The sequence below is a fragment of the Psychrobacter sp. SWN149 genome, assembly GCF_015864565.1.
In the GTDB taxonomy this organism is placed as follows: domain Bacteria; phylum Pseudomonadota; class Gammaproteobacteria; order Pseudomonadales; family Moraxellaceae; genus Psychrobacter.
On sequence record NZ_JADYWX010000006.1, the window covers coordinates 1 to 115,343 of the forward strand.

Below are 115,343 nucleotides of genomic sequence, written 5' to 3' on the forward strand. Positions count from 1 at the left end.
GTTGCGCCAATGGTAGTGTGGATTCGTCCATGTGAGAGTAGGTCATCGTCAGCTCTCTATTCTGAAATATCCCCCGACATTAGCTTGTCGGGGGGTTTTCTTTGCGCTTAAAAAAGTGCCAGTGTGATATTATTTTCCATTATCCTCACATTTTGGAGCATATTATGGGCGTTTCACTTTATTATACAGCTGAGCGTACGACGCTTTTAACTGAGCGGGAGCAAGAAGATATTGCGCTTATCGTTGATAAGTACAATGACAACTTTGAGTATACAGAAGAGGCAGAGTCTTTTGATCTTTATGCCTATGATGATAGTGAGTCAGAGGTCATATTAGCAGGCGCTACAAAAATGCCATCTAGCATGGATGTAGAGGTTTTGATGTATAGCATTAATCATTGGCTAAAGTGTTTGACCGAAGTTCGATTGGCAGTCACTGATGCAGAATGGCATGTTCATTTGGACGACAGTGATGCAGTTTGGGTAGATGATAAGTGGCAGATGGAAGGTTAGACCATCAAAATATTGTTATGATCATCATCAACTAATAGGATAAAAAATGGCTAATGACATGAGCTAACCTCAGATATTAGTTAACTCTAGAATGGAGTCTATCTTGTTTAAACTTTACTATTATCCAAACAATGCCAGTTTAGCACCACATTTTTTACTTCATCATGTGAAAGCGGATTATGAGTTAGTATTGGTTGAAAGAGAAGGTAACACTCACAAATCAGCTGACTATCTGACGCTAAATCCTGCTGGGCGTATTCCAACGCTGGTTGATGACGAGCAGCCAATCTTTGAAAGCCCTGCCATTTGTATTCATATTTGTGAATCATATCCAGAGTATGAGTTAATACCAGCAATTGGTCACCCTAAACGACCATTGTTTTTTCAGTGGCTCGCATTCTTAAATAACACATTACAAGCGGAATTGATGGTTCGTTATTATCCACATCGCCATACTAACGACGAGAGCAATATACCCAATATTATTTCTGCTCAAGATGATCGTATTGGAGAGGCATTGTCTATTATAGATAATCAGCTTGGTTCTAATGACTTCTTGCTTGGTGAAAAACTATCGGCATGTGACTATTTCTTCTTTATGTTGGCGGAGTGGTCATTGCTATTAGAGAAGTCACCGATGGACTATACCAACTTGGCAGTGTATCTAAATCGATTAAGCCAAGACTCCACTATAAAAGCAGTATGTGATTTTGAAGAGATTGATCTGATGCCATTCAAAATATAGTCATGATAAGTTGTTTGAATGAGTCTTTATTCTTTAGGAGTTAAATACGAATATAGATTCTTTAGCTTTGTATATGACTTTCTCAGGTCTTCTTGCTTCTATGTATCAATTGAGACAAAAATTTCTACAGCAGAGAATGATATTTTAAGATTCAATATATAAAGAATGTTTCGATATCACCTTTAACCTTGATTCAGTTAGGTTATAAGTTGATCGACCATAAACTAAATATTTATCGTCAAACAATAAAAACAACAGACTCATATCTAACCCCTTTGCTGACGACAATAGCGGGATGGTCCCACCTGATCCCTTCCCGAACTCACAAGTGAAACATTGTTGCGCTAATGGTAGTGTGGGTTCGCCCATGTGAGAGTAGGTCATCGTCAGCTCTCTATTCTAGGTTATCCCTCGACTAGCTATCTAGACGGGGGATTTTCTTTATCTGGAATTTTAGCAGATTTAATTTTTATCTTATGGGTGATGTGTTGTTATACTTGTTTTATTGCGTCATCATATTAGTGTTAAATTGTTTACAATAGTGAATCGCGAATTAATTTAGCTATCTGCCCTGAAACTTGGAGTAATAAATAAATGCTCACGGATATTTTCGCTTATAGGTACTCAAAAGTTCCTATTTGGCAGACGTTTTCTGAAGTTGAAAAAGGCCTCCTTAATCAGCTGTTTGGTGTTGCAAGAGAGGTAATTCCATATAAGGAAAATGAGAATAAATGGAAAGATATTCATGATAGGCTATCTAGAGAGCTAGGCTTAGATGAACTTTTCAGCAGATATTATTCATATACAAGCCAAAATTACTTAGGTAAATCTTTACCTGTGAGTGGTTTTTTTGGTTGGGATTACGCTAGTGAGAAGTTTGTCAAATCTGAATATACTTTTGGATCGAACGACCCAGATAGGTTTATTAAGGAAAGAGTCAGCTTTATAGAACTCTTAATGCGTTTAAGATATGAAGAATTGGAAACTATAAACGCAGGTCTATCTAGATCTTTAATTAAAGCAAAAATTCGAGATGAAAATTCTAAGTTTGGAGCAGATAGTATAGCCACCCGACTACAAGCATTGAATCAAACTTTAAATCATGAATATGCACATCAAGTTGAGGAAGTTAACGAAAGGTTTCGCCGTGCAAAAGCACCGCTAACATTGCATAACGGTTTTATTCAGATATCTACTGATGCCGTAATTGAAAAAAATATAGCTAAACCATTCTGGGATGTTGTATCAGATCCTCTTTGGAGGAACGTTGATATAGATATAAAAGAAGCTCTAGATCGTAGAGATTCAAATGATAAAGATCCTGCACTATTTGCTGCTAAAGCATTAGAAAGTGCGATCAAAATCGTATCGGATCAGAAAGGTTTGACTTTAGGAAATGAAAGAGGAGCTTCAAACTATATAGATAATCTTGTACGTAAAAATAATGGAAGATATATAGATACTTGGGAAGCTGATATTCTTAAAGATTATTTCCGTAAAGTAAGAAATACTTTAGGCCATGGGCCTGGTAGTGATCCAATGCCGGAGCTCACTATTGAGCAAACAGATTGGGCTATTGAATCAGCAATGTCGTGGATTAGAACACTGGTTAGAAGATTATAATAATACTAAATACTAAATACTAAGTTTCTTATTAGCCTTATAGGCTGCACTATATTAATGTTTTAGCTCTAAAAACTTATTTTGTAAAATTTAAAACAACTCACCCATCTCAACGTCTTCTTCAAAATCAAACCCCAACTGCTCATCTTTACGTTGTCTCATCTGCTCTATCCGCAGCTTACGTCCTGCGATCAGCCGTAGTACCTCACGGCGCTGTTCGGTCGTCATGTCATGCCATAATTGACGCTCAGGTCGACTTCTCAGGCAACCAAAGCAATAGCCTTTTTTATTGCTTTGACAAATACCAATGCATGGGTTGGCAATCTCTAACAGCTCAAACTGTTGGTTCATGGCTCCTCCATAATGACTGCTGTCATTTCCTTGACCTGCATAAAATTACGATGACAATATTATTATGTCGCAAATTCTGACTAATAGTGTGCCACTTTATTATTATTATTTTTGTGCAACGGCTGCTATGCTTAGCTTTGATCGCCTTTATAAGATAATCATAACAAAATTAATAAGTGAGATGATACGTGAACATTATTTATATTCATGGACTAGACAGTGATGCCAACTCTACTAAAGGAGTACTGTTAGAAAAATATTGTCAGCAGTATCATCCTGATATCAGCGTATATCGCCCTGATCTAAATAGCGCTCCGGAGCAAGTTTTTGAGCAGCTGGTTAAACTAGTAACTCAATTAAGTAGAGATGCTGAAACGGTATTGATAGGTAGCTCGTTAGGTGGCTACTTTTCTACCTTAGTGAGTAATCATACAGGCTGTGCGGCTTTACTGCTAAATCCCAGTACGCAGCCACATATCACGTTGCAACGCTTTACTAGTGAATCGTCTTCAACAGCTAGTGCGGAAAGTAAAACATTGGACAATGAAATTCTGTATACAACAGTGGGTGGTTGGCATATTACTCATGCAGATTTGCAATGGTTTGCAGCGCATCCTTTAGGATCAATTAATTACCCTGATAAAATGGCGGTCTTTATCAAAGAGGGTGATGAGCTTTTGAATCCGTACTTATCAAGAGATTTTTATAGAGGGCTTGATGCACGGGTGACTTTGCAGGAAGGTGGCGATCATAGGTTTAGTGATTTCGATGTGCAGCTGCCTATCGTCATTGATACGCTACAACGTTTGCTACAGCATTAAATAGACGACATTATATGACGTGAGCGACTGAGTATTGACGTTACCGTCGCTATTTTTCGTTATAATGGTTTAATAGAATTAAACGCACATGAATAGTTAAGGATGCATTTGTGAGTCAATATAATGCGCAGTCGTTAGAAGTTTTAGAAGGGCTTGAGCCAGTACGTCGTCGCCCTGGCATGTATACCGATACCACGCGCCCAAACCATTTGGCGCAAGAAGTTATCGATAATTCAGTCGATGAAGCATTGGCCGGGTATGCCAAAACCATCAAAGTACAGTTATATGCAGATGGGTCGTTGTCTGTCGAAGATGACGGTCGCGGCATGCCAACAGATATTCATCCTGAATTCAATCAATCAGGCATTGAGATTATCCTGACCCGTTTGCATGCAGGTGGTAAGTTCTCGACCTCTAATTACGAGGTGTCGGGCGGTCTGCATGGTGTGGGCATCTCTGTCGTCAATGCGTTATCAACACGCGTTAACGTAACCGTATGGCGCGATAGTACACAGTTTGATATGGCGTTTGAAAATGGGGCGCCAGTCACGCCATTAACTGAAACGGTCAGTTCAAATAAACGCAAACGCGGTACTAAAGTGCATTTTTGGGCAGACGGTAGCTTTTTTGATACGCCTAAATTCAATGTCAAACAACTCAAGCACACCTTAAAAGCGAAAGCCGTGTTAGCCGCAGGATTGACGATCGAATTTACCGATGAGATTAATGATGAAAAGGTAGTTTGGCAGTTCACTGATGGTGTGGTTGAGTATCTAAGCGAGCAGCTAGATGGTCTGGAGACCTTGCCTGAAGCGCCATTTTATTATAACTATGAGGCAAAAAGCGGCGAGCGAGCGGGCATTACGTTTGCACTGTCTTGGTTACCTGATGGCGGTACACCCATTCAAGAAAGTTACGTGAATCTAATTCCAACCGCTCAGGGCGGTACGCACGTCAATGGTCTGCGAACGGGTATCTTAGAAGCATTGCGTGAGTTTTGTGATATTCATAATTTACTACCGCGTAGTGTGAAGCTGACAGCAGAAGACGTGTGGGATGGGGTGAATTATATCCTGTCACTCAAGTTTTCTGAACCGCAGTTCTCTGGGCAAACAAAGGAGCGTCTGTCTAGCCGTGAAGCAGCTGGAGCAGTCCAGACTTTGGCAAAAGATGCCTTTAGTCTGTGGCTAAATCAACATGCTGATATGGGCACTCAAATCGCAGAGCTAGCGATTAATAAAGCAGGACGTCGTCTAAAATCAGCTAAGAAGGTCGCACGTAAAAAGATCACGCAAGGGCCAGCACTGCCGGGTAAGTTGGCAGACTGTCGTGGGGATTTACGTGATGGTGCAGAGCTTTTCTTAGTAGAGGGTGATTCTGCTGGCGGTAGTGCCAAGCAAGCACGTGATCGTCATTATCAGGCGATACTCCCTCTACGCGGTAAGATTCTCAATACATGGGAAGTGTCATCAGATACGGTACTGTCAAGCCAAGAGATTCATGATATCGCTATCGCTATCGGTGTCGATCCTGCTTCTGATGATTTGTCTGAGCTACGCTATGATAAAGTCTGTATCTTGGCCGATGCGGATTCTGATGGTTTGCACATTGCGACATTGATTTGTGCTTTGTTTGTGAAGCATTTTCCTGCATTGGTCGATGCCGGTCATTTATTTGTTGCGATGCCGCCATTGTACCGAGTGGATGTCGGTAAAGAGGTACATTATGCGCTTGATGAGCCAGAGCTTGCGCATATTTTGGCCAATGTACCGGGCAATAAGAAAGCGCAAATCACCCGATTTAAAGGCTTGGGTGAGATGAGCGCAGAGCAATTACGCGAGACCACCATGAACCGTGATACGCGTCGCTTGGTGCAGCTAGATATGGATGATATGGTACTGACCAATAGCGTGATGGATATGTTATTGGCCAAAAAACGTGCGGCCGATCGAAAGTCGTGGCTTGAGAGCAAAGGTGATTTGGCTGATATTTCATAAATACTATTCCATCAATAGTATTGCTTGAGCGATACTTTTTAAGGAACATATATGAATGGGTAGCGACAACTATCATTACTTATATTTATAGTTAAGTGATTGAAACCATAATAAAAGCACGCAAAATTCAGCCTAGCCACACAGGCTTAATGGTATTATGTTAGTACCTTTCATTATATTGTATTGTCATGATTCCAAAGCTTTTTAATCGTTCTAAGTCTGATGTGTCTAAAGCTGCTCGCTCAAAAGTGCTGCCAAATCTCAGCAGAAAACAGCTGGGCGACAATGTCCCTAGACGTGGCAACAAATTCTCGCCTATTATTGGCTCATGGATATTAAAAACAGCAGGATGGCGTACGGTTGGTGAGATTCCTAATATCTCACAAGCTGTGGTGTTGGCGCTGCCACATACCTCCAATATCGATGGCGTTTATGCGATTCCGAGCTTATTTGCGCTGGATTTAAAAATTAGTATCATGGCAAAGCATACGTTGTTTAAATTACCGGTATTGTCGCAGCTGTTGTATTGGATGGGAGTTATCCCTATCAATCGCACTGATAAAGGCTCGGTATTGCAGGCCAGTATTGATAAATTCAAAACGGGTCAGCCTTTATTTTTAGGATTAGCACCAGAAGGTACACGGCAATATACCGAAAGCTGGAAGACGGGCTTTTACTATTTAGCAGTCGGTGCTGGCGTGCCTATTTTGCCAGTTGCGATGGATTATAACACTAAAGAAATTCGCTTTATGCCACTGGTCTACTCAAGCGGTGATATCGAGGCAGACTTACCAAAAATCTATGCTCAATATCGCGGTGTGATACCACGCTATCCTGAGCGCTTGTCGCAGCCGCTACAAGACATTAATAATGCCGCTGAATAAATTGATGACAGAGTTATTGGTAATAAGGTTAGCAAGTGCTGCCAATCAAGACAGTAGCACTAAATTTATATAGTTTGGTTGTGGCAATAAAAAAGCCCCTAATATTAAATTATTAGGGGCTTTTCTAAACTGTAGGCTTTAGGGCGTGTCCCCAATTCAATCGATAGTCATCTAAATGGGTTAAAAATGGCTAAATCTTGCCAAACGGCGTCAAATAGTTAACTAATATCTCGATATTATCTGCGCTATTTTCCTTGTTTGACGGCAATTTATCTCATTTTTATCACCATTTTTAAAATGAGGATACGCCCTATTATCTGTCGCCTTAAAAATCAGAAAATACTAAAACTGTGGTTGTCCATTAGAGGCGCTGACTCCACCATCGACAGGCAAATTCACACCAGTAATCATAGACGCGTCATCGCTTGCTAAGAAGGTAATAGCGGCAGCAATATCTTCTGGTGTCGCTAGTCGTCCAAGTGGACAACGGCTTAAAAACTTATCCGTCTTAGCATTATCATCTTGAATGGTAGTGGTCATATTGGTTTTTGTGACACTTGGGTTCACGGCATTGACGCGCACACCATCAGCGCCATGATCTAATGCCAATGTACGCGTTAGGTTGGTCACACCTGCTTTGGCCGCATTATAGGCAGCCATGTTCCAATCACCGCCCATCCCTGAAAGTGATGAGACGTTGACGATATTGCCTCGTGTAGCGATTAGGTGTGGCATGGCGGCTTGGCAGACATAAAAAGTACCACTTAAATTGACGTCAAGCGCTGACTGCCAATCTTCAGCAGAAAGATCGGTAATTTTACCTTGCATTGCTTTACCGGCATTATTGACCAAAATATCAATGTGCTCAAATTTTTCTATGACGCGCTTCATCATCTCCTGGACTTGGCTCTGTACGCTGATATCACAAGTGATAATGAAGTAGTTATCCGTGTGAATCCAAGTACGATCTTGTGGAAACTCTTTTGCTGTCTCCTCTAGTGTCTCAGCAGTGCGGCCGACCAAAACCACACTAGCACCTTCCTCTGCAAATCGAATGGCAGTGGCGCGGCCAATACCAGAGCCTGCACCCGTTACAATGACTGTTTTTTCTTTAAAACGCTTCATAATATTCAATCCTTGTTATCATATAATGATTTTGAAAAGTGTGATAAATACGGATAGTTCGAGACATGCAGTCACGTGCACCTATTAACTTATAAATTGGCGCACAGGCAATACCGATTTGATATCATCATAACAAGTGATCGCTTTGAAAGCGACTGTCTCTGATAGTGCTTATGTAGCATAATTTTGCATCACTAACGTATTTGTAAAGCTCGATAATCATCTTGATACTATCATGAGCTGTCATTTGCGATATATACCCTACGACAATAAGAGGTTGGAACTTGTGTCCCATTCGATTACTACAACGCCCGACTGGGGCTATCTTACTACTGAGCTTAGCTGTTACTTACAATCAAATGTCATAGCAGTGACCTTGGCGGGTATGCAGACACTCGAGTATGAATACAATGCTCAGTATATCGCTCGTCAATATCAATATGAGTTACCACTTGGTACGTTACAGTTGTTGGAGCTGACACTATATTTGCCATTTGATACGGCGTCAGCTGACATCAATGCTGTCCGTATGATTGCGGTAAAGTCAGCACTTGCGTGGTATAAAGCGTCGGTGTCTCAGAACAAAGATAATCATTCAACAGGCTATGATGCTTTGGTTTTTGATGTTCAGCTCGTAGGAGGCGACAATGTTGCTCACGATAATAATGAGGTCAAAACACCCAATGTCCCGCAGCGACTGAACCATTACTTCGGTGCTCGTTACTTCCTAGAGGACCTAGTTGTAGACATCAATGAGAGCATGCAGCAGCTACAAGTATTTAGCTGGCAAGATTGGCACTCTATCGCGGCAGCAGTAAAAACTCCCTGTGAGTTATGGCGTTTTTTAGCCTACCATTTAGAGCAGCTAAAGCAATCGGCTATCAACCATATGCCAAGTTTTGAGTCAGAAGATGCGCTAGTCGCGCAGTTTCTGCAAAGCCCTGATCTGTTTACCTCTGCTATCGAAGTAGACAATGCATTGATCAAAAATGATGCGCAGGATGAACCTAATTCCGCACTGATTGCCATGGCACTTGCTTATAAAAATCAAAGTAAAACAGCGCAGATGTATCATCGGCATATGGAGCAGGCAGCAACGCTATGGTCTCAGTTAAGTATGCAAATGATAGAGAGTTATGGTGAAAAGCAAAAAGCCAGTAATGAAGATCAGCTAGACATACCACTTTCTCGCTGGCAGCAGCAGTTACTAGACGAATCCTTGTTTTCGCGTCATGAACTGGTTCGTACGCTGTATCGATACCCCAAACAAAACGAGGCGCTGCGAAACACAGGCTATGTGGTACATCAGCACTCTTATGAAAGCTTGGGTCGGCATTATGTGCTGATATTCTATGGTCAAGACTCAGCTGCTAAGCATAGTAAAGGCGCCATTCAGCCAAATCTGGCGAAGATCGCACAGGATGTGGCAACTCGGCTACCAATTATTGAGCTGCATCATGTCGTTGTACTTGGCATAGATTTCGTCACTGAGGGGGCTGAATCCTTTATGGATATTGACCTGTGGATTCAGTCGGTAGACACCATGACGCAAAGAGAGCGACAGCTGACAAAGAAACTTCAGCAGTTAAAACAGACAAGCGCTCAAACGCCAGACCAGTCATCTAATCAAAATATCGATGCCCAGCGCCAAACCGAGAAACTGCCTCAAGTGCGCCTGAATCTGTCTATACCTGCTAAAAAAGATAATTGATAGTCGAGTAGATTTTAAGTCGATATGGTGTGGTATTGATGACTGAAGAAGGGTATTACTGTTACCTACGCATACAAAAAAAGACAGCCTAAGCTGTCTTTTTTATTGATAAGAATCAGAGAATGCTAAGACTTATTTATTGATATCGTCATTCAGACCGCGACCAGGCAATATGTCATCACTATTATAGATGTCATTAGTATCGACACGAGGGGTATCGATGATATCTGTACGCAATTCAGTAGTAGGCGAGCTAGTCGCAGCAGGCGTGTTTTCACGAACTGAATCGGCTACTTTTTCTTGAGTTGATGAGCTTGGCTGTAGCGCAGATTTCGCTTTTGCTTCAGTACGCTCATGATCCATCTTGTCTTGCATTTTACGTAGGAAGCGAGCAGCTGCTTCTTGACCACCAAGACCAAATGATAGAGCAAAGGCAACAGCGACCGCGCCTAAAGTTAAGCCAAACGCTAGGTTAACAATAGAGTCTGCAATGCCCATGGCTTTTAGACCCATGGCTAATACTAATCCCATGATCAATACGCGTACGATGTTTGCTAGGAACTGTGAACCTTGCTCAGAGCGCTCAACCACACCAGCGATGATGTTGGCAAGCCAGAAGCCTATGAACAGGATAATCGCACCTAAGATGATGTTAGCACCAAAGGCAATAAACATGGTGATAATCGCTGAGATAGGCTCGAAACCTAATAAGTCAGCGGCTGCAATAGCGGCAAACAACATCGCAAAGAAGATGATCGCATGACCGACCAAATCAGATACTTTTTGGCTGCCCATCGTGTCTTGCAGGCCAACTTTGGCTGGTAACTGATTAATTTGGGTGTTTTCGATCAGACCTTTGATGATGTTGGCAACCATACGTACCACATAAAAAGTCACTACCAAGATAGCCACTGCCATAAAGATATTTGGTAATGCTTCCATGATTTTGTTCAGCATATTGGTCGCAGGACGAGCAATAACTTCAACTTTTAGTGCGTTCAGCGCAGCAATGATGGTTGGAATAATAACCACTAAAAATGCGAGTGAACCTGCAATGTTAGGTAAGCTGTTTTTTTCACTCAAACCTGCTTTTGACGCAAGCTCTTGAACATTGAAAGTAGAAACAAGATTGGTCACGATGCCGCGAACCACTTTGGCAATGATATAACCGACGACGAATACGACGGCAGCGATCAAGATGTTTGGAATAAAGCTAAAGATTTTGTCGACCATATTGGTCAATGGCGCAAACAAACCATCAAGCTCTAGCTGACCAAGTACCATGGTCAAAACAACCAATAAGATGAACCAATAAACCATATCAGCGATCGTGCTGCTCATAGGTTTTACGCCAGCTTGCGCACTTAAACGCTCGTCCATAGAGGTTTTGGCTAGGGCAGCATTAATGGCAGTACGCACAACAGTAGCCACGACCCAACCAATCACACCAAGTGCGATAGCACCGATAAGGTTAGGGATGAACGCCAATACTTGATTAATCATATTTGCAAATGGTGCTGAGATAGAGTTTAAATTTAATTGGCTAAGCGCCCCTGAAATAGCAATGATGAAGATAAACCAAAAAACGATCTTAGAGATAATACCCTCAAGATCGTAATTTTTACCAGTGGAAGAGTTCATGCGTTGATTCAGATTGACTTTAGATAGGACACCGCGTACAAGTGCTGCAATACCGAGTGCTACCAGCCAACCAATGATAAATATCAAAATAGCGCCAATGATAGAACCGATAGGTCCACCAAGATAACCGTTAAAAGACGTATACATTGGGTTCATCTTATCCTCCTTGAACATCATACAAAAGTCGCTAAAAATACCATAAGTACAGATAAAATTAGACAAAACAAATATATAGATGATTATTATAAATAGTATTCTTAAGGTATGTTACATAGAGATATTATATTTTTAAATAGCGTTTGTCATCCAAAGCATCAGTATACTTTCTATTTTTTGAATATAGATTCGCGGTGATACTTATCTGTGCCTTACATAAGGTGTCTATTCCCTATATGACACCAATAAGAGACAATGGTTGATTATTTAACGCCCTAACTGATACAGCTTAGCTGATGTCACAGTATATTTAAAGATAGAAAGCTTAACCTGCCACTATATTTGTGTGATAACTTGTTATTATGACAGGTAATATTAACATAGACTGTACATTCGCCTGATAATTTCAGCTAAAACGTAGTTACCAAAACTAAGATTTGTTATTATAGAAGAATGTGACATCTCGCCACTATTCTTACAATTAGAGAGTACTTTATGAAAAAAATCACTACTTTAAGCGTTAGCGCTCTTGCGAGTGCTATGTTGTTAATGACAGGCTGTAGCACCAATAACGGCAGTCAAGAAGCGGCGGCTCAAAGCGTTTCTATCACTGAACAGAGCCCAGCAAGTGAAAAAGTAGGTTATAGCTTAGGGTTTATGATGGCAGAAGGCAATAAAGAAGCTGTCAAGGACCTTGACTTGAACACTTTTGAAAAAGGCTTCCGTGATGGTTACGAAGGCAAGGATTCAGCTTTGACCCAAGAGCAGATGCAAGAAGTATTGACGGCGTATCAAAAAGAGCAAGAAGAGCAGTTTGTAAAAGACATGGAAAAGAAAACCACAGAGAATAAAGCAGCTGGTACCGCGTTCTTAGCAGAAAATGCTAAAAAAGAAGGCGTGAAAACGACTGCTTCTGGTCTACAGTACAAGGTCGTCACAGCAGGTACTGGTAAATCTCCAAAAGCGACTGACGTGGTGGAAGTGAACTACGAAGGTAAATTGATCGACGGTACAGTATTTGACAGCTCTTATGAGCGCGGTGAGCCAATCGAGTTCCCATTAAACCAAGTCATCGCTGGCTGGACGGAAGGTCTACAGTTGATGAAAGAGGGCGGAAAATATGAGTTCTATATCCCATCAGACATCGCTTATGGCGAAGCGGGTAATGCCGGTATCGAGCCAAACAGCACGCTTATCTTTACTGTTGAGCTGTTAAAAGTAAAATAAGACATGATTGGTATCCATTAATGAGGATACTGATAAAAATAAAAAAGCCCTCTGATATCAGAGGGCTTTTTTATGACTAAATATTTTAATAATTTAGAATAATATGAGTATCAGTCACTGCATATTTGCTACAGGTTTTTTTGGAAGACTTTAGAGTTGCGACCATTATGATACTGCTCTTGACGTGACTCAGGCAGGGCGCTAGCGTCAACTTCAGCGAAGCCTTGCTCAACAAACCAATGTGCGGTGCGCGTGGTCAATACAAACAATTTATAGAGTCCATGACTGCGTGCTTGTTGCTCTAAGAACGCTAATAAATCAGCGCCGCGACTGCCACTACGATACTCAGGACGTACGGCAACACAGGCGACTTCTGCTGACTCTGAATCTAGGGTATGTAGTGCAGCACAGCCCAGAATCATACCGTCGCGTTCGATGACACTGTAATTGTCAATCTCTTGCTCCAAGCGTTCGCGTGAACGACTGACTAATATGCCTTGCTCCTCTAGAGGCGATAGTAGCTCAATAAGCCCAACCACATCATCGATATTGGCACGGCGAATCTCTTCGTAAGGGTCATGACTGATGAGTGTACCAGAGCCATCACGCGTGAATAGCTCTTCTAACAACGCACCGTTTTTGGCGTATGAGATGATATGCGTGCGATGGACACCTTGACGGCAAGCCAAACTTGCACAGTTTAGGAAATAGTTAATCTCACAATTCAAGTCGCGGTCACGTAAGAAGCGATCAACTTCGTTTGGAATCATCTCACGTAACAGACGATCATCATCATTGATGCCAGCCTCTTCACCTAAGAATATCAGCTTATCAGCACCCAAGGCGACAGCGGCATTTAGCGCAACATCTTCCGCCAATAAATTGAACACTTCGCCAGTCGCCGAATAGCCCATAGAGCCTAATACCACGATATGATCATGAATCAAGTTGTTTTTGATGGCTTCAACATCGATAGAGCGAACTTCACCCGTCATCTGATAATCAATACCCTCACGAATACCATAAGGACGAGCCGTGACAAAGTTACCTGAGATGGCATCGATACGTGAACCATACATCGGTGAGTTGGCAAGCCCCATCGACAGCTGTGCTTCAATCTGCAGACGAATGGCACCTACGGCTTGTAGTATAGAAGGCATCGCGGCTCGTGGCGTGATACGAATGTCTTGATGCAGCGGAGAGTCAATGCCCGCGTCTTTTAGGTTTTTTTCGATTTGCGGTCGGGCACCATGCACCAGTACCAGCTTGATACCCAAACTGTGTAGCAAGGCAAAATCATGAATCAGCGTACTGAAATTGGGATGATTGACCGCTTCACCGCCAAACATGATCACGAAAGTTTTGCCTCGATGCGTGTTAATGTATGGGGCAGAGTTACGGAACCAATGGACATATTCAGGGTTAATCTGGGGCATGGAGCTAGTAGTCATAATGGGAGCAGTAGTCGTTAGAATAAGAAAAAGGGCGCAGCAAAAAAATGCCTAACGCTAAAGATTTACCATAGCAAAAAACGCGGTTATGAGCTATCTTTTATTTCAGCTGTGTTTGGCGTTTTATCACGTCAATTAATGATATACAGAACCTCAACACGGGGTTAATGTACGTACAAATGCTTTTTGCTATGCTAAACGCTATTGCTTTACAGACATTGAACGAAGATAATCAATAACAACAATCAAGCTGACCCAACGAGCTGATTGAATATGCCAATAAACAGCAAGTCGCGATAGGCTATTAGGTTGCTTATGTATTGTCTGTTATAAAGATTTAAAGCCATGCAATTAACACGATATAAAATGGCTATGCTCGAATAACTATGTTTTACCTATACAGCCGTATCTTTTTATTATCAAACCAGCCATTACAACAAATCAAGCTTTATCATCTGCGCTTTACCGATATACCAACCAGGGATTATGAAAATTATGAAAAAAAGTAACCAATTTGCTAGCCCGTTTAGTGCTTGGAGCGGCCATCGCTTATTTCACGTTGTCGCCGGTACGCTCATCGGTGCGATGGTTGTCACGCAAGCGTCAGCAATGCTACCAACGCCAGAGCAAGCAGTTGATAGTTCAATGGCAGTTCAAGCAAACACTACCAACAGTAATGCCTCAAGCGCACAAGCCGTGAACAGTAAAATCACAGCATCGTTGGTCAGTGTCGATGCAAATGGTCAAGAGATTTTGGTCCCTGTTAATACCAATACTCGCTTGCAGTCAGGCAATGTATTAGAGTATCAAGGCTACTTTACCAATACCAATGCAGACCGAGTACGTAAGATGACGGTCACCATGAGTATCCCAGATCAGGTTGAGCTACTCAATACCGTTTCGCCTGAATTCCCGTATGGCAGTGTCGATGGCAATAACTTCACTCGCATGCCACTGCGCACCAAAGTTGACAATCAATTACAAGATGTCGCGCTTAAGTATTACAAAGCTGTACGTTGGGATCTCGAAGGCGTTGGTTTGAATGATACCGTTGCTGTCAAATATCGCGCGCGCGTCAAATAACACAGTTGAATATTGATGCTGTGAGCTTGATGGAATAGTAATTTATTCATGACTTGCTGCACGATTTGCTACACGATAAGGAGCACCCCGGTTTATGACTGTGGTGCTTTTTTGTGGCTGTCATTATGGCTATCTAATATTTGCATCTAATGCATTGCATTGTTGAGGTGCTTCTCGCGGCATGTGCCTAAAGCGTGGCGTATTTTTGCTTAGATTTTTCTTCAATGAGCTGTTTGATGGCATTGATTTGTGGTGTGGTGGCTTGCGTGCCAGCCTTTATGAGGGTGCTACGCTGACTGCTATCTATCGCGCTAATATGACCGACATCAGGGGTAATGATGATATCAGCGCGATCGCGTTCAAGGCGCATGGATGATGAGCGACTGCCACTCGCGGTGGTCGCCATGATATTGGTTTCTAACAACCCCCAAAAGTCACTCAAAGCGCTTATAGTCGAGAGTTTATTGATGGGGCTAAGGTTACTACTAGTGCCATTGGTACGACTTTGAGCGGCAGTCACATCAACCGCAATGACAATATCAGCCCCCAAATCGCGTGCACTATCGACAGGCACTAAGCTAACGACACCGCCATCGACATACTTTTTCCCGACCTTTTCCGGAATGCGCGGTGCAATAAAAATATTGGGCACACTGCAGGATGCTTGCACAGCCAGTCCTGCATCACCCGTGGTAAAGACATATTTTTTTAGGCTGTGTTTTTCTGCGGCGACAGCAGCAAATGTAATTGGGAAGTCTTCTATCGCTTGTTTGCCAACTTTGTTATTGATAAAGTTTTTGAGTTTGATGCCCTCAATAAACCCTTGGTTGGATAAGGTAAAGTCGGTTAGCTGGCTATCTGTGGTCGTCATTGCCAATCGCTCTAGCTCTGCGGGCGTATAACCACTGGCGTATAAGCTGCCAATTAAGCTGCCGACACTGGTGCCAACTACTAAGGTTGGTTTGATGCCATTCGCCTCTAATGCCTTAATCACGCCAACATGCGCAAATCCTTTAGCACCGCCCCCGCCCAATACCAATGCCACCCGCAGCGGTTCGATTTGAGTATCTGAATCTGATGTCGATGCGCCAGTGGTAGGGGTTAATGTGCTACAAGCATTGATGTAAAATCCGAGCACGCTCAGCAGACTGATACGCAGTAATCTTGAGCGACGAAGGGGTAGTCGATACACAGCAGCAGCGAACATAAAAGCACCTTATAAAATGGTCATAATGTAAAAAATAGGATAGTGGTTACTGGTACGATAGATGTGCGCGGTTTGTCTTTAGGATTTTTACAGCTGTATCGTTGATTAAGATTTGTTGATAAAAGGCTTATTAAACAGCGTAGTATAAGCCACTATATTGTCCGCTATAATAAAGTGCGTCAGTATTTTAGAGTAAAGTACTCGTTGATGCTGATCGCCATTATGTGCGATATTGTCTATGCGCAATATTACCAAAACAATCGACAGGATGTATGGCTGAGTCAATATAAAAGAGAGTCGAGCCAATCGAGTGTGGATTTTTCAATCATGCTGCAAATGAGGTCAATGTTGTCGCTATTTTATAGTGGACAGACCCCATACCAATTAAATAATTTTGTTAGGATCATTGATGCCAGTACCATTGCCCCCTTCTTCAACCAGTTCAGCTGTGCATTTGCGTCCTGATTTGCCACCGTCGGCATTAGATATGCCAGTGACCGCGTTGGCAGGTGTGGGTGCAAAAGTCGCAGAGCAATTGGCGCAATTGAATATCAAACGGATATTTGATTTGTTGCTACATTTGCCCCGTGATTATGAGGATCGCAGCCGTCTGGTCTCTATCGCCGAGGCGGAGCATGGGCAGTCGGCTTTGATTACTGGTCGGGTCGTCCACGTCGATATCAAGCGCAGCGGCATGACTGTGACGATCGATGATGATACGGGGACGATATCCTTGCGGTTTTTTAAGGTCTATCGCGGATTGGCCCAGACTATGAATTTGGGTACGCACTTACAGCTGTTCGGTGAAGTAAAAGTCAGTCGTTATGGCAAACAGATGCATCATCCTGAATATCAAATCATCACTGATACTGTAGTCACGACTGATACTGGGCTACAGCCCATCTATCCAAGTGTCAAAGGTTTACATCAGAATAAGCTACGGACTTTGATTAAACTAGTCTTACAGACGGTTCGTAGTCAGGGGCTACCGATGACGCTGTTTACGGCGCAAGACTTTGCGGTGGTAAATGATCTGCCATTGGTGCCTTTTGAGCCTGCCAAATCTGTAATAGCAGAGACTGATCATTCAGAAGATATCTTTTCGACACTGGCGCGTAGCATACCTGATCATCAGATAAGTAATGGCGTGTATAAACCAAGTCCTTCTACTTATAACGCAAGTAATGATACTCGTCATGGTGTGCCCAGTACCGCCCATAGTAATGTCTACAGCTTGTCGATATTTGAAGCCTTGGTACTGCTGCATACGCCGCCTACTTATACCAACGCAGGTCAGCAACATAAATTGTTGACCCAGTTAAGCGCGCGTACTCACGCTGCCTGCCAGCGTTTGATTATAGAAGAGTTGACGGCACATCAGCTGAGTCTGCTATATCGACGTCAGCAACTACATCAGTATAAAGCGCCTAAATGTACGACCCAAAGTCCGCTGACCGATCAGCTACTGGCGGCATTACCATTTGATTTGACAGGTGCTCAAAAGAGAGTGATGCGTGATATCATTGCTGATATGGCGACTTCTATTCCCATGTTACGACTGGTACAAGGGGATGTGGGCGCTGGTAAAACTTTGGTTGCTGCAGGTGCTGCGGGCTATGCGCTGGATAGTGGCTGGCAAGTGGCAGTGATGGCACCGACTGAGATTTTGGCCGAGCAGCATTTATTGAACTTTAAACAATGGTTTGAGCCATTAGGTATCGGTGTTGGCTGGCTCGCTGGTAAACAAACGGCCAAACAGCGCCGTGAAGCGTTAGAGGCGGTGAGCGAAAATACCGTACAAATAGTCGTCGGTACGCATGCATTGTTTCAAGAGACAGTACAGTTTGCCAAATTGGGCTTGGTGATTATCGACGAGCAACATCGGTTTGGCGTTGAGCAGCGCATGGCATTGACCAATAAAGGCGTGGCAAATAGTACCCCGCATCAGCTGATAATGACGGCTACCCCCATTCCGCGCACGCTGGCGATGAGTGTCTATGGTGATATGGATACATCCATCATTGATGAGCTGCCGCCCGGACGCACGCCCATTACAACGGTGACCATCGATCGCAATCGCCGTGATGAGGTGATAGAGCGCATTGCGATTAACTGCGAGGCAGGTAGACAAGCGTATTGGGTATGCTCACTGGTCGAAGCGTCTAGTGTGCTAGATGCACAAGCCGCTGAAGCGACTTATGAAGACCTCAATGAACGTCTAGACATTCGGATTGGATTGGTACATGGCAAGATGAAGTCTGCAGATAAGCAAGCCATCATGCAGGCGTTCAAGGCAGGCGATTTAGATTTACTCATTGCGACCACGGTTATCGAGGTTGGGGTCGACGTACCCAACGCCTCATTGATGGTTATCGAAAATGCAGAGCGCTTGGGTCTGTCGCAGCTGCATCAGTTGCGCGGGCGCGTCGGACGTGGATCAACCAAAAGCTACTGTGTACTGTTATACCAAAAGCCATTGTCAGAGACTGGCACTGAGCGCCTAAATGTCTTACGTGATAGCACCGATGGCTTTGTCATTGCCCAAAAAGATTTGGAGCTACGCGGGCCGGGAGAGCTCTTGGGTAAACGTCAAACCGGTAACGTTGGTTATTATTTGGCGGATCTTATCCGAGACGAGCAACTGTTTGCCATTGCTCAACGTTTGGCTAAGCACTTGATTGCAGATCCTGCGCGAAAAGCCGATGTCAGCCAGATGATACACCGCTGGATGCCTGAGGCAAGCCGTTATACTAATGCCTAAAAGTAGTGATACCTAAAAGCAATTGTACCCAAAAATATGATTAAACAAAGATTGACTGGGCAGATAGGCATCACAATTGACGTCTAAGTCCAATGAGCTACAATGTGATTGAGTGCCATCAATATAAATCGTTGATATCTTATTGTTCTCACTTGTATTTTCAGCTCTTGCTTACCGATTTTCACCAGTACGCTTATTTATAGAGACCGATTATGAGTGACCTTTCAGACCCCAACAATAAGACAGATTTAGCCAGTCATGAGGAGACGTTAGCGAATAGCCAACTGCCGCCTTATCGTCAAGCAGAGGTCACTGATAAACCGACTGCCAAGATACCATTATGGCTATGGCCAGTATTGGCGGCTGTGTTATTTGCAGGCGTATTGTTGGGTAGATACTGGAATACTAGCGATGTGACCACAGATGACTCAGCAGCCTCTAACGCTGTGGCAAGTGGTCAGACGACGGACGACAATGTGAGTACTGAGCAAGCGGTACTCTCAGTAGAGACTGTCAGTCCAAGTCAAGATGATATTGGCAATACGCTCAGTGCTGATGGCACAATTAGTGCCAAAGACACTGCGAATGTCAGTGCGAAAGTCAATGGTGTTGCGATAGAGCGCATATTGGTCGAAGAGGGGGATCGTGTCAAAGCAGGTCAAGTATTGGCGATATTTGATACGGACGCGGTGGAGCAGCAAGTGTTGCAAGCGCAAGCAGATGTTGCAGAAGCTGAAGCCACGTTAGCGAACGCCAGTGCTGATGCTGCTCGTGTATTGCCACTGATAGATATTGATGCCATCAGCAAACAAGAAGCGGATCGTTACCGCACCTCTGAGGTGCGAGCAAGAGCATCATTGCAGGCATCCAAAGCCCGCTTAAACAATCAACGTTTGACCTTAGAAAATGCAACCGTTGTCGCCCCTGTCGGCGGTATTATCAGTGAGAAAATGGTGGAAGTTGGACAGGTGGCAGGCGGTGAGCCACTGTTTACGATTATCAAAGACGGTGTCCTAGAGTGGCGGGCTGATATCGACCCGAAGCTGATTGGAGACATCAATATTGGCACTGCTGTGAAAGTTAGCCTGACAGGTGGTGACTCGGTCATGGGTCAAGTGCGCCGTATTGCACCGACCGCTGATAACAATCGCCAAATCACTATTTATGCAAGCTTAGCTGCCAACCCAAAAGTACGGGCCGGCATGTATCAGACGGGTGAGTTTCTATTAGGCAATACCAGTACCCAGATGATACCCAATAGCGCAATTGTCAGTAATGATGGCTATGACTATGTGATGCTGGTCACACAAACAAGCGCTGATCGACAAGAGCAAAAAGTAGGTCGCATTAAGCAGCAACGCGTGACCTTAGGCGCACGCGTGGGCGATAGCGTAGCAGTGGTAGAGGCATTACCTAATGATAGCCAAATCGTCAAACAAGGCGGTAGCTTTTTGAACGATGGAGATCTGGTGCGTATCGTTAATGGCGCAAGCCAAACGAGTACAGCAGCGCAGGCACAACCATGAGCCTAAACGTCTCGTCCTATTCGATTAAAAATCCACTCGTGGCTATCTTGCTGTTTGTGCTCCTGACATTGGGCGGCATCTACGGCTTTATGAAAATGAAGGTGCAGCAGTTCCCAGATATCGACTTGCCCGCTGTAGTGGTCACCGTGACACTACCAGGTGCTGCACCCTCACAGCTCGAAAATGATATCGCCAAAAAAATTGAAAACAAGATCACTAGTATCGAAGGCGTCAGCCATATTCGCACCACCCTACAGACAGGTGCGGCAACGATTGCCACTGAATTTACGTTAGAAAAAGACATTCAAGAAGCCGTCGACGATGTACGCTCGGCGGTTGGTGAGGTGCAAGGAGACTTGCCTGCCGCTGCCAATGATCCGATTATTACCAAGGTCTCTACAGCTGGGTTCCCAGTCGTGACTTACTCTGTCGCTGCCAAAAACATGAGCGTAGAAGACTTATCATGGTTTGTGGATGATACGGTTACCAAACGTCTCTCTGACATACCTGGCGTCAGTACGGTGAGCCGTGTCGGCGGGCTACAGCGTGAGATTACCGTTGCTGCTGACCCTATTTCTCTGAGTGGTTTGAAGTTTTCGATTTCGCAATTGTCCCAACAAATCGCTGGCATTCAGCAAGACAGCTCTGGCGGTGAGGCAGAAGTTGGGGACACCACCCAAACCATTCGTGTATTAGGCGCTGTTGAGCGGGCAAATGAGCTGAATAATCTACAAATCGCTGTGCCTGCAGGTGGTACGCAAGCGCTTGGGCGTATGGCAACCATCACCGATGGCCCAGCTGACCCCAACTCTATCGCCAAGCTCAATGATCAAACGGTGGTGGCATTTAATGTCACTCGCTCACGTGGTGCCAGTGAAGTTGAAGTGATGGAGCTCGTGGATCTGGAGCTTGCTAAGCTGACGGCAGACGTCGGCAATATCAGTATCGAAAAAGTCTATGATCGGGCAACCCCTATCGCAGAGGACTATCAAGCCTCGCTACGAATGCTCATCGAAGGCGGACTGCTCGCGGTAGTGGTGGTATTTCTCTTTTTACGTAATATTCGCGCGACCATCGTAGCGGCAGTGGCGTTGCCATTGTCTGTTATCCCAACCTTTTTGGGCATGTATCTGTTCGATTTTAGTCTCAATATCATCTCTCTGTTGGCGCTGTCATTAGTAATTGGAGTGCTGGTAGACGATGCAATTGTAGAAGTCGAAAACATCATACGTCATTTACGTATGGGCAAAACGCCTTATGAGGCGGCGATGGAAGCCGCCGATGAGATTGGCTTAGCCGTGGTTGCCACAACCTTCACTCTAATTGCGGTGTTTTTGCCGACGGCCTTTATGGGCGGGATTGTAGGGCAGTTTTTCCGTCAATTTGGCTGGACAGCTGTACTGTCAATTTTTGCCTCACTGATGGTAGCGCGGTTAATTACGCCCATGATGGCGGCGTACATACTGCGCCCAGAAAAAAAGCACGTCGAAAAACAGAGTGCGCTCATGACGCGTTACCTGCAAATAGTGACTTGGACACTGCGTCATCGTTGGCTGACGATGGGTGCGACAGTGGTACTGTTTGTGGCCTCTTTAGGGCTTGTTAAATTATTGCCCACAGCATTTATCCCTGACAACGATATTGATCAAACACGTGTGTCTATTGAGCTGACACCTGATGTGGCGCTCGCGGATACGGAGCGAGTGGCAGCATTGGCCAGTGCGCGCATCTTAGCGATGCCTGAGGTCACCAATATTTTTTCTTCCGTGGGGGAGGCTCAGGCGTCGATGGGTGCGTCGGATGGTGGCGGTGGTAAAGCAGAAAACATCGCTGGGTTGGATATTGTGCTTGCACCGCGTGCAGAACGCGGCACCAAAAAAGAGATAGAACGCAAAATCAGCCAATTGATGACCGAAGTACCGGGTGCCCGCTTCACGGTTGGACTGTCGAGTGGCGGTGAGAGTGGTTATAATTTTTCTTTGACCAGTACCAATCCAGAGCTGCTTGAGCAAACTGCCCAAAAAATCATGACCGAGATTCGCGGTTTGCCAAGTGCAGGCGCGGTAACCAGTGATCGCAGCTTGCCGCGCCAAGAGCTGACAGTGACACCCGATAGATTGGCGATGGCGGATAAAGGCGTGACCACTGAGGGCATCGCCACCACGCTACGTGTCGCAACTGTGGGCGACTATGAGCAGCGTCTGTCTAAGCTCAATTTGGACACGCGTCAGATTCCCATCGTAGTGCGTCTGCCAGATATTGCCAAACAAAACGTCAGTCAGTTAGAAGGACTGTATGTGCCAAGCACCATGCCAGCAGGGCAAGGGGTGCGTGTGGGTGAAGTGGCTGATTTGAGCTTTGGCACAGGGCCTGCTCAGATTAGTCGACTGGACCGAGAGCGTGCGATTAGCATCACCGTGCAACCTGCCAATGGTGAGCTTGGTGATTTGGTGCAAGCAGTCAAAGCGGTGCCGACCATGCAGCAATTGCCTGCTTCGATTACTATTATCGATCAAGGCCAAGCCGAAAACATGGCGGATCTCTTTAGCGGTTTTATCATCGCGATGTCGGTGGGTGTGGTCTGTATTTTGGGTGTGCTGATTCTACTATTTGGACGTTTGCTGCAGCCGTTTACTATTTTGATGGCGTTACCGCTATCGATAGGTGGCGCATTTGTTGGCTTGGTCATTACCAATAGCAGTCTTTCGATGCCTTCTATGATTGGTTTTATTATGCTCATGGGGATTGCGACCAAAAACTCTATTTTGTTGGTCGATTATGCGCTCATTGCGCAGCGTCGCGGGCTTGCACGTTTTGAGGCGATAGTTGATGCTTGCCATAAGCGCGCGCGGCCTATTATGATGACCACCATTGCGATGGGTGCAGGTATGCTGCCACTGGTATTTGGTTGGGGTGATGCAGATCCTACCTTTAGACGACCGATGGCTGCTGCTGTTTTGGGTGGTCTAGTAACTTCTACGCTACTCAGTCTGGTGGTGATACCTGTGGTCTATACGTTGATGGATGATTTGTCAGGATGGTTTGCTAAGTGGCTTGTGCCTAGTGGCAAAGAGAAAGCAGTGACAGATAGTAAAATATAATTGAGTGTTTCTATCTGATCGCTAACCTAGCAGTCGCAACCGAATCAAAAATAGACAAGCTCATATTTATTGCTTAAGTATGGGCTTGTTGTCATTATATAAGCGCACAGTCATAAAGGATGTGATTGCCGCATCATTTACTATTGCAAAGGAATGCCTTCATGAATCAACTATCCCTCTCGACAGTCATACTGTCCTCTCAAAAGCCTATACTAGCTTTATGCATCAGCCTGTTGGGTATCGCCAGTAGTCAAGCAGCAACTTACGATATCGACCCCACCCATACCAATGTACGCTTTGCTATTGACCATTTTAATACCTCGACCAACACAGGCGGCTTTTATAACGTAACGGGGCAGCTAGATTATGACCCAGCAGCTAAGACCGGTGATATCTCGCTCGTCATTCCTCTAAATAGCTTAAATACGGGTGATACCGCATTTGATATCGCCCTCAAAAGCACAGATTTTTTTGATGTAGAGCAGTTTCCATTGGTTCAATTTGAATCCACTAAATGGCATTTTTCGACTGAAGGGGATAAGACGAATGTCAGTAAGGTCGATGGTATGTTGACGCTGCATGGCAAAACCAATCCGATTACATTGACCGCCACCAAGTTCAACTGCTATCTAAATCCAATATTGAAAAAACCAGTCTGCGGTGGTGATTTTACAACGACTATTGATCGCACCAAATGGGGTATCAGCAAATATACGCTATTGGGCATCACTGAAAAAGTTCGGCTGAACATTCAGATAGAAGCTGCAAAGCGTTAGTGCTATGCATTTTCTAAAGACTTACGAAGGTTCGAGCAAGCATCGTTTCAGCAATGCTAGTTAACAGATTTTAATAAAAGAGATCTGACAGTAAAGAGGTCTGACAGTAGTGTTGGTGATTCGTCGTTTTTTGGGTATCACGCTCGGTATTATGATAGTCTTAGCGCGTTCAAGTCGAACGGTCTACTTGTGAGTATTATTATCCTATTTTAGTCTCTAGACGCTCAGCCGTTTAGATTGGTTTGATAGATTTTGATACTCAATAAAGACCCTGAAACACTAAAAAAATAAGGAAGTGATGATGATTAACGCTTATGCAGCACAAGAAAAAGGCGGAAAATTCGCCCCTTACCAATACGAGCCTGGCACTCTAGGCGATCATGAAGTAGAAATCGAAGTACACAGCTGCGGCGTTTGCCACAGTGATTTGTCCATGTGGCAAAACGAATGGGGTATGACGCAATACCCTTTTGTGGGTGGTCATGAAGTGGCTGGTAAAGTGCTGGCAAAAGGTAAGCATGTAAAAAAATTAGAGCTTGGCGATAAAGTGGGTCTAGGCTGGCACAAAGGCTATTGCAACGTTTGTGATTTATGCATTGGCGGTGACCATAACCTATGTGCCGAGCAAGAAGGCACCATCATCGGCAATCATGGCGGTTTTGCTGATAAAGTACGTGCAAAAGATACCAGTGTGATAAAAATCCCAGAAGGTTTGGATTTTAATTCTGTAGGACCATTACTTTGTGGCGGTATCACAGTATTTAACCCATTGATGCAGTACGACATCAAACCAACCTCAAGAGTGGCTGTGATCGGCATTGGTGGCTTGGGTCATTTGGCATTACAATTTGCTAATGCATGGGGCTGTGAAGTAACCGCATTCACCAGCGAATCAAAAATGGAAGAAGCCAAAGAGCTCGGCGCGCATCACTGCCTAAACTCAAGAGAAGATAGCGAAATCGAAAAAGCAGCAGGCTCATTCGACCTTATTATCTCGACTGTGAATGTAGACATGAATTGGGACGTGGTCATCAAGACCTTGAAGCCAAAAGGTCGATTACACTTTGTTGGTATATTAGAAGCGCCGTTAGAAATTGCTGCGGCTCCAATGATCATGGCGCAAAACAGCTTGTCAGGCTCACCAGTTGGCTCGCCTGCGACGCTTCGTCAAATGTTAGATTTTGCAGCGCGTCACAAGATTCAGCCAGTGACTGAAACCTATAAAATGTCTGAGATAAACGAAGCATTCGAGCGACTAGAAAGCGGTAATGCTCGTTATAGAGTGGTCTTAGAAAGAGAGTAGAAGTCGCTAAAGGTTACCAACCCCTAAAGGTAGCCAGTTCTAATCCTAGTAGTGATACGTCATTTCATAAATGGCGTATCACTACTATTTTTTTGTCTGATACAAATGCTTGATACCATTAAACAGAGCAACGTATAAAAAAGTACTTTGCTACCGATGCAATATAAGCAGTAATTAAAATCACTGTGATACAAATTTATAAACATGAATATTATTCATCTTTTATTAAAATAGTATCATTTTTATTCATGTTTAAATTTAGGTATGATTCATCCCATACAAACATTTGGTTTATCTCAGATAACGAGAATAGGGTAGTGAGTCACCATGAGCAAAAATTTTAGCTGTTCCATTTCGAGCATTCGTTTTGATGAAAACTATCATCCTGCAGACAGCACGCGTCTGACGACTAACTTTGCGAATTTGGCGCGTGGTGAACATCGTCAAGAGAACCTACGCAAAACGTTAAGAATGATCAATAACCGTTTTAATGCATTGGCGCATTGGGACAACCCAACCGCAGACCGTTATTCTGTTGAGGTTGACATCATCTCAGTTGATATGGATATTGCAGGTGATGGTGATACTTTTCCCGTTATCGAAACGCTCAAAACCACGATCGTCGATCATAAAGACAATAAGCGTATTGCAGGCATGATCGGCAACAGCTTCTCCTCTTATGTGCGTGACTATGACTTTAGCATCGTGCTATCAGAGCATTTTAGTAAAAAACCAAACACGCCAACGCCAGAGAGTTTTGGTGATTTACATGGCAAGCTGTTCCAGTATGTATTGCAATCAGAGGCCTACACCGCCAACTTTAACAAAGCGCCTGTTATTTGCCTGAGTGTCTCAACCAGCAAAACATATCACCGTACGGCCAACAAACACCCTGTATTGGGGGTTGAGTATAGACAGGATGACTATTCATTGACTGACGACTATTTCCATAAAATGGGTCTAACCGTACGTTATTTTATGCCTGCTGATAGTGCCGCACCGTTAGCGTTCTACTTTGCGGGTGATTTGCTAAGTGATTACACCGTTCTTGAGCTCATCAGTGCGATCAGTACCATGGAGACCTTTCAGAAAATCTATCGTCCTGAGATTTATAATGCAAACTCAAGCGCCGGTGATGTCTATCAGCCAAGCCTTAAATACCAAGATTATTCATTGACGCAAATTGTGTACGATCGCGAAGAGCGCAGCCAAATGGCGGTGACGCAAGGCAAATTCACTGAAGAGACGTTCATTAAGCCATACCAAGCGATACTTGAGGAATGGGCAGCAAGCTATGACGCTATAAACAAAATTGATCAAAAAGAATCAGTTAAAAAATACGCTGCCTAATTGCTAATCCCTACATAAAATAAAGAAGACAAATTATCATGGATATATTACTACCAACCTCAACTGCTGGCAGCTTACCAAAACCTTCTTGGTTGGCAGAACCTGAAAAAATCTGGTCGCCTTGGGCATTAGACGGCGAGCAGCTGATTGAAGCCAAACAGGACGCTCTGCGGTTGTCATTGCAAGAACAACGACATGCAGGGATTGATATCGTCAGTGATGGCGAGCAGACCCGTCAGCATTTTGTGACCACGTTCATTGAACATCTCGATGGCGTAGATTTTGAGCAGCGCAAGACCGTTCGAATTCGTAATCGTTATGATGCGAGTGTACCGTCAGTGGTTGGTGCTGTGAGCCGTCAAAAGCCAGTATTTGTTGAAGACGCTAAATTTTTACGTCAGCAGACGGATCAGCCAATTAAGTGGGCGCTACCTGGGCCGATGACGATGATTGATACGCTATATGACGGTCATTATAAAAGCCGTGAGAAATTGGCTTGGGAATTTGCTAAAATTCTAAATCAAGAAGCGAAAGAATTAGAAGCTGCTGGCGTGGATATCATTCAGTTTGATGAACCCGCCTTTAATGTGTTTTTTGATGACGTCAACGACTGGGGCATTGCCACGTTAGAGCGTGCCATCGAGGGTCTCAAATGTGAAACTGCGGTACATATCTGCTACGGCTATGGTATCGAAGCCAATAATAATTGGAAGAAAACACTGGGCTCAGAGTGGCGTCAATATGAGCAAGCATTTCCTAAATTGCAGCAATCGAAAATTGATATTGTCTCACTTGAATGTCAGAACTCACGCGTACCCATGGATTTGATAGAACTCATTCGTGGCAAAAAAGTGATGATTGGTGCGATCGATGTGGCCACCAATGATATTGAAACCCCTGAGGCAGTGGCAGATACCTTACGCAAAGCATTACAGTTTGTGGATGCGGATAAGCTCTATCCTGCGACCAACTGCGGCATGGCACCGTTGTCTCGCCAAGTTGCACGAGGTAAGCTCGCCGCATTAAGTGCAGGTGCCAAAATCGTTCGTCAAGAACTGAGCGCTTAGGGCTTATTAAATAAACTTATGTAAATTTGGCTTTTGTAGCTTTTGTAGGTTGGGTTTTTAACTTGAAGGATGCTTATTAACGTTCAGTCGTTGAGGAAATTCTATTTAAAGGATTTCCCTTGCAAAACTAAAATTGAAGCACAATTTTTTAACGTTTTTCAGGATTTCAGCAATGATTAAAGATAGGATTGAAGCAACTGATTTTAGAGATGCCATGTCTTTATTGACGACAGCGGTCAACGTGGTCACGACAGAAGGCGTATCGGGCGTTCATGGGTTTACGGCGTCGGCTGTATGCAGTGTCACCGATACACCCCCAACCTTGCTCGTCTGTATGAATCAGACGTCACGCTCACATGCATATTTTATTGAAAACAGAACATTGAGCGTCAATGTATTGGGCGCTCATCATGAATCAATTTCTAACACTTTTGCCTCAAAACTACAGTCAGCAGAGCGCTTTGAACAGGGTGCTTGGACTCAGCTGGTAACAGGCTCTCCTATTCTAGAAGATGCATTGGTCAGTTTTGACTGTGAGATTGAGCATATTCAGGAAGTGGGTACGCACAGTGTTTTTATGTGCCGAGTGGTCGCCATCAAACAATCTGAGCAGCAAGATGGGTCAGAGGAGGGTTTGGTTTATTTTAACCGTGCTTATTCTCGAGTGGGTCAAGTGGACATCGCTTAAGTTAATTGTCTGGCTATTATTAAATAGCTATCAAACTATAGTCAATCCTCTATAAAAGAGTGACAGCGTTAACCTCATTTGAAGTATCACCTATACATCTGCATTCGGTTGCCTTGTCTGTCTTTTAAACTGAATCAACTAGATTCATCATCAATCTGAGAAGTAAATATTCCGTGGAACTCATCATTTTTTTAATCATAGGTGCTCTAGCAGGATTTGCGGCGGGGCTGTTTGGCGTGGGCGGTGGCACGATCATCGTACCGCTACTCTTTATCGTCTTTACTCAAATGGGTTACCCTGCTGACAATATCATGCATTTGGCGCTAGGGACCTCGCTTGCGACCATTATTGTGACATCTATTAGCTCGCTAATGGCGCACAATAAACGAGGCGCAGTCATGTGGCCTGTCTTTAAGAATCTAGTACCAGGTTTAGCGATAGGGTGTTTTTTGGGTGCAGGGATTGCAGGGCAGATATCAGGATTATATCTTCAGCTCATCGTTGGCGTATTTTTGCTGTGGGTTGCCTATAAAATGTTTATAGGTGGCAAAAATAAAGCGAATAATAATGTCAGTAACACTGATGCAGTACTACCTTCAAAATCTAAGCAACTAGCAGCAGGTGGCGTTATTGGTATCGCTTCTGCCATCTTTGGGATTGGCGGCGGCAGCTTAACGGTGCCTTATCTCACGCGATATGGTGTGGTGATGCAAAAGGCAGTTGGCACGTCAGCGGCGTGTGGCCTGCCTATTGCAATTGCCGGGGCATTAGGGTTTATGATCTTTGGGATGCAGGCGCAAATCAATGTGCCCAATACGCTCGGCTTTGTCCACATTTATGCTTTCTTAGGTATTAGCATCATGAGCTTTTTTACCGCCAAGATAGGGGCAAAAGTCGCTCATATATTATCACCGCAACTATTAAAAAAATGTTTTGCAGTACTGTTGACCGTAGTAGGGTGTTACTTCCTTTATAAAGGATTGTTCTAATTATCTGTATTGGTGTATTTAAAATATAAGGGTCATGAATAGCATGGTAGTGCTTAATACGGAGAATCATGTCTGGCTTAGTAGTCCGTTATAAATGGTTCCATTATATCAGTCTGTTATAAGTAGTCTATTAATACGTTTGAAGAGTGAAATAGCTGGTTCCGTTGGGGTATACCTATGGCAAACCAATCAAAGGAAAATAACTCGACAGTTTACCCAGCTTTAATAAGCTTTGGCTAAATATTCAAAGCAAAACTCAATAACACGCGTTTACCAGACTGAATTCGTGAAACACTGTGCTCATATTTATCGGGACGAAATAAATAAACTCTGTCGAACAGGTTTATAATGCAGTTTGAACACTCGAACACACCACCAACTTTAGGCTGAATTAAGACAAAGTTTAATTTGTAATAACGGCCTTTTTGCACGGGGTCACAGTGTTTCATAACGCTGTGGTTAGTAGGGTAGGTAACATAATTAATTGAAAAAATTCTACTACTGAAAATTGCTTTATTGGTTACTCTTTCGGTCATATCTAATCCATTACTTTACGTGTATTAAATGTCGCTTAACGCATCTCAAGCTAATTGTATTGGTTGTAACCTAGTCAAATACCAGCGTGAATAATGTAATGAAATGTTCTACTTAATTTATAGAGCTATTTGTTCGATGAAGACTATGTTGCTATAGATGGATTAACATATATTGAGAGAATAGATGAAGAGTTTGTAAATTTCCCTCATATGCCTGAGTTGTGGAAATCTCCTAGATATAAGGGAGGTTAGAATAAAAGAATTTCCCAAAGCAGTTCGATTCCTGTATAGCGCATCGAACCAGTAAAGATACTTAATCGGTTAAGCCAAGCGGCCTAACTTAAATAAAGAATCTCCGATATAGTCGGGGCGGTTCATACAATGAAAAAATTTAAATTACTACCTCATTACTACGAAGAAATACCTGACAAACTTAGAAGCCCTGACTCAGAATACTACCTGGGGGAGGGTATATTATCTCGTTATCCAAGAATTAAAGACCACATAGGGACTCTAGAAAAAAAGGAAATGGAAATCCTAGTGAAGTATATGAGAAAAGGTATTTATTGTGGCGGTGTTTTCAGTGAGCGTGATGTTGTCAATGGTTTTAGCTCAATACCTACAGCTTCTTTATCTGGTGGCAAATATTGTTGGGCCGAATCTCATATATATTATATGAAAAACTATCAATTAAACCTTCCTGAATCATTTAAAAAATATGTCCACTCGTTAAATGGTGATTATAAGCATCTAGAAAAAATAGATGAAAAGTTACTTAATGAAGAGATAGATCTGTTTTTGGATGATCCTGTTGTGATCACGCCTGAGTCAGTGAAGAAGATGTATGATAAAGATAGATATATTAGTTATTGAAATTTGAAAGCTCTGTAATAACGTGTGGTCATTATAGTTAGTTCACAATAAAAAAATGGTCATATCTGCTCTTGAATTCCTTGTTACATGTGTACTGTGAAGTACACTACTATGATCTAATTAACCAAAACTACCGATATTATTAGTCTATAGCTTAGTATTCAAGTCCTCACTAGGGAACCGAACCTTTAGCAGCGGTATTTTGGCTTTTTTCACTGATTATTTTAGATAAGTTTAAGCTTTAGCACTACTTACCCAAGAGAATTCTTCTAAGATACGCATCCATTGGTCATCTAATCCTGCTTTTAGCAACAATGGCTCGCCAGTGACCGGATGGCTGAGCGCTAAAGTCTGAGCATGCAGCAGCATGCGCGTACAGTCATAGTGAGTACGAAAAAATCGTGTGTGCCGTATATCACCATGGCTGGTATCGCCCACGATATGATGGAATACATGTCTCATGTGTCGACGCAGCTGATGCTTGCGCCCTGTCTCGGGTGTCAAGCGCACCAGACTATAGCGGCTAGTGTCATGCTTTTTTGATACCGCAAATGGTAGCTCAACTTGTGCCAAGCTTTGCCAATGGGTCACCGCCTCTTGAGCAGGCTTGTCTAAGTCGGCAAATTTATCGGCAATGGCATCAGGTTTAAAGCTAAGCGCATAATCAATGGTGCCTTGGTCTGGCATAAAGCCGCGTACTACAGCTAGATATTGCTTCGTCACAGTATGTGCCGTAAAGGCCTCGCCAAGGCTGCGCGCCACAGCTGAGCTCTTAGCAAACAATAATACGCCTGATGTGGGCTTGTCTAACCGATGCACTGGAAACACATGGCACCCTACCGCATCACGAGTGAGCTGCATGGCAAAGCGCGTCTCGCCTTTGTCTAGCCAACTACGATGCACCAATAATCCCGCTTCTTTATTTATCGCTACCAGATGCTCATCTTCATAAATAATCTCTATTTGATCAGCGGTGTCGCTCTCGATATCCATGCTTTTAGTGCCCATATTTTAGATACTATTATTATATAAGTTATTGATATTTCTCTATGTCATTAGACATAAAAAATCCTTCGCCATCTCATTAATACCAGATGACGAAGGACTTGGGGTGGCACAATAGTATGATTGGTCATTATGCAGTATGGCGAGTAATTACTCAGTATGATACTTTATTACTCGCTCACAATCATAACTACATGCTAGCAAAAATCATTCCACCGTAACGCTCTTGGCCAAATTGCGGGGCTGATCGACGTCAGTACCACGCATCACGGCGACATGATACGACAGCAGCTGTACAGGTACGCTATAGACGATAGGAGCTAGCGCTTCACTCACATCAGGGACATAGACCACGTGTAGACGATCTTCTTCGACCATCTGACTGGACTCGCTTGCGAATACAAACAACTCACCATGACGTGCGTGTACTTCTTGCATGTTGGCTTTGAGTTTGTCAAACATACTGTCTTTGGGTGCGAGCACCACGATTGGCATGTCTTTATCGACCAGTGCCAACGGGCCGTGTTTGAGCTCACCTGCTGCATAACCTTCAGCATGGATATAAGAGATTTCTTTGAGTTTTAGTGCGCCCTCTAAAGCTATTGGGTACTGTAGACCGCGTCCTAAGAACAAACAACTTTTCTTGTCTTCAAAGTGCTGGCTCATGGCCTTGATGGGCCCATCAAGGTTTAGGCTGGCGTATAACTGTCCAGGTAACTGCTGTAGCTCAGCGAGCAATGTACCCAAACGCTCATCAGTCATACGCTGCTGAGCGATACCAACTTTTAATATTAATAGCATCAGAGCCACTAGCTGAGTCGTAAAGGCTTTGGTCGATGCCACACCAATCTCAGGTCCTGCCAGTGTTGGCAAGAAAATATCCGTCTCACGTACTAGTGATGAAGTCGGTACATTACATAGTGCCAAGCTGACCAAACCGGCTGGCATGTGCTTTTGGATATCACGTAATGCAGATAGCGTATCGGCTGTCTCACCAGATTGAGAAATACAAATCACTAGTGAGTTATCTACCACCACAGGGTTACGATAGCGGAACTCGCTGGCCACTTCGACCGAACACGGAATACGGATCATACTCTCAAACCAGTATTTCGCGACCAGTCCCGAGTGATAGCTGGTACCGCAGGCAATCACTTGTACATGACGGATACCTGACAGCTGAGACTCATGACGCTGCAAAAAGTCATCACGTAACTTGCTGCTTTCGCCATTGTCTACTGCCATCTCAAGCGTGCGGGCGACGGCATCTGGTTGCTCATAGATTTCTTTGAGCATGTAGTGCTTAAACTCGCCTTTGTCCGCGCTATGCTGGGTGGCATCAATTTCATGTATTTGACGTTGGACTTCAACACCATCTGCAAAAACTTGAATGCTGCTGCGAGTCAGTTTGGCGATATCGCCTTCTTCTAGGTACATAAAGCGATTGGTCACTGGCAGCAATGCCAATTGATCTGAGGCTATAAAGTTCTCACCGATACCCACACCGATGACGAGTGGTGAGCCCAGACGTACCGTAATGAGCTCATCTGGGTTGTCCACATGCACGATACCCAAAGCAAAAGCACCATGTAGCATTGGGATAATAGTGCGCACCGCTTCTAATAAGTCAGGCGTCTTTTTGTAGATATCATGAATCAGATGCGCCACGACTTCAGTATCTGTCTGCGAGGTAAACTCATAGCCTTTGGTTATCAATACTTCTTTTAGCTCAGCGTAGTTTTCGACGATACCATTGTGAACGACAGCAATCTTACCTGAAACATGGGGATGCGCATTGCGCTGTGCAGGCTCACCATGAGTGGCCCAGCGCGTGTGAGCGATACCGATATGCCCATCAAAAAACTCTGGATTGATAGCAACAGCATCAACCAGTGCCTGTACTTTACCGACTTGGCGCTCGCGATGTAACTCGCCATCACGGATGACTGTTAAACCAGCTGAGTCATAACCTCTATATTCTAGGCGCTTCAAACCTTCTAATAAAATATTAGCGATATTTCGCTCAGCAACTGCCCCTACGATTCCACACATGGCTATTCCTTAACTGATTATTTTTAATGATTGTTGTGTCTATTTTTGGATATCATTCACAAAACATATAAACCAAATCAATTTTTAGAATCAAATCAGTTTTTGTTTGAATGCATCTCTAGTCACTCTGAACCCTTGGTAAATTCAAATATTTCACCTTGAGTCGTTTTTACTTTCTCGTAGCCGTTTTTTGCTTTTAGAGACATCGCTGGGATATCGTTTACAGTAGCAGAGTCATCATCATTGATAAATATCCAAACTTCATTGCCATTGGGGTAAGTCATGATATAACGCTGATAGGTTGACATTATGCCATTAGACTTAGGGTTCATTCCAACGCCCCAATTAAAATGACATTTACCTGAATATTTCAATAATTTTTTAGCATCAAAGTATTTGCACTTTGCATCATATTCTATAGTGGTGCTCGCTGACGCCACTGAATATGACGTCAAGGTGGTTAACAACACCATAGCAGCGAATAGTTTTTTCATAGTCGGCACTCTCGAAGTATGCTTACTCAGATTGGGCAGTAGCATAGAAACTATCGTACGGATTATATCTGCTCAAATATGGACGCAATGAAACTGACTATTAACAAACCTGTTACTTTTTAGTCGGTCGTTGAAAGTTGTCTTTTTGGGTTTGTCGTGCGCGGCCAAATGCTAATGCACTACTATCAACGTTTTTAGTAATCACAGAACCAGCAGCCACTGTAGCTGTATCGCCAATGGTCACTGGTGCAACTAGACTGGCATTAGAGCCTATAAAGGCATTGTCTTCAATGATGGTTTGCGATTTATTGACGCCATCATAGTTACAAGTAATGACGCCAGCGCCGATATTGACACCTGTACCGACAGTGGCATCACCGACGTAACTGAGATGATTGACTTTACTGCCTTGACCAATAGTCGATTTTTTAATTTCTACGAAGTTACCAACTTTGCTGTTGTCAGACAGTACAGTCTCAGGACGCAAGTGTGCAAAAGGCCCGACATCGACACCCGCACCAATCTCAGCACGATCGATGACGCAGTAAGGCTTGATATGACAGGCATTACCGATATGAGCATTTTTGATGACACAGCCTGCTTCTATATAGACACTATCACCCAAAACGCAGTCGCCTTCAAATACCACACCGACATCCACGAACACATCTTGACCTGCGGTCAGCGTACCACGAATATCGACACGGGTAGGATCAGCAAATTGCACGCCCGCTTCTTGTAGATCAGCGACGAGCTTACGTTGCCATGTACGCTCTAGGCTCGCAAGCTGTTGACGGTTATTGACACCCTCAATCTCAAAAGTATGCTCAGGTTCAATCGCTGCAATGGTAATACCATCAGCAACGGCCATTTTGACGATATCGGTGAGGTAATACTCTTTTTGAGCATTATCGTTAGAGAGCTCAGGCAGGTACTTATGCAGTAGCGCATTGTCTACGCAATAAATACCGCTGTTAATTTCTTTAATATTTTGCTCATCCGTACTGGCATCTTTTTGTTCAACGATGGCTTCAATATTACCTGCTGGATCACGCTTGATACGGCCCAATCCAAATGGATTTTCGACCGTCAGGGTCAACATCGACATACCATCAGTATTGGCTGTTTTTAATGCTGTTAATGTTTGGCAGCTTACTAATGGTACATCACCATAGAGAATGAGGCTTTGTCCTGATGTTGGCAAATCAGACAGCGTCACTTTGACCGCATGGCCAGTCCCTAACTGCTCAGTTTGAGCCACCCAAGTGATAGAGGCTTGCGTGTATTGACTGCTGATCTCAGATTTTACTTGATCACCGCCGAAACCGTGGACGATGATGGTTTCATTAACCGTCAACTGATGGCAAGTATCTAATACATGACTCAGTAAAGATTTACCCGCTAGAGTCTGCAAAACTTTTGGCTTTGCAGACTGCATACGTGTGCCTTTACCGGCAGCCAGAATAATCACAGAAAGAGGAGATGTCATAATAGCCCTACAAATGTAACAAAATATAAGATTGGATTATAGCGCAAATGTTCATTCAAAAAAATGTTTTGATATACAGGCATTTATAATACAACCTGATAACAATACATCAATCATCTATGCGAGAGGGTATTCAAATAGCTAGCATAAGAGGTTGTGTATAGTTGAGTTCAAATAATTTCGATACAAGGACGCCGAGTGCAAACGATACATCAGTATGGTTAGCGAGGGTGACGATGTAGCGGATTCATATGGATTTGACTATAGCTTACAACAGCACACCAAACATCACCACTACCCATATCACTGCTGCCATGATACCTGCGATGATATCGTCAAGCATGATGCCTAACCCACCAGCAACCTTTTTATCAGCCCATCCAATCGGCAGCGGCTTAATAATATCAAAAAACCGAAAAAGTATAAAAGCAATAACAATGGCGAAAATAGAAAGCTCTTGAGAGACATCTTGCCAAAAGTTTGTGGTCGCCACACCCATGTAAGAAAAAGGCAGTAGGGTAATCCAAATACCAGACCACTCATCCCAAACAATATGCGGGTCATCATGACCCTGCATCAGCTCGGATGTGCGTCCGCAGATCCAAACACCAACAATACAAGATAAAATTGTTAGAATTAAAAAAGGTATAAAGCCCAAACTCATCAGTGGTATGGCGATGACTAATCCGCCAACGGTACCCCACGTGCCGGGTGCACGGCGCGGTAGACCACTGCCCAAACCAATACCTAACCAATAGACCATACGATCGAGCGCACTGGCATTGTTAGGCAAAGGTGGGCAGTCATTGGCTTTACTGATATCAGGTTTGGATAAATCATGATCAGTCATGGGCTAACCTGTAAAATGTTGGTAACCAGTAAGGTTGGGCCATGTGGCAAATGGCGCGTGCTGAGTTCGAGTGATTAGCTGATTTTGATAATACAGTTCAGGGTGCAGTGCTATAGATTTGTTGGCCTCTGTCGCGATGTCATCTGACAGTGCGATTACTTCACCAATACAGGTGATAGCTGTGTTGGTGATAGGGGGCTCAATATGTGCAGGCAACGTAAACGCCAACTCATAATCATCACCGCCTGCAAGCTGGCACAACAATCGCTCAGATAAGTCAACCGTTGCCAGTGGTTCGCTAGTCGGTAGATGCTCCACATCAATTCGCATACCCACAGCGCTTTGCTGACAGATATGACCTAGATCTTGATAAAGACCATCAGAGATATCTATCATCGCCGTCGCACCAACTTTGGCTAGTGCTGCGCCTAGCGCGATACGCGGTGTCGGCATATGTAACCTGTGAGCCAGCTCTATACCTTGAGTGCTATCAGGATACTTTAGAGCATATGCCGCATCACCAAGCGTGCCTGACACATAGAGCTTATCACCAACTTGTGCGCCTGTGCGATAGACTGCAGGCGTATCTGCCATGAGAAAGCCTTGTGCACTGATACTTAGAACCAAATGCTCGCTGCGTGTAGTATCACCACCAATCAATGTCACGCCAAACAGCTGGCAGGCATGAAACAAACCTTTGGCAAATTCAGTAAGCCATTGTTCATTAGCAAGTTGTCGCGGCAGCGCTAATGCCAGTAATATACTGTGCGGCGTGGCACCCATAGCCGCAATGTCTGAGACGTTGACGGCTACCGTTTTATAACCAATCGAAAAAGCCAACTCGTCAACTTTTTGCCAATCGGCCGCGAAGTGACGACCTTGAACCAAGGTGTCAATGCAGCTCACTAAGCGTGACCCAGCTGGCAATGTCATCACAGCGGCATCATCACCGATACCTTTTTCGAGACCAGCAAGCGGCGAGTGCGCCGCTTGCATCTGTGAAAATATACGCTCAATCAGTTCAAACTCGTTCATAACTAGTCTTGGTTTTTCGCGTCAGTGCTGTCTTGTTTGCTGGCCTTAAACTCGCTGATATTTGCGTTGGCTTTGCTCGCGCTATTGCGTTTAACGGCGGTGTTGTTGGCACTGATACGCGGCTTGTCTGACGCAGTTGACTCACTGTCGATTGGATGTTCTGTTGTATCAACGTTTTCGATGCTATCAGTAAGTGCCGTCTCAGCTTGTTTGGCGGCTGCTTTTTGTGAGGTACGTACGTTGGCATTGGTGTCTGCTTGTACTTCGATAGCACGCAGTTCTATAGCCATCTTATCCAGTACGGCATTGATCAACTTATGAGCATCTGTTGCGCCAAAATGATTGTTCAGTTTCATCGCTTCATCAAGCACTACTTTGTATGGAATCTCCAGACGGTTTTGAAGCTCATAGGCACCAATCAGAAGTATCGCATGTTCGACTGTGTCTAGTTTTGAAACGTCACGGTCAAGGTGCTGAGTAATCAGAGCATCCAATGCTTCAATTTGCTCTGGAATATCACGCATCATCTCGTGATAGTAGCCAATGTGCACGGTGTGCATCGCATTGGTGGCACGAGTACGGGCAGCGATATCGTTTGGTGCATTGGCTTTCCAGCCAAGCTTGCCGTCTACATCAAAGCGGCGGTCAGTCACAAGCCATTCGTACAGACCTTGCATCGCAAAGCGGCGTGCCTTACGAATAGCAGTATGACTGGTCTTATAAGAAGACTCACTCATATCAAAGGTTTGATCACCCGTACTGCTGCTCGCGATACGGGTAGCTTCCGCTTGCTGTTCATTGGTTTGTGCATTTTTTGCAGCGTTGATAGCCTGCTTGAGTTGGTCAGTCATAACGGATCAATACCTGAATTTTGAAATAGAATGTTAAATAGTGGTCGGCTGGCACGTTTTGCCAGTCAGTCTTGGATATCGAAGTTATATGATGAGGGCTATCGTAATAACCATAACCCCCTCATTAACTTTACAAATAATATTGCTGATAGGTGCTATTTAAGTAGCAATGCTTCTAGAGGTTACTAAAGCCGCTAAACAGTCGAATAGAGACTGCCTAGCGGTCAATACTAACGGTCAGTAAAATTAAGCATCAACGCTTTCGTCATCGATGTCTAGCTGTGACAGAACCGCGATCATCTCTAGTACGACCATCGCTGCTTCAGAACCTTTGTTACCCGCTTTGGTACCAGAGCGTTCGATGGCTTGCTCGATGCTATCAGTGGTCAATACGCCATTGGCAACAGGAATATTATAATCCATCGCTACGCTGCTTAAGCCTTTCGCAGATTCGCTAGCAACAAAATCAAAATGCGGCGTGCTACCACGGATGATGGCACCTAGAGCCACAATCGCGTCAAAGCGATCTGATTCAGCGGCACGCTGGGCGACCAATGGTAGCTCAAATGCGCCAGGCACACGAATAACAGTGATATTGCTACCCAATACGCCATGGCGAAGTAGGGCATCGATTGCACCGTCAACCAATGACTCAACGACAAAACCATTAAAACGACCAACAACGATACCAATACGGGCATCAGCATTTTGATGTAGGTTACCGTCGATATGGGTGACATCATTGCGCTGCTGTTGTAAATTTGACATAAAAATCCTTTGCTCAATAGAGTATTCAATGAAATAGGGGTGTAAATAAGTCGCTAAATATCATGCTGCGTTCAGGTAATATGTTCGCCGATTATGTGGGCGATGCCATGGTTAAATGAACGAAAATAAATGGTTAGCGCTATGATAGCATTTTTTTCTGGTGTATTTGTATTTTACGAGCGTGCTAAAGACGCATCTGTATCCCTTGCGCTGCCATATAAGCTTTGGCTTCTTGAACCGTATACTCACCAAAGTGAAAAATACTGGCCGCAAGCACCGCATCGACGCCGCCCTCTAGTACACCTTCTGCTAAATGCTGTAAGTTACCGACACCGCCTGAGGCGATAACTGGCACATTGACACGGCTGGTAATTTGCTTCATCAATGCCAAATCATAGCCTTTTTTGGTGCCATCGCCATCCATCGAGGTGACCAAAAGTTCACCGGCACCGAGGTCTGCCATTTTAACTGCCCATGACACCGCATCAATCCCCGTGGGCTTACGTCCACCGTGGGTGAAAATCTCCCAGCGTGGTACTTTAATACCGTCGATGTCGATATCAGCAACACGCTTGGCATCGATGGCAACGACGATACATTGGTTGCCAAATTTCTGCGACGCTTCACCAACGAATTCAGGGGTAAACACGGCGGCTGAGTTAATCGCTACCTTATCCGCGCCAGCATTGAGCAAATTGCGGATATCAGCGATTTTACGCACGCCGCCGCCTACCGTTAACGGTACAAATACTGTTTCAGCCATGCGTTCAACAGTATGATAAGTGGTATCGCGCTCATCGTTGGTCGCAGTGATGTCCAAAAAAGTAATCTCATCAGCGCCTTGTTCATTGTAGCGCTTGGCGACTTCGACAGGATCACCTGCATCTTTGATATCGACAAATTGCACGCCTTTGACCACACGGCCATTGTCAACGTCCAAACAGGGGATGATACGCTTTGCTAACATAGGGTCTTTCACCTTATAATCAATTCATTCTATAGGCACTAGTCTAGCAAAAACGCCCGTATATCAGGCAGTTTTTCACAAGATTATTACGCTTTTCGCCATAATATGAGCAGGCGCGGTACAATTGCTCTCATTACTATCTACATTTACCTTTTTTAACTTCTTATCCAATTGCTATAAGTGAGATGTCATGTCCGTCTATACCCAGTTAACCGATGATCAGTTTGCCGCCTTTTGCCAAAGCTTTGGTGTGTCATTTGCCCGTGCGATTCCGATCACTCAAGGTATTAAAAACTCAAACTGGTTTATTCAAACGACTGACGATGTAGATGGTACATACTCTTATGTATTCACTTTATTTGAAGAGCGTCCACCTGCCGATATCGAAAAGATGGCCGTTATTCTCAATCAATTAAATGGCAAACTGCCAGTCGCCGCACCGCTATCAGTTATTGAATCAAATGGTTCGCGGATAGATGGCGATGATAAGCGCTATGTTATCCATTATGAAAACAAAGCGATTACGCTAGTGCCATGCCTAGCAGGCTCACATCCAGAGCAAACCACGCAAGCGATGTGTCATGACATTGGCGCGGCGTTAGCGTTGCTGCATGAGACGTTACAAGCACTGCAACCTGCTGAACAGTACGGCGTGCCTTTATATCCATGGGCAGATGTCCGTGATCGTGAAATGCAGTTCATGCCAGGTGACGAAGCTAAGCTGATGAGTGATATTTGGCGCTCTTACTCAGAATTACCATTGGCAACCTTGCCTAATGGTCTATGTCATTTGGATATATTTGCTGATAATACCCTATGGAATCTGCAAAAAGGTGAAGCGCGTCTGACAGGTTTACTAGACTTTACCGAAGTCAGTGTCGAGCATTATGTGATGGATATTGCCATTACTATTAATGATTTTTGTACCACGTGGGGCGTTGCCGAACAAGGCGAGTCAGTGAACTTTGACCGCAGCAAGATGGCGGCTTTCTTACAAGGTTATGAGTCGGTACGTCCGCTGAATAATGATGAAAATCGTGCGCTACCTGTTATGCTGGCAAAAGCGGCGGTGATTTTTTGGTTGTTACGCTTAAACGTGATTCATTACAACCGTACTGAAGGCCGTACGGGTGACAACATTATGGTCAAAAACCCTGACTTGATGAAACGCTTGGCAGCTTACCATTGGGCACATGTCGAAAAGTCGCAAAATACCGTATTTGTGCTATTAAACAAACCAGACAATCAGATAGTCGGTATATTTAGCAGTATCACGCAAGCTGAGCAAGCGCAGGAAAAGTTAAACAGTAGTGAGTTTACAATCGAAGAATATACGCTAGATCAATTGTCGTAAACGTTGCTTATTCACTTATTCTAGTACCAATTTTAGTACCGAAACCTTAGAGGCGACCCCATGACCGATCAAGTTGATAACTGGCATAAACTGGCGCGCTTTGATACCAATATGCAAGGCGAGCTGCATGCCAATCTGCTACGTAATAACGGCATTACCGTATCGCTGCAACCGCTAAGTGCGATCCCTGGTATGAACTCTGGTATCGTACTGTGGGTAGAAAATACAGATTTGCCCCAAGCACAGCGTATCCTCGAAGGTGTCGATACGGACAGTAGTGCTAGAGCTGACTTGCTCGCCAATATGAGCGATGCAGAGCTTGGCATCAGGCCAGAAACGGATCTGCATACCATGCAAGATGATAAAGATGCCACACCAAACAATAAAGGCGGTGAACTGTAAATGTGTCAACTCTTAGGAATGAACTGTAATACCCCAACCGATATTGGCTTTAGCTTTGCAGGATTTCGCAAGCGCGGCGGGATGACTGATAGTCATGAAGATGGCTTTGGCATTGCATTTTTTGAGCGTAGTGAGTGTGCTGACAGTAATAAGGCGGCAAGTGATACGTTGGTACGAGCGCAACCGAATAGCGCAGCGAAAAACGCCTCAACAGGGCTGCGTCTGTTTCATGACAACCGACCAAGCCATCTATCGCCAGTCGCCGACCTAGTCAATAACTATCCGATTAAGGCTATGAATGTCATCGCGCATATCCGTAAAGCGACACAAGGGCAGAACTGCTTGGCAAATACGCATCCATTCGTCCGTGAAGTCTGGGGCGAGCAATGGGTGTTTGCGCACAACGGTCAGATGAATAGCGAATTTATCAAACGCTGTCAGCGCTTACAAGACAATGGCAATGCCGCGCATTGTCAGCCAGTCGGTACGACCGATTCTGAAATGGCGTTTTGCTACTTGATTAATCGTCTAAAAAGCAGTTTTAAATCACGCCCTGATGACAAAACGCTGTTTAATTTTTTGACCACGCAATGTCGTTATCTGTCTGCGAATGGTCTGTTTAATTGCCTGATATCAAATGGCAGCTGGCAATTGGCTTATGCGGGTAGCTTGTTGTTTTATCTCACGCGCAAAGCCCCATTCGGTGAGGCCAAATTGGCTGATGATGATTTGGCGATCAATTTTGGTGATGTGACCACAGACACGGATAAAGTCACGATTTTAGTTACCGTGCCATTAACTGAAAATGAGAAATGGCAACAGTTAGCCGTCAATGAATGTCTGATATTCCAAGATGGTGATGTCATTTATAAAGACAGTCCAAGCCAGCGCAAGTTTTTGACCGTTGATGAAGGCATTGCGATTGCACGGGAAGTTGGGGCGAGTGTTTAGGGGTTAGACTACGATAGTAGATACATTCCACAACATCGCTTAAACTTCTCACCAGATCCACAAATACACGGTTGTTTTTGGCTAACAGTCATCGTAACCGTCGGATCTAAGAAGTACCAGCGCGTATCATCATTTGCTTTGCTTTTTGCCTTTACGAAAGCAGACAGTTCATGATGCGCCTGTACTTTTGCTGCTAAATCACCTGCATTTTTCTTAGTATTAAAATAAGCCTTAAACTCAACCTGTGCATGACGTTTACCGAGCTTGGGTGTGTGCTCTACAATCTCTAATCCTGCCCAGTCGGTCTCTTTTGCCCAACTTTCAATCGCTGCAACATTAAGTAATGGTTGCTGCGCAGGCACTGTGGTCTTAACGATATACTCTGGTTTTACGAGCACAAAGGCACTATAGCGCGTACGCATAAGCCGCTCGGCTGTCTCCGCTTTTATACCATCTGCTTTGTCAATTTCACCATTATAAAAAGCATCATGATATGGCTGGCAGCAGTCTTGATAGGATAAAGTAGAGCTTGTCGTCTCTGCTGTTGGATTGATTTGGCAAGGGCAAGTATCTGGGTAAGGTTGCATGTTTTACTCTAATTTTTATTTGGGCTTAATGGTCTCATAATAGCTTTATTGCAGCATGCTTTTTATTAATTCTGGCAATATGCCGACTTTGAGCTGCGCCCATGCAGAAGGGTCGCTCAATCGTGACCAAAACATCTCAAAAGGCGGGGCGGCATATACCAGTAGCGCAAGGATAGTGTATAAAAGCAAATACCACCATTTGTCTTTTGGCTGATAAAACTTCATCGCAGTACCCGATGAGCGCTTCATTTTCATATTGGACAAATTGACGCTATACAGCTCGTCTAGCGACAGATGCACCATCGCACCGCCAAATAAAAACAGACCATAAAACCAGCTGGTCGTCAGTGGTAGATGTAAACCATAATAACTTAGGCACGTCAGACCCAATCCCAGTATCGCCATATACGGCACAGAGTGGATGACGCCGCGATGCACCGTCATAGTAGTAAAGACATGAAAAACCACGTAACGCATAAAACTGTAGCCCGCCAGCCACAATGCTATCAATGCCAGTAAGCTCAGATCGCTACGCCAATGCATGACCAAACCAAAGGCAAAGATAAACGAGGTGATATTAAAACCGAGCTTAATCGGTGTTGAATTATCAGAATCCAAATCTGGCAGCAATCCACCGATAGTACCAAGCGCCACGCATACCAAAAACCCCGAATCATCAATCAATCCGGCTTTATATACCGTGAGACTCATCGTGCCGCTGACCATAAAGGCGACATTTAGGTGGGTATTAAAATTTGCCATAAAACTCATTCATCCATAGCGCTCAAAAAGCGTTTTCGAGCGGCGCATCTAGCAGTAAAAAAGCGCACCATGATACCATAGACCGTCCATACGTCTAATAGAGATAGCCCGTAAGAGAGAGCTCCTTATGCCTGCCAGTGATTTATCCACCAGAATCGATTCTGACATCCATACCGAACAGCAGCCTGTAGTAGAAGGTAAGCTCGATAACAGCTTTGCTGCCATTGATTGGCAAGTACCGTGGTTGTCGCACATTACTCAGTTGAGTTATCTAAGTAAAACGATTGAGCGCCTTAGTAGCTCAAACCCGCAGAGAAATAGCTTCGATGGCTCGGATAGTTTGGATAATGCGAAAAGTCTAGATGAGCACAATATAAATGCTTCTGACATCATCGGAAAAGTCTTAAAAAAGGCGATGACGCAGCAGGCTGATAATTTGCAACAATTGTTGCCGCACACCAAACCTGCCCATGATTATGAGTCTCAAACGCTACAATTCGTTTCTCAAAATGCATTGCCTGAAGGCGAAGCATATGAGCAATTCATCGGTACGAGCGGCAACATTCCGACGCGTGACAACTTGCATGATTTATTTAATGGCAGCATTTGGCTGACTTTTCCAAAGACCAAAGCTGTGTTGAACTATCACCATATGTTAGAAATCGCAAAGCAAGGCATCAGCGAGCGTCGAGGGCGTGTGCGCGATACCATTACTGTCTTTGATGAAAATGGGGCAGTGCTAGTGACTTCTGATTCTAGTATCGGTGATGCATTAGTCGATTTTGACTGGCAGGCAAGTTTGGTGAAACCTCGTGCTAAATGGGACAACCCAACACAACCAAATTCTAGTGCTCAAGCCGCTGTATATATCTTTGGGCATGCACTGCTTGAGCAATTGGTGCACCCGCGTAAACCCTTATGTGCCCACAGCATTGTCGTTCATGTTGCACAAAAATTCTTTAACCTATCGCTAACTGAGCGTATGAGCTGTTTGGATGACAAAGTTGCTGAATACATGGACACATTATTATCTAATGATGATGTAAAACCGCGCCAACTTGCACCATTACCGATCTTAGGTGTACCGCATTTTTGGGCAGAAAATGCAGATACTGGCTTTTATGAAGACAGCTACGTGTTCCGCAGTGGACGACGCCAAAAAATAAAAAATGAATAGAAAGGAATTGCTTAAAAAATAGCTCGCTAAACCGTTGTTACGTTTACGATTGTGCCACGATTTGACAACGTCCAGACATTAACAAAGCCTTGTATGTTTGTTATGGTAAAAGGGCATTTCTGTTAAATAGTAACGAGATGATTATCTCTTTTGTTAACACAGATTCGCATCGGGCAGTTTCATAAAACTGCTCTATCAATGCAAAACAGATCAATCATTTATTGAGCCACCAGTCATACATAAACTTATAATAATTTATGTTCAGGATCTATAACAACGATAAGGAAGCTATCATGAGTGATATTTTTGATGTAAAAGACACCCTTTCGGTTGCTGGCAAGGAACATGCCTACTACAGCCTGCCAAAACTAACCGAAACTTACGAGCATATCAAGACACTACCATTCTGTATGAAAGTGGTATTAGAAAACCTATTGCGTAACGAAGACGGCGGTCAGTCCGTCGGCAAGAACCACATTGAAGCGGTTGCAAACTGGGATGCAGGCGCTGAAGCGTCAAAAGAAATTGCCTTTATGCCAGCGCGTGTGGTGCTGCAGGATTTCACGGGTGTACCATCGGTTGTCGATTTGGCAGCGATGCGTGATGCAGTGGTCGAGCTTGGCGGTAAGGCTGAGCAGATCAATCCGTTTATCCCTAGTGAGTTGGTCGTCGATCACTCTGTACAAGTAGATGCTTATGGCCGCGAAGATGCGCTAGATTTGAACGAAAAGATTGAATTTAAGCGTAACAATGAGCGCTATGAGTTTTTGCATTGGGGCAAGCAAGCCTTTGAAAACTTCGTCGTCGTACCACCAGCGACAGGTATCGTGCATCAGGTCAATCTTGAATATCTAGCCCGTGTCGTGATGGCAGCAGACGTTGATGGCGAGTTGATGGCTTATCCGGATACGGTGTTTGGTACAGATAGTCATACCACCATGATTAATGGTATTGGCGTGCTTGGTTGGGGTGTGGGCGGTATCGAAGCCGAAGCGGCGATGCTGGGTCAACCGTCATCAATGCTGATTCCGCAAGTGGTCGGGTTTGAGCTGAAAGGCAAGCTAACTGAAGGCATCACTGCAACCGATTTGGTACTACGTGTCGTTGAGATGCTGCGTGCACATGGCGTAGTGGGTAAGTTCGTCGAATTTTATGGTAAAGGCTTGCACAGTATGCCGTTAGCAGATCGTGCCACCATTGCCAACATGTCACCAGAGTATGGTGCGACTTGTGGTATTTTCCCAATTGACCAAATGGCGATTGATTACCTGCGTCTATCTGGCCGTGACGAAGCACAGATTGAACTGGTTGAGAAATATGCCAAGGCGCAAGGCCTATGGCACGATGCCGAGACGCCAGCGGCAATTTATTCGAGCAAGCTAGAGCTGGATCTGTCTTCAGTACAGCCTGCACTTGCTGGCCCTAACTTGCCACAGCAGCGTATTAATCTGTCTGATATGCATGAGAAGTTTGGCGAAACGTTAGAAAAAATGACCAAAGATCGCAAGTCAGAAGTAGAAGGCAAAGTACGCTTTGATCAAGAAGGCGGTGAGCAAGAGCAAGCTGAACACTTAGCCGCACAGCCAAAAATTGATGATGATCAAGACGATGGCTATCAGCCTGCCAATGGGGTTTTCTCTACTGTTAAGATTGATGAGACAGATCACAAGCTGCGTGATGGTTCAGTCGTGATTGCCGCCATTACTTCTTGTACCAATACTTCAAACCCAGCAGTAATGATTGGTGCAGGTCTAGTGGCCAAAAAAGCTGCTGCAAAAGGCCTCAAAGCCAAGCCATGGGTCAAAACGTCATTAGCACCTGGTTCAAAAGTGGTGACTGATTACCTAGAAAAAACCAAACTAATGGATGAGCTAGAAAAAACAGGCTTCTATCTAGTAGGTTATGGTTGTACGACTTGTATCGGTAACTCAGGGCCATTGCTTGAAAGTATCGAGAAGGGCATCGAAGAGAATGACTTGGTCGCTGCTGCCGTGTTATCAGGTAATCGTAATTTTGAAGGTCGTATTCACTCGCATGTCAAAGCCAGTTACTTAGCGTCACCACCATTGGTCGTCGCCTATGCGCTGGCTGGTACGGTCGATATCGACTTGACGACCCATCCGCTAGGACAAGACCAAGACGGTAATGACGTGTTCTTAAAAGACATCTGGCCAACCTCAGAAGAGATCAATGAGCTGATTGCCAACAACATCGATGCCGATATGTTCCGCAAAAACTATGGTGAAGTGTTCGACGGTAGTGCAGCGTGGAACGCGATTAGTTCAGCGGATAGCCAATTGTATCCATGGGATGAAGAATCAACCTATATCAAAAATCCACCGTTCTTTGATGGGATGACCATGGAGCCAGAAGGTATCCCTGATATCGAAGGCGCACGTATCTTAGGTCTGTTCGGTGATTCAATCACGACTGATCACATTTCACCAGCGGGTAATATCGACCCAGACTCACCTGCAGGCAAGTATCTGCAAGAGCGCGGTGTGATGGAAGCGGACTTCAACAGCTATGGCTCACGCCGTGGTAATGATGCAGTCATGACTCGTGGTACCTTTGCCAATATCCGTATCAAGAATACGATGATGGGCGGTACAGAAGGCGGTTACACCTATTACTTCAACAGTGATAAAGCCACGCTGCAAGATGGCGAAGAAATGCCCATCTATAACGCAGCGATGAAGTATAAAGAAGACAAGCGTCCGCTCGTCGTGCTTGGCGGAGCAGAGTATGGCTCTGGCTCTAGCCGCGACTGGGCAGCCAAAGGTACTATTTTGCTAGGCGTAAAAGCGGTATTGACCAGCTCGTTTGAGCGTATTCACCGTTCAAACCTCGTCGGTATGGGCGTCTTGCCATTGACGTTCAAAGATGGTCAAAATGCAGAGACATATAAACTAGATGGTTCTGAGGTATTGAGCATCACGGGTCTGGATAATGGTGAAAGTAAAACCGCCAAAGTCACTGCTACGCGTGCTGATGGGTCAACAGAGACCTTTGAAGTCAATGTCGGTCTACAAACACCAAAAGAGCGCGAATATGTGCGTCATGGCGGTGTATTGCACTATGTACTACGTCAATTGGCTGCTGAGAGTAAAGAAGCAGGCTAGTAATTAGTTAAGCTCTATATGACAAAAAGCCCAATCCCCATCAAAGTAGGGGGTTGGGCTTTTTTATTTGTGGAGCAAAAATAAAGCAAATATCTGAAAATCTATTTCATTAACTTATCTGAAGTTCTCATTCCAGCTTTCCTTAAATATTCTATTTAAGAATGCTTCTTTATTGATGCTACCGTCATCGTTTAAGCAGGTCTTATCGACAAAGAGATAGTTCGTCCAACTGATATCAGGAGACAGTTCATTGATTTCATTTACTATATCAATTTCACTAATATCAGAGAAATCTCTGATAACAAGTTTTTGAGCCAGCACTAAAATGCGACTCTTTGTTTTATACTCGTAAGAATTTGGGTACTCAGAAATTTTATCAAAAAACGCCTCGTACTTTATACGGCCATCTTCGTGTGCATACTCATTATTCCAGAATATATAGTCACTCCAAAATGGATCGGGAGATAATTTATTTAGTTCAAGATTTATTTCTATTTGCCTTGGCTCTGAGCATTCAGTGTTGAGTAGCTCTTCGAGTAGTAACGTAAACTTTTTCTTAGTATCATCGTTCATTATCACATCCTCTACTATGTATTCCAATGCTATCAAGCTTTCTCAGTCAACAGCTTAATACCTAAGCCAAAAAATATCACACCGCTAATTTTGTTTAATAAGGTTTCGATAGACGGTTTTTCTCGTAGGCTCTTGCTAAAACGTGATGATAGCAGTGACAAACAAGAAAACCAGATAAAGCCAGTGACGGCAAAAGTGATTCCGAGCATCAAAAACGACAGCATGCCATAAGCATAGCTAGAGTCGATAAACTGGGGAAGGAAGGCTAAAAAGAATAGCGCGACCTTTGGGTTAAACACATTGGTCAATACGCCTTGCTTATAAGTCTGCCAGCCTGCTTTGCTAGACTTACCAGTAAGGTTTTGATTTTCAGCCAAACTGCTTGCTATCGAATTTGAGTTTTTGCTCAGTAGCATCTTTAGACCCAAATAGCACAAGTAAGCTGCACCAATATATTTGACGATCATAAATGCCATTGGTGAGCTGGCGAGTAATACCGATAATCCTAGGGATGCCAATAAGGTATGCACCAAAATACCTGAGGTAATGCCCAATACAGAATGAAATCCAGCGGTCTGTCCCTGTGAGACACTACGAGTAATAATATATATACTGTCAGTGCCAGGCGTCAGGTTTAATAAAATAGCGGCTAAGATAAACCCTAGATAATTCTCGATACCAAACATAGCAATCACTTCCCTTTAATCACGCTAAGCCCCATCATTTATAGTAGGTGGCAGCACTTTATTAAAACGCTTGTCACGTCGATATTAAAGAGTATTAGATAGGTTGGCAATAGCGCTATTAACAATAAGCTGGTGACAATAGAATAGAGTATTTTGAGAAACAACAGACATAAAAAATCCCAGTCGCCGTATGATGACTGGGATTTTTTATTGTTCGCTTATTAGTCTAATCTAATGCTAAGCAACAGTGCTAATAAGTGACGCCGAATAGTGGCGTCCCCAGGGGGATTCGAACCCCCGTTACCGCCGTGAAAGGGCAGTGTCCTAGGCCTCTAGACGATGGGGACGCATAGAGTGTTATAACCAATGGTTATAACGGTACCTCACAATATCAGATAGCTTATCTATGAATAGAAAAAGCATTGCCTAGGTGCTGATATCGTCCTACTAGCGAGTATTTAAGGTTACGTTTCAGTAGTACTGAGCGTTGCAATAAATAGTATGGTGGAGCTAAACGGAGTCGAACCGTTGACCCCTTGCATGCCATGCAAGTGCTCTACCAACTGAGCTATAGCCCCTCGCTAAGAGTGTGCGTATTTTATGTAAGAGCAGCAGTCTTGTCAACTACTATTTTAAAAATAATGCATAAATATGCAAAAAAAAGTATTGAAAGGGATTTTAGCTGCTTGATAGGCCCAAATTAGCGTGGATTTTGCTTGAGAGAGATCTCTTTGATGGCTTTATCCGTATAAAACTCTTCTTCGGTACAATTGGAGTTACCATCAGAGAATATAATTACACAGCACTCAGTAGGGACATATTGACCCCCTTTTTCTCTGATTGTTCTGATACCTTTAAAGCCAACGACGTTAAACTCGCTCAATTTATCTAGATTATGCTTGGTATAAGCGCAGTGGGTGTTATATATCCATTTTAAATCTTCGAAGTCTTGACCCTTTGTCAGGGTAAGTCTTGCATCAAAAAGCTCTTTTACGATGGCATCATAATATTTCTGTGCTTCTTTGAGCGTGTTAAAGACATAATCTTTGCTTTCTATCGTGACGGTTTTGGCAGTCATGTTTATTTCCAGTGAAGAAGTTTGATAAAGGATATTTAATAGTCTAAGGGTAGTAATACCTATTAGTAACGAAAAAGGGTCAGAACTGGCCTGACCCTTTTACATTCAAAAATTTTAGCTAATTGATTATTTAGCAGATAAGTTATTCAGCAGCCAAAAAGTCTGGCAATTCTGCCGCTTGTTTCTCAAGTTTTTTAAGTTTCTTTTTACCGAGGCCACCCAGTACATCAACGGCATGGCGCAAGCGTGTCAGCGTCATGTCAGCACCAATAATCGCCATAGAGTTCATGACTGGCGTCGATGACGTGCTACCAGCGATAGCGATAAAGAACGGCGCCATAAAGTCACGCATCTTAATATCGAGGTGAGCAGCCAGACCTTTTAAGGTGGCGTAGATGTTTTCTTCTGACCACGTTGGTAGGACTTCTAACTGCCATAATGACAGCTGTAGCATATCCATGATTTGTTCAGGCGTAAGCGTCTTATGGGTAAAGCTCTCCGCAGTGATGGCAGGTAGATTCTGGAAGTAGAAGCCACTCCAGTTCACCGCATCAGATAATAGCTCGATACGTGGTTGAATCGCCGCTGCGATAGCCGTTAATTTGTCGCTATTGCTTGCCCATTCGAGGATTTTGTTCTTTAGTTCTTCAGGGGTTAGGGCGCGTAGCCACTCAGCATTGAGCCAGTTTAGTTTTTCGATGTCGAAGATAGGGCCGCCGAGTGACACACGCTGAATGTCAAAGCTGGCAATCATTTCTTCTAAGGTAAACTGCTCAGCATCATTTGGCATCGAGTAGCCCATACGACCGAGATAGTTGAGCAACGTTTCAGGTAGCACGCCCGCATCACGATAGTAGGTGATAGAGGTTGGGTTTTTACGCTTAGACAGCTTTGATTTGTCTGGGTTACGCAGTAATGGCATGTGGCAAAGGGTCGGCATCTCCCAACCAAAATATTCATAAAGCAACTGATGCTTAGGCGCAGAGTTCAACCATTCCTCACCGCGCATCACATGACTGATATCCATCAAGTGATCGTCGACGACATTGGCTAAATGGTATGTTGGCATGCCGTCTGTTTTTAGCAGCACTTGCATGTCGACTTGGGTCCAAGGAATCTCAACCGTACCGCGCAGCATGTCATGTACTTGGCAGATGCCTTCAGTGGGTACACGCATACGAATCACATGCGGTTTGCCCTCGCTTACCAATTGCTCGGTAGTTTCTGGTGCAAGGTGAGCACAGCGACCGTCATAACGTGGGGTCTCGCCATTGGCCATTTGCTCAGCACGCATGGTGTCTAGCTCTTCACTGGTACAAAAACAGCGAAACGCATGGTCTTTTTCTATAAGCATCTCGGCGTGTTTGGTATAAATGTCGCTACGCTCGCTCTGACGATAAGGGGCGTGTGGACCACCGATATCTGGACCCTCGCTCCAATCTAGACCGACCCAACGTAAGGCGTCCAAAATCATTTGCTCTGATTGCTCAGTTGATCGCGTTTGGTCAGTGTCTTCGATACGCAAAATGAATTCGCCGCCATGCGCTTTAGCAAAGGCCAAGTTAAATAGGGCGATATAAGCTGTTCCTACGTGAGGAAAGCCAGTCGGTGAGGGTGCAATGCGAGTACGGACAGGGCGCGTTGGTGCTTGGGTCGATGTTTGGGTCATAGGAATCTCAAAATACGTTTGTTAATGAATGTGTTGGTTAATGAGTCTAGCAATGAAAGAGGGTAATAAAAAATCGCAATGACAAATATGAATGAAATATTTGAATAAAAAATACGGATGAAACAATAGTCGTCAAAGTATAAAAATAGCGTAAAATATAGCGCTAGTATAACAGAGAGATGGGATATTTTTAATGAAAAGCCCTTCTAGCGCTTGACTACAGATATATCCTTGCGATAATAATGCTAGGCAAGGCATAACTTGTTTATTTTCATCTGATTTTTTACTATTACTGGCCAATATGGTCGCCATCTACTGAGTCGTTTGTGTCACTATTAAATAATAAGCCAGAAAATAAGCCACTATCTAACGTAAATCATCCTGAAACTGCTGACGATACCCACTCTGACGAATTAAGTTTCGTTCATGATGCTGTGCTTTTACCAGAAACCGTCGCGGCAGTGCTGGGCGTCAAATCCTTACCAAAGCAAACAGGCAATGATGCTCAAAACAGTGTCAATCAAAGCAATGACGACCAGAATAGCTTGAAGGTAAGTGGCATTTACGTTGATGCAACCTTTGGGCGCGGTGGACATAGCAGGCTACTATTAAGTCAGCTGGCCGATGATGCGCAGTTGATTGTCTTTGACAAAGACCCGACAGCCATTAGCGTGGCTCAAGAGCTGGCAAGTACTGATAGCCGCGTGAAAGTGGTTCATGACAGCTTTGCGACGTTGACGGATAGCTTGGCAGCCATGGGTATCGTGCAAGTTGACGGCTTGATGGCGGATTTGGGCATTTCATCACCGCAGATTGATGATGGCAGTCGGGGCTTTAGCTTCATGCGTGATGGGGCAGTGGACATGCGTATGGACACCAGTCGTGGCCAGTCAGTTGCTCAGTGGCTTGAAAAAGTCGATGACGAAACGCTAGCCAATGTGCTCTATGAGTTTGGTGAAGAGCGTCACAGTCGCCGTATTGCGCGAGCCATCAAACAGATGGACAGCTACAAGTCCACGCTAGAGCTGGCAGAAGTGATTAAGGTTGCGCATCCTAACTGGCAGCGCGGCAAGCATCCAGCGACTCAGAGCTTTCAAGCAATGCGTATTTTTATTAATAATGAGCTTGGCGATGTCGATGCCTTTTTAGAGCAAAGTATCCCGATTTTGAAATCAGGTGGGCAATTGGCTGTTATTAGCTTTCACTCACTTGAAGATCGCCGTATCAAGCAGTTTTTGCAGCGCCATAGCAAAGGTCAGTATCCAGAAGACGAGAACCTGCCGATGCCGCCCAATCGTCCACGCTACTTTAGCAAGCCAAAACGTGTGGGCCCAAGCAAAGCTGAAACCAGTCATAACCCGCGCTCGCGCAGTGCGTGGCTACGTATGGCCACCCGTACCGATATAGTGTACGAACAGGCTGACAAAAAGTAGGCTTTAGCTACATCGCGCGAGCTATAGAAACTATGCAAAGGGTATAGGGTTGCTATTGTCTGTCTAAATGGTGTGCAAATGTCTTAATCGCTACGCCACTGTTAAAAAGCTGTAAATATTGTCTGATAGTCTCAGCAGTTGATTTTTGGTTGTGTGGCGGGTGATGGACTAATAAATCAATCACTTTTAAGCGCCTGTTGTCATCTAAGCTTAAGCGAAGTAATGGCTTGTTTCATGCTGCCAAGCAGTAGATTTGGTTTTATTTTTATCGATGGTACTGCTGGGCAATGATAGGTTCGTTGTTCACAAACTAGTATCTACTTTATCGTTTACGTTCATTTTTGAGATCGTCATGGCAATATCTGACAAACCTGCAAACCGCCGCGCTGCCGCAGCCTACAACACCGATATCGGCGAGCTATTCGTGCGCCGTTTTAATGTGGTGAGTATCTATGTGGCGGTGCTGGTGTTACTGGCAGCTGCGATCGTATGGAGCGGTATCAAAACTGCCGAAGAAGTTCAGCAATATCATCAGGACTATAAAACCTTGCAAGATATGAAAAAACAAGAGCGTAAGCTACAAGTAGAGCATCAGCGCCTATTGATTGAGCAGCAGACCTTTAGTGCCACCCCGCAAATCGCCAGTCGTGCAGTTTCTGAATTGGGCATGTATTCACCAACACTCAAAGACAAGTTGATTATTCAGCCTGGTGTGGCGACCGCTTTAGTGCCTGTGGTTTCTGAGGACTCTGATGAGGATGCCTCTGAGGTCGTCGGACCACGTGCGTCTACCGATATCTCTCCTGAGGAGCCTGCAACTGACACAGCGGCAGTGGAGGCAGGACAATGACTGATAAAAAACCTAAATCCACCGCAAAAAACACCAGTAAAAAACCAGCCAGTGGCAAGGTAACTAAGCCTCTGCGCCGTGCCAGTGCTGCCAAATCTGGACAAACGAGCGATAAACCTAATAAAGCCGCTAGTGATCGCAAAGCCAAACTGTTTGGTCGTATCAAAAAAACCGATGTCCAAGGCGCTTATACCAGTGTAAAAAACCGAAAAAGTAAAATGGTTTTTTCTAGTAAGGCCTCAGGTGCTTCTACTCTTGGTGGGTTTGAGCAAGACAAAAACCGTTTTCGTATGGTTTGGGGACTGGCACTGGTTGTATTGGCGCTGTTGATTGGCCGTGCTTATTATATTCAAGTGGCCAACGCGAAGTTTTATCAAGACAAAGGTAATGAGCTCATTACCAGCGAGCGCACGCAAAAATCCTATCGAGGTATGATTACCGATCGCAATAATTTGCCACTCGCGGTCAGTGCCCCGCTTGCGACTGTATCCTTTAGTCCGCACGACTACTCGCGTGAATACTACGAGCTAAAACGCATTATACTTACAAACCCGAGCAGTCCACAATTACAAGCGCGTATGCAAAAACGCTTGGATAATATGGATCTGACGACCCTTGCTGCTGCCGCTAATATCTCAGTTGATGAGTTGAAAAAAGTCACTGCCATCGATGACAGTATTGATGTGACGGATGAAAATGCGGTTAAAGCCGCGCTACCATCTGGCGCAGGCTCGCATTATCTGCCCCTGCTAAATAAAGTGACTCCCGAGATTGCTCAAAGCGTTAGCTCGCTTGATTTTCCTGGTGTCAATGAAAAAAACTTCTTTCAGCGCTACTATCCGCAGCCACAGTCCAACGCACAGTTGCTAGGGTTTATGGGTCAAAACTCCAAAGATCCTGAAGGTAACTATGAGGGACGTGCGGGCATTGAACGTCAGTATGAAAAAGAGCTGGCAGGTGAGGATGGTAAGGTACTCGTTCTAAAAGATGCCAAGCAAAACAGTCTAAAAGAAATCAAGCAGATTAAGCCTGAAATACCTGGCAAAGATGTGGCCTTGACGATTGATTCGCGCTTGCAGTATCTGCTGTATAAAGAGCTAGAAAAAGCAGGCCGCTTACAAAAAGCACGCTGGTCGACGGGTATGATCGTTGATGTACAAACGGGTGAAGTCCTTGCGCTATCGACGTGGCCGGCATTTAATTCAAACAACCTCAATGAGATGACCGGTGAAAACCAACGTAACCGTGCATTGTTGGATGTTTTTGAACCGGGTTCAGTGATGAAGCCATTTACCGTTGCTGCCGCCTTAGACTCTGGTAAATATACGCCGACAACTCTCATTGATACCAATCCTGGCTCCATTCGTGTGCGCGGCTACACCATTCGAGATCATAATAATCTGGGTATGATTAATCTGGCAACGCTATTACAGAAATCGAGTAACGTGGCCTCCACCAAGATTGCGCTATCACTGCCAGCCGATGCTATTAGTAATATGCAAAGGCAGTTTGGTTTTGGCTCAAAAACCCCTTTGCAGTTCCCAGGTGAAGGCAGCGGCCTAATCGTCACACCAAAAGAAAAAGAAACTTCACGCCGTGCCACAGTCAGTTATGGTTATGGTCTACAAGTAACGCTCGCGCAAGTGGCTCAGGCGTATTCAGCACTGGCAGCAGGCGGTGTGATGCATCCGTTGACCTTAATTAAGGGTGACAAATCGCAGCCAAGCAAACGTATCATGGCGCACGAAAAAGCCATGTCTATCGTACAGATGCTTGAGAGCGTCACGGAGCCTGGCGGTACGGCAAAAGATGCTGCCATTGATGGTTATCGCGTGGCAGGTAAAACAGGTACATCGCGCCGTATCAACCCAAAAGGTGGCTATTATACCGATCAGTATCGCAATGTTTTTGCTGGTATGGCTCCGGCGTCCAATCCGAAGCTAGTAGGTGTGATGCTGATAGAAGATCCGCGTGGTCAGATTTATGCTGGTCTCACCGTCGCACCAGTATTCCATAATGTGATGAAAGAAGCATTGCGATTGTACAATGTGCCTTTGGATAAGCCATTAGAGACCAAACCGCAATAGGTGTGTGATTACTTTTGACTTCGAGTTTTGGCTCTTTGAGAGCCAAATTGTTTTAACTGTTTAGGACTTGCCCATGACCATGCCGACCTCATTGCCAGACAATACCACTGTCACTTTACAGCAGCTGATAAATCTCAGCGCTGACCGTCACAGTAGGTTAGTACAGCAACTCACAGCGATGATGGCAGAGATGGTTCAGGCAGATCCAAATCAAATAACTGCCATTGCTGATATTCCTTTTCAGCAGTTTCGATTAGACAGCCGTCAATTATCACCCAATGATGTGTTTGTCCTTTTAAAAAGCCAAACATCTGATGATCAAAAAAGTCGTGATTATCTATTACAAGCGGCTAAAAATGCGGCCTTTATCCTCTCAGAAGTAGATCCTACCTCGTTATTTAATACAGTAAATGAGACATCACCTACGCAGGCGACCGATAATAAGTCCGTCGATCTGCCGTGTCCTATAATGTACGTTCCCAATGTGCGTGATTTTTTGGGTAGCTTGATTCAAGCGCGGCTTCAGTATCAGCAGCCAGTCACCTTACCAGCGGTCATAGCGGTGACGGGTACTAATGGCAAAACCACCATCAGTCAATTAGTCGCACAGTTGACCCAACTGACAGGCAAGAGTAGTGCGGTGATGGGTACGGCTGGTAACGGTAGGCTCGGTGCCTTGGTTCAGGCCAGCCATACCACTGGAGATGCCTTAGCTGTACAGCAGTTCTTGTATCAAATGGGCACAGAAAAGGCTGAAGTACTGGCACTAGAAGCCAGCTCGCATGGGTTAGATCAGCAGCGGCTACAAGGCATGCCAGTCACCGTAGCAGTGTATACAAATCTGAGCCGTGACCATTTAGACTACCATGCTGATATGGCAGAATATGCGGCTGCCAAAGCCAAGCTATTTGATAAAGCACATTTTCCAGATTTGACTCATGCCGTGATCAATATTGATGATGAGCATGCTCAGGTTATGCTGGATACGGCAAATGCTAGCGGTTTAACGGTTTGGACTTATACCCTAGATCCTGCAAAACTTGCCACTTTTGGCGCAGTGAGTGTCATGCCGAGTTTGCAAGGTGTCAAAATCACGCTACGTACTGACTTCGGTGATGGACAGACTGATACCGTGGATCTCGTCAGCCCATTGTTAGGACGCTTTAACGTTGCCAATTTGCTTGCGGCTATCGCTGCGGCAATAGCACTTGATGCCAACACCAATGACATCGATATGGCGCAGATTATGTGTGCTGTTCCGCAGCTACAAGGTGCGGTCGGGCGTATGCAGCGTGTACCATCCAATGATGGCTGTTTCATCGTTGATTATGCACATACCCCAGATGCTCTCAGTCAAGTACTGGCAAGCCTAAAGACCCACTGTGATGGTCAGCTATGGGCAGTGTTCGGTTGCGGTGGTGATCGCGATGCAGGCAAGCGTCCACTGATGGCGCAAGCAGGGCTGGCAGGTGCTGATCAAGTCATCTTAACCGCTGACAACCCACGCACCGAAGACCCCAATGTTATATTGCAAGACATGCAGACTGGCATGAGTACGGAGCAATATCAACGCACCCATATCGAGCCTGCCCGCCAAAAAGCGATTGAGTATGCTGTGGCTCATGCCAGTCCAAATGATATCGTCGTGATCGCAGGTAAGGGTCACGAGACCTATCAAGAGATCAATCATGTCCGTTATGATTTTGATGACAGTGTTATTTTAGAGCAGGCATTAGCGCAAGTGGGCCGTATATAAGTATCAGTCGCAGGCTTTTACTGTGCGTATAATCCAAAAAGTCGTTAACTATAAAAATTAAGTCATCATATAAGGTAATCATTATGACAGCCGACAACGATAATTCTATCCAGTCGCAAGGCCTCTATGTCTGGCAAATGAACAATCTGCTTGCAGCGACCGCATCGCTCGATGGTCATTGGCAGCTACCGCAGACAGAGACTGCACTTGCAACTGATGCGCTAAGCAGCAAACGTATTGCCACTGATACTCGCACTATTAAGCCAGGTGACATATTTTTGGCATTAACGGGTGATAATTTTGACGGTCACGATTATATCGCGACTGCTATAGATAAAGGTGCTGTCGCTGCAGTCGTCTCTCGTCCTATTTCCGCAGCGGAAGCAAATGATATTGCGCAGCTAGTGGTTAGTGACACTCGTCTGGCGTTAGGTCAATTGGCTTCTTATCGTCGTCAGCAGCACAAAGATTTGACTGTGATTGCCATCACCGGCTCTAGCGGCAAGACAACTTGTAAAGAGATGCTGGGCAGTATCTTTGGTAGATTGGCACCCACCCTGATTACCCGTGGCAACCTAAACAACGATTTGGGTGTGCCAATGATGTTGCTTGAGTTGTCCGATCATCACCGCTATGCCATCTTAGAGTTAGGTGCCAACCATATTGGCGAAATTGCTTATACAACTGAAATTGTCCGTCCTGATGTAGCCTGTATTCTAAATATTGGTACTGCTCATCTAGGTGAGTTCGGTAGCCGTGAGGGTATCTGCCAGACCAAGGCTGAGATTTATCATACTTTGACTGACGCCCAATGTGCGATCGTGCCTGATAAGGATGATTTTACCAATGAGCTACGCCGCATTGCCGAACAGCATACTTCACATGTGATTGGATTTGGTAGCACTGACGTGAGTGCCAGCCACTTAGATGTTGAGCCTGAGCGTAGCGAGTTTAAGCTGCATATTGGTAACCAGGTTCATGATATTAGCCTGCCATTAGCAGGCGAGCACAATGTCAATAATGCTCTGGCCGCTGCTGCCTGTGCATACGCACTCGATATTGCTGTGAGCGACATTGTCATCGGACTTGAAAACGCACGTCCTGCCAAAGGACGTCTAAACAGCCAGATACTGGGTATGCATCGACTCATTGATGATACTTATAATGCCAACCCACATTCAGTACGCGCTGCCGCTAAAGTCTTGGCGGCGCAAACAGGTACGCAAGTGATGGTACTGGGTGATATCTTTGAGCTAGGAGAAGCGGCCGTCAGTGAGCATCAGAGCCTGGGGCGCGCTATCGCGACCACAGGTGTCAATGTGCTGCTCTGTGTGGGTGAATATGCCCCTTATACCGTGGCAGGCGCAAAAGAGATTTCTGGTATCAGTGCTCATGCCTTCGCAGATAAAGACAGCCTGTTAGCGTACTTGCAGTCATATTTGCAAGCGCAACAAGCCAAGCCTTGTACGGTATTGTTCAAAGGCTCTCGTTCCATGGAAATGGAAACACTTATTCATGCGCTAGTAGAGGAGTAGGCGGTGTTAGTTTGGTTGTTCGGCTGGCTTGGCCAGTATTACTCGCCGTTTTCTGCGGTTTCTTCGTTGACGCTACGAGCACTGCTCGCGGTCGTCACCGCCCTTGCATTTAGTATGGCTTTGGGTGGACCTGTTATTCGACATCTGCGTTCGCTCAAATACGGTCAAGCGATTCGTAATGACGGGCCACAGTCACATTTGGCCAAAACGGGCACACCAACCATGGGCGGTGTCCTGATTCTCAGTGCCATTGGGATATCGACGCTATTGTGGGCCCGTCTGAACAATCCTTATGTCTGGATTTTACTTGTTGTCATGGTTATTTTTGGGGCAGTAGGCTGGGCTGATGATTGGCTAAAGATTAAATATAAGGACCCAAAAGGCCTGATTGCGCGCAAAAAGTATTTTTGGCTATCGATGGGTGCATTGTTCGTTGGGGTGTCTCTGTATTACATTGCCACGTTACAGCCAGACATCAACACCACGCGTGAAATGCAAGATCTGCTACTACCGATATTTAAAGACTGGATGATTCCGTTTTCGGCAGTGCCATTTGGCATTGGGTTTATTATTTTCACATATTTTGTGATTAATGGTGCGTCTAACGCGGTCAATTTGACCGATGGTTTAGACGGTTTAGCGATACTGCCGGTGGTCTTAGTGGCCGCAGGTTTAGGTGCGATGGCCTACGTCTCAGGTGACGTACGTTTCGCAGACTATTTGCATGTGCCTTATATCGCTTATAACTCTGAAGTCATTATCGTCTGTGGCTCGATGGTCGGCGCCGGTCTTGGTTTCTTGTGGTTCAATGCGCATCCGGCCCAAGTGTTTATGGGTGATGTAGGCGCACTGGCATTAGGCGCGATGTTAGGAACGATTGCTGTCATGACACGCCAAGAGATTGCTTTTGCGATTATGGGCGGCTTGTTTGTCGCTGAAGCATTGTCAGTGATGTTGCAAGTGGGCTCATACAAACTGCGTAAAAAACGCGTTTTTCGTATGGCGCCATTACATCATCATTTCGAAGAGATTGGCTGGAAAGAAACACAAGTAGTGGCAAGGTTTTGGATTATCGCCATCATTCTCGTTATTCTTGGACTGATGACTCTAAAGCTACGTTGATTGATCTCTCGGATAAAGCAACACTGAATAGTTGCCTATCGTAATCAGAAATGTGATCAAAAAAGCCACCTCAATCATCATTGAGGTGGCTTTTTGTCGCTTAAGGCCTGCGAACTTTGTTAAAATGCGACTCATATTGCTATGAATTTGAGATGCCTGTGTCGTTATTTATATGTCCACTTTGCCAGTCACCACTACAGCCTGCCACTGATACATGGCGCTGTGATGGCAGCTTGCATCCTAAGCAAACCTCACACCCCTTTGATGTTGCCCGTCAAGGTTATGTCAATCTACTGCCTGTGCAACAAAAAAAATCAAAAGCGCCGGGCGACAGCCAAGCGTCTATCAGCGCGCGCAAACGGTTTTTAAATAACGGTCATTATGCGCCGCTACAGCATCTCATTAGCCAAAAAATGGTGGCGTTACTGTTGCCAAGTGAGCAAGTCGCAGAGCCAACTGCTAAGCAAGATAGTAAGCCTGTCAATTGGCTCGATATCGGCTGCGGAGAGGGCTATTACACACAAGCAATGGCGCAACTGGGGTCAGAGGTGATAGATACGCTCATCGCCGCTGACATCAGCAAACCTGCACTGGTGGAGCTTGCCAAAGTGAGTAAAGCGTCAGAACGCCTTTGGTATCAAAAAAATGCTGCTACCAAGAATACGATGATTTATCCTTTAGTCACTAGTGCCGCCAATTTACCGCTACGCGCCCATAGTGTCACGGGTATCAGCAGTATCTTTAGTCCTATTTTGCCCAAAGCCTTTGCTGATGTACTAACCGCTGACGGGTATTTAATCATTGCCAAGCCGGATGTGGGACATTTAGCGACCTTGCGTGACGCATTGTTTGATAGCGTGCGCGAGCATGATTCTGATAAGTTTTTGCAAGAGCTATCACCCTACTTTACACTAATAGAGACTCATCGTGTCAATACGAATATGACGTTGGCAGCGGACGATTTGGCTGATTTGATGACCATGACGCCCTATGCTTACCGAGCGCGTAGTGAAAAAAGACAGGCACTACTAGCAGCGGTAGAGAACGTGGCATTTAGTACCGAGGCAAAATTTGTGGTGTATGTTTTGCAAAAAACGGCTGATAAATAAAGTATCGATTTTGACGGAAAAACTTTGCGGTATACCACTGTAACAATAGAAACCTTTCTTCAAGTTTCATAAATCTACTTAATACTAGAATCAGTTATCATTTTCTTTGTCGATACAGCGATACTTCATCGCGATATTTTATTTGATACTTCATGAGGTATCTTTAAGCATAATTCATCAACATGAATTAAATCGGGAAAAAATAATGAAAAAGATAATAGTAAGTTCGATTTTAGCCGCTACTGCTTGTTTTTCGATGATTGGTCAAGCCAGTGCTGCACCCAGTTATGATCAACATCACAAAGTTCAAGTACAGCACCAAAAGCATGATGCTAAATCAGACAGCAAGCATAAAAATGTCAAAAACAAAGCGAAAGTGTCACATCAAAAAGCAAAAATAGTGGCTGCTAAACACGAAGCGAAAGAGAAACAACACGATGAATATCAGAGTAAGTATCAGGGCAAAAAATATAGTAAAAACGATCATGAGCATCGCTCTTAAAAGTCTTATAGTCAAAGAAGCCTAAAATGGGTACAAGGCAGCCGACTGAAGATTGTACAAATAGTACCTCTAAGGAGGGTAACGCCGTAGCCGTTTAGTAGTTCTCAGACTATACTTGATTATGTAGAAATGGCGCCTTGAATGGGCGTCATTTTTTTGCGTTATATGTTTAGATAGTACATATACTAAAAAATATAATTTGCAGACGGCAGTAAACAACAAAGCTACTTTTTATGCTTTACTGTTAAAAAGTGCTTAGAGTATTTTAGAGAGGGTAGTGAGCTAGATAGAAAAACTGAGAGGTTTTGTTGGACTTAATAAGATTGGCGGTGAAGGAGGGATTCGAACCCTCGATACGCTATTAACGCATACACACTTTCCAGGCGTGCGGTTTCAGCCACTCACCCACTTCACCGTTTTTTTGACTGGCTCAGTATAGCCGATACTATTTAAAATGTCACCACTTACACCTTATCTTTCTTTATTTGCAAGCGCCTGCTAGGATAGCAAATATATAATGACGAGAATATATGGTTGAAAGTTGCATGATAAGTTTGGGTAGTCTTAAAAGCAGTATTGTAATGACCGTGGTGACGGTTGCAGTCAGTATAACCTCAGCCTACGCTGACGATTTCACCCAGTGTAGCGGATCTTTTTATGGGGGTGTTTATCCTGAATTCACCAATACTAAGCTAAGTGATAACACGCAAGCACTGTGCATGGACGGCTTTGCTGTTATGTATTCAGGGGTATCGCGTACACCGCTATGGTCGGCAGAGTATTTAGATCGTAAACGCTTGCAACAAGCGAAAGAAATTGATCGTGAAGACAGCTTTCATGAAGAGAGTAAACTGCCAACATCCGCGCGTGCCTCACTATCTGATTATTCAGGCTCTGGCTATGATCGCGGACATCTAGCACCCAATGCAGACATGGCCAATCGCAGCCAACAGTACGACAGTTTTAGCCTAGCCAATATCGCGCCCCAGTCCCCCCGTAATAACCGTTATATTTGGCGAAACATCGAATCAGCAACGCGATATCTGACTCAGCAATACGGTGAGCTCTATACCATTACAGGGGTAGCATTTAAGGACAAAAAAACCAAACAGCTTGCTGGTCGTGTGCTGGTGCCGAGCCACTTTTTTAAGGCGGTATACATTCCTGCAACCAATCAGGCAGGGGTATATTACGCACCCAATGATGAGTCTGAGCGCATCGATATCATTAGTATTGACCAGTTAGCCGCTGAAACAGGTATTGATGTGTTACCAATGCTAGATACTCAGACCAAAAGACAAGCATTCGATTTGCCATTAAAGGCAGGCGAGCGCTTGGACACACCTGATGCACCAGTTGAAGAGCCTGCTTGGATGCTGTTTGTATGGGCTATTTTAGAATGGCTAGTGACGCAATTACAGGCATAAACTGGCAGTAAAATGCAAAAAGAGCATTATTTTGAAAAATATAAAATGTCACTGATAATAAGGATAATCAAATGATTGAGCCATTCGCTAACGACCATCAAAGCATGCAAATTGGTGATATTGTGATTGAAAACCAAAAAGACAAGATTACTATCTACGGCGATATCGATTTGTCTTTAGACGCATCAGGATATGCGCAAGCCCAGCAGCTGCATGAGCTGACGGGGAAAATCATAGCAGCGTTTGAAGAGAAGAGTCTTTATAGTAATAGTGAGGATAAGTCAAAAGAAAATGATGACCAATCCGGCAAATATATCGACAACCCTTTCATATAAGTCTTTGATATGGTTTTATTTTTTTAGAAATAATAAAGTCTAAAAAAATTACTAGGCAAAGTCTAAAAATTGCTTATAATGAGGTAAGACATCGCTTATGTCGCTCAGGCCTCTTAAAAATCACGAGCAGTTGCAGTCGTCCACTTTTCAAAAGTAGGAAACGGCAACAGTCGTAATAAAAGAGGTCAGCAAAGGATAAGCATAGGACATCAGAAACATAATGTTTCGAGCAATCATTGTATGAAGGGAGTCAATCTATGAAGTTATTTACAAAAACCGCTTTAGCAGTTGCTGGTATCAGCATGGCAACGATGGCATTTGCCGCTGATCCATTACACAACACCACTTGGCAGACCTTTGATGAAGGCCAACCAAAAGGTGTTGTAAAAATCACTGAGTCTAATGGTGTATTAACGGGTAAGTTAATCAGTGCTAATACATCTGCTGGTAAACAGTATGTTGGTAATACTATTATCAGAAACCTAAAGGCAGATGGCGGTGGTAAATATAGTGGTGGTACGATTACTGATCCTGCTAAAGGCAAAGACTATCGTATGACTGCAAATCTAAGTGGCAGCACATTGAAACTAAAAGGATATATTGGTCCGTTCTCACGTAGCCAAGAATGGAAAAAGAAATAATCCGATAGATTGTTTTAAGTATTTGCTTGATACATAAAAATCCCGCATTACCGAAAGGTTTTGCGGGATTTTTTATTAGATTGGATATCGTATGGTCAGTCTAGTATAAAAAGGACATAGTGAAACAGGAATGGCTTTTTCGCAGTCCCTGTCTGCACAGGTACAGCAAGCTAGAAAATGTTAGACCAGTTCCGCGTTATCAAATAACATAGCCGTTTTGAAACTAATAGAGGTATCAATGCGCCAATTAATGATACATCCTAGTATCAACTATATCGTTGAAGTCGTTTGATATTAATACGAGGGATCAAGTAGAGCAGTATTTCTTGGTTGTGTCTTAAAAAAGGGGAGGTTGTGCGCACTTAGACTGTAATCATAAAAACGAAAAACGCTGAAACTACAGTTGGTAGTATCAGCGCCATGAACATCAATATTTAGCTTATTTACATATAGCTTATCTAATAAACTCAGGGTAGGCTTCCATACCACACTCTGCAATATCGCCACCTTCGTATTCATCTTCTTCGGAGATACGGATGCCGATAACTAATTTGATGATAGACCAAACCACTAGGCTCGCAATGAATACCCAAGCAAAGATAGTCGCAGCACCCACAATCTGACCGATAAAGGTAGAGGCTGGGTTAGTGATTGGCACAATTAACAAACCAAATAGACCAACCACACCGTGAACGGAGATGGCACCAACCGGATCATCAATTTTGATTTTGTCTAGAGCTAAGATTGATAGCACTACGATGATACCAGCGATGAAACCAAAGAGAGTCGCTTGTAGCGCAGAAGGGGTTGATGGCTCTGCTGTAATGGCTACCAGACCTGCTAGTGCACCGTTTAAAAGCATGGTTAGATCGGCTTTGCCGAAGATAATACGTGCAAGTAGCAATGCACCAATTGCACCACCAGCCGCTGCTGCGTTGGTATTCAAAAAGACCATCGCGACAGAGTTGGCACTGGCGATATCACCTAACTTGAGCACTGAGCCGCCGTTAAAGCCAAACCAGCCCATCCATAAGATGAGTGTACCAAGTGCCGCGAGAGGTAAATTAGCACCAGGAATCGCACGTATCTCACCATTTGGTCCGTACTTGCCTTTACGTGAGCCTAAGAGTAGCACACCAGCTAGAGCTGCAGCAGCACCTGCCATATGTACAATACCAGAGCCTGCAAAATCAGAGAAGCCCATGTCACCTAGGTTATACAAGCCAAACACATCGTTGCCGCCCCATGTCCAGCTACCTTCTAATGGATAGATAATACCAGTCATAACCACTGCAAATAGTAAGAAAGCCCACAATTTCATACGCTCAGCAACAGCACCTGAGACAATAGACATACAGGTCGCTACAAATACCACTTGGAAGAAAAAGTCTGATGCAGCAGAATAAACAGAGTCACCGCCAAAGCCATTTTCAGCAGAAGCTGCCAATGCATCTTCGACTAAGGTATCACCGCCTGCGATGCCACTCAAAAACAGGTCACCACCATACATAATGGCGTAGCCGCATATCATATACATAATACTAGCAGTGGCGAATAGCGCGATATTTTTGGTTAAGATTTCGACCGTGTTTTTTGATCTGACCAGTCCAGCCTCTAACATAGTGAAGCCAGCTGCCATCCACATGACCAATGCACCACATATTAAAAAGTAAAACGTATCGAGCGCGTATTGGAGCTCAAAGATTTGACTTTCCATGTAAATTCCCCCTTGAATTTATAATATAGATATCGGTATGACCGATAGATAAAATGCTGTAAGCGTCTACACCTATAAGTCTATGCTCATAGGCATGTGTTCAAATTTAGATAGCGTCAGGACCTGTTTCACCTGTACGAATACGAATGACTTGCTCAAGTGCTGTCACAAATATTTTACCGTCGCCAATTTTACCAGTGCTAGCGATACGCGTAATGGCTTCGATGGCAGGTTCAACCATCTCATCAATAACAGCCACTTCGACTTTTACTTTTGGTAAAAAGTCCACCACGTACTCTGCGCCGCGATAGAGCTCTGTATGGCCTTTTTGACGACCGAAACCTTTAACTTCAGTGACCGTAACACCTTTGACGCCAATGTCAGAAAGTGCTTCGCGTACATCGTCGAGCTTAAACGGTTTTAAGATCGCAGTGATTAGCTTCATAAAAAATTCCTTATTTGTGTGATGCTGCAGCTTGATAGAAGCACTATGGTGCATCATCGTCTCTCTGCCTTGCTTACCCTAAGTCATTCAAGAACTGTGCCAACCTACTCAAGGGGGAGAGGTAGAGTTGGACTTGCGAGTTCAAAAGTAACCGCAGTAATGACAGAGAATATAAGCTGGGATGACGCGATGGGAGTCATCGTTACCAACATAGTGAGAGTGCATCAATCTGTAGCGTTTGGTTATTGAAAACTTTATTATAACCAACTTTTTGAGTGCTTGGGGAGGCGATATCTTTATTTCATGTGATGATTTGCTAACCCAGTTTAGGTAACTAGTAGCAAGGCATCATAAAGACGCAATGGCTTGGTAAACGTGTACCGATGGAAGATATAATGAAATTACTAAGAGGAAGCAGAGACTCAGATCGAGATTATAATTATAATCTAACCACAATATAATCATGAAACTGACTGGTACTCTGCGTTTGAGGAGATAAGGGTACTGAGCCTCTGATAGAGTTTGCTTACGCTTTGGGGAAAAGCAAATATGGCGTCTTGGTACTGACCAATAGTTTTTTGGTATCACTGCCCTGTAGCAACTCACGTAGACGAGACTGACCAAACGCCCCTGTCATAAGCAGACCAATATCGTGCTGGTTTTGATAATAGTTCAAAGCAGCAGCGACATCACGGCAGTCCAACAATGTCTTTTTAGATTTAATACCGGCTTGTTTGAGCCTCGCGTAAGCTTCGCGCAGCGCATCACAATTATCAGAAGTTTCCTTGCCAACCATCACAATATGTACGGTTAGTGCGCGTACAAGCGACGTTTTGCACAGCCAGTTTAGTAATTTATGGCACGTTGGACTGTTGTCAAAAGCGAATAAAGCCGTTGTAGGGGGCAAAAATGGTGCATGTGTCACCAAAATGGGGCAGTGGCTGACTCGTATGAGTTGACTTAGGGTCGATTTGCACGTGACATGATGGCCAATAACAATCAATTGTGCTTCATCATCGACATAATCGATGCTTTGATTCAGGTGCTCATGCCGATGCAATGTATAGGTTTTGAGCTTGCTGCGCTGTTGTTCACAATAAGCAGTCGCTTGGTGCAATAGCAATCGACCTTGCGCTTTCAACTCACAGTTACTCAAATGTTCTTTGGTTGTGAATTGCTCAAGCAAGGCATTTTCATCGTTAACATTGAGACAGCCAGAATAATTAACAGCGGATTTTTGCTGTAAGCTTGGGGAGGCATGCAATAGTCCAACAGGCGCCTGCAAACGAGTAGAGGCCCACATACTAGCCTCCAACACGGCCTGAACATGATCAGGACAGTCCAAGCAAGCAATCACACTATCTGGTTTTAAATTACTCATAAAACGACCACGTCATATTGATAATAAAAAGTAACCACGCCAGTTAAAGAGTGAGCAGGAATACCATACTCACTCTCTACTAGTTATGCAGCCATCTATTCATCTTTGGATTCATAAACCGTCAATTAGAGCATGCCTTAGCATCAGTTTGATACGGCAGACACAAACAGTCTTAATCCAAGAGTCCGATATCTCGGCGATCATGGATAGAGAAGCGGTCAATCAACGTTCGGCTCGCATTATTCAGTCCCACCACTTTGACATCAATACCCTCACGTTGCAAGCGCATGACCAGTTTGTCTAACGTGTCAACGGCACTGATATCCCAAAAATGCGCTTGGCTTACATCGATCTGAATACTATCTACCGCTTCTTTACTGTCAAAGCTACTCAAGAATTGCGTGGTAGAAGCAAAGAACACTTGGCCTTGGACGTAATAATAACGGGTATTGGTACTGTCATCATACTCGCTAAATATGCTTAGGAATTGACCAATCTTATTGGCAAATGCTAAGGCAGATAGCAGGACACCGACACCAACGCCGTAAGCCAAGTTATGTGTAAAGACGGTGGTTAAAACAGTCGCCAACATCACGATGTTAAATGACAGTGGGTGTGTTTTGAACTCGCGAATAGACTGCCAGTTAAACGTACCAATCGATACCATAATCATCACAGCGACCAGTGCGGCCATCGGAATCTGACTGACCCATTCGCTCAAGAATACCACCATAATGAGCAGCACAACGCCTGCCATCAATGTAGATAGACGTGTGCGTCCACCAGATTTTACGTTGATCATCGACTGACCAATCATCGCACAACCTGCCATACCACCGAAAAACCCTGAAACCACATTGGCAATACCTTGACCACGGCATTCTTTGTTTTTATCACTTGGCGTATCGGTCAACTCATCCACGATTGTTGCCGTCATCATCGATTCGAGTAGACCCACGATGGCTAGAGCAATAGAGTAAGGCGCGATGATGAGTAGCGTTGATAAGTTCAACGGGATATCAGGTAACAGAAACATCGGTAGCGAATCTGGCAAATCGCCCATGCTACCGACATTACGAATATCAAGATTCATGTACATCGCCACCGCCGTTAGGCCAACGATACAAATCAATGGCGATGGAATGATGCGACCGATTTTAGGAATCAGGGGAAACAGATAGATAATCCCCAGACCGACTGCCGTCATGATATAAACCGTCATACCGACACGCTCAGTCATGGGATTTAGCTCTGGTAACTGGGCCATGAATATCAAAATCGCCAGCGCATTCACAAAACCGATGACCACTGAGCGAGAGACAAAGCGCATCAAGTTGCCGAGCTTTAGGATGCCCATGACAACCTGAATAGCACCGCATAACAGAGTCGCGGCAAGCAGATACTGCAAGCCATGATCAGCGACCAAATCAACCATTACCAGTGCCATCGCCCCGGTCGCCGCCGAAATCATACCTGGACGACCACCGACAAAACTGATCACGACGGCAATACAAAACGAGGCATATAAGCCAACTTTTGGATCCACACCTGCGATAATAGAAAAGGCAATGGCCTCTGGAATAAGCGCTAGGGCGACGACCAAGCCCGACAAAACGTCACCGCGAACGTTGGAAAACCACTCGTCACGCAAGTTATCAATAAAAGATGTCATAAGTAAACTACATAGGGTTAGAGGCAAAAAAGTAATCATTACTCATTTATAAAATGATCGCGTTGCTAATAATAGCCATTCATTTTTCTTTTACAGCAACATGCACTCAGTCATGTTGCTGTGTTGGATTATTGAAGATCATCAATAAAAGTATCTACGACGTTTTTTGGTATCAAAAATACGCTCATCCATAGTCAATACGATGATGAGGGCAATAAGGCTGCCTAAAAAACAGTGTTTAAAAACAAGGTTGAACAATAGGGTGCTTAATGTAGGCTATTGGATAAATATACCTAACATAAGGCATAGAATCAGCAATCACTTGCTGTAGTAAGAACGTAATAACCAATCTGACAAACAACCACTATCGTCTGACAAACCATTATCACTGCACGAATTGTCGCCAAAGAGACGTGACAAAAGCGTGATAAATGTGACACCATGCTAAACTAATATGCTTGGGCGATTGACCCTGCTATATACCAATTAAAGTCGCCATTATAGCACTAGCCACTCAATATAAAAACAGGCGCATAATAGCACACAGTCATAAAAAATCAGTATCGAAATCTGAACGATACCGTTATGATGCTTCTCATTTTTACAGTAGCGTTTGCTGCCTTTTTACAATCGGTTTGCTTGATGCCGCTTTGCTTATCTTATCGCTTATATAATAGCTTATCTAATAAAAGGAATAGACATGACCGCCAACCTCGCAACAGAAACTTTACTTCATAGGGGCAACGGTCTACAGGTCGTGGTCGGATTGGGACAATCTGGTCTATCGGTCGCAAGCTACCTTGCCAAACAAGGCTATCAAGTCGCCGTGACAGATACTCAAGTGATGCCTACATTGGCTGATCAACTGCCCGCTGCTATTGAGATTCGCCAATTTGGTGGCATCGATGCAGAGCTATTGCAGCAAGCGGCACGTATCATTATCAGTCCAGGTATTTCTTTGAATACCGATGCAGTGGCGGCTGCCCGTCAAGCTAATATCCCAGTGGTCAGTGATATCCAATTATTCTGTGAAGCTTGTACTGTACCGATAGTTGCGATTACCGGCTCTAATGCCAAAAGCACAGTGACCACATTGGTTGGACAAATGGCCGTAGATGCAGGCGTCAATGTCGGCGTTGGTGGCAATATTGGTGTGCCCGCGCTCACGTTACTAGAAAATACGGATATGGAGCTGGCAGTGCTGGAGTTGTCTAGCTTTCAACTAGAGACGGTTACCAACCTCAACGCAAAAATCGCGACCGTCCTTAATATGTCGCCTGATCACTTAGATCGTCATGGCGATATGCTCGGCTATCATCAAGCCAAACATCGTATCTTTCAAGGTGCCAAGTCAGTGGTCATCAACCGTGAAGACGCGCTTACCCGTCCATTGGTTGCAGACAATTTACCGAGAGTTAGCACAGGTATTCATGCGCCTGATAAAGGTCAATACGGTCTGATCATCGATACTGAAGGCCAGACTTATATTGCTCGCGGTACAGAAAGATTACTGTCGGCAGACAAACTGTTGATTAAAGGTCGTCATAATCTACTCAATGCCCAAGCAGCATTAGCGCTTGGTGAGCTAGCAGGATTGCCTCTCGATAGTATGCTAGATACGTTGCAGCAGTTCACAGGTCTTGATCATCGCTGCCAGTATGTGGCAAACGTTGATGGGATCGACTATTTCAACGACTCTAAAGGCACCAATATTGGCTCGACCATGGCCGCCATTGAAGGGCTAGGGGCGGTCTATGCACCAAAAGATGGTAAATTATTGTTGATCTTAGGTGGACAAGGTAAAGCGCAAGCGTTTGGTGAGCTGACACCTTTTATCAATCGATACGTGAGCCAATTGCTATTGATTGGTGAAGACGCTCAGCAAATTGAACAGCATTTGCGTGCTGCTAAGCTGAGTGGTGATGTCGCGCTGCATCAATGTCAAACATTGGAAGCGGCGTTTGATACGATTCAGCAAGTGACAGTGAGCAGCCTATCGCAAGTACAAGCGGTGCTCTTGTCACCGGCCTGTGCCAGCTTTGACCAATATAGCGGCTATGCGGCGCGCGGTGAGCACTTCTCTCAGTTGGTAAACCAGCTAGGTACGATATAGTCAGACAATGTAATCAAACAGTGGATTATCAGCCAATGTTTTTAGCAAGCCAGACTGTCTAGTAAGCCTGCACATGAGCATTATTGGGCAGTAGACAGTATTTTGTGTATAAATGATTGTTTTGATTATATATTGCTGCTACTGTCAGTCATAATGGCTCTAATCCACTATTTGGCACAATTTAATTGATAATTTTTTAAACGGTGGCGTTTCATAGACGCCGTGTTTTTTCGTTTGTTAGTGTATATAAAATTATGGCGCTCCCTTCTTTTTTTCGTTCCTCGCCCAAAGCAAAGCAAGCCTCTGGTTCAGATGGCGTTCTTTCTATGCCGTCAGCGCGCGCAGTTTTATTATCGAGCGTCGGCTGTATGATGGTGCTCAGTTTGCTGATGGTGGCATCTGCTTCTATTCCTTTTGCACTCAGTCGCGGTATGACAGAGTTGTATTTTTTCAATAACCAATTGCTGTATATGACGATCGGCTTGATTGCGGCGATTATTCCTTACTATGGTGTCTCTCTCAAGAGACTATACAAGACAGAGACTCAGTTTGCCTTGTTAGGGGTGACAGGTCTGCTGCTTGTGGCCACACTGTTTAGTACGCCTATTAATGGATCTAAACGCTGGCTCATGCTAGGGAGTTTTAACTTTCAGGTTGCAGAATTGGCCAAGCTGGTCATGATTGTATTTGTGTCAGACTTTGTGGTGCGCCGCTCTTTTGAGGTACGCAATGGCTTAGATGGCTTTTTACGAATCATGCTAGTGGTGGCGCTCATAACAATACTATTATTGTCGCAGCCAGACTTTGGCTCTTTTGTCGTTATTCTAGGTACGCTCTTTGCTATCTTTTATATCGCAGGGGCGCCTTACAAGCATTTCTTGGCTTTGGCTGCTGCTGCCATCGGCGGGGCAGTATTGATGGTCACGACGGCAGAGTATCGACTGATACGAGTGATGTCGTTTATGGATCCTTTTGATGATGTACAGGATACCGACTATCAGCTGGCACGCAGTTTGATCGCTTTTGGTCGTGGACAGTTCACAGGGGTAGGTTACGGTGAGAGCGTGCAAAAACTATCGCATCTACCTGAAGCGCACACCGATTTTTTATTGGCCATTACTGGGGAAGAGTTGGGCTTTGTGGGTGTCAGTATGGTACTGATATTAGAGGCCCTAATCATTGGTAGTGCGATGCGCATTAGCTACAATGCCCTGAAACGTCGTCAGATGCGGATGAGCTATACCGCCTTTGGTATCGGTGTGGTATTTATTGCACAAACGATTATTAATGCGGCGATGAATATGGGGGCGATTCCGACCAAGGGTTTGACCATGCCGTTCTTTAGCTATGGTGGCTCATCGATGTTGATTAGCCTAGTAATGGTTGCGCTATTGCTAAAAATATATAAAGAAAGCCCTGAGATAGAAAAAAGCCAATGCCGTTATTATTAACAGCTTTGAGATAAGTCTCAGTATAGATAAATGAGCATTGCCTAGGGTATGTTCTAGCATTGTTTAACCAAAAGCGTCACTAGCAGTGGCGCTTTTTGCTATCTGGGTATGGCTCATTATGTTTTAATATCTATGAGTACATGTTCTAATCTGGCAAGTTTAGCTGCTGTTTGCCTTGTAGCGGCTCATTACTCCATTGAGCAATGGCTTGTTTGAGCATATTCTCTGGCGTGTCCATATCGACGACTGCTTGCTGTAATAGCGTCAATGCCTCAGCGATGAGCTGGCTTGGGTCAGTGGTGTCAATTGGCTGTGCAAGATTCTGCTTAGAAAGCTTTTGACCGTCTGCATTATTGATGAGAGGCAGATGATACCAGTGATCGATAGCGGATAGGCCCGCGGCTTGCATAATGCTGATTTGTGCCGTTGTCATAGGTAAAATATCCAAACCACGCATAATATGAGTCACATTTTGCAAACCGTCATCCAGACTGGCTGCCAGTATATAATTGATCATGCCGTCTTGACGACGCGCCACCATATCTCCTAGCGTCTGTTGAGGGTTGTCCCATTGCATCCCTTGAATACCATCATTGAAGCCAATCTGATAATCTGGCAACTGTATGCGCAGTTTGTGCTGCTGTCTATCATGATCGGCTGCGACACATCGGCGCGGATAACGCTGTCTGTTCGGTAGTATTTGATGAGTATTCTGTATTGAATTGACATCGTTATGAATACTATTTTGCGCTTTTTGCGTCCAGTACTGCTCTAAGTCTTTGCGTGAGCACAGACAGCCATAAGTCAGCGGATACAATGAGGATGACAAGTAATCATTGTAGATATCAAGACGTTCAGACTGATAAATGGCATCACCGTCCCAGTGCAAACCAAGCATTTCTAAGTCTATTAAAATCTGCTCAGTGAACTGTCTATCACAGCGCTCAGTATCAGTATCTTCGATACGTAGCAGCCACTTACCACCAAGCGATTTGATATGGCAAAAGCTAGCAAGTGCCGTCGTTAGAGAGCCAAGATGCAGCTCACCAGTTGGCGAAGGCGCAAAACGGCCGACAGGAGTTGGCGCTGAGGTTTGAGTGGGCGTATCAGTAGACATAGTTTTCAAAATAGGTGAGTATCGATAGGAATAATACAGACAGAATAATAAAGATACGTGTCAAAAGATATCGCTTAAATGAGATTGTTTTGTTAGTAGCGATAGACACTGTGTCAGCATGCGTTTGAAGGGAGTGGCACAACACAGATTAAGAAATTGACCATCTATAATGCAACAAGCGACCCATTATAGGGTCGCTTGCTGTTTGATATAAATTTTTGCTACCGAGCCGAGAGGTAGGTAAGGGCGTTCTAAATTAAGCGCCTTGGTTTTGGCGTTCTTTGATTTCAGACAAAGTCTTACAGTCGATACACTGAGTCGCTGTTGGGCGAGCCTCTAGACGACGCAAACCAATCTCTACACCGCAAGTTTCACAAAACCCATAGTCATCGTTTTCGATTTCTAACATGGATTTGTCAATTTTGCGAATGAGTTTGCGCTCGCGGTCACGCGTACGCAGTGCCAATGCAAACTCTTCTTCTTGAGTGGCACGGTCATTTATGTCTGGCATGGCGCTTGATTCATCTTGGATGTAGTTTTTGGTACGATCCGCTTCGCCAATCAATTGGCCTTTCCAGTCTAACAAAATAGCTTTGAAGTGCTCTAACTGCGCATCAGACATATATTCTTCGTCTTTGGCCGGCACATAAGGAGTGAACTTAACTTCACTCGGATTCGTGGTCGCGGTGCTCATATGGGTATCCTACTTTTCAAATTAATTCAATAAAACGACGTATCAAAAGACAAGACATTATCACTATTGCAAACGCTATGATCTGTCCCTTTATCAAACGTTTTACCACTTGGTAATATAAGTAACACAGCGCATCAAATAATATGATTACCTTGATATGTCAAGATTAATACATCAAAGGTTGAGTATATTGTGATGCAAATTTTCATCTAAATGGTACTGTCCAAACGATGTCTAAAACCACTAACTGTGAAAAACTGGCTTAAAATGATAGACCGTTTTAGCCATTATGCAATTGCCAAACATCAGATATTGGGCCGTCCTCACATCATTTCACAAGTTGTATCATTGTTTCTATTAATAATGAAGTTATTTTTTATATTGGCGGTATATTTTCTTCGCTAATTATTTTGTGCCTCAATAAAAAATATTATCTAAAGCTATGATATCTAAAGGATAGATTGCAATATTCGCTATAAATACGGGCATCAAGTATCCAGTCTTTCTACCCAGCTTGCAACCTCTCCATTGTTGGCTAATTGCAACCAACGGTAACCAGGTAGTCCGCTCTCGTCATAAGCGAATTCCTGCACATTGGGCTTGAACTGATAACAAGTAGATGGCGTACTATAAACGGTCACACCTTGGCGATAACGGACCTGTTCTTGGTGAGTATGGCCACTGATAATAACCTGCAGATGCTTAAACGGTGCCATATTCTGCCAAAAACTTTCGGTATTCTGTGCCATATGGGTGTCAATCCACGCAGAGTCTATCGATATAATATGATGATGTAGCGCAATCAGCGCAGGCTTGGAGCAGTCAGTTAGTTTCTGACGCAACCACTCAATATCGATGGCTCGTATCTCTCCTTCGACCTTGCCTGTGATAGAGGAGTCTATAAACAGCAACTGCCAATGCTCAGACTCAATGGCATGGCGGTTCAGCAAACGTCGATCAGCAGGCCGAGCAACCAACTCTCGCTGAAAAAACGGTAAGTCCATACCGTTTTCATCAGTCACATCATGATTGCCTGCTATACAGGCAAAAGGAATCTGGGTGGACTGCAACACCTCAAAGATGTGATCGTAGATATGAGTATCTACTCTATTGACCAAGTCGCCAGTCACAATAATCAAATCGCAGCGTATGTCTTCATTCAGCGCTTGCTGAAGCACGCTCTCAAAGCTGTGCTGACAAAAAGTCGAAGCGTTACTATCATGACTGTCAATGATGACAGGAGTGGACAAGTGCAAATCTGTGATCTGTAAAATATTAAGCTGTGCATCTGGGGTACTTATTTGATTCGTAGGATAGCTTTGCATTGGGTCAGTCCCTTATCGAAACACAACAATGAATATTGTTAGCATGATTACGGATAAATGGGCCACTACTTTTAACGATACATTTATAAAGTATGACAGCTATTGGTATTAACTAACACAAATACATACAGTTAGTGAATGCCAATAGCGCTAAAGCACGTTTATAACATAAAGTGAATCAAAGCTCTAGTAATATTGGTGAAATAAAGTTTAATAAAAAGTTAACAAAGAACCGCTTTTGTCTAGAGGGTTAATGCAAAACTAACGGTTAGCTGACCGAAACGGCATGTCTATGAGCTTTGATAATATCAAAGCAACGAAAAACAAAATCGCTAATATTAAGACGATAGAAAGACCTGTTTGGATATCCAACCAAATACTGCTCCACACACCAAGTGTGACACCAAGTTGGGCGATGATTAGCGCCACAATGACCATTTGTTTGGGCGAGGTGACCCACAAGCGCGCGGTAAGTGCTGGCAATACCAATAATCCACTGATTAAGAGACTACCGACGGCCTGAAGCGCAACGGCACAAAATCCTGCCAATATCCCCATAAAAAACAACCGCTGGCGTGTTGGGTTGATGCCCTGTATACGCGCCAATGCTTCATGAGTTGCCAGTTTGATTTGCGCCGGCCATATATAGCGCAGTAGTCCTAGGCCCACCAATACACTACCGCCCAGTAGAGGCAAATCACTCCAATCAAGCTCTAGTAAATTTCCGAATAAAAACCCCAGTACATTGGCTTGCTGGTCTGTCAGCTGTGTCAATGTTAATAAGCCTAAACACAATAACGACACCGCAACGACTGCCAGCACCGCATCAGCAGGCAAGCGCTCATCATCAATCAGTACCAACCCTAATACTACTGTGATGCTGACTAACAAAACACCAATACCCATGGGCAACTGCCACCAAGCGGCTAGGGCGACACCAAGGAGCGTACCATGTGCTAAAGCATCAGCAAAAAAGGCCATGCGTCGCCACAAGACCAAGCAGCCCAAGGGAGCTGATAGTAGCGCTAAAATACTGCCAGCAATCCAAGCAGGCGCAATGATGGCTAACCAAGTGATCATAATAGATATCCGTGAAAGTTTTATAAAAGCACAAAACGGTATTGCTCAGTGTCAAAACACTGTGATCAGTACCGTTGTCATGTATTTGGTGTTATAGGCTATTGTTCAAGCTCGTTTGGGGTATGGTGCTGGCACGAATGTGGCTGATGCACATACGGCTGCTCGTAATAATGACCAAATAACTTTTTAAATTCGGTGCTAATGGCAAGCTCACTGGGTTGTCCTTCACAGCAAATATGCTTGTTGAGACAAATAACGCGGCGGCTGCCTTTCATTACCCAATGCAAATCATGTGATATGACCAGCATGGCACAACGCAAGAAGTCCGGCAGCTTATCAATAAACTGGTAAAGCCAAACTTCCGTATCAGGGTCAAGCCCTTGCATGGGCTCATCTAAAATGAGTAAATTGGGTTTGTCCAACAATGCTCGGGCCAATAAAACTCGCTGCGTCTCGCCACCTGATAAATGCAGCATTTGCCGTGATAGCAGGTGGGTCAAGGATAAATTATCGAAGATAAATTGGCGCTGCTCATGGGTTAAACGGTTTTTGTTGGCTTGCCCCAATAAGTCGCTGACTCGTAACGGCAGTATTGGCGGTACCGAAAACCGCTGCGGCACATAACCAAGTTGCAGTGGTTGATGGGCGGTAATATAGCCTTTGGTTGGATCAATCAAGCCCAAAATGAGCTTGACCAGTGTTGACTTGCCAGCACCGTTAGGCCCCACAAGGCTCACTGTCTCATTGATAGCAAGGTCAATATTGATGTCTGAGAGAATACGTTGCTGGCCAACATGATAGCTGATATTGCTTAAGCTTAGCAGCGGGCGAATCTCGCTCGCAGTAGCATTGTCTGCAATAGAAGGCAGTGGCTGATTAGAGGGTAGGGTAGAGAGGCTCATAAGATGACAACTAATAGATAAAAGGGTAGTACGGACGAACCATCAGTAACAGTGAGTATGTCTTTGTCAGTGCTTAATCTACTCATGGCCGGTATATGTGTGTTACTTGCAAACTTGGCAGCGCCCACTCAATTCAATAACACTGCGTGCCACCGTAAAGCCTACGTCTTGCTCAGCAAAGTTCATCATCTCTTGTACAGGTAAACTGCTGCACTCTTGCACCCGCTTGCATTGCTCGCAGATTAAAAAGGCGGCCGTATGATGCGCTCTTGGATGGCAGCAAGCAACATACGCATTGATTGAGGTCAACTGATGAATCAGGCCTTCTGCCAACAAAAACTCTAAACTGCGATAGACCGTTGGCGGCGCGACGTTTTTTTGCACCGAGTCACTGGTGTGATTGTCTGTGGTGGCCGAGCGTGTTTGCTGCAACAGAGTAATCAAGTCATAAGCGCCAATCGGCCTATTGGCTTCTAAAACCAGTTGATATATCTGCTGACGCAAGGATGTAAAGCGTGATCCGTTTAGACGGCATTGCTCTTTGGCCTCGGCCAAACGTTCTATTACATCGTGCGGCGTAAAGTCCTGCGCATCATGTAAATGTTCACAAACTGATGAGTGGCTAGACATGGTGCAGACTCCTAAAAATAAAATGGCTGTTCTATTATATTTTTTATTGTTATAGTATAACATACTAAAACGAAAAGCAGATAAGCTGTCTTAAACTATCTGGTATCTATTCTGTTTTTACCAAATATATTGTTTCAATACCATCGCGACTACCACTTATTTTTCATCATTTATATAGCAAAGATACCAACTATGAACTCAGCTTTTAATCGTTTACTACGTCCAGTTATGAAACTAAAACGTCTACTCATTGCTAGCATGGCGCTAGGGGTTTTGACGCTCAACGCTCAAGCTGCAACCGTGAGTGTGAGCAACTACCCGATGTTTTTACTCAGTGAGGCTGTCACTGAGGGGACGCCCTCAGCCAATAGAATTCTGCAAGCAGGTGATGTAGGACATCATGGTAGTATCAGCCCAAGCGATATGAAGGCCATTAAAGACAGTAAATTTGTCGTTTGGTTTGGACCTTTATTAGAAAACAGCCTAGCGGGTAGCTTAGAGACTGCACCCAATGCTATCTCCCTGTTTGATTTTAAGGCCTTTAACCGTTATCCACTTCGAGATGTTAAAGGGACACCAATTGCAGGCACACTCGATCCACACATTTGGCTCGATCCTGAAAACGCCAAAGCCATTACCCGTGCGCTGGCGGTCATTCATAGCCACGCCAATCCGGAGTATACAAGCACTTATCAAGCCAATGTCAAGAATTTTGCAGCACGTATGGATAAGGAAGTTGCTGACATCCAAAAGCAAGCGGCACAAAAAAATCGTTCTTATTGGGCCTATCATGATGCTTACCAATATATTGAAAAAGCAATGAATATCACATTGGCAGGCAGTCTGAGTCCAGACCATCATATCTCGCCAAAAGCCAGTCAGCTACGGTGGTTGAATGAGCATCGTCCCTCTACACGGATGTGTATGGTCAACCAGAGCGTTGCCTCTAAAGGACTACTTGCCAAGCTGCAACCACTTGAGACAACGGTTCAAGTCGAAGACATGAGTGCCAGTAAAGACTTCGTCGATGGCTGGCGCATGATGGCTCAACAAATATCTCAATGTATCTCATAAATCGCCACGCTTCTAGGATTATTCGTGATCAGATTATTGCTTTGTCTTAAGTGTGTATGACAGAGCAAATGACACAATAATCCTAGTCAGATGCGTTAGGTGACTGATAAAAGGCATATTTTACTTGCTTAATATCCGCAGTCTACTTATAATAAGTGGCGTTTTATTTTGGTTAAAAGGTAACACCTGTAGAGTAAAAAGTCATTTACGGATAAAAGCATCTTAAGTATGTTATATTATCCCAATGCTGCAAGGCTATAGGAATACCGATGACCAAGCCTGCCAAACGCACGCAAAAAGATAAAATCGCCATTTATATAAAGCGTCAAGCATGGATATTATTTATCCTTATTATTATTGCTTGGATCGTTGATACTATGTGGCTTAGTGGTGAGCTTATCGCCGCAAAAAGCGCCGCTATTGGTGCGCTACTGAGTTTTGTTACTCAAGCAGTGTTTGCTTTTTTTATCTTTTGGTATACTGGATATCGCGCGCGCCTACATATTGTTAGCCAGCTTTATCGAGGTCAAATGGCAAAATGGCTATTGACCGTGTTTGGTTTCGCACTAATTTTTATTACCGTACAACCCCTATCTGCGCCCGCGCTATTTATCGGTTTTATGGTAATGCAAATTAGTCACAGTTGGATGTTGTGGCATATACGCTAGTGTTAATAAAAATCGCTATATGAATGGTTAGATATTTTGTTAATAGCACTGGCAAGTCACCCTGCCGTCCAACTTCTCTATGACTGGTTCGAAAAGTCGAAGTACAATAACTGTCTAAAAACAGTAATAGTGACTATAAAGATTGCTTAATGAGCTTTGATGCTCAGCGTATACTAATGTGATGATAGGGTAGGGCAGATTTGGCTACCTATATCATAGACAATGAATTTGTCGTCATCTAATGGTATGTGCAGAGTTAGACATGCTGATGTTGCAATGTTACTGAGCAGTTAACTTATTCATACAATGGATAAAAAAAACACAATTGACTTTACACGAATACAACGCTGCATTAGTATAGGCAGCTAAATATTTTGCTTATGGGTACCACATTGAGTGCCTGTCACTAATACTGGCAAATAAGCAGACACATATATAATAATTTTGCGTATAAAAATGCAAGGGCTATTACTGAGTTATCATAAGCCCTTTTTTGATAGCTAAAATTTATCTCAAGCTATCAATTATTGCATATTAGTAATAGAACTATGGGTTGGATGTTGTTGGTTACATGAGTGTTTTGACACCGTTTGATTGTTGACCTAAAAGGGAGGCCGTTGAATAGATCAAACCTCATCAGATGACAACCATATTTTTGGTAGTTGATTAAATCGTTGATTAATAAGAAGCTTACATTATGGCATCCGAGCAAACATCATCAGAATATATCTCTCACCACTTAACGAATTGGACGTACGGCTATTTGCCGGGCGAAGGCTGGAAAGTCGCCTATAATGCTGAAGAAGCAGGATTGATGGGCTTTAAAGCCATTCATCTTGACTCTATGCTATGGTCAGTTGGTCTGGGTATTTTATTTTGTACCATCTTTTGGATGGTTGCAAAAAAAGTCACTTCAGGTGTGCCAGGCAAATTGCAGGCAGCGGTTGAGATGATCGTTGAGTTTGTTGATAACAACGTTCGTGATTCGTACAGTGGTACATCAAAGCTGATTGCACCATTGGCGTTAACCATTTTTGTTTGGATTTTCCTGATGAACTTGATGGATTTGATACCCGTCGACTTTATTCCAGGAATTGCTGGCCAAGTTGGCGCTGCCATGGGCCACGATCCGCATCATGTTTTCTTTAAGATTGTTCCAACGACTGATCCCAATATCACGCTTGGCATGTCTTTCTCTGTCTTTGCGTTGATTATCTTTTATAGCATTAAAGAAAAAGGTTTGGGTGGCTTTATTGGTGAACTAACCCTTCATCCGTTCGGTGCCAAAAACCCAATCGTACAAGCGATTTTAATCCCCATCAATTTTGTTTTAGAAGCAGTTACTCTAATAGCGAAGCCTGTATCACTTGGCCTACGTCTATTTGGTAACATGTATGCTGGGGAATTGATTTTCATACTGATTGCTCTAATGCCGTTTTGGATTCAATGGGCGTTATCGGTACCGTGGGCTATCTTCCACATCTTAGTTATTACACTTCAAGCGTTCGTATTCATGATGCTGACGATAGTTTATATGTCGCTTGCATCATCAACTGAACATTAATTAGACATTCAATAGGTAAATGAGGATACATCAATGGATCCAGTATTAGGTGGTTACACAGTTATCGCAGTAGCGCTACTTATCGGTCTTGGCGCACTTGGCACAGGTATTGGTTTTGCTATTCTAGGTGGCAAGTTCTTAGAAGGTGTTGCACGTCAACCAGAGCTTGGTTCGCAATTGCAAACTCGTATGTTCATCGTAGCAGGTCTTCTTGATGCTATTCCGATGATCGGTGTTGGTATTGCTATGCTATTGTTATTCGCTAACCCTCTAGCAGGTTAATCCGAAAGCTCAGTTCTAAATGTTTGGTATTCGGAGATTCTCTATCAAATATAGTCAAAATTTGACTACCAAACATGATCAATGAAACTGATTTTTCATTAACAAAGAGGTGATCACGTGAATATCAATTTTACCCTCGTCGGTCAAGCCATTGCTTTTGCAATATTTGTGATTTTTTGCATGAAATTCGTGTGGCCACCACTTATCGGTGCCATCAATGAGCGTCAGCGTAAAATCGCTGAAGGCTTAAATGCAGCAGAAAAAGCAAAAGCAGATTTGGCGACCGCGGAGCAAAATGTACAGCAGGAACTTGATCTTGCAAAGACCAAGGCTGCCGCTCTAATCGAGCAAGCGAATAAAAGTGCCAATCAGCTCGTCGAAGATGCAAAATCACAAGCCCAAGCGGAAGGTGAGCGCATTCGTCAACAAGCGCAAGCGTCTATCGACCAAGAGATCAACCAAGCACGTGAATCATTGCGCGCCCAAGTTGCTGAACTGGCTGTACTTGGTGCAGAGAAGATTTTGCAAGACGAAGTCGATGTGCAAAAACATGCCAGTATGCTAGATCAACTGGCGGCGAAGCTGTAATTGTGAGGATATCATGGCTGACTTATCAACCTTAGCACGACCGTACGCTAAAGCCGCGTTTGACTATGCCAACGAAAACGGCGCAGTAACCGAGTGGGAGAACTTCCTGCTTGTTGCTAGCACTGTTGTCAATGACAAGTCGTTCAGTACTTGGTTAGACAATCCAGCTGTTTCTGCTGAGCATAAGTCAGCTGCTTTGGTCGATCTTTATGATACGCAAGTAGCTAGCGCTAATGATTCTGCTTTTAAGCAGTTATTAGGTGGGGCTCAAGAGGTAAATCTTGACAGCAACACCAGCTATCCAAAAGTATCAGAAGCACTTAGTAACTTCGTTAAACAGTTATCAGAACAAGAGCGTCTGGCGCTGCTTCCTGAAGTTTATGAGCATTATCGCCGTCACAAGGCAATAAGCTTAAAGCAGCTTGACGCATATGTGACTTCTGCTTATCCATTAACGGATGACCAACGTCAAATGATTAGAACACGTCTCGCCGCCTCGCTTAATGCCAGTGTGGTGATTCATGAATCAGTTGATCCAAGTCTATTGGCAGGCGCGACAATCAAAGTCGGTGACAAAGTTATTGATGATTCGATGCGCGGCAAGTTACAACAGTTAAAAACACAGCTAACTGCCTAATGCCATTCATCAACGCAGTCATATAAAGTCTGCGTGATAGTAAGAGCATTTAAGTCAGTAGGCGAGTTATCATAAATTAAAGGAAACAAGGCAATGCAACAATTGAATCCAGCGGAAATCAGTAACCTGATTAAGCAGCGTATTCAAGACCTTGATGCGGGTGCAACTGCAAAGAATGAAGGCACGATTGTCAAAGTATCTGACGGTATCGTGCAGATTCATGGTCTTGAAGATGCCATGTACGGCGAAATGATTGAGTTTGAAGGCGAAGTCTACGGAATGGCTCTAAACTTAGAGCGCGATTCTGTTGGCGCGGTAGTACTTGGTGATTACCTAAAGCTGCAAGAAGGTCAAAAAGCCTATTGTACTGGTCGTATCCTTGAAGTACCAGTAGGTCCTGAGCTGCTAGGCCGTGTTGTTGACGCCTTGGGTAACCCTATTGATGGCAAAGGTCCTATCAATGCCAAAATGACTGATAAAGTCGAAAAAATTGCGCCAGGCGTTATTGATCGTCAGTCAGTTGATCAGCCAGTAATGACGGGTTATAAAGCCGTTGATACTATGATTCCAATTGGTCGTGGTCAGCGTGAGCTTATCATTGGTGACCGTCAGACTGGTAAAACAGCGATGGCTATCGATGCGATCATCGCACAGAAAGCCTCTGGCATTAAATGTGTATACGTAGCTATCGGTCAGAAACGCTCGACCATCGCTAACGTTGTACGTAAGCTTGAGCAAACTGGTGCCCTAGAATATACCACGGTTGTGGTTGCATCAGCGTCAGAGCCTGCAGCACTTCAGTATATCGCACCGTACTCAGGTTGTACGATGGGCGAATACTTCCGTGACCGCGGCGAAGATGCACTGATTGTATTTGATGACTTATCAAAACAAGCGGTTGCTTATCGTCAAATCTCACTATTGCTACGTCGTCCGCCAGGTCGTGAAGCATATCCTGGTGATGTATTCTATTTACATTCACGTTTACTTGAGCGTGCATCACGCGTAAACGCGGCTTATGTAGAAAAATTCACTAACGGTGAAGTGGTTGGCAAAACAGGTTCTCTAACTGCACTGCCAATTATTGAAACCCAAGCTGGTGACGTTTCTGCATTCGTACCGACCAACGTGATTTCAATCACTGATGGTCAGATTTTCTTAGAATCTAGCCTATTCAACTCAGGTATCCGTCCAGCAGTAAACGCTGGTATCTCGGTATCTCGTGTGGGCGGGGCAGCTCAGACTAAGATCATTAAGAAATTGTCTGGTGGTATTCGTACTGCACTGGCTCAGTACCGTGAACTGGCAGCATTTGCTCAGTTTGCATCAGATCTTGATGACGCGACTCGCGAACAGCTTGATCATGGTGAGCGCGTAACTGAATTGATGAAACAGAAGCAGTATCAGCCGATGTCAATCTCTGAGCAAGCCGCTGTTATCTATGCATCAAACGAAGGGTTTTTGTCTGACGTTCCTGTCGAAAAAATCGGTTCTTTTGAAGAAGCATACTTGCGCTATATGCATGATGAGCAAAGTGAATTGATGCGTGAGATCGATGACACTGCGAACTATAATGATGATATCGCAGGTCGTTTAAAGTCAGCTCTTGAGACCTTTAAACAAAATCACAGTTATTAATTTAACGGGTTAAGCCGTAGTGGTTATGGCTGCTATTGATAGTCAATAAAGTGGCGCGTTGTCTGAACAGATTTTGCCAAGACAAAGCGTCACTATTTTAACCATTACCGGTATTAGATCGCGTCATGCGAAAGATATAAAATGTTATTCTACTAGATTGATGTTTATATTCACTGATTGTCGCATGCGCCAATGCTTTTTAACCCTCTTATATTGGAATCATTATGGCAAGCTTAAAAGAGATACGTGCCAAAGTCACCAGTATTAAAAGCACCCAGAAAATCACTCGTGCAATGCAGATGGTAGCGGCAAGTAAAATGCGCCGTGCCCAAGAGCGCATGGAAGTGGGTCGCCCGTATGCTGATAGTATGCGCCGGGTTATTTCACATTTGGTGCATGCTTCATCAGACTACAAGCATCCGTATATGGTATCGCGTCCAGTCAATAAGGTTGGCTATATCGTCATTACCTCTGACCGTGGCCTAGCGGGTGGTTTGAATATTAACCTATTCAAAGCCCTATCTAAAAGTATTCAAGAGTATCAAGATCAGTCTGTACAAGCCGAGTTTGCAGTTATTGGTGCCAAAGGCGTCAGTTTCTTCAAAAACTTTGGCGGTAAAGTCACATCGGCTGTGACGGATTATGGTGACAAACCGACATTCGAGCAGTTGAATGCCCCTGTTCAAGCCATGCTTGAAGATTATAGTAACGGTAATATTGACCGTATCTATGTGGTATACAACCGATTTGTCAATGCCATGACCCAAAAGCCAACCGTCACTCAGTTGGTTCCTCTACCAGAGGGATCATTTGATGATGAAGACAGTGGCATACAGACAGAACTTAGCTGGGATTATATCTACGAGCCTGATATCAAAACATTGATTGATGAGTTGCTTGGTCGTTATATCGAGTCGATTGTTTATCAAGCGGTAATGGAAAACATTGCCTCTGAGCAGTCTTCACGTATGGTTGCGATGAAAGCCGCTACAGATAATGCCGGTGACCTTATTAACGATTTACAGTTGGTTTATAACAAGCTGCGTCAAGCGGCGATTACTCGAGAAATCTCGGAAATCGTTGGCGGTGCTGCTGCTGTTTCATAATTGACTACACCTATATATAGAAGTTCAAGGAGAACGCAATGAGTAGCGGTCGTATTGTACAGATTATTGGCGCGGTTCTTGACGTTGAGTTCAACCGTAACGAAGTTCCTCAGATTTATGATGCTTTGCAAGTAGACGGTACTGAAACCACCCTAGAAGTACAGCAACAGCTAGGTGATGGCATCGTACGTACTATTGCCATGGGTTCAACCGAAGGCCTAAAGCGTAACCTACCTGTTACGAATACTGGTGCACCAATTGCTGTGCCTGTTGGTATCGGCACACTAGGTCGCATCATGGATGTTCTTGGTCGTCCTATCGATGAAGAAGGTCCTGTAGAAGCTGACGAAAAATGGTCTATCCACCGTGAAGCGCCAAGCTACGCGGATCAGTCAAACAGCACTGAGCTGTTAGAAACTGGTATTAAAGTTATCGATCTACTTTGCCCGTTTGCAAAAGGTGGTAAAGTTGGTCTGTTTGGTGGTGCTGGTGTTGGTAAAACCGTTAACATGATGGAGCTGATCAATAACATCGCTCTAAAACATGAAGGTTTGTCAGTATTTGCTGGTGTTGGTGAGCGTACTCGTGAAGGTAACGATTTCTATCACGAAATGCAAGAAGCTGGCGTTGTAAACACTGAAGACTTTAGCAAATCTAAAGTTGCGATGGTATACGGTCAGATGAATGAGCCACCGGGTAACCGTTTGCGTGTTGCACTGTCTGGTTTGACCATGGCTGAATACTTCCGTGATACTAAAGATCCTGCTACTGGTAAAGGTCGTGACGTATTGCTGTTTGTTGATAACATCTACCGCTATACACTAGCCGGTACTGAAGTATCAGCATTGCTTGGTCGTATGCCATCAGCGGTTGGTTATCAGCCAACACTTGCTGAAGAGATGGGTATGCTACAAGAGCGTATTACTTCAACTCAGTCAGGTTCTATCACTTCAGTTCAAGCTGTTTATGTACCCGCGGATGATTTAACGGATCCATCACCAGCAACAACGTTTGCTCATTTGGATGCAACTGTTGTATTGAGCCGTGATATTGCCTCACAAGGTATCTATCCTGCGGTTGATCCACTAGATTCAACCTCACGTCAGCTAGATCCACTAGTTATCGGCGAAGAGCATTATAACGTTGCTCGTGGCGTGCAAGAAATTTTGCAACGCTATCGTGAGTTGAAAGACATCATCGCTATCTTGGGTATGGATGAGTTATCAGAAGAAGATAAACTGGTTGTTTATCGTTCGCGTAAGATTCAGCGCTTCTTATCACAGCCATTCCACGTAGCTGAAGTCTTTACTGGTGCACCTGGTAAATACGTACCACTACGCGATACCATTGCTAGCTTTAAAGCAATCATCGCTGGCGAATACGATGACCTACCAGAACAAGCGTTCTATATGGCTGGTGGCATCGATGAAGTTGTTGCTAAAGCAGAAAAAATGAAATCTACTGCAGCGTAAGTTGTATTAGCATTTGCTAGAAGGCAAATAGCCTATCATAAGGCTGTTTGCCACTAAGTAACGCATCGCAGTTTTGATTGTGTTTTGATCGTGAGGAGTTAAGTATGGCAACGTTACAATGTCGCGTCGTAAGTGCTCGTGAAGAGTTGTATTCAGGCGAAATTAGCATGTTAATAGCGACGGGTACCGAAGGCGAGATTGGTGTATTGCCAGGTCACACACCGCTTATTACTTTGTTAAAACCGGGTGCGATGCGAGTGCAAACGCCAGACGGTGAAGAAGAAGTTATTTATGTCTCAGGTGGCGTGCTAGAAGTACAGCCTAAGATGGTTACCGTATTGGCTGATACAGCAATGCGTGCACATAACTTGGACGAAAGCAAAATCGTTGAAGCGCGTAGAAAAGCAGAGCAGATGCTGGTTAACCAGTCTGATACTTTGCAAACCAATGCAGCTTTGGCCTCACTTGCTGAGTCAGTAGCACAACTGCAAACTATCCGTAAGTATAAAAACCGCGTATAGTTTGTGATCAGTAGCCTTGGCTACAAGTCGTCAAAAAAACAGCCCATTATGGGCTGTTTTTTTTGTCTACGATTTATTTTAATAGATGCTATAAGAAAATATGGTTGATTCAATTTAAAAGACAGTCAAGGTAACTGAATACAGATGTACATGTAATACTTTAAGTGAGGTTAACGCTGTCGCACTTTTATAAAGGATTGACTATAGTGAGAAATAATCGGTGAATAACATATGACACCAGCAATTTTTTAAGGGTTTGTCATCTACTATCTATGAGTCAACCAGTACGATAGTATTTATCAAAAGTCACTGGTAACCATAATAATATATGGTTATATTAGACATGACGTACTACCTATATTAGACAGTTATGTAAGTATGATAACGGCACTTTAATCATTTATTTGAGTGATTTATAGGTATTTGTATATTAAGTCATGAAAAGAAAAAATTCAGCTGGTTATTGTGACGTCAAATGACATGATTTTTGGACGTAAACTAAAGTTTTAATCGAGGTAGTTTATAGGTTTTGTTACTGGTTATCAGCTATAGTATAGGAAGCTAACGGTTTAATAGTATACTATGCTACCAAGTTTGTAACAGCTATACGAACATCAATTGTGCCACTTTATGGTGCTATTAATTTTACCGCTCTTACTTTTACTGCTTTTAAATTAGATGTATTAGAGGATATAACAATGACAACGAATGAAGAAGACAACACCCCCCGAATCTTGATTGTTGAAGATGATGAGCGCCTGGCTATGTTGACCCAAGATTACTTGGTCAAAAATGGTCTAGAAGTGGCAATTGAAACTGATGGTAATCGCGCTATTCGTCGCATCGTCAATGAGCAACCAGATTTGGTTGTGCTTGATGTTATGCTTCCTGGTAGTGATGGTTTGACAGTTTGCCGTGAGGTTCGTCCGCACTATCAGAATCCTATCCTGATGTTGACTGCTCGTACTGAAGATATGGATCAGGTATTGGGTCTTGAGATGGGTGCTGATGACTATGTCGCCAAACCTGCTCAGCCGCGTGTACTACTTGCTCGTATCCGCGCTCTATTGCGTCGTTCAGAGAATGCACCATCAGAAGATGTGCCACAGCGTTTAGAGTTTGGTGAGTTGGTGATTGATAACGGTGGTCGTTCAGTGAATTTGGGTGATGAACTGGTTGATTTCACCAGTGCTGAATACGATTTGCTATGGCTGCTTGCTTCGAATGCAGGTCGTATCCTCTCTCGTGAAGATATTTTTGAGCGTCTACGCGGTATTGAATATGATGGTCAAGATCGCTCGATTGACGTACGTATTTCGCGTATTCGTCCAAAAATCGGTGATGATCCAGAAAACCCAAAACGCATCAAAACCGTACGTAGTAAAGGCTATCTATTTGTGAAGGAAGGCAACTAAAACGGCCTTGTCTGTATAATGAGTGATTACTAATCGCTATTTAAGAAAAACCAGCATTATTGCTGGTTTTTTTGTGGGTATATTTTAATTTTTAAACTTAATTAAGGCGTTATGTGGTTTAATTAACTCATTATTATGGCCTGATTATATATATTGTGATCTGTCTGAATCATCAAATGATGATGGCATGACAAATAAAACGTATGAATCAGGGTTTGTCTTTATTCAACAATGCTCGATATCATTGATAGCGCATCACCCATATGCCCATGATATCAGTCGTTATTATTTATTAAGTTGGTCACGGCACGTATGTCATTAGTCTCTTCTTTAAAACACAGTATCTTTGTCCGTATTTACGCCGGACTGCTTATCGTCTGTTTGTGTGTGGCATTATTTGCTCAACTGTTGATGGATACAATCAATAAGGAGCGGGTACAGTCTTACCGAGAAAATATGGCAATGGGGGCATTTCATTTGGTGAGCGAAGGTATCTCTCATCAAGAAAATGAAGAGCAAAAAGCGTATTGGTTATCTGATGCCAGTAGTTTGTTTGGGGCGACTTTTAAAGTCGTGCCTATCGATGACGTAGAGTTTAATGCCAGTGAGTTGCGACGATTTAAAAACGACAATACGGTTGTGCGTTATACCAGCCAACCAGTATATGCCGATGTCTATTACCGCTTACCAGACAAAAAAAATGTATTAACAGCCAGGATATCGCAAGTTACTGAGCAGCAAGTGCGAGCGATTGCCGTATTTTTGCTAGATGATTTGTCTTATCACATGACATTGTCCGATAAGCGAGCGCGTTTGTCTGAGCTTGAAAAGAAATTCTCTTTTCCTTTAGAGTTCAAAGCGGTCAATACATTGGAGTTGGATTCAGATCAATTATCACGCCTGCGCCGTGACGAAGTGGTTATCTCATTGCAAGATACCAACAGTAGTACGAGTAACTCAGCCATCAGAATTGTCGTGCCATCAGAGATCAATGATATGGCGATTTTGATTGGTCCTGTGCCCTTGTTCAATTGGTTTCCACTGAACTTAATTGTTAGTATGATTTTGATCAGTATGTTTTTGATCAGCCTAGGCGTATACGCACTGATTTTCCCACTAGAGCGTAAGCTTCAGCTGATTCAGGTCGGTGTCAGTGAGGTGAGTAAAGGCAATCTTGATATTCAAGTACAGGTCATCGGACAAGACGAGATCGCGCGGTTGTCTGCAACTTTTAATGCAATGACGTCACATATTAAGCGTTTGATTGAGTCGCAGCGAGAGTTGACACGGGCTGTGTCACATGAGCTTCGTACACCCGTCGCCCGTATTCGCTTTGCTGTCGATATGCTCGCAGACACAGACGACGAAGACTCACGCTTTATGCAACGCGATTACATTGATGAAGATATTGAGTCGCTTAATGGGTTGATCGATGAGATGTTGACCTACGCCAAGCTCGAAGAAGGCTCACCAAAACTGGATTTAGAGCCAGTCAATCTTAAAGAGTTATTGGAGCAAATCGAGCGTGAGACCAATGCGCTTGGCAAGCCCATTAAAATTGTGGCCAATTTACCCAATGCAAAAGTAACGGCAGTTGCTGACCGTCGCTATTTACATCGAGTGATCCAAAATCTTGCAGGTAATGCGTTACGCTATGCTGAAACAACGATTATCATTAGTGCTGGTATCAAAAAAGGCAATGCCTTTGTCAGCGTTGAAGATGATGGTCATGGTATCCCTGAAGCTGATCGCGAAAAAGTCTTTATACCATTTTCGCGCTTAGATGATAGCCGTACACGCGCCTCAGGTGGCTACGGTCTGGGATTGTCCATTGTATCGCGTATTGCTTTTTGGTTTAATGGTAGTATGAAAGTAGATGAAAGCCGAACACTTGGCGGTGCCAGATTCGTGATGACATGGCCAATTAAGCCGTTGACTCAGATTCTTGCTGCGGATGAATTGACGCAAGAAAAAAGCGAGCGTGATTTCGATACCAAATAACAGGCTGTATCGGCCGCGCTCACTAATTTTTAGATGGATTTAAAGGATAGGAGAATAAAGGATGCCATACTTATTTGGCAGTTTGGTACTGTTAAATGCGGTTACGCTAGGATATTATCTATTTCTGCAGCAGCCTTCAACGACCCAAACAGTGAAAACAGCCCAGCAAGACATCACTCAGCCATTGGTGTTTACCAATAGTGCTGAGTATCTCCCGCCTATTATCGGTACTAGAGACTAGGTATATTATGAACTGATATAGACACTGAGTGGTCTGTCAAAATATCTATACACTCTTGTCTTATTAATCGCTTTATCAGCCGCCTGATCACTCATGTTTGTCAGGTGCTACAGAGTCTATGGCTACAGAGTTTATTCCGGTCGTCTCATCTGTGTCCGCCGCCGCCGTTTCATCACCAGCTACTTTAGACAATAGAGGAATACGGACGCATACTTGTAGTCCGCCCTCAGGGTGGTTAACGGCTTCAACAGTACCATGATGTAACCGTGCAATACGGTCGACAATCGCTAGACCCAGTCCGCTACCTTGAGTAGTACGTGCAGTCTCTCCGCGCTCAAATGGTTGCATTATACGCTCCAATTGATCCTCTGCCACGCCGTCACCGCAATCACGTACACAAATGACCAGCTGTTCTTGAGCTTCGCTATTTGCAGCACACTCACTGACCACGTCACTATCTTCTTCTTCAACTGTTTCTGGAAACGTTGGTATGACGGTTGCGGACAGATAAATGGGTGGTTTGCCATAACGATTGGCATTATTTATTAGATTAATGACCAGACGCTTGATAGACAGTGGGCGTACTGGTACAACTTTGCGGCATTCTGACTCGTACACGAACTGCATTGGCGCAAACTGCACCATGATTTCATTAAATATCGTGTCCAAGTTGGTTAAGCTGACTGGTTCATCCGAGCCATCTTTCATAAATGAGATGAACTGCTCTAAAATCGCATCCATATCTTCGACATCATAAATTAGCCCTTCACGGAAAAAATCATCTGGCAGCATCTCAGCAGTCAAGCGCATACGAGTTAGCGGTGTCCGCAAATCATGCGAAATACCGGCAAGCATGATAGTGCGCTCTTTTTGGGCTTGATTAAGTGTCGTAAATAAACGATTAAAAGCCATGTTAACTTGACGTATTTCAGTCGGGCCTTTTTGAGTAGGCAGTGTTGTAGCATGACCCAAACGAATATAGTTGGTCGCTGCGCGCTGTAAATATCGCAATGGACGGTTTAACTGTCGTGCCAGTAAGACAATAGTCAGTAGTGACAAAATGGGCAGACCAATTAAAAACAATATCAACAATGTGGGGCTGTATTGTGAGTAGTAAACCACGGGCTCTCGAATCCAAAAACTTTTATCGCGGCTGTCTTGAACCCATAACTGCGGTGTCGGTTTGAATTTGAAATACACTTCTACAGGTCGACCAAGCTGTGCGGTAATCTGGGTCTGTAATACATCCGTAAAGACACTCACAAAGGCTTTGTCCGCGACTTCAGGAAACTCACTTGGGTTATTGACCACCACCACATGAGAATGTTGATAAATCCATTGACGCACATCAGGACGTCCTTCCCAGTCTTTATTGACGCTATTGATCAGTTGTAGCTCACTGGTCAAATAACGTGCATGATTCTTCAGCTCCGGCAAATAGAGACTGCGCCAAAAAAATAGAATCGACAAACTCACACTGATAAAGACGATAAAAACGACCATCAATGTGGTGAGCCACGTGTTGGAATAAGAGCGCGGTAGCCAGTTTTTACGACGTGGTTTCGGGTTTAAAGTGGTCATATGAATCCATCAAGTTAAGAGTGCTGTTGTTTCATGCATGTTAATGCGCCAGCAGTCGTACCAAAGCAAAATAGATGGTGAGGATAGAATGCGAGATTGGCACATCATAGAATAGCATAATCTAAAGCGAGTCCTCGTTTTGAGAATGGTGATAAAAGTGAGATAAGTCATAGTAGGGCAAGCAAAGCAAGACGGATAATATTGAGCTACTATCAACTGCATCGACACAGCTTGGCAAAAATCCAACCATATCTTGGCAATTCTATGTGCTGATGAGTCGCTCTATAAGTGGAATAATGAACGATTAATAAGAATGTTGTTTTACATAGCCCGACATTTAAGCTATTGTTAATAAATAATTAAATATGCGCAGTTTATGTTTTCAACAAATAAAGACTGTGATATAATTATGCCCTTTTTGGTATACCTGCGAAAGAGAGAATTCACATGGTTGTTATTCGTTTAGCACGGGGCGGTGCCAAGAAACGCCCATTTTATCAAGTAGTTGTTGCTGATCAACGCCGCGCGCGTGACGGTCGCTACATTGAAAACATCGGCTTTTTTAACCCACTCGCTAAAGAGTCTGAAGAAGCAGTACGTTTGAACATGGAAGCGTACAATGCGTGGATCGCTAAAGGTGCACAGCCTTCAGATCGCGTTGCTTCATTAGCAAAAGCTTACAACAAGTCTGTAGCTCAAACTGAAGCAACTGCTTAAGTTTAGGTTATTACTGAGACGTTTATATTCTGACTATGATCTCACTCAGTAGACTTTAGAATACATAGCGTAACTGGTCTGACCAGGGTGCGCCATTAACTGTTTATCGCTTTTGACACAATTGTTTTTGCAATTGCTGTTTTAATCATTGTTAGGTTAGCTGCTATGTCATCTGTTCCAAACGCTAGTGCCCTTATGAAAATTGGTCAGCTCAAAAAGCCTTACGGCATCAAAGGTTGGCTTTGGGTATTCAGTGAGACGGATGATCGCACAGCGATATTCGATATGAAGCCGTGGTGGATGAAAACTGCCACTGGCATGAAACCTTTGACTGTAAAGGCATGGCGTGAGCAAGGAACAGGAATTGTGGCTCAGTTTGAGCAGATTCCTGATCGTAATGTTGCTGAGACTATGAACGGTGTTACCGTTTGGGTCGAACAAAACATTCTGCCTGAAACAGCTGAAGACGAATATTATTGGTCGGATTTGGTCAGTCTGCGCGTGATGAACGAGCAGGGTGAATATTTAGGCAATATCACTGAAATGTTTGAAACTGGTGCTCACGCTATCATGCGTGTAGCGGCAAATTCAGACAGTTTAGATAATGAAGAGCGCCTAATTCCATGGCACAAGCAAACTGTTGTAGAGGTCAATATGGCCGAAAAAACAGTGCTGGTTACATGGCAAAGTGATTACTAATATAATATCTGGCTTTTTTGCCAAGTGTTATTGGTAGTCATACCGATTGTTTTAGCCACAATGCAAGTAGACATCAGATGTATTTTGCCGTAATTAGTATTTTCCCTGAAATGTTTGCCACCATCCGTGAGTTTGGAATTACGGGGCGGGCAGTCACTCAGGAGCAAGTTACGATTGAGTGCATTAATCCACGTGATTACACCACTGATAACTATCGCCGTATTGATGAACGCCCCTATGGTGGCGGTCCGGGCATGGTGATGATGGCTGAGCCATTATCAAAAGCCATCGAGGATGCGCGCCTGAAGGCCAGTCAGCATGGCTGCCGTATCGACAGCGAGCACTGTCCGGTGATATATATGTCACCACAAGGACAGACGCTTAATGAGAGTGGCGTGGTCGATATGACCGATTATGATGGCATGATTTTATTGTGCGGTCGTTATGAAGGTATCGATGAGCGCTTACTGTCACAGTATGTCGATAGGGAAGTGTCGCTGGGTGATTATGTATTGACTGGTGGCGAACTACCAGCAATGGTGTTGATGGATAGTGTGATACGTCGTCTGCCTGATATCATGGGTGATGACAAGTCAGCGGAGCAAGACTCGTTTGTCGATGGCTTGCTTGACTGCCCACACTATACTAAGCCGCATGAGTTTGCGGGCATGGCGGTTCCTGAAGTATTACTCTCAGGTCACCATGCCAATATCGCCAAGTGGCGTTTTAGTCAGCAAGTCAGTCGTACGCAAACGCGTCGTCCAGACTTGTGGCAAGCGTTCACACCGACGGTAGAGCAGGCGAAGTGGTTAAAGGCATTGGCAAAAGCAGAGAAAAAATAAATTATTAACTTTGATTTTTGATCAACAAGTTTGATAGACAGTTAAAAACAGAATTTTGAGCAATAATAAAACGAGTCATCACATAGTGGCCGTTGGTTATAACCCATTTACGTTGTGTCTCACCATAAAGAGATACGATTAATTATTACAAACAGGTGATATGCGTTAAGCCTCTATTATCTAATGTGAGGAGATAACTCTCATGAGCAACAAGCACCCATTGGTTCAGGTCATCGAAAACGCTCAATTGCTTGAGCGTCCAAGCTTTGCACCCGGCGATACCGTTGTAGTTCAAGTAAAAGTACGTGAAGGTGAGCGTGAGCGTTTACAGGCTTTTGAAGGCGTTGTAATTGCTAAGCGTAACCGCGGTCTAAACTCAGCGTTTACCGTACGTAAAATTTCAAGTGGCGTTGGTGTTGAGCGTGCATTCCAGTTGCACTCTCCAATCATCGATAGCATTGAAGTGAAACGTCGTGGTGCTGTTCGCCGTGCGAAACTATACTACTTACGTGAGCGTTCTGGTAAATCAGCACGTATCCGCGAAAAACTTGCTCCGCGTGCAGCTGCTCCAAAGAAAACTGACGCTGGCGTACCTAATGCAGTTGATACTGCACCTGGTATCTAAGTACAAGTTTGCCGTCTTGAGTCAATCGTATCATTTTAGGGTTGATTCAAGATAAGGTAATAGTAGATACAAGCCCTTATTCATAGGTTTATCATATAAATAAGCGGGCCATACCAAAAAAGACAAAACCCCAATCTATGCGAATGCTGGATTGGGGTTTTTGTATGTGTGACCATATATGTTGAGATATGCGTTACTACTGATTTGATATCAGCAGCTACTACTAGAGGCTATTAATTATCCGGCGTTTCGACTCGGCTTACTTGTGCTTTAGACTTACTGTACTTACGCAGTCTAATGTATAACGTCTTAGTGACGGTAGCGATGAGTTTCTGTTGATCATCAACGATATCGACTTTATATTCGCGAAATACGGCTTCACCGTCTTTTGCTAACTCCTGAATAGTAATCACTTCAGCGCTAGGTATTTTCATTCGCGCTATGACCTTGCTATGACCAGGCGCCACAAAATCAATGTGTGAGCTTTTGTCCCATACCACATAATTGCTTCCCAATTGATGCATCAACATGAGCATGTAAAAAGGGTCAACCATCGAATACAGACTCCCTCCAAATTGAGTACCGACGATATTTTTGTTGAGCGTGTTAAGTCCCATGCTCACCACGCACAAACCTTGATCGAGACTGATGTGGTCGATTTTGATGCCAGCACCGATATATGGTGCGTAAGTATTGAGCCGTAGTTTTAATAAGTGCGGTGTCAATAATGGTATCAGGCTCTGTTTGGCCCGACGTTTCAAGGTCTCAAGGTTGATAGGGAGTACGCTCATAAACTTATCCTGTTGCTTTTTCTTTATTTTCTAATGGTATCGATAGTACAGTCTTTGAATAGAAACTGTTGAAGTTAATGAATAAAAAACATTTATCATAGTTAAAAACCACTCAGCTCGCTAGCTTTAAAGCGTAACTGAAATAACATTTTAATGATGATTGGAAAGTAGCATTCGCTATTTATTACAACTATCTTCATTATTCAGCCATGTGATAGAAAATGCCCAGATATCAATGACTATTAAAAAAACGGTCATTTATGCTAATTCAAAGTCGATATTAGAGCTGTTTTTTCCTCATGGTTTTCTATTAAGTTCAAAGTCGTACCAAATAGAAACTTTAATTTATACATTATAACGATACTCACAGTATCTTTAAATGGTTTTAGATTCGCATTTCACTACCTCATGACATACAATAGTTCGCAGTTTGTGACGGCCGTCTTGGTTTTTACAGAATAGAAAAGATCAAATCAAAATTTGATCCATCAAAGACTTAACAAACACAAGGAAATGTGATGAGTAATATTCAGACCCCTTCTTCTGGGTCTACGCCGCCGCCATCCAACCTATCTAATCATGAACAAGAATTACAGGGTAGCTATGCAGATTTGCATAAGCCCAGCGCGAGCTTTTCTAGCCGTGATGATTATCTAAATCATGAATTACAAATCATGCAGCCCAAACGCTGGCGTCCTAATTTACCGTTTCGTGATTATCGTTTTGAATACGAAGACACCATTCCAGCAATGGCCGCAACTATTGGTAAAGTGGTCATGGTGGGCGCCATTGCTGCAACATTTGCAGGCCCACTTGGTTTGGGCGATGCATTTGTTTTAGAAAACGTGCGTTATGAGCTATTGATTGTCTCCTTTTTTATTATCTTATTTTCGGGCTTTCTACTGCCGACTGCCAACCTTGCCGGTACTCATGGCCCACTAATTCCTTTGATTCCTATCGTGGTCGCTGCTGGCGGGCATCCGATGGCCTTTGGTTTGCTTATCGGTGCTTTTGGTCTAATCCTCGCGATTAGTAAAGGGGGGAGCCTGCTCGCGAACTTGACCAGTAAAGGTGTGTGCGGTGGCCTCTTGATCTACTTGGGCTTTATCGGTACCACCTCACAGGTCAAAAACCTTTTTGCTTGGGCAGAAGGGATTGGCATGTCGCACATTGCTTTCTTTATTATTCTGGCCACTATCCTGCTATATGCATTGCTTGAACATTGGCAAAAGCGCTGGCTTGCGGTGCCGCTAAGCTGTTTATTAGGTGGCGGACTTGCATTTGCATTGGGTGCTCCTTTTGAGTTCAAAACGGCACCAGGTTTACCAAACATGAATCCAATGTATTGGTGGGGCGAAAATACCGGTTGGATGCTAGGCTTACCGACGGTTGAGAGCTTCATTGTGGTACTACCGTTTGCTATTTTGGCCGTTGCAATGTGGTCACCAGATTTCTTGGGTCATCAGGTATTCCAAAAAATCAGCTATCCCAAACGTACTGAAAAAGTGCTTATGGATATCGATGACACTATGACTAGCGCATCGTTTCGTCAAGTAGTCGGCTCTGTATTGGGCGGTGCTAACTTTGCGTCATCGTGGGGCACTTATATTGTTCCAGCCGCGATTGCCAAGCGTCCGATTCCTGCTGGTGCCTTATTGACAGCATTGTTCTGTATTATCGCAGGGGTTTGGGGCTATCCAATGGATTTGGCCATCTGGCAGCCAGTGATGTGTGTGGCCTTGATCGTTGGGGTATTTATCCCACTGCTTGAAGCTGGCATGGAGATGACTCGCGAAGGTAAAACCACGCAGTCTGCTGCAATTGTGGTGTTTGCCTCTGCATTGGTGAATCCTGCCTTTGGTTGGTCACTCACGCTATTACTGGATAATCTAGGCTTGATTGGCTCGAAAGAACGTAGTGCCAATTTGACTAAAATGAGCCGCTGGATCATACCGGGTATTATGTTTGTGGTATTGACAGGCGTAATGGCTATCGTTGGTATGTTGCCGGGTATCCCAGCTTTGATGGTTAACTTCCGTCATTAGTAGTATGTTGCTGAATAAACGATCATAGAACGAACTAAGTCAGCGAAAGCTGGCTTTTTTATGGGTGATGCTATGATAATAATTGGCTTGTAAAACAATGACTCCCGCCCCATAACTAGCAGTATTATAAGACTTTTAAGAGCAATGAATTCTATGGTTAATGTCTCAGAATCGAGTCCTATCGATGATAAAAAAGCCCGCCTTAAGCATCTGATCAAACGCCTGCCTAATTTGCCAGGCGTGTATAAAATGCTGGGGAAAAATGGCGATATCTTATACGTTGGTAAGGCTAAATCACTTAAAAGTCGCGTAAACAGCTACTTTGTAAAGACGATCGATCATCCAAAGACACGAGCGTTAGTGGCGCGTATCCATGATATCGAAACCATTATCACGCGCAGTGAGACTGAGGCATTGCTGCTTGAGCAAAACCTAATTAAAGAATATCGTCCGCCCTATAACGTGCTACTACGTGATGATAAATCTTACCTCTATGTGTTTATCTCGGCTGATAAACCCTATCCACGTTTGGCCTATGGACGCGGCAAAGGCAATCATCAAAAAGGACGGTTCTTTGGGCCGTTTCCGTCTGCTCATGCGGCAAAAGAAACGCTGGTACTAATGCAAAAAATGTTTCAAATGCGCCAGTGTACCAATACCTTTTTTAAGCAGCGTCAGCGCCCCTGCCTTGAATACCAGATTAAGCGTTGCCGTGCACCATGTGTGGGCTTGGTATCAGCAGAAGAGTATGCAGAGGATGTTAATAATACCATTCGCTTTCTAAAGGGTGACTCTGGTGATATTCATACGACTCTGATTGAAAAAATGGAAGCATCAGCTGAAGAGCTAGACTTTGAAAAAGCGGTACTCTACCGAGACCAGTTATCAATGCTGCGCGAAGTACAGGCCAAGCAAGCGGTCTATACCGTACAAGGCGAGGCCGATGTGATTGCGATTGCCAGTCAGGCAGGCATGACCTGTGTCAACGTGCTGACTGTCCGCGGCGGGCGTGTGCTGGGTGGTAAGAACTATTTCCCTGATGTGGATAGTAGTGAGCCTTTGGCTGACAATTTATCTGCTTTTATTACTTCATTTTATTTTCAAGTGACAGATGATCTGCCAGCAGAGATGATCTTGAGTCACGAGTTGCCAGATCAGCTGGCAATCAGTGAAGCATTGGCCACGCACTTTGGTAATAAAGTAGCCATCAAAACAAGCGTGCGTGAGCACCGCGCAGAATGGCTAGACTTGGCAACACTCAATACCAGTAATGCGCTTAAGACTAAGCTTGGCGATTATCTAGAGCTGCATGCACGTTTTGGCGCATTGAAAGATGTATTGGCGACTGTCACTGAGCGAACGATAGATCGTATCGAATGTTTTGATATCTCGCATACGATGGGTGAGGCGACCATCGGTAGTTGTGTGGTGTTTGACCAAGGCGGCTCGCGTCGCCGTGATTATCGTCAGTATGCGATCCATGACATCGTCGGCGGTGATGACTATGCGGCGATGAAGCAAGTGCTGACACGGCGTTATAAAAAGCAACCATTACCTGATTTACTACTGATTGATGGTGGTAAAGGTCAGCTTGGTATTGCCAAAGAAGTATTAACTGAGTTGGGTATTCTTGGTGACACTTTGCTCGTCAGTGTGGCAAAAGGGGAAGGGCGCAAGGCTGGGCTTGAGGTGTTGCACTTTATTGACCATGAGCCACTAGATCTACCAATGGATAGTAAAGCGCTGCATTTGCTCATGCATATTCGTGATGAGGCGCATCGTTTTGCAATCACTGCTCACCGTAAAAAACGCGATAAGCGCCGTTCATCATCAGTACTAGAAGTCATACCGGGACTGGGTGAAAAGCGTCGTCGCGACTTGCTCAATCACTTTGGCGGTATGCAGCAGCTATTAGGCGCTTCGCAGCAGGAGCTGGCAGGCGTGCAAGGTATTGGGCCGGTACTTGCGAAAACGGTTTATAAAGTTTTGCATGAATAGCTTTTGAGATATTAGCTTCCATCGGTCTTTATATGGTTAGTTATCTATAGACAACGCTGTACATAAGCACAATAAAAAGTGGGCTGTTTCAGATAAATAAAATTACCTGAAACAGCCCGCTTTTTTAATAAATAAGCATCTACTATTCAGCAGTATTTATTTTATAAGTCGTAAATTTAAAGCTTAAGTCGCTCTTTTCATCATGCATTTTCTCAGACTCTTCTGCGACGACATAGCGAGCTGGCAGTTCAGGATAGAAGGCATCACCATCGGCAATGTCGGTGTCTACATGGGTCAGCTCAATACGGTCGGTATACATTAAGGCATCGCTAAAGACGCGCTCGCCACCAATCACCCAAATAGTATCCAGATGTGCGCCATGTGCCAGACTGGCCGCTTGTGTGAGAGCATCATCTAGGTTATGCGTGACATAAGCATTGGTCTTACCGACCAAGCTTTTTTGTTCAGCATAATCCATCTGTGTCGTGACAATGAAGCTTACACGATTTGGCAATGGCTTGCTGCCCATCGATTCAAACGTCTTACGCCCCATAATGACGATACCTTGAATGCCGCTCTCTTTTTCTTTGGTCGTCATGCTCTTAAAGTGCTGCAAATCTGCCGAGATATGCCATGATAGCTCGTTGTTTTTGCCGATACAGCGATTGCTACTGATAGCAGCGATTTGTGCAACTTCGGTATGGGCATAGCTCATAAGATATCCTTTTTACTGTCTCTTCAGTGTGTAATTATAGAAATTTTAAACGGCAACTTTCGCTTTGATAGCAGGGTGAGACTCATAACCCTCAATGCTAATGTCTTTGTAATTGAAGGCAAAAATATCATTAACATCAGGGTTAAGTTTCAACGTTGGCAGTGTATACAGCGAACGCGTCAACTGTAATTCAACTTGCTCACGGTGATTTTGATAAATATGGCAATCACCACCTGTCCAGATGAATTCGCCCACTTCTAGACCACAAATCTGCGCGACCATATGGGTAAGCAGCGCGTAGCTAGCAATGTTAAATGGCACACCTAGGAAAAAATCTGCTGAACGCTGATAAAGCTGGCACGACAGTTTATTGTCCGCGACGAAGAATTGAAACATGGTATGACAAGGCGGTAAGGCAACTTGATCTGCTTCTCCAGGGTTCCAACCAGACACGATTAAGCGGCGTGAATTGGGGTTGGTCTTTATCTGTTCGATGACTTGGGTGATTTGATCGACGCCATCAGCATTGTAATTGCCATCTTCATCTTTGGTTGCGCCATAATTGCGCCACTGATGACCATAGACAGGGCCCAAATCGCCAGCAGGACGATTAAAGCGCGCCGTCTGCTCTGCAGTAGCCCATTCATTCCAAATGCGTACGCCATTGGCTTGCAGGTAATCGACGTGAGTACTACCACTTAAAAACCAAAACAGCTCATAGGCGATGGATTTAAAATGGACTTTTTTGGTGGTCAATAGCGGAAAGCCTGACGCTAAGTCAAAACGTAGCTGCGCGCCAAAGTGGCTGAGCGTACCAGTGCCAGTACGATCGCCTTTTTCAGTACCTGTGGTTAAAACGTGTTTGAGCAAGTCTAAATAGCCCTGCTCGTTATTGCTGTTAATCATAAAAATGCTCGTCGGTATTGTTTAGTATACTGATTGGTATATAGCTTAATAAGCAGCTTGCTTACCCCAGTCATAGATGCCGCGTTTATAGGCATAGATTAATAGGATAAAGCCAATGATTATCATCGGTGCGCTTAGCATTTGCCCTTTGGTCATCCAACCTAACAGGATAAATCCTTGGTCAACGTCTGGCTGACGGAAGAACTCGATGATGAAACGACTAACGCCATAACCTAACATGAAAATACCAGTCGCTGCCATACGAGGACGTGGTTTTGATGAATACCACCATAAGAATAAGAACAGCAATAGACCTTCAGCAAGCGCTTCATACAACTGTGAAGGATGACGCGGCAACAGATACTGACCGTTGACTTCAGTCATTAGCTCTTGGAGTTCAGGATTGGTCTGTAATTGTTGCATATCAGCAGCAGCTGCTTGCGGGAAGTACGTCAACCAATTGTAGCCGCCGTCAGAGACACGGCCCCATAGCTCACCATTGATGTAGTTACCAATGCGGCCAAACAATAAACCCGTTGGTACGCATGGCACGACAAAATCTAGTACTTGGAATGGTGTCTTTTTATACTTGCGCGCGAAATATAGCATGCCAAGCATGACACCGATCAAGCCACCATGGAATGACATGCCGCCTTCCCAGACCTTGAAAAGATAGGCAGGGTTTTGTAGCAATTCACCGAACTGATAAAACAAGACGTAGCCAACACGGCCGCCTAAAATGACGCCAAGCGCACCAAAGAATACCAAGTCGGACACCATGTCGGTGGTCCAGTTATCGCGTTTGGTACTGCGATACCAAGCTAGACCGTAAGCGGCAGCAAATGCCAGCAAATACATCAGCCCATACCAATGGACTTCAACAGGCCCAATGGCTAACGCTACAGGATCGTACTGAGGATGAATCATCATAAGGGCATCATAATATTGGTAATAAAGTGCTGACTATAATAGCAAATTTCATTCGTCGAGCATACACAATTGCTATGATGCCAAGCAGTTAGCATTGAGAAGTTGAACGGTCGATACAGTGCAGAACACATAGGGTAGGAAGCAGGTAAGATGCTGAATGAAGCAGGACAAATAGCTGTAATCGTGAAAAGGTTTCGTAACGGTATGCAGTCTTGGTAGCTAGCAGCTTGAGATAAAAATGCCATTTTTAGCATTATCGAGCGTTCACTACCAAGTTGTATTATTACACCTATTATTAAAAGAAATTATATAGCAACCAGATCTTGCACTTTGTTTTCGACCATTGTGTCACCTGCGCCTTGAGAGACTACTTTGCCACGTGATAGCACCATGTAATTATCAGCCAATTCTTCGGCGAACTCATAGAACTGCTCAACCAGCACAATGGCCATGTCACCTTTGTCAGCCAAGTCACGTAGGACACGGCCAATATCTTTAATAATAGAGGGTTGAATACCTTCAGTTGGCTCGTCTAAAATCAACACGGTCGGCTCGGAGGCTAAGGCGCGGGCAATGGCAAGTTGCTGCTGCTGACCACCAGATAAATCACCACCACGACGATGCTTCATCTCATCGAGTACGGGGAAAATATCGTATAAATGCTTAGGTACGTGTTTTGCCTTACTGCGTGAAAACTTAGCCATACCAATCAAGATGTTTTCTTCTACGGTCAGTGTCGAAAAAATATCGCGCCCTTGTGGCACATAAGCCAAACCTGCTCGTACCCGCTGCTCAGATGACATCTTACTGATGTCTTTATCATTGAGCAAAATCTCTCCTGATTTAATCGGTAATATCCCCATCAAACATTTGAGTAGGGTGGTTTTACCCACGCCGTTACGACCAAGTACCACACTGCATTCACCGATGGGTGCTGTGAGCGAGACGTCTCGTAAAATATGGCTGCCACCATAGTATTGATTGATATCGTTAACTTGTAACATGGCTGTCTCCTAACATTCGAATCGTTTCCTAATCTTTAAATGGCATAGCAGTTTGTCAATATTACTATCAACTCAGTTATCGACCTAAATAGGACTCAATCACGGCTTCATTGGCTTGCACTTCTGCTAACGTACCTTCAGCCAAAATCGCTCCTTGTGCCAATACCGTGACTTTTTCACTGATGGCATCGATAAAGGTCATATCATGCTCAACTACCACCAAGGTATGGTTCTTTTTAAGGCGTAGACACAGCTCGGCGGTATGTTCAGTTTCTGCATCAGTCATACCGGCCACAGGCTCATCAAGCAGAATTAGCTTGGGGCTCTGCATTAACAGCATGCCAATCTCTAACCATTGTTTTTGCCCATGTGAAAGCAAACCAGCTGGCTTGTTGATTTTATCGGTCAGGCGAATTTGTTGTAGGGTCGCGTCGAGGGTATCGCGAGTATCAGCATTGAGTTTGTTGAATAAGCTTTTGACCACACGTTTGTCTTTCGGCGCAGCAAGTAACAGATTATCCATGACCGTAAAGTTCTCAAAGACAGTAGGTTTTTGAAATTTACGTCCGATGCCAGCTTCGGCGATTTCTTCAGTGGATAAATTAGCAAGATTGTGGGTTTGACCAAAAAACACGCTGCCTTCAGTGGGGCGGGTTTTTCCTGTGATGACATCCATTAATGTGGTTTTACCAGCGCCATTGGGGCCAATAATGCAGCGTAGCTCACCTTCTTCTATATAGAGTGACAAATTGTTGAGTGCTCGAAATGAATCAAACCAAACACTTAAATCTTCTAAATATAATGCAATGCCATGGCTAAAATCGACGCCTGATGGCTTTGGGTGACTGCGGCCAGTGCCGCCATGATTACGTCCATACTCGTTAATAATTTGCTCAGTCGTTGACGGTTTATCATTTAGCATTATTGCTTCTCCTTTTTGAATCGATCGAACAAGCCCATAATGCCATTGGGTAAAAACAACGTCACGACGACGAACAGTCCACCTAATATCAGTAGCCAAAACTCAGGGTAGGCGACCGTAAAGTAGGTTTTTACAGCATTCACCACACCAGTACCTAAGATCGCGCCAATTAAGCTTCCTCGACCACCAGTCGCTACCCAGACGGCTATCTCAATCGAGTTCACTGGGTTCATTTCACTCGGATTGATAATGCCTACTTGCGGCACGTATAGCGCACCTGCAATACCAGCGATGACAGCTGATAATACCCAAGCGGATAGCTTGTACCACAACGTACGGTAGCCTAGATACTGCAAGCGATTTTCGCTGTCACGAATAGCGCCAAGCACTCGACCATAAGGCTGATTCATTAAATGACGCAAACCCATATAAGAGACTAGCAATGCTAAGGCCGTGACAAAGCACAGCATTGAGCGAGTAGAGGCAGCGGTAATGTCGTAGCCTAAAAGGGTAGTAAAACCAGTAAAGCCATTGTTGCCGCCGAAGCCTGTCTCATTACGGAAGAATAGCAAGGCTGCTGCATAGACCATGGCTTGAGTGATGATAGAAAAATAAACGCCTTTGATTTTGGAGCGAAAGGCAAAAAAACCAAAGATAAATGCAACCAAGCCAGGCACTAATACGACCAGTGCGACAGCCCACCAAAAATGCTGCGTGCCCGCCCAGTACCATGGCATTTCGGTCCAGCTCAAAAATCGCATAAAATCAGGAAGCGCATCGCCTGCCGTTTCGCGTGTTAGGTACATGCCAAATGCATAACCACCCAAGGCAAAATACAAGCCATGTCCCAAGCTTAAGATACCGGCATAGCCCCAGACGAGATCTAGCGCCAAAGCCACCATCGCTAGTGCCATGATTTTGCCAATCAGGGTAATCCAGTAGGCTGAAAGGTGAAAGGCTGAAGTCTCCGGCATAAGGTGTAGCCAAGGTAATATAAGCAGTACGGCAAAACATAATCCAATTAAAACAGCACTACGTGGGGTATCAGACAGTAATTTGGTCAGTATCATAGGAATCTCCTTATTCGACAAAGCGGCCTTTGAGTGCAAATAAACCTTGTGGCCGTTTCTGAATAAACAGAATCACAAGAACCAACAACACAATCTTTGCCAATACCGCACCGATACCAATCTCCAGTACCGTACCGCTCACACCAAGTCCTAAGGCGGCCAATACTGCGCCCCATACTTGACCGACACCGCCGACGACGATGACCAAAAACGTATCAATGATATAGGTTTGACCCAGATCAGGACCTACGTTGCCGACTTGGGCAAGGGCACAGCCCGCCATACCAGCAAGCCCAGAACCCAAACCAAATGCCATCATATCGATACGTGCAGAAGGGATGCCGACAGCACGTGCCATTTGGCGATTTTGGGTGACGGCTCTTATAAACAAACCAAAGCGCGTTTTGTTGAGTAAGTACACCAGTAGCGCCACGACAATGACAGTAAAACCAATAATGGCGATACGGTTATAAGGCAGTACCAAACTTGATGACACTTGATATGCGCCGCTTAACCATGCCACGTTACTGACTTCAACGTTCTGAGCACCAAAAATCATCCGCACCAGTTGCATCAAAATCAGGCTAACCCCAAAGGTCGCTAGTAAAGTCTCTAGCTCACGACCATATAGTGGGCGAATCACAATGCGTTCAATAATCATACCGATGACAGCGCTGACTAAAAAAGCAGCTGGAATAGCAGCAAGCAAATACCAACCTGCCATATTCGGTATATAAGCTTGAAAGAAGTTTTGGACCATATAAGTGGTATAAGCCCCAATCATGATTAGCTCACCATGCGCCATATTAATCACGCCAAGCAGACCAAAGGTAATGGCAAGACCGAGAGCCGCTAGCAGTAAAATACTGGCGGTACTCATACCGGTGAAAATATGACCGGTCCATGTGCTGATTTCGATGCGGCGTGACACGCTAGATTCAGCATCGATAAGTGCAGCTTTAAGTGAGGCATCTAAGTTATCAGCTGCGAGGGCAGATTCAATATCGACCAAAACTTGTGGGTTATCACTATCAGCGAGTAGGTTCACAGCTGCAATCTGAGTGGGAAGATCGCCGTTTTTAAAATCTATACGCGCCTGTAGAGCAGTTAGTGCCTTTTTGACTTTAGTGCTGTCTTCATTTGCTGCAGCAGAGGTGATAATGGCTGGATCTACTTGGTCAATATTATCGGCCAAAATCTCTACAGCTTGTAGGCGCTGTGCTGGCTTGTCAGATGCTAGTTTTACCTTGGCTTGACCAAAGATGAGCGCTGAGCGAAGGGCATTAGTCAAGGTGATTTGTGATAAGTCACTAGGCCAATTGGCTGTCTCTTTTTTATCAGGATAAGTAAATAGCTGATCATCTTTATTCAGTAAATACGTTTGACCACCGTTACCTTGATATAGCTCATCATTGGCAATGAATTCAACCAAACTATCTAGACTCTCAACCGATCCAGGCCAGTCACTTAACATGGTTTGACGCTGGCTAAAATCACCCGCCACAAATTGTTGAATGGCATCGCCTGAACTTGTAATTGTTGTTGAAGTATCTGAGATATCTGAGATATCTGAGGTGCTGGCTTGAGGAGAAGTGGCTACGTTGACAGGTGTGACCAAAGATTGCTCACTATGAACGGTATTCGTATCGTGATCATGTACCTGACCATCATGATCCGCATACGCTGTGGTGGTGAAAGTTGTTATGCATAATGCCATCAATGCAAGTAACCGCAGAGGCACATAAATTGAAAAATGAGCCGCCTGCTGCATGACTTCACTGACTGATGCTTTTGGACTATTACCAGGTTCGGATGATGCTCGCCCTGCAAATGGGCGTAAAGTATGGCGCTGCATGTGCGGCTCCCTGTTTTTACAGACAACAAACCCTTAGCTTCTACTGCTTAGCGGACTAAGCAGTAGAAGTGTTGATAAGGTTTGGAGGTATTTAAAAGTTGAGAATAAGTGTTAAAAATAAATGTGGAGAGTAGGCGATGGGTCATTTATTTATCTCGTTTATCCAGCTGACTACTCTCCATGCGCTTTTCAGTACGACTTTACTTAGGAGATGTTCTATTTAGGAATGTATTCGCTCCAAGGCTGCGCTTGAATGACTTCTGGCGTTTTAAAAATCGTATCAAACTGACCATCGGCACGGATTTGACCAATCATGACTGGCTTCCATAGATGATGATTTTTATCATCCATTTTCAATGTGTAGCCAGAAGGTGCATCGAACGTCTGACCAGCCATGCTGATACGTACCTTATCGACATCGGTAGTACCCGCTTTTTCAACGGCTTGTTTCCACATGTTGATACCCACATAGGTAGCTTCCATTGGATCATTGGTTACGACTTTTTCAGCATTCGGTAATTTTTGGTCTAATGCATATTGCTTATAGCGTTTGGTAAATGCACTGTTGGTTGGGTTTTTGATTGACATAAAGTAGTTCCATGCCGCCAAGTGACCTTGTAGCAGGCTGGTATCGATACCGCGTAGCTCTTCTTCGCCGACTGAGAATGCCATGACTGGAATGTCTGATGCTTTGATGCCTTGGTTGGCAAGCTCACGATAGAACGGAACGTTTGAATCGCCGTTGATGGTAGAGATAACGGCGGTCTTTTTACCCGTTGAGAATTTTTTGACGTTAGATACGATAGTTTGATAATTGCTGAAACCAAATGGTGTGTACTCTTCCATGATGTCTGCATCAGCCACACCTTTAGATTTCAAAAACGCCTTTAAAATCTGGTTAGTGGTGCGTGGATAGACGTAATCAGTACCTAACAACACAAAGCGCTCTGCACCGCCGCCTTCTTCACTCATCAAGTACTCTACCGCCGGAATGGCTTGCTGATTTGGTGCCGCACCCGTGTAAAAAATATTTTCTGATTGCTCTTGTCCTTCGTACTGCACTGGATAGAACATCAAGCCGTTTAGTTCCTCTACCACTGGCAGTACTGATTTGCGTGATACCGATGTCCAACCACCAAAGATGACATCTACTTTGTCTTGAGTGAGTAGCTGACGGGCTTTTTCGGCAAACAATGGCCAATCAGAAGCAGGGTCGACGACCACAGGTTCTAGTTGCTTACCGAGTACACCGCCATTGGCATTGATCTCATCAATGGTCATGAGTGCCGTGTCTTTTAGAGAAGTTTCAGAGATGGCCATGGTGCCAGATAGCGAATGTAAGATGCCCACTTTGATCGTGTCGCCATCAGCGGCAGGGGTAGTCGTTGTCTCTGTAGTGGTTTCGGCCGTTGTCTCTGTGGCTGTCGCCGTTTCGGCAGGCTTTTGACAGCCAGCGAGACTCAAGCTACCAACGACGGCAATCGCTAATAATGATAAGCGTGATTTGATTTTGCCGTGCAGATGAGTCTCAGCAAATTGAGGATTGGCTAAAGTTGGTAACGAAAACATGGACATCTCCTAATAAATACAAAAGATAAAATATTGCTCCTGAACACTTATTAAGAGTTCAAGTTCCGTGCCAAGTAAAAAAAGCCAATAATCGTGTAATAATTGAGCAATAATTAATTATTGTTTAAGATATTCATTAATTTAGTGCACGATAATTAATAAATTGCACCATAACAGGGAAATGGATAAAAGTTTGGTGCAGGGTAAAACAGACGAATGATTGATAGGCAGTCCGTTATTGCTAAAATGCTATAAAACGGCTACGGTATTGTTGGGAAGAGAAGTACTATTAGCTGATAAATAATGTTTTTTAATCAATATTGGCCTGATGCTATATATTGCCGCTTTTTTATTCGCCAGCAGATTCTTGCGCTGATGCCATGATGGATTTTTATTTCTAAGGAATGATGTATGAACGCACGATTAGCACAGTGTTCTATCTCTATGGATAATGCAGGCTTACGAAAGCTGAGCAAACAGATGACTAAAACTGCGGCAATGCCACTTGTTTTTTTGAGCACTGCTGCCTTTGGATTGTCTAGCGCCCAAGCTGCGGTGAGCGTTGTGGAGAACGTGACTATTTATCAAGGGCTTGCCAGCGTGACACGGGCGCTGCCGATTACAGGTAGCGGTGAGCAAACCGTTATATTTTCATGCTTGTCACCGCAAATGGACAAAGAGAGTCTGAGCGTACAGGCGATGGACAGTGCCCGTGTTGGTGAAATCAGTATTGAGGAGCTAACAGGAGAGCAAGCAGCCCAGTGCCAATATCAAGGGGATGCCAAGGTACAAACGCAGCAAAACACCTTAGCCAATATTAATGCTGAATTAGAGGCGGCACGCTTAGCAAAAGCCTACTTGCAGAATTTGACCAAAGCCACGCAAGTCAATACGGATAGTACGATTGCTAATAATGCGCGTGATATAGAGTCTCAAGCGACCAGTATTAACCAAAGAATTTTAGAGATTCAGCAACGTCAGGCGCGTGCGCAAGATGCACTTAATCAGCTGATGGCAGGTAGTGCGACATCAACCTTTAATAATGTGACACAAGTGAGTGTGCGCACGGCCAGTCGCACGCCAAGTACCCTTAAGATTCACTACCAAGTGCGCGGTGCAGGTTGGGAGCCTGCGTATCAAGCGCGCCTAAATACAAATAGCGAACAGTTAAGTATCACAGCCTCTGCGATCATCGCCCAGCAAACCGGTGAGAATTGGACCAATGTACCTGTGACACTCAGTACCGTGAACCCCAACCAGAGTACGACAGGGCAACTGCCGTATGTGCAGCGTCTGTCATTATATGAAGAGAATCAAGATGCTAAGGTTAGGCGTGAGTCACCTATGATGGATGCTTCTCCTGTCATGATGGCAGAAGCGGCTTACACCAAAGGAGCAGGCGCACCTAAGGAACCGCTATCGAATTTCACCGTCAGTAGTCAAAATAAAAACGGCATCATCGAGTATCGCTTAGCGCAGCTGGTCAGTATCCCAAGTGATGGCAGACGAGTACGTACAGTGATTGGAGAGCAATCTGGTAGCAGCAAGCTATGGATTCGCAGTACACCAAGCGTCGAGACTGCCGCCTACTGGTATGCATCAGCGCCATTTTTGACACCAGACTGGGTCGATGGTTCGCTACAGCTGTACCGTGATGACAACTATGTGGGCCAATCACGTTATAGCTACCAAATGCTAAAAGAGCAAGGGATTGGGTTTGGTAGTGATCCAAATATGATGGTCAAAGAGCTGACCAATGAAGACAAGCAAGGTGAGAAAGGTGTGCTAAACCGTACGCAAACTATAACGACCACCAACGCCTATCAATTTACCAATCAGCATAATCGCAGTGTACGCTTGCAGGTGTTGGGCAGTGAGCCTATCAGTCGTGATGACAGTCTGAAGGTTACGGTCACTCATACGCCGCCTGTAACCGAACGAGATTGGAATGACAATCAAGGCATAGTGGCATGGGAGTTTGACTTACCAAGTAAGCAGTCACAAGTGATACGCTCAACGTCTCAGGTTAGCTATCCTGCCAATAAAATGCTAGCTGGCAATCAATAAGTAAAACCTTAGACTGTGCTCTTTATTTTTGCTAAAAAGTATTGGTATAACAGAAGATTATTATTATAAAAGGAATACTATGTGTATCGTCGCCATTGCTTGGCAGTTATTTGATGAGTTGCCATTGGTATTATTATCAAATCGTGATGAGTTTTTTGAGCGTCCAACGGATCGGCTGCACCAGTGGTCTGACCAGCCTATTTATGCCGGACGTGATCAGCAAAGTGGCGGCACTTGGCTAGGGATTCATCGGCAGCCAGTAGCAATAGAAAATATGGAGCATCACGAGCAAAACGGACGCTGGGCAGCAGTTTTAAATTTTCGTGATGGTGTGCAGGCAGGGACAGATGAGCGTTCGCGCGGTGCGCTCGTGACTGATTTTTTGACAAGTACGCTTAGCCCAATGGATTTTGCCCGTCAACTTAATTTACAAGCATATGCAGGCTTTAATCTGATCGTTGGCGATACGTCACAAGCCGTCATCGTCAATAATCGCGGTCATGCGCCAACGCCATTGTATGCAGGACTGCATGTGCTTTCTAACGGTCAGCCAGAGGACAGTTGGTTTAAGACGGAAAAATTGCGAGGAAGACTGCGCCAAGAGGTATTACCGCTTATTGCTGAAGACAGCCGCGACGATTACTGGCAGGTGGTCGCCTTTGACGTGTTAACTGATAGTACACCCGCACCAGCAGAGGATTTGCCAAATACTGGCGTAGCGACTGATATCGAGCAAATGCTGTCTTCTGTTTATATTGTTCCTGTTGCGTTTGCCGATAGGCAAGCCCACCAGCCCACTTATGGAACACGGACACAAAGCATTCTGACGTTGCGCAAAGCCGAGAATCAAGACAGAGATATGCCTTCAACATTGGTAGCCCAAATAGTCAGTCGTGAATGCCAATCTGGATCAAAGTAAGGCTGTCACTATGAAAGAAAATTGATTTTGTTGAATAGCAGCCAGAAAAATACCCAGGGTAATCACTAATTCTGCTAGCGATTATCATGGGTATCTGTATTAATGATGGTAGGTGGTTTACATCAACAAGTGATTGTCTTGTTCAGGGATAATCAGTTCTTGCTTTAAGGGAAGCTCGCGT

At 44.2% G+C, this 115,343-nt stretch carries 99 protein-coding genes, 3 tRNA genes and 1 rRNA gene (1 of these 103 running past the window's edge); 59 read left to right on the forward strand and 44 right to left on the reverse strand.

The window, feature by feature from the left end; all coding sequences use genetic code 11:
- Window positions 1-164: 164 nt before the first annotated feature.
- The 4 genes from I6E86_RS10790 (at window position 165) to I6E86_RS10805 (ending at window position 2,880) form a co-directional block, all read left to right on the forward strand.
- Window positions 165-512, forward strand: a complete 348-nt coding sequence (locus I6E86_RS10790) for a hypothetical protein (protein ID WP_197177480.1) — start codon at window positions 165-167, stop codon at window positions 510-512.
- A gap of 103 nt (window positions 513-615) precedes the next feature.
- Window positions 616-1,257, forward strand: coding sequence for a glutathione S-transferase family protein (locus I6E86_RS10795; RefSeq protein WP_197177481.1), 642 nt, complete (start codon window positions 616-618; stop codon window positions 1,255-1,257).
- Window positions 1,258-1,534: 277 nt separating this feature from the next.
- Window positions 1,535-1,649: ribosomal RNA gene (gene rrf / locus I6E86_RS10800) — 5S ribosomal RNA — on the forward strand.
- Window positions 1,650-1,851: 202 nt separating this feature from the next.
- On the forward strand, window positions 1,852-2,880 hold the full coding sequence (locus tag I6E86_RS10805) for an AbiJ-NTD4 domain-containing protein (RefSeq protein WP_197177482.1): 1,029 nt from the start codon (window positions 1,852-1,854) through the stop codon (window positions 2,878-2,880).
- 90 nt (window positions 2,881-2,970) lie between these two features.
- Here I6E86_RS10805 and I6E86_RS10810 read toward each other — a convergent pair whose 3' ends face one another.
- Window positions 2,971-3,231, reverse strand: coding sequence for a DUF1289 domain-containing protein (locus tag I6E86_RS10810; RefSeq protein ID WP_197177483.1), 261 nt, complete (start codon window positions 3,229-3,231; stop codon window positions 2,971-2,973).
- A gap of 188 nt (window positions 3,232-3,419) precedes the next feature.
- Between I6E86_RS10810 and I6E86_RS10815 the strand changes: the two genes are divergently transcribed.
- From I6E86_RS10815 to I6E86_RS10825, 3 genes are all read left to right on the forward strand, one after another.
- Complete coding sequence (locus tag I6E86_RS10815; RefSeq protein ID WP_197177484.1) at window positions 3,420-4,052, forward strand: YqiA/YcfP family alpha/beta fold hydrolase; 633 nt, start codon at window positions 3,420-3,422, stop codon at window positions 4,050-4,052.
- Window positions 4,053-4,162: 110 nt separating this feature from the next.
- Window positions 4,163-6,049 carry a DNA topoisomerase IV subunit B gene (parE, locus tag I6E86_RS10820; RefSeq protein WP_197177485.1) on the forward strand — a complete coding sequence of 629 codons (1,887 nt, stop codon included), beginning with the start codon at window positions 4,163-4,165 and terminating at the stop codon, window positions 6,047-6,049.
- A 188-nt stretch (window positions 6,050-6,237) separates the two neighbouring features.
- Window positions 6,238-6,933, forward strand: coding sequence for a lysophospholipid acyltransferase family protein (locus I6E86_RS10825; protein WP_197177486.1), 696 nt, complete (start codon window positions 6,238-6,240; stop codon window positions 6,931-6,933).
- A 342-nt stretch (window positions 6,934-7,275) separates the two neighbouring features.
- Here the strand turns inward: I6E86_RS10825 and I6E86_RS10830 are convergent, their stop codons facing one another.
- Window positions 7,276-8,058, reverse strand: coding sequence for an SDR family NAD(P)-dependent oxidoreductase (locus tag I6E86_RS10830; RefSeq protein WP_197177487.1), 783 nt, complete (start codon window positions 8,056-8,058; stop codon window positions 7,276-7,278).
- Between the two features lie 286 nt (window positions 8,059-8,344).
- Here I6E86_RS10830 and I6E86_RS10835 point away from each other — a divergent pair, with 286 nt between their 5' ends.
- Entirely contained in the window at window positions 8,345-9,769 is a 1,425-nt protein-coding gene (locus I6E86_RS10835) for a hypothetical protein (RefSeq protein ID WP_197177488.1), read from the forward strand.
- A 132-nt stretch (window positions 9,770-9,901) separates the two neighbouring features.
- On the opposite strand, the gene I6E86_RS10840 is transcribed toward I6E86_RS10835, so the two are convergent.
- Window positions 9,902-11,566: a mechanosensitive ion channel gene (locus I6E86_RS10840; protein WP_197177489.1), complete on the reverse strand. Its 1,665-nt coding sequence runs from the start codon at window positions 11,564-11,566 to the stop codon at window positions 9,902-9,904.
- A 495-nt stretch (window positions 11,567-12,061) separates the two neighbouring features.
- Here I6E86_RS10840 and I6E86_RS10845 point away from each other — a divergent pair, with 495 nt between their 5' ends.
- Window positions 12,062-12,793 (forward strand): FKBP-type peptidyl-prolyl cis-trans isomerase, encoded by a 732-nt coding sequence (locus I6E86_RS10845; RefSeq protein WP_194365076.1) that lies wholly within the window; start codon window positions 12,062-12,064, stop codon window positions 12,791-12,793.
- A 128-nt stretch (window positions 12,794-12,921) separates the two neighbouring features.
- On the opposite strand, the gene argA is transcribed toward I6E86_RS10845, so the two are convergent.
- A complete protein-coding gene (gene argA / locus I6E86_RS10850) occupies window positions 12,922-14,244 on the reverse strand; it encodes an amino-acid N-acetyltransferase (protein WP_197177490.1) in 1,323 nt (440 codons plus the stop codon).
- A gap of 495 nt (window positions 14,245-14,739) precedes the next feature.
- Here argA and I6E86_RS10855 point away from each other — a divergent pair, with 495 nt between their 5' ends.
- On the forward strand, window positions 14,740-15,327 hold the full coding sequence (locus I6E86_RS10855) for a hypothetical protein (RefSeq protein WP_197177491.1): 588 nt from the start codon (window positions 14,740-14,742) through the stop codon (window positions 15,325-15,327).
- 187 nt (window positions 15,328-15,514) lie between these two features.
- On the opposite strand, the gene I6E86_RS10860 is transcribed toward I6E86_RS10855, so the two are convergent.
- Complete coding sequence (locus tag I6E86_RS10860) at window positions 15,515-16,534, reverse strand: patatin-like phospholipase family protein (RefSeq protein WP_197177492.1); 1,020 nt, start codon at window positions 16,532-16,534, stop codon at window positions 15,515-15,517.
- 409 nt (window positions 16,535-16,943) lie between these two features.
- Here I6E86_RS10860 and recG point away from each other — a divergent pair, with 409 nt between their 5' ends.
- The 10 genes from recG to I6E86_RS10910 all read left to right on the forward strand — a co-directional run bounded on the left by recG (window position 16,944) and on the right by I6E86_RS10910 (window position 31,504).
- Window positions 16,944-19,295, forward strand: coding sequence for an ATP-dependent DNA helicase RecG (recG, locus tag I6E86_RS10865; protein WP_197177493.1), 2,352 nt, complete (start codon window positions 16,944-16,946; stop codon window positions 19,293-19,295).
- Between the two features lie 212 nt (window positions 19,296-19,507).
- Window positions 19,508-20,821, forward strand: a complete 1,314-nt coding sequence (locus tag I6E86_RS10870; RefSeq protein WP_197177494.1) for an efflux RND transporter periplasmic adaptor subunit — start codon at window positions 19,508-19,510, stop codon at window positions 20,819-20,821.
- Entirely contained in the window at window positions 20,818-23,922 is a 3,105-nt protein-coding gene (locus I6E86_RS10875) for an efflux RND transporter permease subunit (protein WP_197177495.1), read from the forward strand. The genes I6E86_RS10870 and I6E86_RS10875 overlap by 4 nt, the downstream gene beginning before the upstream one ends.
- A gap of 161 nt (window positions 23,923-24,083) precedes the next feature.
- Window positions 24,084-24,698 carry a YceI family protein gene (locus tag I6E86_RS10880; protein WP_197177496.1) on the forward strand — a complete coding sequence of 205 codons (615 nt, stop codon included), beginning with the start codon at window positions 24,084-24,086 and terminating at the stop codon, window positions 24,696-24,698.
- Between the two features lie 301 nt (window positions 24,699-24,999).
- Window positions 25,000-26,001, forward strand: coding sequence for an NADPH-dependent aldehyde reductase Ahr (gene ahr / locus I6E86_RS10885; protein WP_194365068.1), 1,002 nt, complete (start codon window positions 25,000-25,002; stop codon window positions 25,999-26,001).
- 327 nt (window positions 26,002-26,328) lie between these two features.
- Window positions 26,329-27,351: a DUF1852 domain-containing protein gene (locus tag I6E86_RS10890; RefSeq protein WP_197177497.1), complete on the forward strand. Its 1,023-nt coding sequence runs from the start codon at window positions 26,329-26,331 to the stop codon at window positions 27,349-27,351.
- Window positions 27,352-27,389: 38 nt separating this feature from the next.
- The gene (locus I6E86_RS10895) at window positions 27,390-28,418 is read left to right on the forward strand and encodes a methionine synthase (protein ID WP_197177498.1); all 1,029 of its coding nucleotides are present in this window, start codon (window positions 27,390-27,392) and stop codon (window positions 28,416-28,418) included.
- A gap of 172 nt (window positions 28,419-28,590) precedes the next feature.
- On the forward strand, window positions 28,591-29,106 hold the full coding sequence (locus I6E86_RS10900) for a flavin reductase (protein ID WP_197177499.1): 516 nt from the start codon (window positions 28,591-28,593) through the stop codon (window positions 29,104-29,106).
- Window positions 29,107-29,279: 173 nt separating this feature from the next.
- Window positions 29,280-30,095, forward strand: a complete 816-nt coding sequence (locus tag I6E86_RS10905; protein ID WP_197177500.1) for a sulfite exporter TauE/SafE family protein — start codon at window positions 29,280-29,282, stop codon at window positions 30,093-30,095.
- 917 nt (window positions 30,096-31,012) lie between these two features.
- On the forward strand, window positions 31,013-31,504 hold the full coding sequence (locus I6E86_RS10910) for a hypothetical protein (RefSeq protein WP_197177501.1): 492 nt from the start codon (window positions 31,013-31,015) through the stop codon (window positions 31,502-31,504).
- Window positions 31,505-31,738: 234 nt separating this feature from the next.
- Here I6E86_RS10910 and truC read toward each other — a convergent pair whose 3' ends face one another.
- The 9 genes from truC to hisF all read right to left on the reverse strand — a co-directional run bounded on the left by truC (window position 31,739) and on the right by hisF (window position 41,015).
- A complete protein-coding gene (truC, locus tag I6E86_RS10915) occupies window positions 31,739-32,497 on the reverse strand; it encodes a tRNA pseudouridine(65) synthase TruC (RefSeq protein ID WP_197177586.1) in 759 nt (252 codons plus the stop codon).
- Window positions 32,498-32,716: 219 nt separating this feature from the next.
- Window positions 32,717-34,561 (reverse strand): glutamine--fructose-6-phosphate transaminase (isomerizing), encoded by a 1,845-nt coding sequence (gene glmS / locus I6E86_RS10920; protein ID WP_197177502.1) that lies wholly within the window; start codon window positions 34,559-34,561, stop codon window positions 32,717-32,719.
- Window positions 34,562-34,683: 122 nt separating this feature from the next.
- Window positions 34,684-35,055 carry a hypothetical protein gene (locus tag I6E86_RS10925; protein ID WP_197177503.1) on the reverse strand — a complete coding sequence of 124 codons (372 nt, stop codon included), beginning with the start codon at window positions 35,053-35,055 and terminating at the stop codon, window positions 34,684-34,686.
- 112 nt (window positions 35,056-35,167) lie between these two features.
- On the reverse strand, window positions 35,168-36,544 hold the full coding sequence (glmU, locus tag I6E86_RS10930; RefSeq protein ID WP_197177504.1) for a bifunctional UDP-N-acetylglucosamine diphosphorylase/glucosamine-1-phosphate N-acetyltransferase GlmU: 1,377 nt from the start codon (window positions 36,542-36,544) through the stop codon (window positions 35,168-35,170).
- Between the two features lie 268 nt (window positions 36,545-36,812).
- Entirely contained in the window at window positions 36,813-37,394 is a 582-nt protein-coding gene (locus tag I6E86_RS10935; RefSeq protein ID WP_197177505.1) for a phosphatidylglycerophosphatase A, read from the reverse strand.
- A 3-nt stretch (window positions 37,395-37,397) separates the two neighbouring features.
- Window positions 37,398-38,429: a thiamine-phosphate kinase gene (thiL, locus tag I6E86_RS10940; RefSeq protein WP_197177506.1), complete on the reverse strand. Its 1,032-nt coding sequence runs from the start codon at window positions 38,427-38,429 to the stop codon at window positions 37,398-37,400.
- A 2-nt stretch (window positions 38,430-38,431) separates the two neighbouring features.
- The gene (gene nusB, locus I6E86_RS10945; RefSeq protein WP_197177507.1) at window positions 38,432-39,280 is read right to left on the reverse strand and encodes a transcription antitermination factor NusB; all 849 of its coding nucleotides are present in this window, start codon (window positions 39,278-39,280) and stop codon (window positions 38,432-38,434) included.
- 246 nt (window positions 39,281-39,526) lie between these two features.
- Window positions 39,527-40,048 carry a 6,7-dimethyl-8-ribityllumazine synthase gene (gene ribE, locus I6E86_RS10950; protein ID WP_197177508.1) on the reverse strand — a complete coding sequence of 174 codons (522 nt, stop codon included), beginning with the start codon at window positions 40,046-40,048 and terminating at the stop codon, window positions 39,527-39,529.
- A gap of 184 nt (window positions 40,049-40,232) precedes the next feature.
- Window positions 40,233-41,015, reverse strand: coding sequence for an imidazole glycerol phosphate synthase subunit HisF (hisF, locus tag I6E86_RS10955; protein WP_197177509.1), 783 nt, complete (start codon window positions 41,013-41,015; stop codon window positions 40,233-40,235).
- 190 nt (window positions 41,016-41,205) lie between these two features.
- On the opposite strand from hisF, the gene I6E86_RS10960 reads away from it, so the two are divergent.
- The 3 genes from I6E86_RS10960 to I6E86_RS10970 are packed head-to-tail and all read left to right on the forward strand — an operon-like array spanning window position 41,206 to window position 43,722.
- Window positions 41,206-42,369 carry a homoserine kinase gene (locus I6E86_RS10960; protein WP_197177510.1) on the forward strand — a complete coding sequence of 388 codons (1,164 nt, stop codon included), beginning with the start codon at window positions 41,206-41,208 and terminating at the stop codon, window positions 42,367-42,369.
- A 60-nt stretch (window positions 42,370-42,429) separates the two neighbouring features.
- The gene (locus I6E86_RS10965; RefSeq protein ID WP_227680634.1) at window positions 42,430-42,771 is read left to right on the forward strand and encodes a hypothetical protein; all 342 of its coding nucleotides are present in this window, start codon (window positions 42,430-42,432) and stop codon (window positions 42,769-42,771) included.
- Window positions 42,772-43,722, forward strand: a complete 951-nt coding sequence (locus tag I6E86_RS10970; RefSeq protein ID WP_197177511.1) for a class II glutamine amidotransferase — start codon at window positions 42,772-42,774, stop codon at window positions 43,720-43,722.
- An 8-nt stretch (window positions 43,723-43,730) separates the two neighbouring features.
- Here the strand turns inward: I6E86_RS10970 and I6E86_RS10975 are convergent, their stop codons facing one another.
- Both I6E86_RS10975 and I6E86_RS10980 read right to left on the reverse strand, forming a co-directional pair.
- Window positions 43,731-44,309, reverse strand: coding sequence for a YchJ family protein (locus I6E86_RS10975; RefSeq protein WP_197177512.1), 579 nt, complete (start codon window positions 44,307-44,309; stop codon window positions 43,731-43,733).
- Between the two features lie 45 nt (window positions 44,310-44,354).
- On the reverse strand, window positions 44,355-45,071 hold the full coding sequence (locus I6E86_RS10980) for a metal-dependent hydrolase (RefSeq protein ID WP_197177513.1): 717 nt from the start codon (window positions 45,069-45,071) through the stop codon (window positions 44,355-44,357).
- A 127-nt stretch (window positions 45,072-45,198) separates the two neighbouring features.
- Between I6E86_RS10980 and I6E86_RS10985 the strand changes: the two genes are divergently transcribed.
- Entirely contained in the window at window positions 45,199-46,248 is a 1,050-nt protein-coding gene (locus I6E86_RS10985) for a DUF3025 domain-containing protein (RefSeq protein WP_197177514.1), read from the forward strand.
- 293 nt (window positions 46,249-46,541) lie between these two features.
- On the forward strand, window positions 46,542-49,370 hold the full coding sequence (gene acnA / locus I6E86_RS10990) for an aconitate hydratase AcnA (RefSeq protein ID WP_197177515.1): 2,829 nt from the start codon (window positions 46,542-46,544) through the stop codon (window positions 49,368-49,370).
- 114 nt (window positions 49,371-49,484) lie between these two features.
- Here acnA and I6E86_RS10995 read toward each other — a convergent pair whose 3' ends face one another.
- The 6 genes from I6E86_RS10995 to gltX all read right to left on the reverse strand — a co-directional run bounded on the left by I6E86_RS10995 (window position 49,485) and on the right by gltX (window position 53,376).
- The gene (locus tag I6E86_RS10995) at window positions 49,485-49,943 is read right to left on the reverse strand and encodes a hypothetical protein (RefSeq protein WP_197177516.1); all 459 of its coding nucleotides are present in this window, start codon (window positions 49,941-49,943) and stop codon (window positions 49,485-49,487) included.
- 32 nt (window positions 49,944-49,975) lie between these two features.
- Entirely contained in the window at window positions 49,976-50,629 is a 654-nt protein-coding gene (locus tag I6E86_RS11000) for a LysE family translocator (protein WP_197177517.1), read from the reverse strand.
- A 271-nt stretch (window positions 50,630-50,900) separates the two neighbouring features.
- Window positions 50,901-50,976, reverse strand: a tRNA-Glu gene (locus I6E86_RS11005).
- Between the two features lie 155 nt (window positions 50,977-51,131).
- Window positions 51,132-51,207, reverse strand: a tRNA-Ala gene (locus tag I6E86_RS11010).
- A gap of 122 nt (window positions 51,208-51,329) precedes the next feature.
- Window positions 51,330-51,707, reverse strand: a complete 378-nt coding sequence (locus I6E86_RS11015) for a hypothetical protein (protein WP_197177518.1) — start codon at window positions 51,705-51,707, stop codon at window positions 51,330-51,332.
- 142 nt (window positions 51,708-51,849) lie between these two features.
- Complete coding sequence (gene gltX, locus I6E86_RS11020) at window positions 51,850-53,376, reverse strand: glutamate--tRNA ligase (protein ID WP_197177519.1); 1,527 nt, start codon at window positions 53,374-53,376, stop codon at window positions 51,850-51,852.
- Between the two features lie 326 nt (window positions 53,377-53,702).
- Here gltX and rsmH point away from each other — a divergent pair, with 326 nt between their 5' ends.
- The 8 genes from rsmH (at window position 53,703) to I6E86_RS11060 (ending at window position 63,770) form a co-directional block, all read left to right on the forward strand.
- Window positions 53,703-54,809, forward strand: coding sequence for a 16S rRNA (cytosine(1402)-N(4))-methyltransferase RsmH (gene rsmH, locus I6E86_RS11025; RefSeq protein ID WP_320158537.1), 1,107 nt, complete (start codon window positions 53,703-53,705; stop codon window positions 54,807-54,809).
- A 352-nt stretch (window positions 54,810-55,161) separates the two neighbouring features.
- Window positions 55,162-55,659, forward strand: a complete 498-nt coding sequence (locus tag I6E86_RS11030) for a cell division protein FtsL (RefSeq protein ID WP_197177520.1) — start codon at window positions 55,162-55,164, stop codon at window positions 55,657-55,659.
- Window positions 55,656-57,746 carry a peptidoglycan D,D-transpeptidase FtsI family protein gene (locus I6E86_RS11035; RefSeq protein WP_197177521.1) on the forward strand — a complete coding sequence of 697 codons (2,091 nt, stop codon included), beginning with the start codon at window positions 55,656-55,658 and terminating at the stop codon, window positions 57,744-57,746. The genes I6E86_RS11030 and I6E86_RS11035 overlap by 4 nt, the downstream gene beginning before the upstream one ends.
- A 73-nt stretch (window positions 57,747-57,819) precedes the next feature.
- Complete coding sequence (locus I6E86_RS11040; RefSeq protein ID WP_197177522.1) at window positions 57,820-59,502, forward strand: UDP-N-acetylmuramoyl-L-alanyl-D-glutamate--2,6-diaminopimelate ligase; 1,683 nt, start codon at window positions 57,820-57,822, stop codon at window positions 59,500-59,502.
- 83 nt (window positions 59,503-59,585) lie between these two features.
- A complete protein-coding gene (locus tag I6E86_RS11045; protein WP_197177523.1) occupies window positions 59,586-61,037 on the forward strand; it encodes a UDP-N-acetylmuramoyl-tripeptide--D-alanyl-D-alanine ligase in 1,452 nt (483 codons plus the stop codon).
- Between the two features lie 3 nt (window positions 61,038-61,040).
- Complete coding sequence (mraY, locus tag I6E86_RS11050; protein ID WP_197177524.1) at window positions 61,041-62,159, forward strand: phospho-N-acetylmuramoyl-pentapeptide-transferase; 1,119 nt, start codon at window positions 61,041-61,043, stop codon at window positions 62,157-62,159.
- Window positions 62,160-62,311: 152 nt separating this feature from the next.
- Entirely contained in the window at window positions 62,312-63,268 is a 957-nt protein-coding gene (locus I6E86_RS11055) for a putative RNA methyltransferase (RefSeq protein WP_197177525.1), read from the forward strand.
- A 205-nt stretch (window positions 63,269-63,473) separates the two neighbouring features.
- A complete protein-coding gene (locus I6E86_RS11060) occupies window positions 63,474-63,770 on the forward strand; it encodes a hypothetical protein (RefSeq protein ID WP_197177526.1) in 297 nt (98 codons plus the stop codon).
- 324 nt (window positions 63,771-64,094) lie between these two features.
- Here the strand turns inward: I6E86_RS11060 and I6E86_RS11065 are convergent.
- Window positions 64,095-64,185, reverse strand: a tRNA-Ser gene (locus I6E86_RS11065).
- Window positions 64,186-64,351: 166 nt separating this feature from the next.
- On the opposite strand from I6E86_RS11065, the gene I6E86_RS11070 reads away from it, so the two are divergent.
- The 3 genes from I6E86_RS11070 (at window position 64,352) to I6E86_RS11080 (ending at window position 66,173) form a co-directional block, all read left to right on the forward strand.
- Window positions 64,352-65,197 carry a DNA/RNA non-specific endonuclease gene (locus tag I6E86_RS11070; RefSeq protein ID WP_227680635.1) on the forward strand — a complete coding sequence of 282 codons (846 nt, stop codon included), beginning with the start codon at window positions 64,352-64,354 and terminating at the stop codon, window positions 65,195-65,197.
- Between the two features lie 71 nt (window positions 65,198-65,268).
- Window positions 65,269-65,532 (forward strand): hypothetical protein, encoded by a 264-nt coding sequence (locus I6E86_RS11075; RefSeq protein WP_197177528.1) that lies wholly within the window; start codon window positions 65,269-65,271, stop codon window positions 65,530-65,532.
- A 257-nt stretch (window positions 65,533-65,789) separates the two neighbouring features.
- The gene (locus tag I6E86_RS11080; RefSeq protein ID WP_197177529.1) at window positions 65,790-66,173 is read left to right on the forward strand and encodes a DUF2147 domain-containing protein; all 384 of its coding nucleotides are present in this window, start codon (window positions 65,790-65,792) and stop codon (window positions 66,171-66,173) included.
- Between the two features lie 454 nt (window positions 66,174-66,627).
- Here I6E86_RS11080 and I6E86_RS11085 read toward each other — a convergent pair whose 3' ends face one another.
- From I6E86_RS11085 to I6E86_RS11100, 4 genes are all read right to left on the reverse strand, one after another.
- Window positions 66,628-67,890 carry an ammonium transporter gene (locus tag I6E86_RS11085; RefSeq protein ID WP_197177530.1) on the reverse strand — a complete coding sequence of 421 codons (1,263 nt, stop codon included), beginning with the start codon at window positions 67,888-67,890 and terminating at the stop codon, window positions 66,628-66,630.
- A gap of 106 nt (window positions 67,891-67,996) precedes the next feature.
- Window positions 67,997-68,335, reverse strand: a complete 339-nt coding sequence (locus I6E86_RS11090) for a P-II family nitrogen regulator (protein ID WP_010197981.1) — start codon at window positions 68,333-68,335, stop codon at window positions 67,997-67,999.
- A 526-nt stretch (window positions 68,336-68,861) separates the two neighbouring features.
- Window positions 68,862-69,716, reverse strand: a complete 855-nt coding sequence (locus I6E86_RS11095; protein ID WP_194365031.1) for a universal stress protein — start codon at window positions 69,714-69,716, stop codon at window positions 68,862-68,864.
- A 172-nt stretch (window positions 69,717-69,888) separates the two neighbouring features.
- The gene (locus tag I6E86_RS11100; RefSeq protein ID WP_197177531.1) at window positions 69,889-71,388 is read right to left on the reverse strand and encodes a SulP family inorganic anion transporter; all 1,500 of its coding nucleotides are present in this window, start codon (window positions 71,386-71,388) and stop codon (window positions 69,889-69,891) included.
- Between the two features lie 700 nt (window positions 71,389-72,088).
- Between I6E86_RS11100 and murD the strand changes: the two genes are divergently transcribed.
- A complete protein-coding gene (gene murD, locus I6E86_RS11105) occupies window positions 72,089-73,501 on the forward strand; it encodes a UDP-N-acetylmuramoyl-L-alanine--D-glutamate ligase (RefSeq protein ID WP_197177532.1) in 1,413 nt (470 codons plus the stop codon).
- A 254-nt stretch (window positions 73,502-73,755) separates the two neighbouring features.
- Window positions 73,756-74,952 carry a putative peptidoglycan glycosyltransferase FtsW gene (locus I6E86_RS11110; protein WP_197177533.1) on the forward strand — a complete coding sequence of 399 codons (1,197 nt, stop codon included), beginning with the start codon at window positions 73,756-73,758 and terminating at the stop codon, window positions 74,950-74,952.
- A gap of 145 nt (window positions 74,953-75,097) precedes the next feature.
- Here I6E86_RS11110 and gluQRS read toward each other — a convergent pair whose 3' ends face one another.
- The 6 genes from gluQRS to I6E86_RS11140 form a co-directional block, all read right to left on the reverse strand.
- Window positions 75,098-76,069 carry a tRNA glutamyl-Q(34) synthetase GluQRS gene (gene gluQRS, locus I6E86_RS11115; RefSeq protein ID WP_197177534.1) on the reverse strand — a complete coding sequence of 324 codons (972 nt, stop codon included), beginning with the start codon at window positions 76,067-76,069 and terminating at the stop codon, window positions 75,098-75,100.
- 256 nt (window positions 76,070-76,325) lie between these two features.
- Window positions 76,326-76,763 (reverse strand): RNA polymerase-binding protein DksA, encoded by a 438-nt coding sequence (dksA, locus tag I6E86_RS11120; RefSeq protein ID WP_194365026.1) that lies wholly within the window; start codon window positions 76,761-76,763, stop codon window positions 76,326-76,328.
- Window positions 76,764-77,251: 488 nt separating this feature from the next.
- On the reverse strand, window positions 77,252-78,088 hold the full coding sequence (locus I6E86_RS11125; protein WP_197177535.1) for a metallophosphoesterase: 837 nt from the start codon (window positions 78,086-78,088) through the stop codon (window positions 77,252-77,254).
- Window positions 78,089-78,349: 261 nt separating this feature from the next.
- Window positions 78,350-79,168, reverse strand: coding sequence for a metal ABC transporter permease (locus I6E86_RS11130; RefSeq protein WP_197177536.1), 819 nt, complete (start codon window positions 79,166-79,168; stop codon window positions 78,350-78,352).
- 98 nt (window positions 79,169-79,266) lie between these two features.
- Window positions 79,267-80,070: a metal ABC transporter ATP-binding protein gene (locus I6E86_RS11135; protein WP_197177537.1), complete on the reverse strand. Its 804-nt coding sequence runs from the start codon at window positions 80,068-80,070 to the stop codon at window positions 79,267-79,269.
- Window positions 80,071-80,172: 102 nt separating this feature from the next.
- On the reverse strand, window positions 80,173-80,700 hold the full coding sequence (locus I6E86_RS11140; RefSeq protein ID WP_197177538.1) for a Fur family transcriptional regulator: 528 nt from the start codon (window positions 80,698-80,700) through the stop codon (window positions 80,173-80,175).
- 192 nt (window positions 80,701-80,892) lie between these two features.
- Here I6E86_RS11140 and I6E86_RS11145 point away from each other — a divergent pair, with 192 nt between their 5' ends.
- The 13 genes from I6E86_RS11145 (at window position 80,893) to I6E86_RS11205 (ending at window position 93,907) form a co-directional block, all read left to right on the forward strand.
- Window positions 80,893-81,774 (forward strand): metal ABC transporter solute-binding protein, Zn/Mn family, encoded by an 882-nt coding sequence (locus tag I6E86_RS11145; protein WP_197177539.1) that lies wholly within the window; start codon window positions 80,893-80,895, stop codon window positions 81,772-81,774.
- 269 nt (window positions 81,775-82,043) lie between these two features.
- Window positions 82,044-82,442: an ATP synthase subunit I gene (locus I6E86_RS11150; protein WP_197177540.1), complete on the forward strand. Its 399-nt coding sequence runs from the start codon at window positions 82,044-82,046 to the stop codon at window positions 82,440-82,442.
- Window positions 82,443-83,139: 697 nt separating this feature from the next.
- On the forward strand, window positions 83,140-84,006 hold the full coding sequence (atpB, locus tag I6E86_RS11155) for a F0F1 ATP synthase subunit A (RefSeq protein ID WP_194365019.1): 867 nt from the start codon (window positions 83,140-83,142) through the stop codon (window positions 84,004-84,006).
- Between the two features lie 33 nt (window positions 84,007-84,039).
- Complete coding sequence (atpE, locus tag I6E86_RS11160; protein ID WP_010197960.1) at window positions 84,040-84,288, forward strand: F0F1 ATP synthase subunit C; 249 nt, start codon at window positions 84,040-84,042, stop codon at window positions 84,286-84,288.
- A gap of 117 nt (window positions 84,289-84,405) precedes the next feature.
- A complete protein-coding gene (locus I6E86_RS11165; RefSeq protein WP_194365018.1) occupies window positions 84,406-84,876 on the forward strand; it encodes a F0F1 ATP synthase subunit B in 471 nt (156 codons plus the stop codon).
- 13 nt (window positions 84,877-84,889) lie between these two features.
- Window positions 84,890-85,513 (forward strand): F0F1 ATP synthase subunit delta, encoded by a 624-nt coding sequence (locus I6E86_RS11170; RefSeq protein ID WP_197177541.1) that lies wholly within the window; start codon window positions 84,890-84,892, stop codon window positions 85,511-85,513.
- Between the two features lie 93 nt (window positions 85,514-85,606).
- Window positions 85,607-87,151, forward strand: a complete 1,545-nt coding sequence (gene atpA / locus I6E86_RS11175; protein ID WP_194365016.1) for a F0F1 ATP synthase subunit alpha — start codon at window positions 85,607-85,609, stop codon at window positions 87,149-87,151.
- A 224-nt stretch (window positions 87,152-87,375) separates the two neighbouring features.
- Window positions 87,376-88,257, forward strand: a complete 882-nt coding sequence (gene atpG / locus I6E86_RS11180) for a F0F1 ATP synthase subunit gamma (RefSeq protein WP_194365015.1) — start codon at window positions 87,376-87,378, stop codon at window positions 88,255-88,257.
- Window positions 88,258-88,295: 38 nt separating this feature from the next.
- Complete coding sequence (atpD, locus tag I6E86_RS11185; protein WP_194365014.1) at window positions 88,296-89,729, forward strand: F0F1 ATP synthase subunit beta; 1,434 nt, start codon at window positions 88,296-88,298, stop codon at window positions 89,727-89,729.
- Window positions 89,730-89,833: 104 nt separating this feature from the next.
- Complete coding sequence (locus tag I6E86_RS11190; RefSeq protein WP_194365013.1) at window positions 89,834-90,250, forward strand: F0F1 ATP synthase subunit epsilon; 417 nt, start codon at window positions 89,834-89,836, stop codon at window positions 90,248-90,250.
- Between the two features lie 698 nt (window positions 90,251-90,948).
- Entirely contained in the window at window positions 90,949-91,665 is a 717-nt protein-coding gene (locus tag I6E86_RS11195) for a response regulator (protein WP_021812806.1), read from the forward strand.
- A gap of 312 nt (window positions 91,666-91,977) precedes the next feature.
- Window positions 91,978-93,666 carry an ATP-binding protein gene (locus tag I6E86_RS11200; RefSeq protein ID WP_197177542.1) on the forward strand — a complete coding sequence of 563 codons (1,689 nt, stop codon included), beginning with the start codon at window positions 91,978-91,980 and terminating at the stop codon, window positions 93,664-93,666.
- Between the two features lie 61 nt (window positions 93,667-93,727).
- A complete protein-coding gene (locus I6E86_RS11205; protein ID WP_197177543.1) occupies window positions 93,728-93,907 on the forward strand; it encodes a hypothetical protein in 180 nt (59 codons plus the stop codon).
- An 87-nt stretch (window positions 93,908-93,994) separates the two neighbouring features.
- Here I6E86_RS11205 and I6E86_RS11210 read toward each other — a convergent pair whose 3' ends face one another.
- Entirely contained in the window at window positions 93,995-95,488 is a 1,494-nt protein-coding gene (locus tag I6E86_RS11210) for an ATP-binding protein (protein ID WP_197177544.1), read from the reverse strand.
- A 447-nt stretch (window positions 95,489-95,935) separates the two neighbouring features.
- Between I6E86_RS11210 and rpsP the strand changes: the two genes are divergently transcribed.
- From rpsP to rplS, 4 genes are all read left to right on the forward strand, one after another.
- The gene (gene rpsP, locus I6E86_RS11215) at window positions 95,936-96,205 is read left to right on the forward strand and encodes a 30S ribosomal protein S16 (protein WP_010197931.1); all 270 of its coding nucleotides are present in this window, start codon (window positions 95,936-95,938) and stop codon (window positions 96,203-96,205) included.
- A 165-nt stretch (window positions 96,206-96,370) separates the two neighbouring features.
- Window positions 96,371-96,904, forward strand: coding sequence for a ribosome maturation factor RimM (rimM, locus tag I6E86_RS11220; protein ID WP_197177545.1), 534 nt, complete (start codon window positions 96,371-96,373; stop codon window positions 96,902-96,904).
- 77 nt (window positions 96,905-96,981) lie between these two features.
- On the forward strand, window positions 96,982-97,746 hold the full coding sequence (gene trmD, locus I6E86_RS11225; protein WP_197177546.1) for a tRNA (guanosine(37)-N1)-methyltransferase TrmD: 765 nt from the start codon (window positions 96,982-96,984) through the stop codon (window positions 97,744-97,746).
- A gap of 202 nt (window positions 97,747-97,948) precedes the next feature.
- Window positions 97,949-98,371, forward strand: coding sequence for a 50S ribosomal protein L19 (rplS, locus tag I6E86_RS11230; protein ID WP_197177547.1), 423 nt, complete (start codon window positions 97,949-97,951; stop codon window positions 98,369-98,371).
- A gap of 233 nt (window positions 98,372-98,604) precedes the next feature.
- On the opposite strand, the gene I6E86_RS11235 is transcribed toward rplS, so the two are convergent.
- Window positions 98,605-99,162 (reverse strand): DUF4442 domain-containing protein, encoded by a 558-nt coding sequence (locus I6E86_RS11235; protein WP_197177548.1) that lies wholly within the window; start codon window positions 99,160-99,162, stop codon window positions 98,605-98,607.
- Between the two features lie 518 nt (window positions 99,163-99,680).
- Here I6E86_RS11235 and I6E86_RS11240 point away from each other — a divergent pair.
- Together I6E86_RS11240 and uvrC are read left to right on the forward strand one after the other, a co-directional pair.
- On the forward strand, window positions 99,681-101,207 hold the full coding sequence (locus tag I6E86_RS11240; RefSeq protein ID WP_227680636.1) for a DUF3360 family protein: 1,527 nt from the start codon (window positions 99,681-99,683) through the stop codon (window positions 101,205-101,207).
- Window positions 101,208-101,360: 153 nt separating this feature from the next.
- Window positions 101,361-103,205, forward strand: coding sequence for an excinuclease ABC subunit UvrC (gene uvrC, locus I6E86_RS11245; RefSeq protein ID WP_197177549.1), 1,845 nt, complete (start codon window positions 101,361-101,363; stop codon window positions 103,203-103,205).
- A gap of 142 nt (window positions 103,206-103,347) precedes the next feature.
- Here the strand turns inward: uvrC and I6E86_RS11250 are convergent, their stop codons facing one another.
- The 8 genes from I6E86_RS11250 to urtA form a co-directional block, all read right to left on the reverse strand.
- Window positions 103,348-103,920 (reverse strand): dihydrofolate reductase, encoded by a 573-nt coding sequence (locus I6E86_RS11250; RefSeq protein ID WP_197177550.1) that lies wholly within the window; start codon window positions 103,918-103,920, stop codon window positions 103,348-103,350.
- Between the two features lie 45 nt (window positions 103,921-103,965).
- Window positions 103,966-104,826 carry a thymidylate synthase gene (locus I6E86_RS11255; protein WP_197177551.1) on the reverse strand — a complete coding sequence of 287 codons (861 nt, stop codon included), beginning with the start codon at window positions 104,824-104,826 and terminating at the stop codon, window positions 103,966-103,968.
- A 45-nt stretch (window positions 104,827-104,871) separates the two neighbouring features.
- Entirely contained in the window at window positions 104,872-105,756 is an 885-nt protein-coding gene (gene lgt, locus I6E86_RS11260) for a prolipoprotein diacylglyceryl transferase (protein ID WP_110923592.1), read from the reverse strand.
- A gap of 305 nt (window positions 105,757-106,061) precedes the next feature.
- Entirely contained in the window at window positions 106,062-106,760 is a 699-nt protein-coding gene (gene urtE / locus I6E86_RS11265; RefSeq protein WP_197177552.1) for an urea ABC transporter ATP-binding subunit UrtE, read from the reverse strand.
- A gap of 76 nt (window positions 106,761-106,836) precedes the next feature.
- Window positions 106,837-107,649, reverse strand: coding sequence for an urea ABC transporter ATP-binding protein UrtD (urtD, locus tag I6E86_RS11270; protein ID WP_413786490.1), 813 nt, complete (start codon window positions 107,647-107,649; stop codon window positions 106,837-106,839).
- A gap of 32 nt (window positions 107,650-107,681) precedes the next feature.
- Complete coding sequence (gene urtC, locus I6E86_RS11275; protein ID WP_101204890.1) at window positions 107,682-108,752, reverse strand: urea ABC transporter permease subunit UrtC; 1,071 nt, start codon at window positions 108,750-108,752, stop codon at window positions 107,682-107,684.
- Window positions 108,753-108,762: 10 nt separating this feature from the next.
- Entirely contained in the window at window positions 108,763-110,607 is a 1,845-nt protein-coding gene (gene urtB / locus I6E86_RS11280; protein WP_413787000.1) for an urea ABC transporter permease subunit UrtB, read from the reverse strand.
- 216 nt (window positions 110,608-110,823) lie between these two features.
- Window positions 110,824-112,176 carry an urea ABC transporter substrate-binding protein gene (urtA, locus tag I6E86_RS11285; protein ID WP_413787001.1) on the reverse strand — a complete coding sequence of 451 codons (1,353 nt, stop codon included), beginning with the start codon at window positions 112,174-112,176 and terminating at the stop codon, window positions 110,824-110,826.
- Window positions 112,177-112,587: 411 nt separating this feature from the next.
- Here urtA and I6E86_RS11290 point away from each other — a divergent pair, with 411 nt between their 5' ends.
- Complete coding sequence (locus tag I6E86_RS11290) at window positions 112,588-114,243, forward strand: DUF4139 domain-containing protein (RefSeq protein WP_197177553.1); 1,656 nt, start codon at window positions 112,588-112,590, stop codon at window positions 114,241-114,243.
- Between the two features lie 79 nt (window positions 114,244-114,322).
- The gene (locus I6E86_RS11295) at window positions 114,323-115,162 is read left to right on the forward strand and encodes an NRDE family protein (RefSeq protein ID WP_197177554.1); all 840 of its coding nucleotides are present in this window, start codon (window positions 114,323-114,325) and stop codon (window positions 115,160-115,162) included.
- A gap of 117 nt (window positions 115,163-115,279) precedes the next feature.
- On the opposite strand, the gene I6E86_RS11300 is transcribed toward I6E86_RS11295, so the two are convergent.
- Window positions 115,280-115,343, reverse strand: the end of a protein-coding gene (locus tag I6E86_RS11300; protein ID WP_194364994.1) for an RNA pyrophosphohydrolase. 455 nt of this gene lie beyond the right edge of the window; the window shows 64 of its 519 coding nt (coding positions 456-519); its start codon lies off the right edge, out of view; its stop codon occupies window positions 115,280-115,282.

Coding starts and splice junctions, on each gene's coding strand:
- I6E86_RS10790 (WP_197177480.1), top strand. CDS start 165: ATGGGCGTTTCACTTTATTATACAGCTGAGCGTACGACGCTTTTAACT.
- I6E86_RS10805 (WP_197177482.1), top strand. CDS start 1,852: ATGCTCACGGATATTTTCGCTTATAGGTACTCAAAAGTTCCTATTTGG.
- I6E86_RS10810 (WP_197177483.1), bottom strand. CDS start 3,231: ATGAACCAACAGTTTGAGCTGTTAGAGATTGCCAACCCATGCATTGGT.
- I6E86_RS10825 (WP_197177486.1), top strand. CDS start 6,238: ATGATTCCAAAGCTTTTTAATCGTTCTAAGTCTGATGTGTCTAAAGCT.
- I6E86_RS10830 (WP_197177487.1), bottom strand. CDS start 8,058: ATGAAGCGTTTTAAAGAAAAAACAGTCATTGTAACGGGTGCAGGCTCT.
- I6E86_RS10840 (WP_197177489.1), bottom strand. CDS start 11,566: ATGAACCCAATGTATACGTCTTTTAACGGTTATCTTGGTGGACCTATC.
- I6E86_RS10845 (WP_194365076.1), top strand. CDS start 12,062: ATGAAAAAAATCACTACTTTAAGCGTTAGCGCTCTTGCGAGTGCTATG.
- argA (WP_197177490.1), bottom strand. CDS start 14,244: ATGACTACTAGCTCCATGCCCCAGATTAACCCTGAATATGTCCATTGG.
- I6E86_RS10855 (WP_197177491.1), top strand. CDS start 14,740: ATGAAAAAAAGTAACCAATTTGCTAGCCCGTTTAGTGCTTGGAGCGGC.
- I6E86_RS10860 (WP_197177492.1), bottom strand. CDS start 16,534: ATGTTCGCTGCTGCTGTGTATCGACTACCCCTTCGTCGCTCAAGATTA.
- recG (WP_197177493.1), top strand. CDS start 16,944: ATGCCAGTACCATTGCCCCCTTCTTCAACCAGTTCAGCTGTGCATTTG.
- I6E86_RS10870 (WP_197177494.1), top strand. CDS start 19,508: ATGAGTGACCTTTCAGACCCCAACAATAAGACAGATTTAGCCAGTCAT.
- I6E86_RS10875 (WP_197177495.1), top strand. CDS start 20,818: ATGAGCCTAAACGTCTCGTCCTATTCGATTAAAAATCCACTCGTGGCT.
- I6E86_RS10880 (WP_197177496.1), top strand. CDS start 24,084: ATGAATCAACTATCCCTCTCGACAGTCATACTGTCCTCTCAAAAGCCT.
- ahr (WP_194365068.1), top strand. CDS start 25,000: ATGATTAACGCTTATGCAGCACAAGAAAAAGGCGGAAAATTCGCCCCT.
- I6E86_RS10890 (WP_197177497.1), top strand. CDS start 26,329: ATGAGCAAAAATTTTAGCTGTTCCATTTCGAGCATTCGTTTTGATGAA.
- I6E86_RS10895 (WP_197177498.1), top strand. CDS start 27,390: ATGGATATATTACTACCAACCTCAACTGCTGGCAGCTTACCAAAACCT.
- I6E86_RS10900 (WP_197177499.1), top strand. CDS start 28,591: ATGATTAAAGATAGGATTGAAGCAACTGATTTTAGAGATGCCATGTCT.
- I6E86_RS10910 (WP_197177501.1), top strand. CDS start 31,013: ATGAAAAAATTTAAATTACTACCTCATTACTACGAAGAAATACCTGAC.
- truC (WP_197177586.1), bottom strand. CDS start 32,497: ATGGATATCGAGAGCGACACCGCTGATCAAATAGAGATTATTTATGAA.
- glmS (WP_197177502.1), bottom strand. CDS start 34,561: ATGTGTGGAATCGTAGGGGCAGTTGCTGAGCGAAATATCGCTAATATT.
- I6E86_RS10925 (WP_197177503.1), bottom strand. CDS start 35,055: ATGAAAAAACTATTCGCTGCTATGGTGTTGTTAACCACCTTGACGTCA.
- glmU (WP_197177504.1), bottom strand. CDS start 36,544: ATGACATCTCCTCTTTCTGTGATTATTCTGGCTGCCGGTAAAGGCACA.
- I6E86_RS10935 (WP_197177505.1), bottom strand. CDS start 37,394: ATGACTGATCATGATTTATCCAAACCTGATATCAGTAAAGCCAATGAC.
- thiL (WP_197177506.1), bottom strand. CDS start 38,429: ATGAACGAGTTTGAACTGATTGAGCGTATATTTTCACAGATGCAAGCG.
- nusB (WP_197177507.1), bottom strand. CDS start 39,280: ATGACTGACCAACTCAAGCAGGCTATCAACGCTGCAAAAAATGCACAA.
- ribE (WP_197177508.1), bottom strand. CDS start 40,048: ATGTCAAATTTACAACAGCAGCGCAATGATGTCACCCATATCGACGGT.
- hisF (WP_197177509.1), bottom strand. CDS start 41,015: ATGTTAGCAAAGCGTATCATCCCCTGTTTGGACGTTGACAATGGCCGT.
- I6E86_RS10960 (WP_197177510.1), top strand. CDS start 41,206: ATGTCCGTCTATACCCAGTTAACCGATGATCAGTTTGCCGCCTTTTGC.
- I6E86_RS10965 (WP_227680634.1), top strand. CDS start 42,430: ATGACCGATCAAGTTGATAACTGGCATAAACTGGCGCGCTTTGATACC.
- I6E86_RS10970 (WP_197177511.1), top strand. CDS start 42,772: ATGTGTCAACTCTTAGGAATGAACTGTAATACCCCAACCGATATTGGC.
- I6E86_RS10975 (WP_197177512.1), bottom strand. CDS start 44,309: ATGCAACCTTACCCAGATACTTGCCCTTGCCAAATCAATCCAACAGCA.
- I6E86_RS10980 (WP_197177513.1), bottom strand. CDS start 45,071: ATGGCAAATTTTAATACCCACCTAAATGTCGCCTTTATGGTCAGCGGC.
- I6E86_RS10985 (WP_197177514.1), top strand. CDS start 45,199: ATGCCTGCCAGTGATTTATCCACCAGAATCGATTCTGACATCCATACC.
- acnA (WP_197177515.1), top strand. CDS start 46,542: ATGAGTGATATTTTTGATGTAAAAGACACCCTTTCGGTTGCTGGCAAG.
- I6E86_RS10995 (WP_197177516.1), bottom strand. CDS start 49,943: ATGAACGATGATACTAAGAAAAAGTTTACGTTACTACTCGAAGAGCTA.
- I6E86_RS11000 (WP_197177517.1), bottom strand. CDS start 50,629: ATGTTTGGTATCGAGAATTATCTAGGGTTTATCTTAGCCGCTATTTTA.
- I6E86_RS11015 (WP_197177518.1), bottom strand. CDS start 51,707: ATGACTGCCAAAACCGTCACGATAGAAAGCAAAGATTATGTCTTTAAC.
- gltX (WP_197177519.1), bottom strand. CDS start 53,376: ATGACCCAAACATCGACCCAAGCACCAACGCGCCCTGTCCGTACTCGC.
- I6E86_RS11030 (WP_197177520.1), top strand. CDS start 55,162: ATGGCAATATCTGACAAACCTGCAAACCGCCGCGCTGCCGCAGCCTAC.
- I6E86_RS11035 (WP_197177521.1), top strand. CDS start 55,656: ATGACTGATAAAAAACCTAAATCCACCGCAAAAAACACCAGTAAAAAA.
- I6E86_RS11040 (WP_197177522.1), top strand. CDS start 57,820: ATGACCATGCCGACCTCATTGCCAGACAATACCACTGTCACTTTACAG.
- I6E86_RS11045 (WP_197177523.1), top strand. CDS start 59,586: ATGACAGCCGACAACGATAATTCTATCCAGTCGCAAGGCCTCTATGTC.
- I6E86_RS11055 (WP_197177525.1), top strand. CDS start 62,312: ATGCCTGTGTCGTTATTTATATGTCCACTTTGCCAGTCACCACTACAG.
- I6E86_RS11060 (WP_197177526.1), top strand. CDS start 63,474: ATGAAAAAGATAATAGTAAGTTCGATTTTAGCCGCTACTGCTTGTTTT.
- I6E86_RS11070 (WP_227680635.1), top strand. CDS start 64,352: ATGACCGTGGTGACGGTTGCAGTCAGTATAACCTCAGCCTACGCTGAC.
- I6E86_RS11075 (WP_197177528.1), top strand. CDS start 65,269: ATGATTGAGCCATTCGCTAACGACCATCAAAGCATGCAAATTGGTGAT.
- I6E86_RS11080 (WP_197177529.1), top strand. CDS start 65,790: ATGAAGTTATTTACAAAAACCGCTTTAGCAGTTGCTGGTATCAGCATG.
- I6E86_RS11085 (WP_197177530.1), bottom strand. CDS start 67,890: ATGGAAAGTCAAATCTTTGAGCTCCAATACGCGCTCGATACGTTTTAC.
- I6E86_RS11090 (WP_010197981.1), bottom strand. CDS start 68,335: ATGAAGCTAATCACTGCGATCTTAAAACCGTTTAAGCTCGACGATGTA.
- I6E86_RS11095 (WP_194365031.1), bottom strand. CDS start 69,716: ATGAGTAATTTAAAACCAGATAGTGTGATTGCTTGCTTGGACTGTCCT.
- I6E86_RS11100 (WP_197177531.1), bottom strand. CDS start 71,388: ATGACATCTTTTATTGATAACTTGCGTGACGAGTGGTTTTCCAACGTT.
- murD (WP_197177532.1), top strand. CDS start 72,089: ATGACCGCCAACCTCGCAACAGAAACTTTACTTCATAGGGGCAACGGT.
- I6E86_RS11110 (WP_197177533.1), top strand. CDS start 73,756: ATGGCGCTCCCTTCTTTTTTTCGTTCCTCGCCCAAAGCAAAGCAAGCC.
- gluQRS (WP_197177534.1), bottom strand. CDS start 76,069: ATGTCTACTGATACGCCCACTCAAACCTCAGCGCCAACTCCTGTCGGC.
- dksA (WP_194365026.1), bottom strand. CDS start 76,763: ATGAGCACCGCGACCACGAATCCGAGTGAAGTTAAGTTCACTCCTTAT.
- I6E86_RS11125 (WP_197177535.1), bottom strand. CDS start 78,088: ATGCAAAGCTATCCTACGAATCAAATAAGTACCCCAGATGCACAGCTT.
- I6E86_RS11130 (WP_197177536.1), bottom strand. CDS start 79,168: ATGATCACTTGGTTAGCCATCATTGCGCCTGCTTGGATTGCTGGCAGT.
- I6E86_RS11135 (WP_197177537.1), bottom strand. CDS start 80,070: ATGAGCCTCTCTACCCTACCCTCTAATCAGCCACTGCCTTCTATTGCA.
- I6E86_RS11140 (WP_197177538.1), bottom strand. CDS start 80,700: ATGTCTAGCCACTCATCAGTTTGTGAACATTTACATGATGCGCAGGAC.
- I6E86_RS11145 (WP_197177539.1), top strand. CDS start 80,893: ATGAACTCAGCTTTTAATCGTTTACTACGTCCAGTTATGAAACTAAAA.
- I6E86_RS11150 (WP_197177540.1), top strand. CDS start 82,044: ATGACCAAGCCTGCCAAACGCACGCAAAAAGATAAAATCGCCATTTAT.
- atpB (WP_194365019.1), top strand. CDS start 83,140: ATGGCATCCGAGCAAACATCATCAGAATATATCTCTCACCACTTAACG.
- atpE (WP_010197960.1), top strand. CDS start 84,040: ATGGATCCAGTATTAGGTGGTTACACAGTTATCGCAGTAGCGCTACTT.
- I6E86_RS11170 (WP_197177541.1), top strand. CDS start 84,890: ATGGCTGACTTATCAACCTTAGCACGACCGTACGCTAAAGCCGCGTTT.
- atpA (WP_194365016.1), top strand. CDS start 85,607: ATGCAACAATTGAATCCAGCGGAAATCAGTAACCTGATTAAGCAGCGT.
- atpG (WP_194365015.1), top strand. CDS start 87,376: ATGGCAAGCTTAAAAGAGATACGTGCCAAAGTCACCAGTATTAAAAGC.
- atpD (WP_194365014.1), top strand. CDS start 88,296: ATGAGTAGCGGTCGTATTGTACAGATTATTGGCGCGGTTCTTGACGTT.
- I6E86_RS11190 (WP_194365013.1), top strand. CDS start 89,834: ATGGCAACGTTACAATGTCGCGTCGTAAGTGCTCGTGAAGAGTTGTAT.
- I6E86_RS11195 (WP_021812806.1), top strand. CDS start 90,949: ATGACAACGAATGAAGAAGACAACACCCCCCGAATCTTGATTGTTGAA.
- I6E86_RS11200 (WP_197177542.1), top strand. CDS start 91,978: ATGTCATTAGTCTCTTCTTTAAAACACAGTATCTTTGTCCGTATTTAC.
- I6E86_RS11205 (WP_197177543.1), top strand. CDS start 93,728: ATGCCATACTTATTTGGCAGTTTGGTACTGTTAAATGCGGTTACGCTA.
- I6E86_RS11210 (WP_197177544.1), bottom strand. CDS start 95,488: ATGACCACTTTAAACCCGAAACCACGTCGTAAAAACTGGCTACCGCGC.
- rpsP (WP_010197931.1), top strand. CDS start 95,936: ATGGTTGTTATTCGTTTAGCACGGGGCGGTGCCAAGAAACGCCCATTT.
- rimM (WP_197177545.1), top strand. CDS start 96,371: ATGTCATCTGTTCCAAACGCTAGTGCCCTTATGAAAATTGGTCAGCTC.
- trmD (WP_197177546.1), top strand. CDS start 96,982: ATGTATTTTGCCGTAATTAGTATTTTCCCTGAAATGTTTGCCACCATC.
- rplS (WP_197177547.1), top strand. CDS start 97,949: ATGAGCAACAAGCACCCATTGGTTCAGGTCATCGAAAACGCTCAATTG.
- I6E86_RS11235 (WP_197177548.1), bottom strand. CDS start 99,162: ATGAGCGTACTCCCTATCAACCTTGAGACCTTGAAACGTCGGGCCAAA.
- I6E86_RS11240 (WP_227680636.1), top strand. CDS start 99,681: ATGAGTAATATTCAGACCCCTTCTTCTGGGTCTACGCCGCCGCCATCC.
- uvrC (WP_197177549.1), top strand. CDS start 101,361: ATGGTTAATGTCTCAGAATCGAGTCCTATCGATGATAAAAAAGCCCGC.
- I6E86_RS11250 (WP_197177550.1), bottom strand. CDS start 103,920: ATGAGCTATGCCCATACCGAAGTTGCACAAATCGCTGCTATCAGTAGC.
- I6E86_RS11255 (WP_197177551.1), bottom strand. CDS start 104,826: ATGATTAACAGCAATAACGAGCAGGGCTATTTAGACTTGCTCAAACAC.
- lgt (WP_110923592.1), bottom strand. CDS start 105,756: ATGATGATTCATCCTCAGTACGATCCTGTAGCGTTAGCCATTGGGCCT.
- urtE (WP_197177552.1), bottom strand. CDS start 106,760: ATGTTACAAGTTAACGATATCAATCAATACTATGGTGGCAGCCATATT.
- urtC (WP_101204890.1), bottom strand. CDS start 108,752: ATGATACTGACCAAATTACTGTCTGATACCCCACGTAGTGCTGTTTTA.
- urtB (WP_413787000.1), bottom strand. CDS start 110,607: ATGCAGCGCCATACTTTACGCCCATTTGCAGGGCGAGCATCATCCGAA.
- urtA (WP_413787001.1), bottom strand. CDS start 112,176: ATGTTTTCGTTACCAACTTTAGCCAATCCTCAATTTGCTGAGACTCAT.
- I6E86_RS11290 (WP_197177553.1), top strand. CDS start 112,588: ATGAACGCACGATTAGCACAGTGTTCTATCTCTATGGATAATGCAGGC.
- I6E86_RS11295 (WP_197177554.1), top strand. CDS start 114,323: ATGTGTATCGTCGCCATTGCTTGGCAGTTATTTGATGAGTTGCCATTG.